Here is a 111,222-nt window from a genome sequence, read left to right on the forward strand (position 1 = left end):
TCCACCGTCGGGTGTTCGTAGACCACCTGCTCCAGGTCGGGCTTGCCGGGGTCCAGCTTGACCAGCGCCTTGCGGTCCCGCCCGCGGTTGGACAGCAGGTACAGGCCCTGGTTGTCGAAGTCGAAGAACTGCGGGCTGACCTCGGTGCGGAAATCGGTCGCGATGATGGCCTTGAACTCGTCGGCCTCGGTGGCGCGGTACAGCAGCTGGTTGTTGACGCCGTCCGACGCCACCGCCACGCGCAGCTTGCCGGCATGGTCCGGCAGCCAGGCGACGATGTTGCCGGGATTGCGTGCCACCAGCGTCTCGGCGCCGGTCTTCACGTTGACGCGGTAGACGTCCATCGCCTGCTTGTCGCGCCTGTTGTGCTGCAGGAGGATGTTGTCCGGGTCTTCGTCCAGCGTGTCGATGATCTCGGCCCGCGCCCCTTCGTACGGGCTCAGGTCGCGCACCTGGCCGCTCACGGCATCGACCGCGACCACGTGGAAGTTCTCGTCGCCGCCGAAGTCCTTCTGGAACAGCAGCGTGCCGTCGCCTTTCCAGAAGTAGTTGGCGATGTCGCGTGCGCTTTCGCGCGTCAGCTGGCGCGGCTGACCGGTCGGCTTGCTGCCGTCCAGGGTCTGCACGAACAGGTTGCGGCGCGGCGTGGGGCCGCCATCGCCCACGGCAGGCTGCATCCAGGACAGCCAGCGCCCGCCATCGCTGATGCGGAAGAAGCCTTGTGGCGGGCTGGCGAAGAAGTCGCGCAGCGGGAATTGCGGCGCTGGCGTGGCGGCAGGCGCCTCTGCAGCCCAGGTCTGAAGCGACGCGGTGGCCAGCAGGCCGGTCAGCAGCGCCGGGGCCAGCAGGGGCAGCATGGTCTTGGCATCAAATGGCATGAGCAATGACTCCCGAAATTTCTGGAATCCTGATGCTCGCTCGCCACGGCCACTGCGGGTAGCCGGCTGCGACCGGCGCGCGTTTACGCCGCATGAAGCGCAGGCCGGCAGGATGAGCGGCGCAGGCCGCCCATCGTCCTCGCGCTCAGGCGCGGGTCTTGATCAGACCTTCGCAGGTCGTCTTCTGGCCATCGGCCGCCGGCAGCTTGCCGCAGACCGGTGCCAGCTGTGCGCGCAGCCGGTCCAGCGTGGCCTGATGCGCGCCCTTGGCGTTCCACTTGCCGAGTTCCACACCGACCTTCTGCAGCGAACGGGCGCTGCGCTCGTAGAACGCACCCTCCTGGCCGGCAGCTTCGGTGAACAGCTGGGCCGCGACCTTCTCGATCTTGGCCGAGTCCTGCGGCGCCATGTCGACCAGCGCCGTCAGGTAGCTGGAGCCCCATTGCAGCCGCGTGGCCGGGCCTTCGCTGGTGTTGAAGGCCTTTTCGTACCAGCCCAGTGCCTCGGCCTTCTTGCCCTGCTTCTTGGCATTGCCGCCCAGGTGGCTCATCAGGTAGTACGGCGAGTGGCTCTTGCTCAGGTTGCTCTTCAGCAGCGCATCGCTTTCGGTCCACAGGCCGGCTTCACCCAGCGCGTAGGCCGCCGAGCTGATGACCGCCTGGCGCTCGTAGCCATCGGTGATCTCCTTGTCCATGGCCGCGGCCATGTCACGCACTTCCTTCAACAGCGGCGCCGGCAGCTTGGGGCGCAGCGCTTCCTTGGGCTGGTCCAGCCGGGCCACGCCGACGCGGGCGATCAGCGCCGAGACGCGGTCGCTGCGCGACAGGCTGGCGTCGGCCTGCAGGCGCTGCAGCGCGCTGTCCATCGCGCCGGCCAGGGCCGTGCGGTCCGGTCCGGCGGCCGGCGCCAGCGCGTTGACCACGTCGGGTGCCGCATTGACCAGCACGTCCATCAGCGTGCGGCTGGCCACCGGGTCAGCCAGCAGTTTCTTGATGCGTTCGCGCGTCGCAGCGTCCGGCTTGATGCCCTTGCCTTCGTCGCTCTCGGCCAGGGCCTTCAGCAGCAAGCGCGTGCTGGCTTCGGCCTCGCTGGCGGGTGCGGCCGCAGACAGCTGGGCCAGCAGGCCCGGGCGGTCGTTGGGCGAAACCAGCTGGGTTTCGTCAGTGTCCCAGGAGTAGAAAGACAGCATGCGCCATTCGTTGGCGCTGACGGGCTTGCCGGCGCGGGCTTCGTCCAGCACGGTCTTGATCGGCCGGCCGCCGGCCAGGCCCATCTGCAGCACGTTCATGACCTGCGGCGCGTCGACCTCGCCGGGCAGGCGGGTGATTTCCTGGCCGTCCGGGCTGAACAGGATCATGGTCGGGTAACCGCGCACCTTGAAGCGGGCGCCCAGCTTCTGCGCGCCGGGCAGGTCACCGTCGATGTGCACCGCGACAAAGCTCTTCGAGCGCTCAGCGAAGTCCTGGCGGTTGAACAGCGTGGCCTTGAGCTGGTTGCACGGCGGGCACCACTTGGCGCCCCAGTAGACCAGCACCGGCTTCTTCTCGGCCTTGCCTTGCGCGAAGGCCTTGTCCACGTCGGCATCCGCGCCGGCAGGCAGCCAGGCCACGTTGCTAGACGGCGGGCTGTAGGCCGCCTGGGCGGCCGGCAGGCCGGCGGTCACCAGCAGCGCGGCGGTGGCCATCGCGGCGCACAGCGCGCGGGTGCGGAAAACAAAAGCGGGGGAAGACAAAGGCCGGTTCAGCACGTCGGGCTCCGAGAAAGCTGCCGTCGGTGCCGGGCCGGCTCGTGGCCGGCAAGGCGCTTGGCGGCCAGCCGTTGAAGGGTGGGGAAAATCCAGCCGCCGATTGTGCGCCAAGCTGCTTCAGTCCGTCTTCAGTCCGTGACCTGCACGCCCTTCCAGAACGCGACCCTGCCCTTGATCTCGGCCGCCGCCTCGCTGGGCTCGGGATAGAACCACACGGCATCCGGGTTCATCTCGCCGTTGACGAACAGGCTGAGGTAATGCGCCTGGCCTTTCCAGACGCAGCTGGTGCGGTGGTTGCTGAAGGTCGTGAACTCGCGCTTGAGCGAAGTTTCCGGGAAGTAGTGGTTGCCTTCGAGGGTGACGATGTCGTCGCTCTCGGCGATCACGGTGTGGTTCCAGATGGCTTTCATGGGGTCTGCTCCAGTTGAGGGGCCGCTGCCATCGCAGTGGCGGCGGCCGGGGGTGGCAAGGGTTCAGCGACGGGCCGCAGCGCCGGCAACGCGTGCCGCAGGCTGGCCGCCGCCTCGTGTTCGCGGCAAGGCGCCAGCGCGTTGACCAGCGTGTCGATGAAGGCCCGCGTCTTGGCAGGCATCAGGCGGCGCTCGGGGAACACCGCCCAGGCCGGCACCGGCGGCAGCGTCCAGCCCGGCAGGACCTGGACCAGCGTGCCGTTGCGCAGGTAAGGGTAGGCGAAAAAGTCGGCCACCGCCGTCACCCCCAGCCCGGCGGCGGCCAGCTGCAACAGCATGGCCGGCGAATTCGCCAGCGTGCGACGCGTCGGCAGCCCGGTCCAGACCTCCAGCCCGCCATTCTGATCACGCCAGCTCAGCGACCAAGGCGGCGGCTCGCCGGCGCGCGCGCCCAGCACCAGCGCATGCAGCGCACAGCGCTCGCCCACCAGCTCGGAAGGATGCGTCAGCTGCGCATGCGCCTCGGCCCAGGCTGGCGAGGCGTACAGCGCGCCGTGGAAGGTCACCAGCCGGCGTGCGCCCATGTGGGCGTCATCCGACAGCTCGCCCATGCGCACCGCCAGGTCCACGTTCTCCGCCATCAGGTCGACCTTGCGCGGCGACAGGTCCAGCTCCAGCGTGACTTTGGGGTGGCGCAGCGCGAAATCGGCGATGGCGTTGCCCAGCACCAGCATCGCCACGTCCCCCGGCAGCGAAACCCGCAGCACGCCGCTGGGCTCGGCCTGGCGGTGCTGGGCCAGCGCCAACGTGCTGTCGACCTCGGCCACGACCTGGCGCGCGTGCTCCAGCACCGCGGCGCCGAACTCGGTCACCGTCAGCCGCCGCGTGGTGCGCAGCATCAGCCGCTCGCCCAGCAGGCTTTCCAGCGCCGACAGCCGGCGCGAGACGGTGGACTTCGGCAGGTTCAGCCGATCGGCCGCCTTGCTGAAGCTGCCGGCGTCCGCCACGTGGGCAAACAAGGCCAGGTCACTCGGGTCCACGGTGGGGGTGCTCATCGCAAAAGCTCCAGAAAGCATGGTCTGCCAGGACTTGATTGTTCCACCAACAGAACAAAGAAAGCCAGTAACCCGGCTTTATCGCCAAAGCGCCAATCAATACAGTTCATCCCATCGACTCTCTCCTGCCCTGCCACCCCACTCACCGGAGCCTCACCATGAACATCCTGCAAATCAACTCCAGCGCCCGTGCCTTCGAAAACGGCGCCGGCTCGCATTCCACCCGCCTGGCCAACGAACTGAGCGCCAGCCTGCTGGCCCAGTCGCCCGAGGCCAAGCTGAGCGTGCGCGACCTGGCCCGCGAACCGCACCCGGTGCTGGACGAAAGCGCGCTGGGCGCGCTGTTCACGCCAGCCGAGGCCCGCAACGAAGCGCAGAACGCCCGCGTGGCGCTGGACGACGCGCTGATCGCGCAGCTGCAAGCCGCCGACGTGGTGGTGCTGGGCGTGCCCATGTACAACTTCGGCATCAGCAGCCAGCTGAAGAACTGGATCGACGCGGTGGCCCGCGCCAAGGTCACCTTCGAATACACCGCCAACGGCCCGCGCGGCCTGCTGACCGGCAAGACCGTCTATGCCGTGCTGACCCGTGGCGGCATCTACCGCGACCAGCCGCATGACAGCCAGGTCCCGTACCTGCGCGCCGTGCTGGGCTTCCTGGGCATGACCGACGTGCGTTTTGTCTACGCCGAAGGCCTGGCCATGGGCCCGGACGCCGAAGCCGCCGCGCTGGCCAACGCCCGCGCCGAGATCGCCGCTCACGTCGACCAGGACAAGACCGTCACGGCCTGATCGGCCACCGCAGGTCCCACATCACTTTCAAGGAGCTTTCCATGAACACCCCCGTCCTCTCCCCTGCCACCGCCCCGGCTGGCGCTGCGCTGAAGCTGCCGCGCCGCGTCGAACGGCTGGTGGCCGGCCAGGCCACCAGCGATGGCGCTGGCGTCAAGCTGACGCGGGTGCTGACGCAGGACCTGCAGTACCGGCTGGACCCGTTCCTGATGCTGGACGCCTTCGGCTCGGACAGCGCCGACGACTACATCGCCGGTTTTCCGGACCACCCGCACCGCGGCTTCGAAACCGTCACCTACATGATTGCCGGCCGCATGCGCCACCGCGACTCGGCCGGCCACGAAGGCCTGCTGCAGAACGGCGGCGTGCAGTGGATGACCGCCGGCCGCGGCCTGGTGCACAGCGAGCTGCCGGAGCAGGAGTCCGGCCGCATGGAAGGCTTCCAGCTGTGGCTCAACCTGCCCGCCAAGGACAAGATGGTACCGGCCTGGTACCGCGACATCCCGAGCAGCGAGATCCCGGAGTTCAAGTCCGAAGGCGTGACGGTGCGCGTGATCGCCGGCGAAGCGGCCGGCGTGAAGGGTGCCATCCAGCGCCAGCACACCGAGCCGCTGTACCTGGACATCCACCTCGCCCCGGGCGCCAGCTTCGCGCAGGCCCTGCCGCCGGAATTTCACGCCTTCAGCTATGTGTACCGCGGCGAAGCGCAGATCGGCGACAAGCCGGTGCCGGTGCAGCGCATGGCCATCCTGGCGCAAGAGACGGGCAGCGATGGCGTGGTCATTCGCAACGATGGCGACGCAGAACTGCGCCTGCTGCTGATCGCCGGCCGCCCACTGCGCGAGCCCATCGCCCAGTACGGCCCGTTCGTGATGAACACGAATGAGCAGGTCTTCCAGGCGGTGGAAGACTTCCGGGCGGGGCGCCTGGGCTGAAGCGGCTGCTCGTCAGAAGGCAAAAGGCCACCCGAGGGTGGCCCTTTTATTGGCAGATCGAACCGGGCCCCCTGGGCCCGGTGGCGATCAACGTTCCTGCAGGAACAGGCCTTGAGGCGTGCCGTCGATCTTGTCCAGGATGAACATCGTGTAGACCGACTTGGCCGTCAGCGACAGCGCGTCACTGCCCGACTTCTCATAGACGGTCGAGCCATCCGAGTTGGACGAGACGACCACGTCAGCGGCGGTGCTGGATGTGCGACTCACGTACGACGAACCGGTGCCATACGTCAGGTTGCTGACCACCGGCGACAGGGTGACCGTCAGGTTCAGGCTGCCAGCAGCCAGCGTGTTCGACACGTGCACCATGCGGATCTTGTACTTCGTCGTCGTGGTCGGCAGGCGGTTGTCGTCAGCCAGCGCCGTCACCGTGGCGGCGGCCGCACTGGCACCAGTCACCAGCAGCGTGGTGTCGGAGCCCGCACCCACCGTCAGCGTCAGTGGCGACAGCGTGGTGCTGCCTGCCGAAGCGTTGACCGTGACGCTGCCGGCATCGACCAGCACATACGGGTTCTGGATGCCAGGCGAAGGCAGTCCTGCAACCAGCGTGGTGTCACCCACGCCGGCTGTCACCTTGGCGCCGCCGGCCACTGCTGCCACCACGCGCATGCGCGCCTTGGTCGTGAACTGCTGGGTCACGTCGCCGCCTTGTTGCAGCGTCATGCCATTTACCAGCAGGCCGCCGCTGGTGGGCGTCAGGATCAGCGTCATCACACCTTTGCTGGGCAGCACGACATTCGAGACATCCAGGCGCACGTCGTCGGTGTCACCGGATGCCGTCACGCGCAGGCGGTAGGTGCCGGAGGTGACGGTGCTGAACGCGGAACGGGTGCCTCCGTCCACGCCAGCCCGCACAGCGGTGGCCGAAGCCAGTTCGTCATCCTCAGCCGTCAGGTAGACGTCCAGGGTGCCCGCGTCGGTCGACGTGTTCAGCACGCTGTACTTGGTCTTGCCGCTGTCGGCCTCGTCTTCGTCTTCGGTGATGGCCGCCGACTTCAACGCACCGTCCCAGCCGTAGGCCACGATGGAGTACTTGTCTGAACCCGAGAAAGTGCGGGTCTGGGTCAACAGTTCGGTGGCCGAGCCGGAGACGGTCAGGGCCGTCGTGACATCGCCGCTGTCCACATCATGGAAACTGCTGGCGGTGCCGAAGCCCACGCCAGACACCTTCAACGAGTCCTCGACATACAGGTCCAGCGAGCTGTAGCCCGGGCTGGCATTGATCAGGCGTGCGGAGGTACTGCCGCCGCTGTCGCTGCTTCCGCAAGCGGTCAGCAGGCTCAACGGCAGCACGGCCAGCAGGCCAAGCAGGGTTCTCTTCTTCATGCGAACGGTCCAGTCTCTTGCAGACAAAAATTGGGGGACGTGAAAGGAATTGTGAAGCGGGCTTCGTTGCTGGCCTGTTGCCAGGCACCGAACACTTTCGTCCAACACCTGCGTCAGGCCACGGCAGCAAGCCGCCGCAACCCCCAGCCTGGCCACCGCGCGGTTGGCCTGCACCCAAGGCACATCACCCCCACGCCGCGGCCCGGCACACGAGCCCAGGACGCGGATCATAGTCGCAAGTTCGACGCTTGCCCGGCGGCAGCCCTGCACCGCGCTGGGATGCACGACAGGCTGGCAGCCCGCCAAGGCTGCAATCGCCTTGCATTTCTGGCTATGCTGCGCCTTTCGTCTCACGTCTCACGCCTGGCTGTTGGCCAGGCTGCCTGCCCGCCCCCAGCGACCGATGTTCCCACCCGCTGCTCCGCCGCCGCCCGAAACCCCCAGCGCCGACTGCTCGACGCTGTACTGGGACGACTTCCACCCCGGTGACCGCCACGCCTACGGCCCGATGACGGTCACCCGCGAGGCCATCATCGATTTCGCCAGCCAGTGGGACCCACAGCCCTTCCACCTGGACGACGCCGCCGCCGAAGCCTCGCTGTTCGGCCGTCTGGCCGCCAGCGGCTGGCACACCGCGGCAATGTCGATGCGCATGGTGTGCGACACGCTGCTGCTGCGCGCCGCCAGCCTGGGCAGCCCCGGCGTGGAACAGCTGCGCTGGCACCAGCCGGTCTACGTGGGCGATGTGTTGCGCGGCCACTTCGTGGTGCTGGACCGCCGGCGCAGCGCCAGCCGGCCCGGTGTGGGTTTGATCAAGTCGCGCTGGGAAACCGTGCAGCAGGACGGGGCGCTGGTGCTCACGCTGGAAAGCTGGGCCATGTTCCGCTGCCGGCCCGCCGCATGACGCGCCGCCCCCGCACCAGCACTGCCGTCGCCTGGGGCTTTGGCCTGCTGCTCGTGCTGGCCTGGGCCGCCGGCCTGCTGCTGCTGGCGCACCAGCGCGACCAGGCCCTGCAGGCCGAACAGCAGCACAACGCCCAACTGGCCGCGCAGCTGCAGGCCCGTACCGGCCAGGTCATTGCCGGCGCGGACCAGGCGCTGCGACAGATCCGCGACGCGCTGAGAGCCGGCACGCCGCCGGACCTGGTGCGGCTCGCCGCCGCCAGCGGCCTGGGCAAGGCACTGGTGCAGCTTTCGCTGGTCGGGCCGGACGGCCACTTCGTCGGCAGCAGCCTGGATCCGGGCGGCCAGCAGACCGGCCCGATCGACCTCAACGAACGCGAGCACATCCAGGCCGTGCTGCATCCACCCGCAGGCGGCAATGCCGATGCGATCTTCATCGGCAAGCCGGTGCTGGGCAAGGTCTCGCAGCGCTGGACCATCCAGCTCTCGCGCCGCCTGGTCGCAGAAGACGGCCGCACGCTGGGCGTGGGCGTGGCCTCGCTGGACCCGACCCACTTCGAGTCGCTTTATCGCACGGTGCCGCTGGGTCAGCTCGGCAGCGTGGCGCTGGTCGGGCCGGACTTGCGCGTCCGGGCCCGCGTGCTCGGCGGTGTCAGCCAGGGCATGGGCAGTGACCTGCCGGCCAACCACCCGCTGGTCACCGCAGGCTGGCCGCCCAGCGGCAGCGGCGTGGAAGCCCACGAAGGTGCGGACGACGCGACGGATGCCCACATCGTCGCCTTCGCGCAGGTGGGCAGCTACCCGCTGCACGTGGTGGTCTCCACCGCCTCGACTGAAGCCTTTGCCGAGTGGCACAGCCTGCGCAACCTGCTGCTGCTGGGCGGCACACTGGGCACGCTGATGCTGCTGCTCGCCGCCAGCATCACGACGCGCCGGCTGCGCGAGCGCGAACAGGTCAGCGACGAAGACGCCGGGGCGGCCTACCCGGTGACCGAGGTTGCCACCGAAATCAACACCGAGCCGACGCCGGGCGACGCCGAAGTGCCTTCGGCGAAAGACTGAAAGCCAGGGCTTGCGCCCCGGCCTGCCGCCTCACCAGATGCGGATGCGCTGGTCCACCGGCTTGAACATCCTGTCGCCCGGCTTGGTGCCGAAGGCCGAGTGGAAGCCGTCGTGGTTGGCCACGGTGCCGTTGGCGCGGAATTCGTCCGGCGAGTGCGGGTCGGCCGTCAAGAGGCGCAGCGCCAGTTCCTCGCGGCGCTGCGCGCGCCAGGCGTGGGCAAAGGCATAAAAGAAGCGCTGCTCGCCGGTCAGACCGGCGATCACCGGTGCCGGCTGGCCGTTCAGCGAAGTCTTCCAGGCCTTGAAGGCGATCTGCAGGCCCGAGAGGTCGGCAATGTTCTCGCCCAGCGTCAGCTGGCCGTTGACCTTGTGGCCCGGCAGGCCCTCGTAGCCGCTGTACTGCGCCACCAGCCTGGCGCCCAGCGCGGCAAAGGCCTTGCTGTCTGCCGGCGTCCACCAGTTGCGCAGCCGGCCGTCGCCGTCGTACTGCGCGCCCTGGTCGTCGAAGCCGTGGCTGATCTCGTGGCCGATGATGGCGCCGATCGCGCCGTAGTTGGCCGCGTCGTCGGCGGCCATGTCAAAGAACGGTGGCTCCAGGATCGCAGCCGGGAAGACGATCTCGTTCAGGCTGGGGTTGTAGTAAGCGTTGACGGTCTGCGGCGTCAGGCCCCACTCGCCTCGGTCCACCGGCTGGCCCAGCTTGGCTGCCACGCGCTCGTGCTCGAAGCGGCCGGCGCGCAGCGAATTGCCCAGTGCGTCGCCATCCCTCACTTCGAGCTTGGCGTAGTCGCGCCAGCGGTCCGGGTAGCCGATCTTGGTCGTGTACTTGCTGAGTTTCTCGCGCGCCTTCTGGCGCGTGGTCGGGCTCATCCACTGCAGCCCGTCGATGGAGCGGCCGAACTCCGCCAGCAGGTTGTTGACCAGTTGCTGCATGCGGGCCTTGTGATCGGCCGGGAAAAAGCGCGCCACGTAGACCTGGCCCACGGCTTCGCCGAGCGCGCCGTCCAGCGCGTCGGTCGCCTGCTGCCAGCGCGGGGGCTCGCTCTGGCGGCCCTGCAGCGCCTTGTAGCGGAAGTCGAAACGCGCCTCGCGCCAGGGCTGGCTCAGCAGGTTGCCCTGGCTGTCCATCAGCCTGGCCTGCAGGTAAAGCTTCCAGGTCGCCACCGGCACGTCGTGCACCGCCTTGGCCAGGTCGCGCGCATAGCTGGGCTGCGACACGTTCAGCCGCGCCAGGCCAGGCATCGCTGCGGCCTTGAAGTAGCCAGCCCAGTCCAGCCCCGGTGCGCTCTTGGCCAGCGCCGCCAGCGTCATCGGGTTCCAGGTCTTTTGCGGGTCGCGGTTGGCCACCTCGGTCCATTGCGCCTTGGCCAGCCGGGTTTCCAGGCCCATCACCAGCGCCGCATTGCGCGAGGCCTGGGTTTCATTCGTGCCAGCCAGCGTGAACAGCTTGACCAGGTAGGCCATGTAGGCGCCGCGCGCCTTCAGCATGCGCGGGTCGCTGGCGATGTAGTACTCGCGGTTGGGCAAGCCCAGGCCGGACTGCCAGGCCAGCGCCAGGTTCACGTCGGGCGCCTGCTGGTCCGGCTGCACGTCCAGCGCCAGCGGCAGCGTGGTCAGGCCGTGCAGGCTGCCCATCAACACCGCCACATCGCCGCTGCTGCGCGCCGCGGCAATCTTGTCCAGCCAGGGCTGCAGCGGCGCGAGGCCGGCCTTGTCCATCGCCGCAGTGTCGAGGAAGCTGCGGTAGTAGTCGCCGATCTTCTGCTCGACGCTGCCGGCCGGGTGACTGCCCTTGGCCAGTTCCTCCACCACCTCGCGCACCCGCGCATCGGCCCGGTCACCCACGATGTCGAAGTTGCCATAGGTGGACTTGTCGGCCGGGATTTGCGTGGTCCTCAGCCATTCGCCGTTGGCCGCGCGGAACAAGTCGTCCTGCACGCGCACCGACAGGTCTTCGCCACTGCGGTCGAAGCCCGGTGCAGAAGCCGAAACCGCGGGCGGCGCGGCAGTCTGAGCAGCGGTCTGGGCGATGGCCGTCAGGCCCGAGAAGGACAGCGTGGCCGCGGCGGCCAGCGCAAGTGCGGAGTACTTCAGCAAGATCGTGATTCCTGAACGGGATGGGTTCGTCGGACGGCCCCCGGGTGGGGTATCCCGGCGCCGGGCCGCAGGCTATCACGCGCGGGTCAGCCCGCTGTAAACGGCTCCGGCGCTGCCTCTGCCGTTGTCGCCAGCATGGTCTCCAGGCAATGCTCGCGCACGCCGTAAAAGGCCTTCAGCTCGGCCACCTGCTGGCGCGCCGCAGCGCGCCGTGCGTCTTCGGCCGGGCCGCTGTCCTGGCGCCGTGCGGCCAGGATCATCTTGTTCTTGCTGGTGTGCTCCAGCGCCACGAACTCGAACACCTGCGCGTCATAGCCTTCGGCTTCCAACAGCAGCGCGCGCAGGCTGTCGGTCACCATCTCGGCCTGCTGGCCCAGGTGGATGCCGTGCTGCAGCATGGGCCTGAGCAACGGCGGCAGCGTCATCTGCGGGCGGATCTGCTTGTGGCAGCAAGGCGAGCTGAGGATCAGCGCGGCGCCGGCGCGGATGCCGGTGTGCAGCGCGAAGTCGGTCGCGGTGTCGCAGGCATGCAGCGCGATCATCACGTCCAGTTGCTCGGGCACGTGGCTGCGCACGTCACCGCAGAGAAACTGCAGGCCGTGCATCTCGCGGCGCCGTGCCGCGGCGTTGCACAGGTCCACCATGTCCGGCCGCAACTCCACGCCGGTCACCTCGGCCTGCAGCCCGCGGCCGTGCGCCAGGTGCTGGTGCGTCGCAAAGGTCAGGTAGCCCTTGCCGGCGCCGAAGTCCACCACGCGGATGCGGCCCGGCTGGTGCAGCGCCACGCCGTCGAGCGCATGGTCCAGCACCTCGACGAACTTGTTGATCTGCTTCCACTTGCGCGCCATTGCCGGCACCAGCCGGGCCTGCGTGTCGGTCACGCCCAGGTCCTGCAGGAAGGGCAGTTCCAGCGCCAGGTAGCGCTGCTTCTCGCGGGCATGGCCAGTCGCCTCGGCGGCTTCCGCCGGTGCCGCCAGCGCGCGCCGCGTGAGGCCCATCTTGCCGCGCTTGCTGACCATCAGCTGCCACTCGTCGGTGGTCGTGAACAGCAGCGCGTGGAAAAAGCGGCTGCCCAGCAGTTCGTCGACCTGCTTCAGGCCTTCGGCCACCGCCGGGTTCTTGGTGATGTCCTTGGTCTGGTGGTGCCACAGCAGGCTCAGGCAGGCCTCGCCGCGCAGCGCCAGAGGGCGGGCAGTCACGCGTTGCAGGTCGCCCGCATTGCGTGGCTTGCTCAGCACCAGCTTGGTCAGTGTCTGCTGCGACAGGCTGTCGGCCAGCAGTTGCAGGAAGCGCTCACGCCTGGCGAGGTCGGCCAGCGCCGCAGGTTCGTCGCGCAATGTCTCGGCGGCGGTTTCAGCGGCTTCGGGAATCGGATTCATCCCTGGATTGTCCGCCGGCTGCCGAAATCCGGGCGGGCGGGGTCAATAGCGTGTCACGTGCACCGATGCGCGGGGCGGCGGCTCGTAGGGCTCCGGCCAGTGGTCGGTCACGCGGGTGATCCTGCCGTCCTGCACCTCGAAAAAGGTGATGCCGGTCATCTGCGCCGCCTGCGGGTTGTCGCGCTCGGTGAGGAAGTTCAGCACCGTGACGGCCTGGCCTTCGTCGGCAATGACCTGCTGCACGTCCGCCCGCCAGTCGCCCGGCCAGGTGCGGAAGAAATCCAGGTAGCCAGCCGCGCCGCGCACCTGCTCGCGCGTCTGCGGCACCTGGTAGACGAGGTCGTCGGCCAGCAGTTTGGCAAACGCGGTCCAGTCGCGGTCGTTGGCAGCCTGCCAGTGGCGCAGCACCAGCGCCTTGCAGCTCAAAGTCAATGCGGTCTCCTGTGAGCGTGAGGATGAAGCGAGCGCGGCATTCAGGGCACCACTGCGCTAACCACCACGGAAGGCGCCGAACGCACATTGGGCCCGTGGAACACCGCCTCGATGTTGTTGCCGTCCGGGTCCAGCACAAAGGCCGCGTAGTAGCCCGGGTGGTAATGGCGCTCGCCCGGGCCGCCATGGTCGGTGCCGCCCGCGGCCAGCGCCGCCTGGTGAAAGGCCTGCACCATCGCCGGGTCCGCGGCCTGGAAGGCCAGGTGGACGTGCGAGACAGGGCCGCCGGGGTCGCGCTGGTCCACCCACAGCTCGTCCAAGGCAAAGTGCGTGGGGTCTTCCTGCATCGCCTCGGCCCGGCCCAGCGCCGTGAACACCGCGCGGTAAAAGCGCTTGCTGGCGTCCAGGTCGGCCACGCGCAGGTGCAGATGGTCAATCAATCGGCCCACGTGGAATTGCTGCGGCATGGCGGTCTCCTTGGCTGGCATGCAGGGCTGCAAGTTCAGTTTGACCCTGGATCGGCCGGCAGTTCCTCAAGGCCCTGACCCCAACTCACCCGATGGCTGAAAAACGCGTTCGACTCGGGCTCTCGGTCCACCGGCGTGGTGAACAGCGCGCGAGTGATGTGCAGCTCGCCCGCATAGGCCGGCGACATGAAAAACAGCGGCAGGCCGCTCATTCCTGCGTGGCCGGTCGGTCCGGCAGACCGTCGTGCGGGCCCAGTTCGCGCTGCGGCACGTCGCTCCACCAGGCCTCGGGCTTCAGGTCCACCTTGCGGGTGGGGTTGAGCGGATAGTGGATGCGGCTGCCCGGCCGCTGCGTTTCGCCGCCCACCAGCAGCAGCGCTTCCTTGTCACCGTTGTTGAGGAAGCAGTGGCTGATGCCGGTGCCGACGGGAAACGCCGCCAGGTCGCCGGCCACCATGCGGTGCAGGTGCCCGTCGATCCAGGCGTCCACCTCGCCCGAGATCACATAGACGAACTCCTCCTCGTTTTCTTCCGCGTGCGGCCACGAAGAGCGCGTGCCCGGCGGCAAACGCTGCAGGTTCACGCCCACGCGCTGCAGCCCGGCGGCCTTGCCCAGGCTGCGCACGGGGCCCAGGGCCTCGGTGCTCTGCGGGTAGACGTGGGTGTACTCAGCAATGTCGGCAGCTGAGACGATGAAGGCGGGTCGTTCCATGCAGCATCTCCGTTCAGCCGGCGACGATCGCCGGTGCGCAGGCCCTGGCCGCCATCAAGCCTTTCAGAAAAGCCCGGCGCACGGTGCCGGCGGCAATCGCCGCCTCGACCTGTTTCGAGTAGCGCTCGGCGCCCGAGAGCTTGCGCACCCAGCCGCGAAAGGGCACCAGGCCTTCGGTGGTGCTGCGCAGGGCGCCGAAAGCGGCGCCCTTGACCTCGTCGGTGCCGCGTGCAACCAGGCCAGTGTCGGCCACGCTGGGGGGCGCATCCAGGTCCGGGCCCAGCACATCGTCCAGTTCCTTCACCTCGAATGCCAGCGAGCCGCAGCTGTGGCCGGGCGGCACGAGGTAGGGCTGCTTCTGGACCGCCAGCAGCTTGGGCGGGATGTCGGCTTGCACCAGGTTCAGGTCATTCAGCGGCGCGGTCACGGCGTCGGTGGTGCGCGTCGAATCGGTGCTGGCGCAGCCGGCCAGCAGCGCGTTGGCCAGCATCAGTGCGGCGCATGCGGCGCGGGTTTTCTGGGGGTTCAAGTCCTGGCCCTCCCTGGGCGAAAGCAAAGTGCCTGCCTGCGGGTTTGCTGGCATGGCCTTCACTTCGGGTTGGATTCTGACAGCGCGGTTTCGCCGTCCAATTGGGTGCAAACCAGGGCTGCTGGTCCTGCCTCGTACGCCGATTGCAACGTCCAGACGGCCACGCGCATCGCGGGCTCGCCTTTGGCCTATGCCTGCCTGCGGGACGGCTCGCGGACGTGGAGAAACTTGGTCAGCAGGTCCCGCGGCGGTGAGACCGAAATCGACTTGAGCACCTGGCCCACGTTGCCGCGGTGGTAGGAACCGTGCGTGATGACGTGCAGCAGCATCTCTTCGCGGGTCATCGTGCCGGTGTCCCCATCCGTGAACCGGAACGAGATGCGCTCGGCAAGCGGTTCGGCCGAAATGGCGGCCACGTAATGCTCGAACCAGGCATCCGTCTCGGCAACGGCAAACTGAAGCTCGCCGAGTTCAGGCGTGGCTTCGGTGTTGGTCGCCGTGAAGCCGTGCGACTCGCCCAGCAGGTGGGCGCGGAAGATCTGGTCCACCACGTGGATGTGGTTCAGCGTGCGAGTAGCCGTGTGCAAGGCCTCGGCATGCTGCGCAGTGTCGACCGTCGACAGCAGGTTGAACAACTCGTTGTTCGCCCAGGACTTCTGCGCGAACAGGGACTGGAGAGCTGCGTTGGGCATGGTGCGGCGCAAAGCGGTGCTGGCGGGAAATCGATCATATATGCCGAGTCTGCGACCTGGGCGCCCATGGCGCGTCGACAACATGCAGTGGCGGTCAGGCCGGCAAGGTCATGGCTCAGACCAGCGAGTTCTCCACCTTCACCTCGGTCGTGATCGGGCCCTTGCCGGCCCAGCGGTCCAGCGCCAGGTAGATCACCGGTGTGATGTAGAGCGTCACCGCCTGGCTGAGGATCAGGCCGCCGACCACCGCCAGGCCCAGCGGCTGGCGCAGCTCGGCACCAGCGCCCCAGCCCAGCGCGATGGGCAGCGCGCCCATGATGGCGGCCAGCGTGGTCATCATGATGGGCCGCAGCCGCAGGTGCGCGGCCTGGCGGATGGCCTCGGGTGGCGTCATGCCCTGGTGGCGCTGCGCATCGAGCGCGAAGTCGATCATCATGATCGCGTTTTTCTTGACGATGCCGATCAGCATCAGGATGCCGATGGTGGCGATCAGCGTCAGGTCCTGGCCGAAGAACTGCAGCGTGAGCAGCGCGCCGATGGCGGCCGACGGTAGGCCGGCAAGGATGGTCAGCGGGTGGATGTAGCTCTCGTACAGCACGCCCAGCAGCACGTAGATCACCAGCAGCGCGGCAATGATCAGGATGGCCTGGCCACCCTGCGAGCTCTGGAACACCGCGGCATCGCCGCCGTAGGTGCCGATCAGCGTCGGCGGCAGGTGCAGCTCCTGCGTGACCTGGGTGATGCGCCTTGTCGCGTCGCCCAGCGGCATGCCGGGTGCGAGGTTGAACGAGATCGTCACCGCCTGCAGCTGGCCCTGGTGGTTCACGGCCGTGGGTCCCAGGTCTCGCTTGACGGTGGCCACGGCCGACAGCGGCACCAAGCCACCGGCCTTGCTGCGCAGCCGGATCTTGTCGAACGCATCCTCGAAACGCCGGTCGTGTTCCTCGGCTTCCATGATCACGTAGAAGCTGTTGGACGGGCCATACATGGTCGATACCTGGCGCTCGCCGAAGGCGCTGTAGAGCGCACTGCGCACATCGGCGATCTGGACGCCCAGCAGGTTGGCCTTGTCACGGTCGATGTCCAGCGAGGCCTGCAGGCCGCGGTTCTGCGCGTCGGACGTGACGTCACGGAAGCCTTCCTCGTTGCGCAGGCTGGCCTCCAGCTTGCCAGCCCATTCGGTCAACGCGTCGGCACTGACGCTTTGCAGCGTGTACTGGTAACGCGCCTTGCTCTGCCTGCCACCCAGCTGCAGGTTCTGCACCGGCCGCATGAAGACCTGGATGCCGGCCACGCTGCGCAGCTTCTTGCGCAGGCCTTCGACCACCTGGCCCATCGCAGGGCGCTCATTGCGCGGCTTCAGGTTGATGAACATGCGGCCCGAGTTGCCGCCGCTGAGGAAGGACGAGACGGTGGCGACGGAAGGGTCGGCCCGGAAGATCGCCACTGCCTGCAGCTGCAAGGCCTTCATCGCCTCGAAGGAAATGTCTTCCGAAGCTTCGGTGCTGACCTGCATCTGGCCAATGTCTTCCTCGGGGAAAAAGCCCTTGGGCATGACCGCGAACATGTACAGCGTCAGCAGTAGCGAACCGAGCGCCACGCCGCCCATCAGCCAGCTGTGGCCCAGTGCCCAGTCCAGCGTGCGGGCATAGAAGTTCTGCAGCGCGGTGAAGCCGCGCTCGAAAGTGCGGCCCAACGCGCCTTCCTCGTGATGCTCCTCGTGCTTCAGGTAGCGGCTGCACAGCATCGGCACCAGCGTCAGCGAAACGCCCGCCGACACCAGGATGGACAGCCCGACCACGACCGCGAACTCGTGGAACAGCAGGCCGATCACGCCCGGCATGAAGAAGATCGGGATCAACACCGCCACCAGCGAGACCGAGATCGACAGGATGGTGAAGCTCATCTCGCGCGCGCCACGGATCGCCGCGTCAAACGGCGCCATGCCGTCTTCCACGTGGCGCACGATGTTCTCCAGCATCACGATCGCGTCGTCCACCACCAGGCCCACGGCCAGCGTGATGCCCAAGAGCGAGATGTTGTCCAGGCTGTAGCCCAGGGCCTGCAGCAGGCCCACCGCGCCCACCAGAGAGACGGGCAGCGACAGCGCAGGGATCACCGTGGCCGAGAGCCGGCGCAGGAACAGGAAGATCACCAGCACCACCAGCACCACCGTGAGCGCCAGCGTCAGGAACACGTCGTGCAGGGCCTCGCGCACCGAGCGGGAGCGGTCGTTGACCGGCGTCATCTTCACCGAGGCCGGCAGCTGCTGCTCGAAGCGCGGCAGCATCGCCCGCACACGGTCCACCACCTCCACGGTGTTGGCGTCCGGCTGGCGCTGCACGGCCAACGTGATGGACGGCTCGCCATTCAGCTCGGCATAGGTCTTCACCGTTTCGAAACTGTCCTCGACCCGCGCCACGTCGCTCAGCCGCACCGGCAGGCTGGTCTTGGTCGCGACGATCACGTTGCGCCAGGCGGCCGCATTCATCAGCTGCTTGTTGGCCTGCACCGTCAGCGTCTGGCGCGGGCCTTCCAGCGTGCCGACCGGCGTGTTGGCATTGGCCGAGGCCAGCGCGGTGCGCAGCTCTTCCAGTGTCAGGTCGCGCTCGGCCAGCTTGTCCAGGTCCACTTCCAGGCGCACGGCGTAGCGCCTCTGGCCGAAGATCGAGACCTGGGCCACGCCTTCGATGGTCGACAGGCTGGGCGAGATCAGGTTCTCGGCATAGTCGTTCAGGTCGCTCAGCGAGATCGACGGCGAGGTCAGCGCCACCAGCAGCACCGGCGCATCGGCCGGGTTCACCTTGCGGTAGCTGGGCGGCGTGGTCATCTCGGTGGGCAGGCTGCGCTGGGCACGGAACAGCGCGGCCTGCACGTCCAGCGCGGCCGCGTCGATCGGCCTCGAGGCGTCGAACTCCAGCGTCAGCGAGGTGCTGCCCAGCGAACTGGACGAGCTGATCACCGACAGGCCGGCAATCGTCGAGAACTGCTTTTCCAGCGGCAGCGCAACCGAGCTGGCCATGGTCTCGGGCGCTGCGCCCGGCAACGAGGCGCTGACGTTGATGACCGGCGTGTCGTAGCTGGGCAGCGCCGCGACCGGGATCTTGTTCAGCGCGATCACACCACCCAGCACCACGGCCAGGTTCAGCAGCACCGCCATCACCGGGCGGCGGATGAAAGTCTCGGCGAAGGTCATGTTCAGGCGCCGGAAGCGGGGGCTGACAAGGGAGCAGCACCGGAAGCAGCGTCAGACGCAGCCCCCGCCTTGGCCGGCGCAGACACCTTCACCGGCGTGCCAGGCCGCAGGTTCTGCTTGCCTTCCATCACCACCTTCTCGCCGGGCTTGATGCCTTCGACCACCGCGAACTCGCCGCTCGCGTAGCGCAGCTTCAGGTCGCGCAGCTGGGCCTTGCCTTCGGGGTCGACCACATAGGCCCTGCGGTCCGCGCCGCTGAGGATCAGCGCAGACTGCGGCACCACCGTCACGCCCTTCAGCGTGGCCAACGTCAGCTGCACCGACACGTACTGGCCGGGCCAGAGCAGCTGCCTGGCGTTCGCCACCTCGGCCTTCAGCTTGATCGTGCCACTGGTCGGGTCCACCGTGTTGTCGATGAAGGCCACCTTGCCGTCGATCAGCTCGCGCTGCGCGGTCACGGTCGCCGGCCTGGCCACCTTCAGCGAAGCGCCGATCACGCCGGCACTGCCTTCGGACAGCAGCGCCGGCAACTGGGCCTCGGGCACCGTGAAGCTCACGCCAATCGGGTCCAGTTGGCTGATGGTGACCAGCGCATCACCGGTCGGCGACACCAGGCTGCCCGGGTGCACCGCAATCGCGCCGGTGCGGCCGGCCATCGGCGCGCGCAGGCTGCCGTAGCCGGCGCTGACCTGGGCGCCGCGCACGGCGGCTTCGTCGGACGCCAGCAGCGCCTTCTGCGCGTCGTACTGGGACTGCAGCGTGTCCAGCGCGCCTTGCGAGATGAAGTTCTGCGCCTTCAGCTCCTGGTTGCGCTTGAGCTGTCGGGCCAGGTCGGCCAGCGTCGCCCGGTCGTGCAGCACGGTAGCCTGGGCCTTGTCGACATTGGCCTGGTCGCTGCGGTCGTCGAAAGTGAACAGCAGCTCACCCTGCTTGACGAACTGGCCTTCCTTGATCGCCACGCGGCTGACCGTGCTGGAGAGCTGCGGCCGGACCTCGACGGTGGTCAGCGGCACCACGGTACCCGAAGCATCGAGCGTGACAGGCATGTCGCGCTGCTGCGCGGTGAACACCGTGACCGCCTGAGGCGCCGGGCCGCGGCTGGCCTGCGCTTCCGCGGCCTTGGCAGCGGCCGCCGAATGGGACCGCCACCAGAAAAAACCGCCGGCTCCCACCGCCACGGCCACCAGCCACCAGACCACGCTTGCTTTTTTCATGCTGCCTGCTTCAAAAACACATCAGGCCGGCCTCCTTGTGAGGAGCCGGCCTTGATCGAGAACTGCTTCAAAACCCAGGGAAGGAGCCAAAACCGGCCCGCCAGTTCCGCGCCACTGCCGCTGCGCCTCACGCAGGCGATCTGCTTTACAAAACTTGACCGCGCAGGCCGGGGTCCAACACCGGGCTCTGCATCTTACAAACTTGGATGACAAACAATCGGTGCCGATCCAATTTTGCAGTGGCAAGGTCTTGCCGCCATACTGGCCCGCAACCTCCTTGCCTGCTTGCCAAAGCACCTTCGCATGAGCTTGCCTGAACCGGTCCGCCCCCTCGCCGCCCTGGGCGACATGTCTGCCGAGCCTGCTGCGCCCGCGCGGAAATCGCCGCCAAAGCCACGCGCCAGCCACCGCAAGGCCCCACCCGGCCAGAACGCCCGCAAGATCGACCTGGCGCTGCAAGGCGGCGGTTCCCACGGCGCCTTCACCTGGGGCGTGCTGGACGCCCTGCTGGAAGACGGCCGCCTGGTGCCGGACGGCATCTCCGGCACCAGCGCCGGTGCCATGAATGCCGCCGTGCTGGCCACCGGCTACGCCCATGGCGGCGCCAACGGCGCGCGCGAAGCCTTGCGCAGCTTCTGGCAGGCCGTCAGCGGCAACCCGGGTTGCATGGGCGCCAGCACGCTACCCGGCAGCTTCCAGTGGCCAGCGTGGATGTTCAACCCTGCGCAGTGGCCAGGCTTTGCCGGCACCCAGGCCTTTTTGCACCTGTGGAGCCCCGCCCAGCTGAACCCGTTCGGGCTGGACCCGCTGCGCGACATCGTCGCCCGCCATGTGGACTTCCCCGCCATCCAGCGCGGCCCAGTGCGGGTCTACATCACCGCCACTTCGGTGCGCACCGGCCAGCCGCGCATCTTCAAGGGGGACGAACTGAGCATCGAGGCCTTGATGGCCTCGGCCTGCCTGCCGCAGACCAGCCGCACCGTGCTGGTCGATGGCGAGCCCTACTGGGATGGCGGCTTTGCCGGCAACCCCAGCCTGTGGCCGCTGATCTACGGCACCGTCACCAGCGACCTGCTGCTGGTGCAGATCAACCCGCTGGTGCGCGAAGGCATTCCCGGCACCGCGCTGGAGATCCAGGACCGGCTCAACGAGATCACCTTCAACGCCAGCCTGGTCGCCGAAATGCGCGCCATCGCCTTCGTGCAGCGCCTGGTCGACGAACGCCGGGTGGACCTGGGCCGCTACAAGGCCTTGCGGCTGCACCGCGTGTCCGACGAGGCAGGCCTCGCCCAGTTCGGTGCGTCCAGCAAGCTCAACAGCGACCCGCGGCTGTTGAACCTGCTGTGCGAACTGGGCCGCAAGGCCGCCACCGGCTGGCTGGAAAACCACCTGCAGGACATCGGCAAGCGCAGCTCGCTGGACCCGCACACCGCCTACCTGGACAAGCGCAACACCCGCGAACCGGGCTGAGCCCCGGAACACGGCAGCCCGGCCGGCGGTCAACAAGCCGGCGCGCACTGCCGTTGTGCTCGGAACGATTGGAGACCTCGTGTCACTGTTTCTGCCCTCCTCCTCTTCTTCTTCCTTTTCCTTTTCTTCCCGGCCCACCGCGTCCCGCCGCCAGGTGCTGGGCTGGCTGGCCGCGCTGGCCGGCACAGCCGGCAGCCTGCCAGGCATGGCCGCCACAGGCTCGTCCAGCCCTTCCTCGCTGCCGCAAAGCGCCGACCTGCTCTACCAGGTGAGCTGGGGCCCGCTGACGCTGGACGCCGAACAGCACTGGCGGCTGGACGGCAAGCGCTACACGCTGAGCACCGAGCTGAAGCTGCCGCTGGCCTTCAAGAACCGCCGCTATGTCAGCCACGGCACCGTCGGCGAAGCCGGGCTGGTGCCGGAACTGTACGAAGACCTGGAGGTCGGCGACCCCAAGCCGCGCAACGTCGCCCAGTTCGACCGGGCCGCCGGCCTGCTGCACTACGGCCGGCTCGACAAGCTCAAGACCGCAGCGCTGGAGCCCGGCATGCAGGACATGAACGTGCTGTCCTTCCAGCTGGCCTTCCTGGGCCTGCAGGCGGTTGGCAAGCCCATGCCCGTCACCAACGGCAAAAGTGTCGTCCAGCACCGTTTCAGCCAGGCTGTGGCCACCCCGGTGCAGGTCAATGGCAAGTCGGTCGAGACGGTGCGGCTGCAAAGCACTGCGGTGGACGGCGACATCGAGGTCTGGCTGGCGCCCAGCCTGGGCAACCTGCCGGTGACCGTGGTGCGTGGCCAGGACGGCAAGTCGCTGCGCTTTGTTGCCAGCTCGATCAGCTTCAAACCCTGAGCTGAAAGCCACCGGCTTTTTCATCCCAAGCGCATTCAGCCCAGCTTGACCGCGCGCCAGCCGCCGGATCTTCGGATTCAGGCGGCTTTTTTTCGTCTTGAGCGAGCGGACCGGGTGGTCTGATGCCTCAAGGCCTTCTCCAAGCGGCTGTTCGGAACCCAGGGAGGGGGCTGGCCCATAGAAAAAGGGAGGGACCTGTTATTCCTCTTGTCTTTCAATCTTTAAATCTGGAAGTCATAGTAGAGGGCGGCTGTTTCTGTGGACAAGCCGGTTTTTCCGTTTTTAATCAATGGCTTGCAAAGGCCATAACCCTGTGTGGGGGACCCGGTATTGGCCAATGGCTCATCTACAACAAGATGGGTCTTGCGCCCAGGTCGGTGGATAACCGGGTGCTTGTTCAAAACTTGTCCACACACCTGTGCCTTGACGGACCACGTTAGTTCGGACAATGGCATGACATGACCCGCCCAAAGCCCTCCTGGCGACCCTTGCCGCGTGCCGGTGTGCCGGCCAGTTGCGTGGCCCTGCCGCATGGCGGCCGCTGGCCCAGCCTGCTGGCTTTCCTGGCCGAGCGCCTGCCGGTGCTCAGCGAAGCCGACTGGGCGCGCCGCATGGACCAGGGCCTGGTGCTGGATGGCCAGGGCCAGCCGCTTGCGCCAGCGGCACCGTACACACCGTCCCGCCACGGCCCGGCGGCGCTGGTCTGGTACTGGCGCGAGGTGGCAGACGAGGTCGAGATCCCGTTCGAAGCCGAGCTGCTGTACCGCGACCACCACCTGGTGGTGGTCGACAAGCCGCACTTCCTGCCGATGTCACCGGTCGGCCGCTACGCCAGGCACACCTTGCTGGCCCGGCTGCAGCAGTCGCTGGGGCTGGACAGCCTCACGCCCATCCACCGGCTGGACCGCGAGACGGCAGGCGTGGTGGTCTTTTGCATCGAGCCGGCTACGCGCGCCGCCTACCAGGCGCTGTTTCGCGAGCGCGCGGTCCACAAGGTCTACGAAGCGGTGGCGCCAGCGTCAAAAAGCTTGCGTTTTCCATTGCAGCGCCGCAGCCGCATCGCCCCGGCCGCGCACCACATGCTGATGCAGGAAACCGGAGGCGAGCCCAATGCCGAGACGTGCATCGAATGCCTGGGCAGCCTGGCGGGCGATGCCGCGTTGGCCCACTACCGTTTGCGGCCGCTCACCGGCCGCACCCACCAGCTGCGGGTGCACATGAACGCGCTCGGCCTGCCGCTGTTGCATGACACGCTGTACCCGGTGCTGCATGCCGAACCGGCCCCCGGCGAGGCGCCGGACTTCAGCCGGCCTTTGCAATTGCTGGCCCGCGAGCTGGCTTTTGTCGACCCGGTGACCGGCCTGTCGCACCACTTTTCCAGCACCAGGACGCTGGCTGCGGTGGCAGGGCATGCGGCGCAGCGGAACTGGGCGCAAGCCCCTGGGTCTGCTGTTTAAGCACCTTGCCGGTGCAAAAAGCTGGATTTCATTGATCAAACGTCGTGATTTGTCATGTCGTCTCCACAGTAGCCCCACTGACAAACTAGGGCTTGCGGAACAAAATCACATTCCCGATAGGTGCTGGCTCAAGCTTGTTGTCTCTTGTGCCGAACAACTTCTAGGGACCACCGGGGAAGGAGACATCCATGAGCATGCCCGACAACTCGACCTGGCCCACCACTGCGCTCGCCGTTGCCCAACCGGTGCGCTGGCGCGCCTTGGCCATGAAGCTGTGTGACCACGCGCCGGTCTCGGCGCGGCGCCGTGCCGCTTTTGATCCCGCGTTTGACCCGGTGGCGCCGCAGTGGGCTTATTTCCTGTGGGCCGACCCTGTGGGTGACCTGCACGATCTCGCGCCGACCGAATGGGGTGTCGTCTCCGCCGGCTCGCCCATTGCTGAAATCCGTGCGTTGATCGGTGACCAGACGCCGCTGCACTTTGTCAGCCCCGGCCGGGCCCAGATCAGCACCTTGCTGCGCATGCTGCACGACATTGGCGACGTGCCGGCCTGCCTGCAACCGGTGCTGGAACGCCGCATTGCCGCCGCGCTCGCGGCCGAACAACCGCCGCGCCACATCGACGCTGCGTTTCACCGCTTCCTGCGCAAGCTGACCTGAACGCTGAACGCGTGCGCCAGCTTCAGGTGCTGGACCGCGGCACCAGCGTGAAACCCAGGTCGATGGCCGGCCGCGCCACCGGCTGGCCGCGCATCAAGGCCAGCAGCATGGCCGCTGCCGCCTCGCCAATCTCGCCGCGTGGCGTGCGCACGCTGGTCAAGGGCGGCAGCATCTGGTCGCTGCCCGTGAGGTCGTTGAAACCGGCCACTGCCACCTGCTCCGGCACTTTCACACCCAGCCGCAAGGCCGCCAGCAAGGCGCCCTGGGCCAGGTCGTCGTTGCAGAAGAAGATCGCATCGACCGCCGGCCGCTGGCCAATGATCTGCTCGAACATGCGTCCGCCCAAAGCAATGGACGACGGCGCCGGGTTCAGCCATTCCAGCGTGGGTTCGTAAAGCCCGGCCTCGGTCAGGGCGTCGCGCCAACCGGCCAGGCGCTGCAGCGTGCGGGCGTCCAGCTGGGCCGCGGCAAAGGCAATGCGGCGTCGGCCGCGGCCCAGCAAATGCCGGGTCATCGCCATGCCGGCCGCATGCTGTGAAAAGCCCACGCAATGCAGCCCTGGGGCCTGCGCAGTCTCCATCAGGTGCACACATGGCACGCCACTGCTGGCGATCAGGGCGCGTGTGCCGGCCCGGCGCTCCAGCCCGGTCACCAACACGCCGGCTGGGCGGTGCAGCAACTGTTCGCGCAGCAGCTGCTCCTCTTCGGCCTCGTCGTAGTGCGTCACGCCGATCAGCACCTGGTAGCCGGCAGGGCGCAGCGTGCGCTGCACGGCCTCCAGCAGGTCGACGAACAAGGCGTTGCTCAGCAGCGGGATCAGCACCGCCACATGCGTGCTGTGGCGCGAGGCCAGCGCGCGGGCGGCCGGGTCCGGCATGTAGCCCAGCTTGTCGGCCGCTTCGCGCACCCTGGCCACCAGCTCGGGGTCGACCGCGCGTTCCCCGCGCAAGGCCCGCGAAACGGTGATCGGACTGACACCGGCGGCCAGCGCCACGTCGTTCAGCGTGACACGGCCGGTGGCGCGGCGACGTTTGGCAGCAGGCAGGTTCATGAAGAGTGGGCAGACCGTGGGCAAAAGGGAGAAGTCACTGACGGTACCGCGCCACGGGAAAACACGGAGGCAATACGCGGTGCCGCAGTTTTAGGATAGCGCTGTCCATCAGCAAGCAGCAATCTACATTTTCCCAGGCGAATGCCTTCACCTTCCTCCTCATTCCAATGGACAGCGCTATCTCTTCAACAAGCCTGCCCAGCGTGGTCGTGATGGGCGTTGCCGGCTGCGGCAAGTCCAGCGTCGGCGCTGCGCTGGCGCAGGCCGAAGGACTGCCGCTGATCGAGGGCGACGATTTCCACGGCGAGGCCAACCGGGCCAAGATGGCGCAAGGCATTGCCTTGACCGATGCCGATCGCCAGGGCTGGCTGGACCGGCTGGCCGCGCTGTTGCAACAACATCCGCAAGGCGTGGTGCTGACTTGTTCGGCATTGAAAATGGCCTACCGCGAGCGCTTGCGCGCAGCCCGCCCGGGTCTGGCCTTCCTGTATCTGCAGATTGACCGCGACGCTGCGCTGGCCCGTGTCGCCAACCGCAGCGCGCATTTCTTCTCGGCCAGCCTGGTCGACAGCCAGTTCGCCACGCTGGAACCCCCGGTCGGCGAGCCGCGTGTGTTGACCCTGGACGCCACCGCGAAGCTGGCCGAGCTTCAGCAGCAGGCCAGTGCGTGGCTGCATGCCGGAACCACTGAATGAACACTTCTTCTTCTTCGCCGCCCGTTTCATCGCCTCCCACCTCCGCGTTCCAGCGCCTGCTGCAGGGCGCGATGGCTGCCTGCCTGGCCGTGATGGCGCTGTCGGTCTTTGTCAACGTGGTGCTGCGCTATGGCTTTGGCAACGGCATTGCCGCCAGCGAAGAGCTGTCGCGCCTGCTGTTCGTCTGGCTGGTCTTCATCGGTGCCACGGCCGCCTACCCGCGCGGCGAGCACATGGCCTTCACCAGCCTGCTGGGCCTGCTGCAGCAGCGGCCGCGCGCACTGGTGCTGATGGCCGCGCTGATCCGGCTGCTGGTCGTCTTCGCCTGCGTGCTGCTGGGCTGGGGCGCGTGGCAGCAGGTCAGCGTCGGCTGGGCCAGCCGCTCGGTCGTGCTGGGCTACCCGAATGCCTTGCTGCCGCTGCCGGCCCTGCTGTGCGCAATGGCCATTGGCGTGATGGCGCTGGCCGAGCTGCTGCGCAATGCGCCGCTGGCGCTGGGCCATGACGCGGAAGTGGAGTGAGCACCATGACACCTGAAGCCCAGGCCCTGGCCGTCTTCTGCGGCGGCATGCTGCTGCTGATGGGCATCGGCATGAACATGGCGCTGGCGCTGGTGCTCACCGGTGCCGGCATGGCCTGGGTGCTGGGCTTCTGGGACACCCAGTTGCTGGCCCAGAACCTGGTCGCGGGCGTGGACAGCTTCCCGCTGCTGGCGGTGCCGTTTTTCATCCTTGCGGGCGAGCTGATGAACAGCGGCGGCATCAGCCGGCGCATCATCGACATGGCGCAGGCCTGGGTCGGTCACATCCGCGGCGGGCTGGGTTTTGTCGCCATTGGCGCCGCGGTGCTGATGGCCAGCATGAGCGGCTCGGCGCTGGCCGACACTGCCGCGCTGGCCACCATCCTGCTGCCGATGATGCGCGAGCGCGGCTACCCGCTGCCGGTCTCGGCCGGGCTGATCGCCTCGGGCGGCATCATCGCGCCCATCATCCCGCCGTCCATGCCTTTCGTGATCTACGGCGTGACGACCAACACCTCGATCTCGGCGCTGTTCGTCTCCGGCATCGTGCCCGGGCTGGTGATGGGCACCGGGCTGATCCTGGCGTGGAAATGGGTGCTGCGCCGCACGCCGCTGCCGGCCGACCCTGCCCTGCCGATGGCCGAGCGTGTCAAGGCCACGGTGCGGGCCTTCTGGGCCATGCTGATGCCGGTCATCATCATCGGCGGCATGAAGAGCGGCTATTTCACGCCGACCGAGGCTGCTGTTGTGGCGGCGGTCTATGCGCTGCTGGTGGCATTTCTCGTACACCGCGAAATGAAGCTGGCCGAGCTGTACGGCGTGCTGGTGCGCGCGGCCCGAACCACCGCCATCGTGATGTTCCTGTGCGCCGGCGCGCAGGTCGCCAGCTACATGATCACGCTGGCCGACCTGCCCAGCGTGCTCACGGCCAGCCTGGGCACGCTGGTCGACAGCCCGCGCCTGCTGATGGCAGTGATGATGGTCGCGCTGGTCGTCATCGGCACCGCGCTGGACCTGACGCCCACCATCCTGATCTTCGCGCCGGTGATGCTGCCCATTGCCGTCAAGGCCGGCATCGATCCGGTGTATTTCGGGCTGATGTTCGTGCTCAACGGCGCCATCGGGCTGATCACGCCGCCGGTCGGCACGGTGCTGAACGTGGTGGCCGGCGTCGGCCGGCTGTCGCTGCACCAGGTCATCAAGGGCGTGAACCCGTTCCTGTTCACCTACCTGGTGATCCTGACGCTGTTCGTCGTTTTCCCGCAGCTGGTCATCGCGCCGATGCATTGGCTGCGCTGACCTTCCTTCTGGAGAAATTCGCATGCATGCAGTTCGCTGTTCTGTTCGCCGCTCGGTGCTCGCCGTCGGCATTGCCGCCAGCTTGGGTCTGGCTTCGTTCGCCGCGATGGCGCAAGACATCAAGCCGCGGCTGATCCGCTTCGGCTACGGGCTCAACGAGCAGAGCAACCAGGGCCGGGCAGCGAAGTTCTTTGCCGAGCAGGTCGACAAGGCCTCCGGCGGCAAGCTCAAGGTGCGCGCCATCGGCGCTGCCGCGCTGGGGCCTGACACGCAGATGCAGCAGGCGCTGATCGGCGGCGCGCAGGAAATGATGGTCGGCTCCACCGCCACGCTGGTGGGCACGGCCAAGGAAATGGCGCTGTGGGACACGCCCTTCCTGTTCAACGACGCGAAGGAGGCCGACGCGGTGCTGGACGGCCCGGTCGGCAAGCAGGTGATGGACAAGCTGACCGACAAAGGCCTGGTCGGCCTGGCCTACTGGGAAAACGGCTTTCGCAACCTGACCAACAGCAAGCGCCCGGTGCAGAAGCTCGAAGACCTGGACGGCATCAAGCTGCGCGTGATGCAGAACAACGTCTACCTCGACAGCTTCAAGCTGCTGGGTGCCAATGCCGTGCCGCTGCCGTTCTCCGAGCTGTTCGGCGCGCTGGAAACCAAGGCCGTGGACGGGCAGGAGAATCCGTTCAACACCATCCTGTCGAGCAAGTTCTTCGAGGTGCAGAAGTACCTCAGCATCACCAACCACGTCTACAGCCCGTGGATCGTCACCGTCAGCCGCAAGTGGTGGGACACGCTGTCGCCGGCCGAGCAGAAGATCCTGCGCGATGCGGCCATCGCCAGCCGCAACTTCGAGCGCCAGGACACCCGCGCCGAGGCCAGCCGTGCATTGAATGACCTGAAAGCCAAGGGCATGGTGATCAACGAGTTGAGTGCCACCGAGGCCGCCCGCATGCGCGACAAGCTCACACGCGTGAACGCCGGCATTGCCACCACCGTCGGCATGGAACTCTGGCAGCAGACCCAGGCCGAGCTGGGCAAGCTGCGCGCGAAGAAGTAAGGGAAGTAAGGGGGCGGGACCCGCTCAGGCCAGCGACTCGAACAGGCGCAGCGGCGGTGCGTCGGGCGGATCGTTCGGCAGCCGCACGTTGCCGATCTCTTGCATGCCGATGTGCGCCAGCACCCGAGCCGAGGCCAGGTTCTCCGGCGAGGTGATGGCCAGGATGCGTGGCATCTTCAGCACCTGGTGGCCGTGCACCAGGCAGGCCGCGGCGGCTTCGCGCGCAAAGCCCTGGCCCTCTTGTTCCGGCAGCAGCGCGTAGCCCAGGTCCGGCACCGGCAGGCCTTCGCGGTGGATCAGGCCGCACAGTCCCACCGGCGCGCCATCGTCCAGCCGCTCCACGGCCCAGAAGCCGTGGCCGGTCTCGGCGTAGTGGTTCAGCAGCCGGCAGGCCATCCAGTCACGCGCCTGGGCAATGTCCCGCACCCCCCGGTCACCGATGTAGCGCAGCCAGCCTGGGCTGTTCAACAAGGCGACCACCAGGCCGGCATCGGCGGGGGTGAACTGGCGCAGGCGCAGGCGGCGGGTGCGCAGGATTTCGATCGGTTCGGCAGCTTGCATGCAGGGCGGGAGAAAGTGCGGCTCAGCGTGCGGCGACGCTGGCGGAAGCGGGCGTGGCCGCGGGTGTGGCGGTGGGTGCGGCCAGCGCCGCGGGCGGGCGGAAAGGCAGCCGCGGCTCGGCAATGCCGCTGGCCCGGTTCAGCAGCATCAGCGTCATCGGGCCGACCTGGCCGTCCGGCTTGATGCCTTGCACCTTCTGGAAGGCCGACACGCGGTTGCGCAGCATCTCGCCGTCACTGAAATGCGGTGGGCCGCCGTCCACCTGGGCCAGCTGCTGGGCCAGCCAGTCGGCCTGCGGGCCGTCGGTGCCCATGGGCTGGCCGGCGTCGTAGCTGGGCGGGGCGCGCCAGAAGGTCGCGAAGTCGCCGCGCCACAGCCAGGCCAGCCGGGCCAGCGGCACGCGCAGCGGCCTGGCGCCGGGTGTGGCGGCCTGCAGCGTGGCGGCGTCGTCGTCCAGCGCGCTGAGCAGCACGTGGGCGTTGCGGCCGCGCTCATCGGTGAGCGTCAGCAGGCCGGGGCGGGCCAGCTGGCGGATCGGCGCCAAGCCGCGGCGCGCGTTGTAGCAAACCAGGCCACGCGCGCGCGCCGCGCTGCAGGCCTCGCCGCTGGCCAGCGTCACGCCCCACCAGCTGGCCAGCTGGCGCAGGGCCTGGTCGTCGCTAACATCGCCGGCCGCCAGCAGGCGCTCCAGTGCCTCGGCGTCGTCTGTCATGGCGGGCGTGGCTGGCGCGATGGGCGCAGGCGCACTGGCTGCATTCAGCGCGGCCAACGCGGTAGCGCCCATGTCCAGCACGGCCGAAGCGCGGGGCGAGATCGTCTGCGCAACGCTGGCCACCGCCGGTGGTGCTGCGCTCGCAGCCGGGGCGCTGGCGGCAGCGACCGCCTCGGCCAGCGCGCTGGCCTTGGGCAGGCTGCCCGGCAGCCGTGGCACCACCCACAGCGAACCGGCCAGCACCGCGCCGGCCGCCGCACCGCCGGCCAGCCAGGCCGGCCAGTTCAGGCGCGACAGCGGCACGGTGCCCTGCAGGTTCTGGCCAAACACGTCGGCCGCGGCCCGGTCCACCAGCGCGCGGTCGACCCGCTTCTCTCCGGCCTGGAAGGCCAGCAGCAGCGCCCGGTCGCACAGCACGTTGATGCGCCGCGGCGTGCCGCGGCACAGCCGGTGCAGCCGGCGGATCGCGTCGTCCTCGAACAGGCCAGGCCCCTGGTAACCGGCCACTTCGAGCCGGTGCGCCAGGTAGCGCCGCACCTCGTCCAGCGAAAGCGCCGGCAGGTGGAAACGCGCCACCACGCGCTGCGAGACCGATTCCATCTCGGTCATCGCCAGCATGTTGCGCAGTTCGGGCTGGCCGATCAGCAGCACCTGCACCAGCTTGCTCTCGTTGGTCACCAGGTTGGTCAGGAGGCGCAGCTGTTCCAGCACGTCGAACGACAGCGCCTGCGCCTCGTCCACCGCGATCAGCGTGCGCCGGCCGCTGGCGTGGGCCAGCAGCAGGTGGCCGTGCAGTGCGTCGATCAGGTCGGCCTGGTCGTCGGCCAGCTCGATGCGCAACTCCTCGCACAGCCGCCGCAGCAGCGCCGTCACACCGAGCTTGGGATTGGCCACGTAGGCCACGTCCACATGCCCGGGCAGCTGCTCCAGGAAGGCGCGCCAGACGGTGGTCTTGCCGGCGCCGATCTCGCCGGTCAGCAAGACAAAGCCGCCGGCCCGCCGCAGCCCGTACATCAGGTAGCCCAGCGCTTCGCGGTGCTTGTCGCTGAGGTAGAGGAAACGCGGGTCCGGCGCCACCGAAAACGGCTCGCAGGCCAGGCCGAAATACGACTCGTACATGGGCCAGCAGCATAACGGCGCGGCTGGCTAAGATCCGCGCATTGCCATCTCTGGCCCCACAGGACTTGCCCGATGCCTTACATGCTGCTGATCAACGAACCCACGGGCCAGCGCGAGGCGCGCGGCCGCGTCGAAGGCGAAAAGGTCTACGCCCGCATGCTGGACTTTGCCGCCACGCTGCAGGCGCGCGGCGTGCTGCAGGCCGCCCAGTCGCTGGCCGGGCTGGAGCAGGCGACGAAAGTCCAGGTGCGCGACGGCCAGCCGCGCTGGGTCGACGGGCCGTTTGCCGAGGTCAAGGAAATGGTCGGCGGCTATTTCCTGGTCGACGTGCCGACGCGCGAGGAAGCGCTGGCGATTGCCGCCGCCTGCCCGGCCGCGGAATGGGCGACCATCGAAGTGCGCAACCTTGGCCCGTGTTTCCACGACCTGCCCGCCTGAACCAGATTTTTAGGTATTAACCCTCGGCCCCTGTCGATCCGGCCTGGTCTGCCTCGTCGTCAAGACATGAGCGCAGACACAAGGAGAGCCCGATGCGATTCATGATCATCGTCAAGGCCACCGCCGAGACCGAAGCCGAGGCGCTGATGGGCGACGCGGCGCTGATGGCCGAGATGAGTGCCTACCACCAGCAGCTGAGCCAGGCCGGCGCACTGCTGGATGCCCACGGCCTGAAGCCCAGCCGCGAAGGCTGGCGCATCCGCCACGGCAGCGACGCGGCCGGCAAACCCACGCGCCAGGTGACCGACGGCCCGTTTGCCGAGACCAAGGAACTGATCGCCGGCTACACGCTGATCCAGGTCCGCTCGCGCGAAGAGGCGATGGAGTGGGCCCGCCGTTTCCCGGCGCCGATGGGCGCGGGCCGGCCGGCCGAGATCGAGGTGCGCCTGCTGTACGAGCCGCATGAGCTGGACGATTTCCCCCGCGCTGCGGCCGACTGAACTGCATCCCAACCCCCAGGAACCCTTCCATGTTGAAAGCCCTGAGCTACGGCGGCCTCGCGCTGCTGGCCGTGATTGTGCTGGTGCTGATCGCCGCGACCTTCCGGCCCGACACCTTCCGCGTCGAGCGCCACATCACCATCGCCGCATCACCCGAAAAGCTGTACCCCTTTGTCAGCGACATGCACCAATTCAACCGCTGGAACCCCTACCTGCGCAAGGACCCGGCGTCCAAGCAGCGCTACGGCGAGATCACTGCCGGCCCCGGCGGTTTCTACGCCTGGGAGAGCGAGTCGCTGGGCGTGGGCAGCATGCGCATCGAGCAGGTGCAGCCGCCGCGCGAAGTGCACATGGCGCTGGAATTCGTCAAGCCCTTCGAGGCCCACAACCAGGCCGACTTCACGCTCACACCCCAAGGCCAGCAGACCGTGGTCACCTGGGCCATGCACGGTCCGGCCAACTACCTGAGCAAGCTGATGGACCTCCTGACCCTGATGGACCGCATGGTCGGCCGCGACTTCGAGGACGGCCTTCAAAACCTCAAGGCCCTGGCTGAATGAAGCACCCGGTAGGCCGGGTACGGCCCACCACCCGCCGGGCGGGTGCCTGGCCACCTTGGGGCGGCCCGGCGGCGGCCAGGCGTACCGCGTCCACCGGCCCTGCGCCAGCGACCCTTCCTCTTCTTCCGTGATCAATTCTGGAGTCCTCATGCACAAGCAAATCTTCGTCAACCTGCCCACCCGCAACCTGCCTGCGGCCCGCGCCTTCTTCGAGGCCATGGGGTATTCGTTCAACCCGCAGTTCAGCAACGACGCCGGCGCCTGCCTGGTGCTGGGTGACAACCTGTTCGCGATGATGCTGAGCGAGCCGTTTTTCCAGGGTTTCGCGCGCAAGCCGATCGCCGATGCGCGGGAGGTTACCGAGGTGCTGGTCTGCCTGTCCTGCGAAAGCCGGGCCGAGGTCGATGAACTGGTCGCCAAGGCGGTGGCGGCCGGCGGCAGCGCCCCGCGCCCGCCGGTGGACCACGGCTTCATGTACGGCCATGGTTTCGAGGACCTGGATGGCCACGTCTGGGAACTGGCCTACATGGACGCTTCCGCCGCCGGCAATCCCACAAAGGACGCCTGACGTGACGAAGGCGTCGGCTGCGCAAGATGACGCGATCGATCGCACCCAGCGTACCATCGCCGCCGTCTGGCGCATCGAGTCGGCGCGCATCGTCGCCAGCGTTGCGCGCATGGTGCGCGACGTCGGCCGCGCGGAAGAACTGGCGCAGGACGCACTGGTCACCGCGCTGGAGCACTGGCCCAGGGAAGGCCTTCCCGACAACCCCGGTGCCTGGCTGATGACGGTGGCCAAGCGCCGCGCGCTCGACGCGATCCGCCAGCACGCGATGCAGCAACGCCACCACGAAGTCATCGGCGAAGAGCAGGAGGCGCTGGGCACCGGCGTCGTGCCCGACTTCACCGACGCGCTGGACGCCGCGCGCCAGGACGTGATCGGTGACGACCTGCTGCGACTGATCTTCACCGCCTGCCACCCGGTGCTTTCGCCCGAGGCCCGTGTCGCGCTGACGCTGCGCCTGCTCGGCGGCCTCAGCACCGGCGAGATCGCCCGCGCCTTCCTGCAGAGCGAGGCCACGGTCGCCCAGCGCATCGTGCGCGCCAAGCGCACGCTCAGCGCCGCCCAGGTGCCCTTCGAGCTGCCGCGACCCGAGGCGCTGGGCGAGCGCCTGACCACCGTGCTGGCCGTCGTCTACCTGATCTTCAACGAAGGCTACGCGGCCACCAGCGGCGGCGACTGGATGCGCCCCGCGCTGTGCGATGAAGCGCTGCGCCTGGGCCGCATGCTGGCCGGCCTTGCGTCCGAGGAACCGGAGGTGCAGGGCCTGGTCGCGCTGATGGAGCTGCAAGCCTCGCGCACGCCGGCGCGCACCGACGCGCAGGGCCGCCCGGTCCTGCTGCTGGACCAGGACCGCGGCCGCTGGGACCATTTGCTGATCCGCCGCGGCCTGGCCGCCCTCGAACGCGCGGAAGCCTTGAGCGCGGGCGCACAAGGGCTGGGCCCCTACGCGCTGCAAGCCGCCATTGCCGCCTGCCACGCCCGCGCGTTGACGGCAGACGCCACCGACTGGCCCCAGATCGCCGCCCTCTACGACGCGCTGGCGCAGGTCGCGCCGTCGCCGGTCGTCGAGCTCAACCGCGCCGTCGCGATCGGCATGGCCTTCGGCCCCGCGGCCGGCCTGGCCCTGGTCGACACGCTGGCCCAGGACCCCGCCCTCACCCGCTACCACTGGCTGGCCAGCGTGCGCGGCGACCTGCTGGCCAAGCTCGGCCGCCACACCGAAGCCGAGCAGGCCTTCACCGAGGCCGCAGCGCTGACGCAGAACGAGCGGGAACGGGCGCTGCTGCGGGAGCGGGCACAGGAAAGCCAGGCGGCTGGCACGCAGCGGGCGCCTCACGCCTGAACCGGTGGGCAGTGGCCGCTGGCAGTCCCTAGCTTGCAGCCCTGCCGGCTGGCCCATTCCCTCGGATACTTGCCGCGCGGCGATTTGAGCGCCGCGCAAAGCATCCACCGAGGGAGTACCACCATGACCGAAGCCGTCAACCCGTTCCAGCCGCCCAACGCCGAGCTGATCCTGCCCGCCAGCAGCGAAAAGCCCGACCTGAAGACCCTGTACTTCAGCTTCCAGGGGCGCATCTCGCGCAAAGTCTTCTGGCTTTACGGCGTGCTGTTCTTCTTCCTGGCGATGCTGGTGCTCGGCGGCGTGGTCGGTGCCGTCGCCCTGGTGTCTGAAACACTGAGCTGGATCCTTGCCGTGCCTCTCTACATCGCCGGGACCTGGATCGGCCTGGCGATGCAGGTCAAGCGCTGGCATGACCGCGACAAGTCCGGCTGGTGGATCCTGATCGGCCTCATCCCGGTCATCGGCAGCATCTGGGCCTTCATCGAAACCGGCTGCCTGCGCGGCACCGTCGGCCCGAACCGCTTCGGCGACGACCTGACCGATCAGTACTGAAGATTGAGGGCCTGGCAGATCGGCCCTTCTGGCGTGAAGGCTCACGAGTGGCAATATGGACGGAGAGGAGGAGGTTGAGTTTTTTCAGCATATGCGATCCACTACGCGCACATATGTAGGAATCGGAGAGCCGCGCCAAACGAGTGACGGTGCCGATCCACTATGCCAAGGGAGGCGTAGTCGCAGATGGCGAAGAAGAAGGAAAGCGCGCACGAGGCTGCGGCTGCCGCGACGGGTTATCTATTTCAGTGTCGCTTTGCCCTGCTCAAGGGGCTTGAAGCAATTTCCGATCGTCCAGAACTGGAATTGACGATCGAAAAGTTCGACGACGTCGCCTTCGTGCAGGAAGGGTCGCCGGTTGAACAAATCCAGACGAAGCATCATGTCGCCAAAGCGGGGAAGCTCACTGACGCCAGCGTAGACCTTTGGAAGACGCTCGGCATTTGGGCGCGCCAGGTGGCGACGGATGTCGATGAGGTCTTCCGCCGCCGCTTCATCCTGGTGACCACCGGCGCCGCGCCTGACGGATCGGCTGCATCCTTCCTACGAATGCGAGACCGTGACGAGCACCGCGCGCGGCAACTCTTCATCCACACTGCCGAAACATCCAAGAGCTCCGAGAATGCAGCCGCCTACAAGGCGTTCATCGACCTCGCGGAGGTGCGACAAGCAAACCTGTTGAAGTCGATCGACATCCTTGATGGTTCGCCCAACATCGTTGATGTTCGCGAAGACATTTGCCGGGCGGTTCGAATGGCCGTGGCCAAGGAACACGTTGATCATTTCGTGGAACGATTGGAAGGGTGGTGGTTCAGCGTTGTGATCAACGTGCTTGGCCACCGGAGTTCTATCCCCGTCATTTCGATCGACAACCGAGTGGACGAGCTTCGGGAGGAGTTTCGTCGGACGGCGCTTCCCGTCGATTTCGGTGCGGCGACACCATCGCCTGCAGTGGTTGCCGATCTCGACAAGCGCCCATTCGTTCGCCAACTGCGACGCATCAACATTGGATCGCAACGGATCGAATATGCCATCCGCGACTACTACCGGGCATCTGAGCAGCGGTCGAAGTGGGCGCGCGAACAGCTTCTCGTTGATGGCGAGGTTGGTTCATATGAGCAGCAGCTGATAGAGGCCTGGCAGCCCAGGTTCGCTGCCATGGTCGACGAGCTTCCGAAGGCATGTGGTGACGAGGCGAAGGTTGCATCGGGGCGGTTGCTCTACAAATGGGCAGAGGTGGACGCGCTCTATCCGCTTCGATCTGCCGCCCATCGCTTCCTGACGCATGGCAGCTTTCATATCTTGGCGAACCGCCTCAAAGTGGGCTGGCATCCCGATTTCTCGGAACAGGCGGAGACGCCTGAGGAAGGGAAGGAGGATCAAGCATGAAGAGCTGGGATGACCGGGCTGTCGAGGAGGCAAACCTCTTCAATCCCGCCTTCTGCGCCACCTTGCTGGCGGTGGCCGCGAAGGACTTTCAAGGCAAGGCGCACCGGCCGTTGCCTTTTGCGCTTGCCTTCTTGGTGCTCCCCATCGTGCTTCATCAACCGACGCGCGCGGCACTGCCGCACTCGACGGTGACTTCACTGCTTTCCTGGGTTCAAAGCAATCAAGGGTGTCTGATCGGCTTCGCCCAGCGAGTCAGCCAGCTCAAGACGATGTCCAGAGAGGCAATCCTATTTGGGGTTGCATACGGCGCGATCGAGCTTGGCGAGGACGGCGAACTCGCCCCATCCGCTCGGTTTCTCGCGCCGACCGAGAAGCGAACAGAACTGTTCACGGCAGATGCTCGCGCTTGCGCCGATCGCGCCGCGTTCATCGGCCGATGGTTCTCGGCAGCGGGCACAACATCAACGATATTTTCTGCATGGGGAGTGGCACCGTGAGCCTGCAGATAGCAAAGCTTGTTCTCTACAGTCACGCTGGTCAGGTCCGAGAGCTTGCATTCAACGTCGGTGGCCTCAGCGTCCTGACGGGAGCATCGAAGACGGGCAAGTCAGCGATCATCGACATCATCGACTACTGCACAGGAAGGAGTGAGTGCAACGTTGCTGCCGGTGTGATTCGAAAGCACGTGGGCTGGTACGGTGTGCTGTTTCAACTCGGCGGCGGTCAGATTTTTGTCGCTCGCAAGAACCCCGCCGTGGGGGAGAAGACGAGCCCGGAGGTCTATGTCGAGCGCGGCACGCAGATCGAGTTGCCCGAGGCTGTAGCTCTTCACAAGAACATGACGGTGGATGCGCTGGAACAGTTCCTCGGAAGCGCGATCGGCATCAGCGAAAACGAACATCGACCAGAGACTCCGACGCGTGACCCGTTGGCCGCAAATTTTCGCCATGCCCTGCTGTTCTCGTTTCAAGATCAGAACGATATTGACAGCAAGCAGCGGCTGTTTCACCGCCAAGGTGAGGACTTCGTCGGGCAAGCCATCCGCGACACGTTTCCCTACTTCCTCGGCGCGATCGACGAAGATCGGCTGCTGAAGCAAGCTCAGCTTGAACAGGCGCGGCGAGCTCTCCGGCAGCTTGATCGTCAGGTGCGTGAGGCTGAGGCGTTGGACAGCAGCACCTATCCGCGCGCTCAGGCGCTGCTCGACGAGGCACGGCATGTCGGACTGCTGGACGAGCGTTTCAGGCCGACGAGCTACGAACGAGCGATCGATGCCCTACGCCGCATTGGCAGCGAGGATCTTCCGCGCAGCGATGCGGTGGTTGGCGATGGAGAAGCGGCACTGGCGGAACTGCGCACCCAGCGGCAGAACCTGCGTGAGGAGATGGAGCGTCTGAACAGCGAGATTCGATCGACGCGGGTATTCACGTCCGAAACGATGGGGTTCGAACGAGAGGCGAAGGAGCAGCGCGCTCGTCTCAGCACGGTGGGTCTCTTCAATGCAGCTCACGTGCACGGGATGGAGCAGTGCCCGGTTTGCGCAAGCGTGCTTGAAAACCAGGTTCCTGCGGCGGCGCGGATCGCGCAGGTGCTTCAGGGACTCAACGACGAGCTAGAGACGGTACAAGCGGAAAACCCGCGTCTTCAAGGACGACTCGCGGCGCTTCAACGCGAGGAAGCAGACATCCAGACGAAGCTTCGCGAAAACCAGCATCGAATCAACGCGCGGATTCAAGAGAACGAGATCATGCGTGTTCAGCAAGATGCGTTCATTCTCCGCGCCAGGGTCGTTGGAAAGGTTCAGCAGTACGTCGAGACCGCGACGAATCGGGATGACAACTCGGCCCTGAAACGGCAGCATGAACTGGCGGTTGCCCGGGTGGCTGCGCTGGAAGCCGAGCTGGACATGAATGCCGTTCGCGAAAAGCTCAGCGCGTTTCTGAACATCATCGGTCGCGAGATGACGGACTACTCAAGGTCGTTGAAACTGGAGCACAGCGACTCTCAGCTACGCCTGGACATTCGCAACCTTACGGTAGTTGCCGACACCATCGACGGGCCAGTTCCTCTCTACAAGATGGGTAGCGGCGAGAACTGGGTCGGTTATCACATCCTTGCGCATCTCGCCTTGCACAAGTGGTTTCGGATGAAGGGTCGGCCCGTGCCGGGCTTCATCATCTTCGACCAGCCGTCGCAGGCGCACTACCCGCCGGCACGCGATGTGGACGGCTCTTTGAAGGTACTGAAGGACGAAGATCAAGAGGCAGTGCTTGCGCTGTTCAAGTTGATCGCCGACGCGGCGAGTGAGTTGGCGCCTAACCTGCAGATCATCGTCATGGATCACGCCGACCTGACCGAGGGCTGGTTTCAGTCGGCCGTCGTAGAACGGTGGCGCGGCGGAGAGAAGTTGATTCCGATCGACTGGCTTCAGTGAGAAGCAACCACATTTCAAAGGAGACGAACACATGGCATTCAAGTTCCCGACACCCGCTTCCTGCATGCTCAAGGATCGAGCTGTCCTGTGCACAGCCGAGCGGATTCTTGCCCTATACGACCAAGCCACGGGGAAGGACGCCTAGAGGATCGCTAAGAACGTCAAGCTCTGGTTCTCCGCCGAGGCGCCGAAGCACGGTTGGGCAGGCGGGCACGGCGCAGGCTGCGTCCTGTTCGTTCCACCGAGCCTAGTGAACGTCACGGTCAAGGTCAAGGCAACCACGCTAGTGCTCGAGTCCGAGACCGGCGACGAGTAGACCGCTTCACCGCGTCGAAAGCCGACGAGACAATCAAAGCACGACAGGCGGAGGTTGCATGGTCGTGCACCAAGCAATGGCGAGAATGCATGCCATGCCACCGCCAGAACGATAAACTGCGGCAGGCCTACTAAGGAGCCTGCCATGCCTGATCAAGTCTCTGAACTCGTGAAGCGCGGACGAGCGCTGTCCCCGGAAGATCGTGAACGGCTGGTGGATCAACTGCTGGAATCGCTCAACGAAACGGCAGCGGCCGAACTGGACGCCGCCTGGGAATCCGAGATTGCGCGTCGCTTGGCCGAGTATGACCAAGGCGCGGTGGAAGCCATTGATGCCGAAGAAGTCTTTGCCAAGGCCAGGCGCATCGCACAGTGATCAAGGTCCGGTTCCTTCCTGCGGCGGAGCTCGAGCTGTTGAAGGAAGTTGCCTACTACTCTAAGGTCCGGGCGGGCACAGGCGTTCGCTTTCAAGCCGCAGTGGAAGCAGCCGTTTCCCGCGCTGCCACTCACCCGCTTGGCGGAGCGCCGTCATTCAATGAAACGCGCAGCCTTCTTGTCAAAGGCTTTCCGTTCAGCATCGTTTATCGGCCTTCACAGCAGGCATTGCTCGTCATCGCGATCGCACCGCATCAGAAACGGCCGCAATACTGGGCCTCACGCGTCAAGTAACGGCAATTCTGTCATCACAGGAACATCCCGCTCGAAGCCTCCACGCGCTGCGCGTTGTCGCGGCCAGCAGCGTTGACGGGCGTCACGGCCACTCCCATCAGGCCCTGGACAAGCGAACGGACAAGCGCTGCAATGCAACATCGGGCTCTGGCGAGGCGCCGTGAGGGGCTTGTTGTGGGCTTGGTCCTACAGGCCCATGCAATGCCCACCGACGGCGGCTCGCGCCAACAGCCCACGCCCTGCAGCAGAGGGGGCTTTTAACCTTCGTCCATCGCCTTCCATCCACCGCGGCCGGCAACGGTCTCACAGGAGAAACTCATGCTGCATTACGCCGTTGTCTTTTTCATCATTGCGCTGATTGCAGCGCTTTTCGGCTTCGGCGGCATTGCCGCTGGAGCAGCAGGCATCGCGAAGATCCTGTTTTTCGTGTTCCTGGTGCTGGCCGTGGCCGGCCTGATCGTGAACCTGCTGCGCGGACGCGGTTGACGGCAGTCGCCTGAATGGCCTGGCGTGCTACATGCATGCCATGGCTTTTTTCTGGGCGTCTGCCGCCACCCTTTTCCGCTTTCTGACCTTGTTCCCCCGCTGTTTCAATCCACCCTAGGAGATCCCCATGAGCACCACTCCCAACACCACCCCCACTTCTTCTTCCACCATTTCCGGTGCCGCCAGCGCAGCTGCCGACAAGGCCGCCTCCGTTGTGCAGCCGGTGGCTGAAGCCGTGGCCAAGGAAGCTGCCCGCTTCGGCGAAATGGCCGAAAGCTGGTGGACCCGCAATGCGCAGATGGCCAAGAGCGCCGCCGTGCATGTGAAGGACGAAGCCGCTGCGCTGAACGACCGCACCCAGCGCTATGTGCGCGACGAGCCGGTCAAGTCGATGCTGGTGGCAGCCGCCGTCGGCGCCGCGCTGACCGGCCTGATCGTGCTGCTGGCCAAGCAGCGCGACCGCTGATCGTCCTGCGCCTGCCGCCCCGTTTCGCCCCACCTCTTGCCGCCCTCCCGGAGATCCGCATGCTGCCGCCTCTTGTCTCCCGACTGGTCTCCGACCCGTCGCTGGCGATCGAGCATGCGCGGCGCTATGCGGCGCTGACCGAGGCCGAGCTGGCCTATGCCGGCCAGTACTGGCAGCGCCGGGCGGTGGCAGCGGTGGCGGCGGCGGTGCTGCTGGGCGTTGGCCTGATGCTGGGCGGCGTGGCGCTGCTGGTGGCCCAAGGCCCTGGCGCGCAAGCCGGCTGGCAGGCCAGCTGGTTGTTCTGGGCGGTGCCGCTGGTGCCGCTTGCGCTGGGCGTGCTGGCTGCCTTCATCGCCGCCGGCAGCGTCCAGCCCACCCCTTTTGCCACGCTGCGCGCGCAGCTGGCGCAGGACGCAGCGCTGCTGCTGCCGGCCACCGCGCAAACCGCGGCCCAGGCCATGGCCAACAGCGCGGTCGCCCAATCGCCTGAGCCTGTCGGCGAACCGGCGTTCAGCCCCCCGTCTTCTGCTTCGTCAGCGCCGGCCCGGGAGGCCGAACCATCATGAGCACGTTGCCACCGGATGCAGAGGCAGCGATGGCGCTTGCTGCGGAAAGCGCGCCCAAGGGCAGTGCCGCTGCGGTCAGCCTCGCGGCGTCCCGACTGGTGATGCACCGCAGCCAGATCCTGGACGGCATGGCGGCCGAGCAAGGCCCTGCGCAGGCCGGCTCGCGTCGCCGCGGCCCATCCTGGGGCCGCTGGCTGGGCCGCTTCAGCTTCCTGGCGCCCCTGCTGGGCCTGAGCAGGCTCAGTGGCCTGCTGGAGGCCGAGCAGCTGCTGCAAGGCCAGCTCAGGCCGCTGGCCCTGCGTCACCCGAAAACCCTGCTGCTGGCCTCTGCGGCGACCGGCAGCTTCGTCTACCTGCTGCTGCCCCGCGTCTGGCGCTTCCTGCTCTGGCCCACGTTGCTGGCCGAAGGCCAGATGCTGGCCCAGCGCACTGTTCGTGATGTGTTGATGGGTGCGGTTGCCAGTGCGACCCAAGCCGTCAGCCCAGGCCCCGCCTCATCCGATGCCACTGAATTTCCATCCCCCATCGAAACCCCTCTAGATCCGACTCCTGGGAGCACCTCATGATCAGCGTCAGCGTGTCAGCCGGCAGTTTGCCTGGCGTGTGTGGCTGCGGCTTGGCCGCGGTGATCGCGCTGTGCAGCGCCGCACCGGCGCTTGCGCAGGACGGACCGGCAGGCGATGCCGAGCCGGCGGCCGCCGTGAAGCAGCTGCCAGCCAGCGTGCCGGCGAGTGCCCTGGCTTCCGGCGAGGTGTCGACCGCCACGCCCATCACCGGCCAGCCGACGCCGCTGCCCGCCTACGACGGCTATTCGTCGGCAGCCGCCGCCGAGATGGCCGCGCGCTACCGTGCCCCCAGCCTGGGCGGTGGCCGCACGCTCAACACCTCGCAGCGCTCCACGCTGTCGCTCTGGCGGGACACCGGCGCGCCGACCCGCTCGATCTGGCGCGTGGGCCTGGCGCCCAGCCTGCCGGCGCCGCAGATGGTGGGCGGCCCGCCGCCGGCCTCGCCGCATGTCGAGCTGGCCTTCACCGCGCGCGTCGAGCGTTTCGACCGCGGCTTCAAGCCCCGCTCCGACGCCGATGCCTGGAAGGAACTCGGCACCTTCCGCATGCAGCTGGGCGGTACCAACGAAATGGCACTCAAGCCGCGCCGTGGCGGCCTGTCGCTGAGCTGGCAGTCCAAGTTCTAAGTCCGCAAGTTCTGACGCCGGACGCCCCGGCGCCTTCGCCGCAGCCCGCGCTGCGCGCTTCATCCAAAGCAGTACCTCTATGGCTACGCCTGCAATCAGCCGGCGCGGTGCGCTGTGCGCGCTCGCGCTGAGCTGGGTCTGTTTGAGCAATGTGTCCTGCAGCGCCACGCTGCCGCCCAGAGAGGCGGTTGCCATGCCGGTGGCGGCCAGCGTGGGCGCGCTGGGCCGTGACCTGAAGGTGGCCGACTCCAAGGGCGAGGTGTCTGACGCCGCCACCCGCAACATCGTCGCCGGCGTGGCCGCCGAGGGCCACGCCAAGCTGGCGCTGCACCACCTGCAGGTGATGGCCGACGGCATGCCCGACGTGCCGCTGTACCGCGGCAACACCGCCAGGCTGCTGATCGACGGGCCCCAGGCCCTGGGCGCGATGCGTGCGGCCATTGCCGGCGCGACCCGGCGCGTGCTGCTGGAGAGCTACATCTTCGAGGACGAAGGCCTGGCCCGCCAGATGGCCGACCTGCTGCGCAGCAAGGCCGCGCAAGGCGTGCAGATCGCGGTGATCTACGACAGCGTCGGCTCGCTGGGCTCGGAGAAGACCTTCTTCGAGGAACTGCGCGCCGGCGGCGTGGCCGTCTGCGGCTACAACCCGGTCAGCCCGTTCGAGCGCGCCGGCTTCTGGAACATCACCCAGCGCGACCACCGCAAACTGCTGGTGGTCGATGACCGCATTGGCTATACCGGCGGCATCAACATCAGCCAGGTCTATGCCTCCGGCTCCTTCAGCCTGCGCCGCCGCGCGCCGCAGGTCGACCCGCTGAAGAACGGCTGGCGCGACACCCAGATCGAGGTCCAGGGCCCCATCGTGCCGGCGCTGGCCGAATCCTTCGAGCACCAGTGGAACGGCCAGGGCTGCGAGGGCAAGCTGCCGCCGCCGCCCACCACGCCCACGCCGGTGCAAGGTGAGCGCGTGCTGCAGCTGCTGCTCAGCCAGCCCGGCCAGAAAGCCAACCCGATCTACCGCTCGGTGCTGCGCGCGATCGACGCGGCCCAGCAGAGCGTGCACCTGACCATGGCCTACTTCGCGCCCGGTGAGGACATGCTCAAGGCCTTGTGCGACGCCTCGCGGCGTGGCGTGCAGGTCGTGCTGGTGCTGCCGTCGAAAAGCGACTTCGGCCTGATGCTGGCCGCTGGCCGCGGCTACTACCAGCAGCTGCTGGAAGCCGGCGTGCAGGTGCACGAGCTGCAGGACGCGATGCTGCACGCGAAGACCGCCGTGGTCGATGGCGTGTGGTCCACCGTCGGCTCCAGCAACCTGGACTGGCGCAGCTTTGCCGACAACGCCGAGATCAACCTGGTCGTCGTGGGCGACGACTTTGCGCAGGTGCTGGAGGCCCAGTTCCAGCGCGACCTGCAGGCCTCGGCTGCCATCACGCCTGCTGCCTGGGCCCAGCGTGGTCTGGGCGCCAGGCTCAAGGAGTGGACGGGCCGCCTGTTCGAGCGCTGGCTCTGATCTGAAGCAGACGTGAAGCAGACCGGCGAGCCGCGCCAAGGGCATGTTCTCGGGCGCCCATTCAGCCGGCCGTCCTACAGGCCGCGGCGCCGGTGCTGCCTAAACTGGAATCCCGCAACGCAGCAAAACCGTGCGCTGCCGTTCAGGTGCAAGACATGCCGGTACTCAAGACCTTTCTTGTCGAAGACAGCCCCGTGATCCGCGAGAACCTTGCGGCCGCCCTCGAGGAGATGGTGCCGCTGCAGGTCGTGGGCCATGCCGAAGACGAGCCCGGCGCGCTGCAATGGCTGCAAAACCCGCCGGCCCCTTGCGACATCATCATCCTGGACCTGTTCCTGCGCCAGGGCTCAGGCCTGAACGTGCTGCGCCGGCTCAGCGATGCGAGGCAAAGGCAGGACGGCGCGCGCAAGCGGCCGGCGCCGCGCTGCGTCGTGCTGACCAACTACGCCACCGACGAAATGCGCCGCCAGTGCCTGCAGCTCGGCGCCAGCCGGGTGTTCGACAAGTCCGGCGAGATCGAAGACCTGATCGACTACTGCCTCGCGCTGGCCGACGAAGCCGGCCCACGCGAAGGCCGGCTCGACGCCTGAGCACCAGGCTCTCAAGAAAACGAAGGGCCGCTCCCGAGTTTTCTTGACCCCCTCGGGGGGCCTGACGCGAAGCGGCAGGTCTGGGGGCGCTCACGACGCCGCGCCGCTGGCCGACACGTCGTGCACGCGCAGCCATTTCTCCAGCCGCACGCCGTCCACCTGGCCGTTGTACATGGCCTTGCTGATCATGCGCTCGTGGTAACCGAGCTCGTTGTAGAAGATCCTGGCGGCGAGGTTTTCGCGCCGCGCTTCAACCCGGATGCGCTCGGCCCCGGCCACCCGGGCCGCAGCCTCCAGCCAGTCCAGCAGCGCCTTGCCCAGCCCCTGCCGCTGGCGTGCCGGTTGCACCGCGAACAGCACCAGGTGCGCATCGTCATCGTGGTACGCCATGATGCCGAAACCCACGGGCGCGCCGCGCGGCCCCGTCACCGCCACGTTGATGTGCGGCGCCAGAATGGCCTGCGCCACGCGCTGCCCGTCCCAGCCCCAGGGCAGGCCATGCTCGATCAGATGGCGTGACATCAGGGCAATGGCCGCGGCATCCGCGGCAACGGCCAGGCGAATGGCATTGGAAGTGATCATCGGCGCCCATCTTCCCCCAGCGGCAGGCGCTTGCCTGGGGGCAAGGCAAAACCTTGCCGAGGCTTTGTCCTACAGCCCGTCCCGGGAGGCGACTACACCGCGGGCGGTTTGCGCTGCCTACAGTAGCGTCCATGGTCAGCAGCACTGCAGCAGTCCAGCCAAGCTGCTGACCGACCCCGAACAAGGCACCCGACAAACAGCGTGCAGGCCGAGGTGAATCGGCAGACCACCAGTGTGGCTCTGTCCAGCTTGCCGGTAGACCATGGCTCCGAACAATGGCCATAACCCAGCCATCGTTTACCGGCACCTTCACCAAAGCCTGCACCCTTTTTGTCGTCGCCTTCCGCCGGCCTGTTTCTTGCGGCGCACAGGGGCCCCGTGGCGCGTCTTTGCACGCCTGCCGCCCGCCCCTCTTTTCCGCCCCAAGCCGCGCCATGCCTGCCTTGCCCAGCCCCGCCGTCCAGCCCTCTGCTGCCCTGCGGAGCGCGCCATGAGGCCGGTGGGCCTGGGCGGCTGGTTCACCGCCTACCTGGGCGCGCTGCTGGCCATCGGCCTGCTGGACGCCGCCTGGCTGCTGGGCATTGCCCGCGGCTTCTACCAGCGCGAGATCGGCGAGTTGATGCGCCCCGCGCCCTCGTTGCTGCCTACCGTCCTGTTCTACTTCGGCTACCCCGCCGGCCTGCTCGCGCTGGCCTGGGGCCCGCAGGTCGACAGCGCCTTCACTGCGCTGTGGCGCGGCGCGTTGGTCGGGCTGGTGGCCTACGGCACCTACGACCTCACCAACTGGGCCACCTTGCGCGGCTGGAGCGTGCAGGTGAGCCTGGTGGACGGCGTGTGGGGCATGTGCGTCTCCGCCGCCGGCATGCTGACCGCCTGGTGGGCCGTTCTGCGCTTTGGCAACCACGGCTGAACCACGGCGGGGCGCCCGGTGATGCCGCGTCAACCCTCGCGTTGGTTCGCACGGCAGCGCGGCTCGGTCTCGCACTGACCCGCCGCGGCGCGAGCTTGCGCAAGCCTGGTTTCGCAGGCGGCCTTGCGTGGCGAGACGAGCCCCTTGGGGCAATTGCCGGTCCTGCCGCTGACACCGATGTCGGTGCTCTCCGACACGCGGAAGAGTCCACAGCCGACCACGCGGAGGACGGGGTTTGTCTATCGTTGCATCAACGCCGGACATCGGCACCTCATCAGGAGCCCCGCATGACCACTGACCACTTTCCCCCCCTCGGCCGAATGACCGCATTGACCGCCATCGTGGCGGCCGCCGTCCTCGGCGCTTGCGACCGCAGCGAAGATTCCCGCACCGCAGGCCAGCGCCTGGATGCGGCCGTCGCCAAGGTCGAGCAGAAGAGCGATGAAGCCCAGGCCAAGATGCGCCAAGACACGGCCGAGTTCAAGGCCGACGCCAAGCAGGCGGGTGCCGAGCTGAAGGCCGATGCCAAGCAGGCCGGCGCGGAAGCCAAGGGCGCCGTGGGCGACGCGACCATCACCGCGTCCATCAATGCCGAGCTGGCCAAGGACAAGGAGCTGAGCGCGCTGCGCATCAACGTTGACACGGTCAACGGCCGCGTGGCACTGCACGGCACCGCGCCGACCGACAGCGCCCGCGAACGCGCCACCCGGCTGGCGATGGGCGTGGACGGCGTGCAGAGCGTCGACAACCAGCTGGCCGTCAAGAACGGCTGAGTGTCAGTCTGCCGCTGACCTTCGCATCGCCTCGCATTTCCATCAGCCATCCCAACGCGTCCCGCAGGAGAGCCAACATGTCCACCCCCTTCCCCACCGCCGCAGCCAAGCAGGCCGCCAAGTCTGGCCAACCCGGCCAGGCCGCCGCCGAACATGGCCGGCTGCAGCTCGACGAAGCGGGGCTGAAGGCTGCCAAGCGCGACATCACGGATGGCGCCGTCACGCCAGCCTACGGGCCTTGGCGTGACGACGTGGTCAAGCTGCTGAACGACGCGCTGGCGACCGAGCTGGTCTGCGTGCTGCGCTACCGCCGCCACCACTTCACCGCGGTGGGCGTGGCCTCGCCCGCCATCGCCGACGAATTCCTGGTGCATGCCAACGAAGAGCTGGGCCATGCCGACCGGCTGGCCCGCCGCATCGTCGAGCTGGGTGGTGAACCGGACCTGAATCCCGCGCATTTGCTGCAGTCCAGCCATGCCGACTATGACGAGTCCAAGGACCTGCAATCGATGATTCGCGCCAACCTGGTGGCCGAGCGTGTGGCGGTGGAAAGCTACCGCCAGATGATCGAGCTGATCGGCCCCAAGGACCCCACCACCCGCCGCCTGCTCGAAGACGTGCTTGCCGATGAAGAAAAGCACGCCGACGAACTCAGCGACTGGCTGGAGCGCTGAAGGCCTCGGCCTGCGCTTCGCTTCCCGCTTATTTTTTCCCGTTCACAACTCACAACCCCACTGGAGATCCCCATGAATGCACGTTTCATCCTTGCCGCTGTCATCTCGGCCACCGCTGTCCTCGCCACCACCGGCTGCGCGGTCACGCGCGAGCAGGAATCGGTGGGCGCCTACATTGACGACTCGGCGCTGACCGCCCGCGTCAAGTCCGCCTTTGCCAGCGACCCTACCGTCAGCGCGATGTCGATCAGCGTTGAAACCATGAAGGGCGTGGTGCAACTGTCCGGCTTCGCCAAGAGCACGGCCGAGCGCTCGCAGGCTGACGCCATCGCGCGTGGCACCGGCGGCGTCAAGGCTGTGCGCAACGACATCGTCGTTCGCCCTTGAGCTTGCGACCGGCCCTGAACGGGCCCGTCGACGACGGAGTTTTTCCTGAGCCCTGACCTTCTGCCCGACCCGGGTCTCCCGGCTCGGGCATTTTTTCGTCTGCTCATGCCTCGTCGAAACGCTCGCGCCACAGCGCCTGCAGGCGCGGGTGCGCGTCCACGCGGGCCATTGCTTGCGCCATGCGTGGGGCGGCTTCGCAGAAGCGTTCGCGCCAGGGGCCGAAGCGGGAGACCACGGCGACGTAGAGGTCCAGCACGGTGAGCGTGTCGCCCAGCAGGTACTGGCCCGGCGCCAGCTGGCTGTCCATGTGCTGCCAGCAGAAGGCAATGCGCTCGTGCACGGCGTTCACCACCTGTTCGCGGGCGGTGGTCGGCGCGCCAATGCGCTGCACGTCCGGCTTGATCCAGTGCAGCGCGTAGATGGCGGACGAGACGTAGAGCATCCAGCGCAGGAACTGGGCGCGCAGCGGATCCTCAGGTGCCGGGGCCAGGCCGGCGGCAGGGTGCAGGTCTGCCAGGTAGATCAGGATCGCGGCGCTTTCGGTCATGACCTGGCCGCCGGGCAATACCAGCGTGGGAATCTGGCGCATCGCGTTGACCGGTGCCACGCGCTCGCGCGCTTCGGGCTCGGCCCAGGTGGCGCCTTCGATGAGCTGGTAAGGCAGCGTCAGCAAGGTCAGCGCCGCTTCGACGGCGACCGCGCCAGAGGCCTTGGCGCCATAGAGGGTGAAGGTGGGTGCGTCAAGGGCCACGGCGGCTTCCGGCAATGAGACCGGCGCATTCTGCGACCGGGCTCCCCAGCCGTCCACGCGCGGCCGGCTACGTCTTTGCGGCAGGGGCCGCCACCGGCCGCGTGCGCACGCCCAGGCACAGCACAGCCGTCAGCAGCGCCAGGCCGATGTGCAGCGCGTAGACCGCGTCGAAGTCGTGCCGCTGCAGCGCGCCGTGGCCCAGCAGCAGCACCGTGATGGCCACGCCGATCACGGCGCCGATCTGGCGCACCGCCTGGTTGACCGCGCTGCCCACCGCGTAGTGCGCCGCCGGCAGCTTGCTGACCGCGGCACCCGACAGCGAAGGCATCACCAGCCCGACGCCGGCCCCGCTGAGGAACAGGCCGGGCAGCCAGTGCGTCAGGTACGCCGGTTCCAGCCCGGGCACCCGCATGAACCACAGCCCGGCCGCCGCGTACAGCAACGCACCGCCGACCAGGAAGGGCCGGTGGCCGTAGCGGCCGGCGAGGCGGCCGGTGAGGATGGCCACCGGCATCACCGTCAACGGGCCCGGCACGATGGCCAGGCCGGCGAGCGCCTGGCTGTAGTGCCAGACCTCGCTCATGTAGAAGAAAAACGCGAAGAACATCATCGCAAACGCAATGCCGAAGCTCAGCGTGGCCAGGTTCACCAGGCTGTAGGTGCGGTGGCGGAACAGTCCCAGGTCCACCAGCGGTTCGCGCACATGGCGCGCCCAGATCACAAACGCCACCAGCGCGATCAAGCCGGTGGCGGCCACCGCGCCAAGCTGGCTGCGCGACCAGCTCGGCGCGTCCGCCTGGACGATGGCCAGGGCCAGCGCGCCGACAGCCGTGACCAGCAGCGCCATGCCCACCGCGTCGATCTTGCGGCGGGTGCTGGCGCGCGGCGTTTCAGCCAGCAGCGCAGCGCCGCGCCACAGCGAGATCGCGCCAATCGGCAGGTTGATGAAAAACGCCCAAGGCCAACCCACGCTCTGCACCACCAGCGAACCCAGGCTGGGCCCGACGGCCGCCGCGAAGCCGCCCACCGCGCCCCACAGGCTCACCGTCAGCGCCCGCCGCTCCTGCGGGAAGGCGGCCAGCACGATGGACAGCGAAGCCGGCGTCAGCAGCGCCGCGCCCACCGCCTGCAGCACGCGCGCTGCGATCAGCCAGCCCACGCTGCCGGCCAGCCCGCAGGCGGCAGAGGCGGCAATGAACAGCGTGACGCCAAACAGGAACACGCGCTTGCGGCCATGTGTGTCGGCCAGCCCGCCGGCGGGGATCAGCATCGCCGCGTAGACGACGGTGTACGCGTTCAGCACCCACGACATCTCGGCCGCCGTGGCGCCCGGGAAGCCGGCGCGCAGCGCGCCAAACGCGGCGTACAGCAGCGTGCTGTCCAGCGAGACCAGGAAGGCCGCGACGCTGGCCACCCAGAACACCGGCCAGGGGGACGCCGCGCGGGCGGTGGGCAGAGGCGCGGTGGCGGTGGCGAGGGTCATGGCGGGCTTCCCGGTGGACGTGTGTTTCAGGCTCAGGCGGCTTGCGGCAGGTAGCTCGGCCGGGCGGCGACCAGGCCCAGCTTGGTGAGCTGGGTGCGCTCGTCGGCCAGCACCTCATCCAAGCCGGCTTCCAGGCCGTCGAGTGCACGGGCGACGATCAGCTCGGGGCTGGTCTTCGGGCCGTCCACCGCGCGCACCAGGTCGGTGTCGACAAAGGCCATGTGCAGGCCCAGCACCTGGGTGCGCTGCGCGGCCAGTTCGTGGCGCAGCGCGTTGGTCAGGGACCAGGCGGCGGACTTGCTCGCGGCATAGCCGGCCAGCTCGCCACCGTTGATCCACGAGACGATGGACAGCACGTTCAGCAGTGCGCCGCCGCTCTCCCCGCCACCATTCGCGGCCAGCACCGGCGCGAAGGCCTTGCTCATGCGCAACATGCCGAAGAAGTTGACCTCCAGCATCTGCCGCGCGACCTCCTCACTGTCCGCGGCCAGGAAGCCGCCGAACTGGCCGACGCCGGCGTTGTTGACCAGCAGGTTCACGTCGCCGGCACGGGCCACCGCGGCGGCCACCTGGTCGGGCTTGGTGACATCCAGCCGGATCGCTTCGACGCCCGGCAGCGCCGGCACGCTGGCTGGGTCGCGCGCGGCGGCGTAGACCTTGCGCGCGCCGCGGGCCAGCAAGGCCTTGGTGAAGGCCAGGCCGATGCCGCGATTGGCGCCGGTGACGAGGGCGATGGTGTTGTCGATCTTCATGATGAGGAACTCCTGAGGCGGTGGGATGAAAATATGACACTCGTCATATTGCGGGGGCAAAAAAAAGGGGCACGACGGCCCGCGCAGGTTCAGCGGTCGTGCTGAAGCAGCAAGGCCTTTCGGGTGGTGGCCAGCAGGCTGCGGCCCTCGTCGTTGTCGCCCAGCGCGCGGGCCAGCTGCAGCGTGCCCACCAGCGTGGCGGCGATGACGCTGGCGCCGGCTTGCGAGGCGGCGGGCAAGGTGTTGCGTATGCCTGCGATCAGCCGCTGCACGCGCAGCGCCGAAGCTTCGCGCACCGGCGCGGACTGGCGCGGCATGTCGCAGCCCAGCGCCGCCACCGGGCAGCCGGCGTCCAGCGACTTCAGCAGGTCGTCCGCCAGGTAGCTCTCGACCAGCGAGCGAAAGGCGCTGTGGCCCTTCAGTGCATGCCGCTCGGCGGCCTTGCCGAGGTTTTCCACGCTCTCGCGCCCGGCACGTTCCAGTGCGGCCACCAGCAAGGCATCGCGCGAGTCGAAGTGGGCGTAGAAGCCGCCGTGGGTCAGGCCGGCTTCCTTCATGACCTCGGCCACGCCGACGCCGGCATAGCCGCGCAGGCGGATGGCCCGTGCTGCGGCTTCGACGATGCGATCGTGGCTTTCGGCCTTGCGACTCTGGGGCGTGCGACTCATGAGGGGATTCAGCAAAATATGACGAGCATCATATTTAAGCTGCGAACCCCCGTCAAGCGGGATGGCAGCCGGCGCCGTGAAGGGCCGGCTGCGTGGCTCAGCGCTTGCCGGTGATGCGCTCGGCCACGTTGCGGCAGGCCAGGTCGGCCTCCTGCGCGGCCTTCTCGTCGCCGGTGTCGATCAGCGGGATGATCGCGGCCAGCGGGTTCACGAAGGCCAGCAGCACGCTGGGCACGATCTTTTCGAGCAGCGGGCCCTTCTCGATCGAGAAGCCCGGCGAGGCCAGCGTGCCGGTCAGGCGCACGGGGCTGCGCAGGCTGATGGGCGTGCCGTCCTTGGGCGAGACCAGCGCGCGCAGGCCCAGCTGTTCGGTCTTCAGCGACATCTCGCCGTCCACCCACAGCGTCGAGTCATGCGTGTCGATCACCAGCGGCATGGGCTTGACCACGCCGTTGTTGAAGGCCAGCGAGCCGGCGCCGCAGCGCACCTGCAGCGGCTCGTCACCCGAGATCAGCCGGCCCAGCGACTGCGCAAGGTCCAGCCCCGCGGCTTCGACCAGCAGATGCGAAACGGTGCCGCGGGTCCACAGCACCTGGGCCTGGCCGGTGGCGCTGCCGAGGATCTGCGCGGTCGAGCGGCCGGTCCCGTCCAGCTTGATGCGGCCGGCCAGGCGGCCGCTGGCATAGGGTGCGGCCGGGCCCTTGGTGCCGGCCTTGACCGGCTCGCCGCCCTTGATGGCGCGCAGCACCTTGTCCTTGGTTGTGGGATCCTCGCCTGGCTTGGCGGTGGTGCTGGAACCGGGCGTCGGAACGACCTGCTCGATGGCGATGCCGGTCCAGCGCAGGTCGGTCGACCAGTGCGCGTCGCTGACGGCTTCGGGCCGCGCGGTCTGCATGCCCAGCGGGTCGGACGCAGTGGGCGCGCGCAGTGGCGCGGTGGCCAGCGCTTGCGCGGCCTCGCCCATCACCGCGCTGGCATCGGCGGCGGCTTCGGACGCCGCAGCCTCGCGCGCCGCGGCGAGCGTGGACGGATCGGCCTTGCGGGGCGCGCTGCCGGGCTTGTCGCTCACCGCCAGGCCGATGCGGCCGCGGATCTGGCCGTCGCCCAGCTGCGCTTTGTCGATGTCCAGCTGCAGGTTGCCGTTGTCCAGCGTGAGCTTGGCGTTCAGCGGCGTGATGCTGGTGCTGCCGTCTTTGTTCAGCGGCATGCGCAGGATGTGCAGGTCCACCGAGGCGTCCATCGCCTTCAAAGAAGGCAGGTCGAACTCGCGCTGCGGCAGCACCTTGTCGTCGGCCTGGCGGCGCGCGGTGGCGGCATCGTTCGGCGCGCCGACTGCCGGGGCCAGGTCCGAGGGCCACAGCACACCGGCGTTCAGCGCGCCGGTCAGCACATTGCGCCTGCCGCTGGTGTCGAACAGGAAGTCGCCGGACATCTGGCTGCGGCCCACGCGCGCCGCAGCCACGTGGGTGCGGAAACGCGGGCCCTCGCGGACCAGGTCGCCGTGCATCGTGAAGTCCTCGGTGGTCGGCAGCGTCAGCCCCAGCGGCTGGCCCACGGCGGCCAGCGATGGGCCGGAGAGCTGGTACTTGCCGCGCAGGTTGCGCGCGCCCAGCATGTCCGACACGCTGCCGTCGAAGTCCAGCTTGACCTGGCCGGTGGACAGCTTGAAGACGACCGCGACCGGCGGCGCCTGCCCGCCTTCGGTGAGCATGGGCAGCGGCGATTCGGAGCTGAGCCGCGCATGCAGCTCGGCCTTGCGGTAGTGGCCATCGGCCTGGGCCCGCAGCCCTCCGGTGCCGTTTTGCTCGCCGGCCGTCAAGGCGCCGCTGAAGGTCGCGTCGGCCATCAGGAAGGCGTCCTTGTACTGGCCGGAGAAACTGTCGACCAGCAGTTCGTCCATCACCAGCCGGGAGGGTTTGTTCGGCGTGGCGGCCGGTTCCTTGGCGGCCAGCGGGCCCAGGGCCCAGTTGGCCTCGCCGTCGGCGCGGCGCGCCAGGTTGGCGCTCAGCGTGTGGGCCGTCAGCGAGCGCACGCGCAGCCCCTGTCCGCGGCCGGCGGCAAACAGGTCGCGGTAGCGCAGCTGCAGCTTCAGGTCCTGCACGTCCAGCATCGCCGGGCTGCCGGTCCAGTCGGCATCGGCCACGCGCATGTGGTCCACGTCCAGCTTCACGCCGCCCAGCAGGTGCAGGCTGGCCTTGCCTTCCAGCGTGACAGGGCGCTGCAGCGCGTTTTCGACGCGGCCGCGCAGCGGCTCGATCAGGAAGGGCCAGCCGGCCCATTCGCAAATGGCCACGCCGGCCACCAGGGCCAGCAGCGCGCCGATCATCATCAGGCCGCGGCGATGGCGGGGGCGCCCGGCCTTGTCAGGCGCAGCGGCTGGCGACGGGCCGGCGCTGGCCGACAAGGGGTGCAACGAAGATGGCATGTCTTGCACTGTGGCCGCGTCGGCCTCCCGGCTGTTTCAGACCAGCGCTTCAAGCCCTGTAGGACGATGGCCCGTGTGGCGGGGCCAATCGCAAGCGTTCAGGCGCGCAGCCGGTGCTTGTGCTGCACCGGCTGCGGCCCGGCGGCGACGGGCGAAGCGGCGCGCCGCAAGCCCTGCCGTTGCTGCGCATGGATCCAGGTGAATTCGGCGCCGAGCAGGAAGATCTGCGCCGAGTAGTAGACCCAGATCAGCACGACGACAAACGAGCCGGCCGCGCCGAAGCCCGAGGCCACGCTGCTGGTGCCGATGTACCAGCCGATCAAGCCCTTGCCGATGGTGAACAGCAGCGCGGTGAACAGCGCGCCGGTGCCAACGTCGGCCCAGCGCACCTTGGCACTCGGCAGGATCTTGTAGATCAGCGCGAAGACCACCGCCATCAGCCCGACCGACAGCACCTGGTTCACCGCCTCGACCAGCAGCGCCCATTCGCCGAACCAGCGCGACCACCAGCGCATCGTGGCCGCGATGCCGGCCGAAAGCACCAGCGACACTGCCAGCAGGAAGCCCAGGCAGAGGATCAGCCCCAGCCCGAGCAGGCGCGCGCGCACCAGCGACCATGGGCCCGAGCTGGGTGGCGTGGGCACGCACCAGATCTGGTCCAGCGAGCGCTGCAGCTCGGCCAGCACGCTGGTGGCGCCGATCAGGGTCAGCACAATGCCCAACGCCGTGGCGCCCAGGCTCTCGTGGGGTTGGTTGACGCTTTCCAGCAGCGCCTGGATCGCGGCCGCGCCGGTGGGGCCCATCAGCCCGCGCAGCTGCTCGAAGATCTCGCCGCGAGCGGCGTCAGGTCCGAAGACCAGGCCGGCCACGCCAATCACGATCAACAGCAGTGGCGCGGCGGAAAACAGCGTGTAGTACGCCAGCGCCGCGCCGCGGCTGCTGCCGCCATCGTCGATGAAGGCCTGCAGCGTGCCTTTGAGCAGGTGCCACACGCTGCCGTCACCCGGCGGTGCCGGGCAAGGGCGGGAGGGCGGGGTCGGCGGGCTCATCGGTGAGCCTGCGTCGCTCAGCGCGGGGCCGGGGCCGGAGCGGGCGGCGGCAGCTGCCCGGGGGCACGCACCACCAGCTCGCGCATCACGCCGCCCTGCTGCACGCTGCCAGTCGTCGCGCCCTCGCCTTCGATGCGGCGCAGGCAGGCTTCGCGCTGGTCATTGGGCAGCGGCGCGCAGCGCGCCACCGCGTTGGTGTGCAGCTGCTCGGGGCTGAGGCTGGTCAGCTGGCCGCGGCGCGCTGCGTCCTGCGCGGCACCGGCTTCGCGCAGGCAGGCTGCACGGTCGGTGTCGGGCTTGGTCGCGCAGGCCTGGCGCTCGGCCTGGTAGCTCGACACCGTGGGCGTGGCCGCATGGCCGGCGGCGGCCAGCGCCAGGCTGGCAACGGCCAGCAGCGCGGCACGCGCGCCGCGGTGCATGGGCTGCGGGGTGGAGGATGGGGCAATCAAACGGGTCATGGCAGTCTCCTGGGCCGGCTGGCAAGCAGGGCGGCCTTCTGTTGATGAACAAGAAAATCGGCGCGGGCGACGCGGCTCTGTGCTCAGAGCGCGGCCGCTGGCGTGCCTTGGGCGGGACTGGAAGGACCGCGCGGTGCATTGGCCTGGGCCTGGGCGCTCTGGGTCGGCACCGGCAGCGCGGGTGTCACCACCGCACCGCCTTCGTCCTCCCAGCGCGCCACGTCCTGCTTTTGCGCGGCCTTGTGGGCCAGGTGCTTGCGTTCGTCGGCGCGCTGCACCGCGCGCTCGACCACCCGGCGGACAAACTCGGTGGTCAGCGCAGTCAACACGATCAGGGACAGTTTCTTCAGCATGGTGTTCACTCCTGGCGGGCAAAGAGAGCGGGTTGGACGGGGGACACTCACGGCTCAGTCGCGCCGCAGGATCACGGCGTGGCGCTTGAGCGGATCGGGTGAAAGCTGGGTCAGGCCGGCTGCTGCGGCCAGCAGGCGGGCGTACTGGCCCAGGCGGGTGCCGTCCTGGGCCCACAGTTCGGCGCGCTGCGGCCGCACGCACAGCAGGCGCAGCGCGGGGTCGGCCGGGCGGCCGTGGAAATAGGCCTGGTCCATCGGCGCCCACATGTCCCGCGCCAGCGCTTCGTCGCGCAGCACCACGCCGCCACCTTCGACGCTCACGTAGCGCTGGGCGCCGGGGTCGGCATAGGTCAGCAGCAGGCGATGCTCGCCCGGCAGTGCGCGCACCAGCTCGCTGGCGGCGGGGGCGAAGAACCACAGCCTGTCCTCGTCGTCCAGGCGCTGGGTGAGCATCGGGCGCGGCACCACGCGTGCGCCCGGGATGGAGACCATCGCGAAGCGGATGTCGAAGGCCATGTCCAGCGCCTGTCGCAGCGCCTGCGTGCTGCGGTCGGAATCGGGCGCGTTGGAATGGGAGGTCATGCAAGCTTCCTGGCGGGCCGCTCAAAGGCGGCATGTCGGGGCGGCGTGCAGGACGATCAGATGACGATGGAAGATGCGCGCCGATGAGCCCTGATGGTGGGCCGTGAGCGGGTTCGCGAGGGTCGGTGTGGGCCGCGAGCCCCTGTGGGATCAGGCCGACGCAGCCGGCAAAATAAGACTCTTCCTACAAGTCCAGTCAGACCCCACCTCTACACTCGGTCCTTTGTTGCGTGCTCGTCGCCGACGACAGCGTCGGGCGCATCCGCTGATGCCCAAACTCAAGATCTTTGTCGTCGAGGACAGCCCCATCATTCGCGGCAACCTGGTTGCCGCGCTGGAGGAAATGGCGCCGGTGACGGTCGTGGGTGCGGCGGAAGATGCGCAATCGGCCACGCAGTGGCTGGTGCGGGAGGTGCACGATTGCGATCTGGTGATCGTCGACATCTTCCTGAAAAAGGGCTCAGGAATGGATGTGCTGCGGGCGCTGAAGGAAGACGAGCACCTGGCGGCGCGCGTGGTGCTGACGAATTTCGCCACGCCCAGCGTGCGCAGCCAATGCGCCTCACTGGGCGCAGACCGGGTGTTCGACAAGTCCAGCGAGATCGAACTGCTGATCGACTACTGCATCGAACTCGCCGGCCAGGGTGCCGGGGGCGATTCAACCGGCGGCCAGAGCGCCGCGGGCTTGCAATGAGGTTGTCGCGGGCGGCGACCTTATTGAATGAGGCCGTTTTTCAGTGCGTAGTAGGTCAGCTCGCTGTTGGTCGACAGCGAAAGCTTTTCCATGACCCGCGCGCGGTAGGTGCTGACGGTCTTGACGCTGAGGAACATGCTGTCGGCAATGTGGCTCACCGTCTCGCCCTTGGCCAGACGCAGGAAGACCTGCAGCTCGCGCTCGCTGAGCGCTTCGTGCGGCAGCCGGTCGAGGTTGCCGGTGATGTTGTCGGCCAGCATCTCGGCCACGCTGGGCGTGATGTAGCGCCGGCCACGCGAGACGGTGCGGATCGCGGTGGCGATCTCCTCCGGGTCGCATTCCTTGTTCAGGTAGCCGCTGGCGCCCTGGCGCAGCAGCGTGGTGGCGTAGTGGGCTTCGGGGAAGCCGCTGAGGATCAGCACCGGCAGCTCGGGGCGGCGGGCCTTGATGGCGACCAGCGCATCGACGCCGCTCTGGTCGGGCATCGAGATGTCCATCAGCAGCACGTCGACCTCGTCGCCGCGGGCGATCTCCAGCGCTTCCTTGCCGTTGACCGCCTCGGCCGTCACGCGGAAGTCCACTTGCTCGGTGAGGAACTGGCGCAGCCCCGCCCGAACAATGGCGTGATCGTCAACGATGCCAATGCGAATCATGTTTTTCTCCGGCGGGCCAAGATACCCAGCTTGCAGTGTAAGGGGTTGCGATGCGCAGCGTGACAAGGGGATTGACCAGCATCCCGTTCGCCAGCTTGATCGGCCCGCTCGCGGTGGCCCTGGCGCTGCTGGTGCTGCTGGTCAACGAGATGGGCGTGCACAGCGTGGCCTCGTACAACGCCGAGCGCGAGAAGGCGCTGGAGACGCGCAATGTGGTGGGCCGGCTGCGCCGCCTGCTGCTGGTCGTCGAGTCCTCGCAGCGCGGCTACCTGCTGACCGGCCGCACCGCCTACCGCCAGCCGTATGACAGCACGCTGGACGACCTGAACGGCGCCATCACCGACGTGCGCACGCTGGCCGACAAGCGCCCGGCGCAGCGCGACACGCTGCTGAAGGTGGCCGACGTGGCCGCGCGCAAGGTCTCAGAGACGCAGGAAGTCGTGCGGCTGTTCGACACCGGCGACCGCAGCAATGCGATGGCCTTGTTCATGACCGACATCGGCCGCGACTACATGGAGCAGGTCACGCGCCAGGCCGACGAGATCAACCTCACCGAGGCCCAGGCCTTCGACGCCGCCGGCCGCCAGCGCGACCGCATGCAGGTCTGGGCCAGGCTGGGCCTGGCGGCGATGGTGGCGCTGTGCCTGGCCGCGGTGTTCGCGATGCAGCGGCTCTCGCGCGACCGCGAGCGCGAGCGGGTGCAGCACCTGCTCGCGCTGCAGGCCGAGCGCGACAAGCTGGAAACCGAGGTCGACCGCCGCACCCACGAGCTGGTGGACCTGGCCAAGCACCTGCAAAGCGTGCGCGAGGACGAGCGCCACCGCCTGGCCCGCGAGCTGCACGACGAACTCGGCGGGCTGCTGACGGCCGCCAAGCTGGACGTGGCCCGCATGCGCAAGCGCCTGGTCGAGGCCAAGCCCGAGGTCAACGAGCGCATCGTGCACCTGGCCAAGACGCTGGACGAAGGCATTGCGCTGAAACGCCGCATCATCGAGGACCTGCACCCTTCGTCGCTGAACAACCTCGGGCTGCAGCGCACGCTGGAGATCCTGTGCGTGGAGTTCGCCCAGCGCAGCGAGATCGCGGTGCACACCGAGATCGACGATGTGCAGATGGAGTCCGACCGCGCGCTGGCCATCTACCGGCTGGTGCAGGAGGCGCTGACCAACATCGCCAAGTACGCCTCGGCGCACAACGTGCACGTCACGCTGCGCCGTGAGGGCGAACGGGTGCGGGTGCAGGTGAAGGATGACGGGCTGGGCTTCGACCCGGCCCACATCCGCCAGGGCGCCCACGGCCTGGCCGGCATGCGGTTCCGGGTGCGCTCGTGCCAGGGCGACCTGACACTGCATTCCAGCCCCGGCGAGGGCACCACGGTGCAGGCGACGATGCCGGTGTGAACCGGTGCCGCGGCCGCGCTGGCCGTGCTCAGCGGTGTGGCGCCGCCTGGTCGTCGAGGTAGCGGGTCAGCGCCTGCATGACACGCGCATGCTGCAGCGCCAGCGTGGCCTGCAAGGCCGCCCAGCGGGTCGCCTCGCCGGCATTCAGCGCCTGCTCCAGCGCCCGTGCGGTCTGCGACAGGCCTTCGGCGCCGATGGTGCCGGCGGTCGAGATCAGGTCATGGGCCAGCGCGGCGGCCTCGCGCCAGGCCTCCCGCGCCAGCGCCGCGGCCAGCTGCGCCGGCTGCTCGGCATGCACGCTGACAAAGCGCTGCACCACCTTGCGGTACAGGTCGCGCTGGCTCAGGCAGCGCTGCAGGCCGAGTGCAAAAGACACGGCTTCTTCGGTGTTGTCGCCGTCCGGCGGCAGGGCCGCCGTGCTGCTGGTGCGCAGGCTGGCTGCGGCCGGGCTGGGCAGGGCCGGCGGCGGGCGCATGGCGGGTGCACTTGCCGCGACCGGCCGCGGCGCCAGCCAGCGCACCAGCACCTGGAACAGCTGCGCCGGGTCGAAGGGCTTGGTCACGTAGTCGTTCATGCCCACGGCCAGGCTCTTGTGGCGGTCCGAAGGCAGGGCGTGCGCGGTCATCGCGATGATGGGCAGCGCCTGGTGCCGGGCCTCGCGGCGGATCAGCGCGGTGGCCTGGTAGCCATCCATCACCGGCATCTGCACGTCCATCAGCACCAGGTCGAAATGATGGTCGCGCAGGCAGGCCAGCGCCTCCTTGCCGTCGCGCGCGAGCTGCACCTCCATGCCGGCGTATTCCCGCAGCAGGTCGCCCGCGACGATCTGGTTGGACTCGTTGTCCTCGACCAGCAGCACCCGCTTGCCGCGCAGCATCGCCGGCACCGCCGCCGGGTCGGTCGACTGGCTGGCCGCGGTGGCCTCGCGTTGCTGCACCAGCACGCTGGCATGCTCGGCCGTGCCCACCTGCAGCCGCGCATCGAAGCTGAATTCGCTGCCTTCGCCGGGCTTGCTCTGCACGCCGATCTTGCCGCCCATCAGCGCCACCAGCTGCTTGCAGATCGCCAGCCCGAGGCCGGTGCCGCCATGCTGGCGCGTGCTCGATGGGTCGAGCTGGTCGAAGGGCTGGAACAGCCGCTCGGCCTGCGCCGGCTGGATGCCGACCCCCGTATCGTGCACCGCGAAGACCAGCGTGCAGTTCGGCACTTCGCCGCTGCTGTCCTGCTGCGTGCAGCGCACGGCAACCCGGACCTCGCCGCGGGCGGTGAACTTGACCGCGTTGGCGCAGAGGTTGACCAGCACCTGCTCCAGCCGCAGCGCATCGCCCACCAGCACCGGCGGCAGGTCTTCGGGCACGTCCATCTTCAGCGTCAGGCCCTTGTCCTGCGCGCTGGCACCGATGGCGGCCTGCAGCTTGTCCAGCACCTGCACCAGCAGGAAGGGCCGGTGCTCCAGCACCAGCTTGCCGGCCTCGATCTTCGAGAAGTCCAGGATGTCATTGATGATCAGCAGCAGGGTGTCGGCCGCGGCCCGGGCCCGGTTCAGGTAGCCGCGCTGGCGCGAGTCCAGCCGGCTGCGCAGTGCCAGGTTGATCAGGCCCTGCATTGCATTCATCGGCGTGCGGATCTCGTGGCTCATGTTGGCCAGGAACTCGCTCTTGGCGCGCGATGCCACCTGGGCCTGCTCACGTGCCTCGGCCAGCGCCTTCTGGGCTTCCTGCCATTGCGCCTGGCGCTGCTGCAGCTGTTGGGCCAGCTCGGCCAGGCGGGCCTCGCTGGCGCGGGCCTGGGCCATGGCCTGCTCGGCCACGCTGCGTTGCTGCGAGAGTTGCCAGCTCAGTTGGCGCTGGGCGCGCAGCAGCCGGCTGCCCAGTGCGGCAATGCCCAGTACCGTCACCGGCATCCAGCAGGCGGCGGCCAGCAGCCCGGGTGGCGAGCCGGCCAACCCGAAGACCATGGCCAGCTGCACCAGGGCCCAGAGCCCGAACCCGGCCGCGACGTAGGCCGCCTCGCGCATTTGCGAGCGGCGCGCCAGGGACAGGAACAGCAGCGCCAGCGTTGCCTGAAAGAAGACGCCCGCGACTGCCAGAAATTCGCTGGGATTCATGGTGGCCACGGCCTGCTGCTTGTCCAGGAGCTGGGGTTGAATTCAGACTAGCACCAAGCTTCGCGCGGCGCCATGCGGGCATTGCCGTGTCTGCGCTGCAGCTTGCACGAACGGTCACAAAACCGCACGCACTGGCAGTCTGCAGCAGTCCTGTGACAGCGTTTGTTCAGCGGCTGTTCAGGTGCCTGAAAACCCCTGAGACCTCGTTGGCGCCGATGGGATCAGGCGGCCGGGCCGCCCTTCATCGCGTGATGCTGTACGCGGTTGCGGCCGGCGCGCTTGGCCTGGAACAGCGCCTGGTCGGCCGCGCGGATCAGCCGGGCGCTGTCGCTGGCCGCATGCAGCGGCGCGCAGGCCAGGCCGATGCTGATGGTCACCACCTGCTGCGGGCTGGCCGGGTGCGGCAGCTGCAGTGCCTGCACCGCCGCGCGCAGCCGCTCGGCGACCACCGAGGCGCCGTCGGCGTCCACCTCCTGCAGCAGCGCGATGAATTCCTCGCCGCCGTAGCGCGCCAGGATGTCGCCCGGCCGCACCAAGGCACGCTGCAGTGCCTGCGCGACCTGGCGCAGGCATTCGTCACCACGCTCGTGGCCAAGCTCGTCGTTGAGCAGCTTGAAGTGGTCGATGTCCATCATCAGCACCGCCGCCACCGACGGGGTGCCACGCTGCTCGCGCCACCAGGCGCCGGCCAGCGCATGGTCAAGGAAGCGGCGGTTGCCCACGCCCGTCAGCGCGTCGGTCCAGGCCAGCGAGCGCAGCGCGGTGTGCTCGCGCTGCAAGGCTTCGCCTCGGGCGATCTGGCTGACCTGCAAAACGACGCTGCGCAGCGCATAACCCAGCACTGCGCTGACCACGCCTGCCGTGCCCCAGGCGTAGTCCACACGGATCAGGAACAGCGAGACCACCAGCAGCGCGCCCGGCACCACCAGCGGCCCGGCCGCGTGCACGCTGCGCACCAGCACCGCCGGAGGCTGCGGCAGCGCCAGTTCGGCCTGCGGTGGCCGCAATGCCAGCGAGGCCAGCAGCGCGAATGCAACCGTGACCACTGCGCCGTATTCCGGCCCATAGGCCGGGTCGCCGGCAATGAAGTGGTTGTTCCAGCCGGCCACGCCCATGTAGAGCAGCGCGTGCACCAGCAGCACGCCAAACAGCGTGCGCTCGTCGGCTTCCTCGGCCGCGCACCAGCGCACCAGCGCGCCCAGCACGATGAACAGGTTCTGCGCGTCGAACAGCCACATCATCGTGTGCACGCCGGGCTGGTCCTGCGCGCCGTGCACCGTCAGCACATGCCAGGTGATCAGGAAATAGCCGAAGCCCAGCGCCAGCGCCAGCAGCGCGTCGATGCCTCGCACCCAGTGCTGGCCAGCGGGTTGCCAGCTGCTGGCCAGCAGAAAGGTCAGCGGCACGGCAGCCAGGTGGAAGGCCAGCATCGCGCCGCGGTACATCTCGTTGGCCAGGCCCAGCACCCATTCGTGCCACAGGTTGCCGAAGCCGCCAACCGTCCACACCAGCAGGCTGGCCGTCACCAGCCACCAGCCGGTGCGCGCCGCGGCCTGCGGTTCCCGCCGGCCGCGCCAGGCGGTGGCCAGCCCCGTCAGCAGGGGCGCCACCACCATCGCCAGATAGGCCACGCCGCCCGCAGCCTCGGGCCAGGCGAGCGGGAGGCCGATTTGCAGCAGCAGGAAGCCCAGCGGCAGAGAGATACAAGGAGTTACAACATGACGCACGGCGCGATTTTGGCCCAAGCCGCGGCCGGCCTTGCGCGCTGCAGCATCAAAGGCAATCTTTACCTGGGCAAGGGCGAGCGGCCATGCCAGCCGGTGACATACGCAGGCGCCGGCACCGTGCTGTGCGGCGCCGCCACGGGGGCCTGCGGCTGCAGCAGCAGCGGCAGCACGCCGGCCCAGACCGGCAGGTCCAGGTCCTCGGCATCGTCCTGCGGGCCGCCGGTGCGCACCTTCGCAGCGGCCTCGTTCAGCGGCAGGGCCAGCAGCGTGGTCGCGGCAAATTCCTTGTCGTTGCCAGGGCGCGCATCGTGCTCGCGGCCCGGTGCGATCTTGTGCATGAACACGTCCATCAGCCGGCGCTTCTCGGCTTCGCCTGCCACCGCCTCGAAGCTGCCGTAGATCACGGCCGAGCGGTAGTTCATCGAATGGTTGAAGGCCGACTTGGCCAGTACCAGCCCGTCCATCAGCGTGATGGCCACGCTGACCTGCCGGCCGCTGCCCAGCAGCTTCACCAGCCGGCCGCCGTTGGAGCCATGCACATACAGCCGCTCGCCATCGCGCCAGCAGGCGGTGGGAATGCAGTGGCTGCTGCTGCCGTCATGGAAGGCGATGTGGCAGAGGTAGCTGGCGTCGACGATGGCATGCAGCGTGGCCGCATCGTAGCGGGCCAGCTCGGCCAGGCGTTTGACACGGGTGCGGGCACTGGGCGGGGACATGGGGCAACTCCTGGGATGGGAAAACGGCGAAGCGGCGCAGCATAGGCAACAATTGGCCCCTCACCTAGAGCCATTGCCGGCAAGTTTTTAGAGCCAGTTTCCGCAGCACCATGGACTACGCCCTGCTGCTGCGCAGCGTCGATCAAGCCCACCCGACCCTCGGCTCGCGCCAGGCCAGGTTGCACCAGGGCCTGCGTCTGGCCATCCTGGACGGCCAGCTCGCCGCGGGCGCCGCGCTGCCTCCCAGCCGCCAGCTCGCGGCCGACCTCGGCGTGGCCCGCAACATGGTGCTGTACGCCTACGAGCAACTGGCCGCCGAAGCGCTGGTGCGAACCGAAGGCCGGCGCACACGCGTGGCGCCGCTGCCGGTGCAGCCGCGGGCCGAGGAAACACTCGCGCTGCCGTTGTCCCGCCGCGCGCTGTCGCTGAGCGAGCCGCTGGACGGGGTGGACGGTTCGTACTTCGTCACCCCCGGCCTGGACCGTGCCTTCGTGCCCGGCCTGCCGGACCTGCCGTCCTTCCCGCTGGCACTGTGGCGCCGCCTGCTGGACCGGGCCTGGCGCGACGCCAGCCCGCCCGACCTGGGCTACGCCGGCGTGCAGGGCGACGCCTCGCTGCGTGACGCGCTGGCCCAGCACCTGCGCGCCAACCGCGGCTTGCGCTGCAGCGCCGCGCAGCTGTTCATCACCGACGGCACCCAGCAAAGCCTGCAGCTCTGCGCCAGCGTGCTGGCCGATGCCGGCGACACCGCCTGGCTGGAAGACCCCGGCTACGGCGGTGCGCTCACGGCCTGCCAGTCCGCGCTGCTGAAGGTGGTCGGCAAGCCGGTCGACGGCGAAGGCCTGCGCCTCACCGACGCCGACTGGCGCCATCCGCCGAAGCTGGTCTACCTCACGCCCTCGCACCAATACCCGCTGGGCTCGGTGCTCAGCCTGCCGCGCCGGCTCGCGCTGATCGCCAATGCCCGGCGCCATGGCAGCTGGATCCTGGAAGACGACTACGACAGCGAGTTCCGCCACACCGAGGCGCCGCTGCACGCGCTGCAAGGCCTGGAGCCGGCCGCGCCGGTGTTTTACCTCGGCACCTTCAGCAAGACGCTGTTGCCGGCGCTGCGCACCGGCTACATCGTCGTGCCGGCCGGCATGGTGGCGCCGTTTGCCGAGGCCATGAGCCGGCTGCAGCCGCGCGGCCGCATGCCCGAGCAGCGCGCGCTGGCCGCCCTGCTTCACAGCGGCGCCTACCTGGCCCACCTGCGCCGCATGCGCCGCCTCTACCGCGAGCGCCGCGAGGCGCTGCTGGCCGCGCTGCAGCAGGAATTCGGCGAGAGCGTCGTGCCGGTCGGCCACGGCGCGGGCCTGCACCTGTGCATCACGCTGCCGCAAGGCGTGGTCGACGTGCAGGCCAGCGCACGTGCCGCTGTCCTTGGCGTGGTGGCTCGGCCCCTGAGCCAGCACCAGGTCCCCGGCTGCCCGCACGGGCCGCTGAACGGCCTGGTGCTCGGCTACGGCCATGTCAGGGCGCAGGCCATGGACCGCCAGGTCCGGCTGCTGGCACGGGCCGTGCGCGAAACCTCAGGCTGATGCGGGCGCCAGCCACTCGCACAGCATGTTCACGTGGGCGCTGCGCATGCGCTCGGCGTCTGCCGCATCGTGCTCGCCGAAAATCAGCTGCGTCAGCATCAGCAACACGGCGGGCGCGAGGATCAGCCGCGGTTCGCGTACCAGCACTTCGGTCCGCACGCCGGACGGTGCACCGCTCTGCGCCGCCGCCTCGGCCAGGATCGCACTGAGCAACTGCCAATGGGGCTCCAGCACCTGGGAGCGCCAGCGCGCTACCAATTCGGGCACGCGCCGGCCTTCGGCGATCAGCAGGCGCAGCATCGCCGTGGTGCCGGGATCGCCCATGCGCTGGTACATGCGGCCGACCAACCACTCCACCAGTGGCCGCAGCGCGGTGGGCGGCGGCTGCTCTGCTGAGCCCGGATCGGGGACTTGCAGGTGGCGGCCGATCAGTGCTTCGAACAGCTCGTCCTTGCCCTTGAAGTGGCCGTAGAGCCCGCCCTTGGACAGCCCGCACAGCGCGGCGATGTCGTCCATGCGCGTGGCCGCGAAACCGCGCTCGGCAAAGGCCAGCAGCGCCGCATCGAGGATCTGCTGCACTCGCACCTCGGGCGGCTCGCGGCGCCGCTGTGGCGCGGGGGCAGGCGCCACGCAGGCCTGCAAGGGAATGGGGGCTGGCATGTGCATGTCTCCTGGTGTTGTGTCCTGCCACGGCATTGGAGACTGACCAGTCGGTCACTCGCTTGATCTGCCTCAAGAGGGGCGGCCCCGCGGCTTCCTACAGTGGCGCCATCCCGGTCCCCTGCAGGACACCGCCATGCCGACGCCCGCCCCCCTCGCCCGCCCCGAACTCCCCAGCCTTGCCGAGCGCATCGACCCGCTGGTGCATGCCGCGCTGGCCCGTGGCAGCGCTTCGCTTTCGCTGGCCTCGCCGCTGCTGGCCTGGCTGGACTGGTCGCTGCACCTGGCCGCCTCGCCCGGCAAGCGCGCCGACCTGGGCAGCCTGGCCTGGCAGCAGGCCCAGCAATGGACCCACTACGCGCTGGCCTGTGGCGCTGCCGCCGGCCGCGCGCCGGCCGAGGGCTGCTGCGTGGCTCCGCCGGCGCACGACCGCCGCTTCGAGGCCCCCGAGTGGCAGCGCTGGCCGTTCAACCTGATGCACCAGTCCTTCCTGCTGACCGAGCAGTGGTGGGCCGCGGCCACGCAAGGCGTGTGGGGCGTGGAAAAGCATCACCAGGACCTGGTGGCCTTTGGCGCGCGCCAGCTGCTGGACCTGGCCTCGCCCGGCAACCAGTTGCTCACCAACCCGGTGGTGCTCGAGCGCACCCAGGCCCAGCTGGGCGCCAACCTGGCGCGTGGCTTCCTGAACGCCGTGGAAGACCTGCAGCGCGAGGCGGTGCACGCGCCGCCGGCCGGCACCGAACCCTTCCAGGTCGGCCGCAACCTGGCCGTCACCCCCGGCAAGGTCGTGCTGAAGAACCGGCTGATGGAGCTGATCCAGTACGCCCCCAGCACGCCCACGGTGCATCCGGAGCCTGTGCTGATCGTGCCGGCCTGGATCATGAAGTACTACATCCTGGACCTGTCACCGCACAACTCGCTGATCAAGTTCCTGGTCGACCAGGGCCGCACGGTGTTCTGCATCTCGTGGAAAAACCCGCAGGCCGAGGACCGCGAACTCGGCATGGACGATTACCTCTCGCTGGGCGTAGCCGCCGCGCTCGCCGCCGTGCGAGACATCGTGCCCAAGCAGCCGGTGCATGCCGTGGGCTACTGCCTGGGCGGCACGCTGCTGAGCATGGCCGCCGCCGCACTCGCGCGCACCGAGCCGGAGGCGCTGGCTTCGATGACGCTGTTCGCCGCCCAGACCGATTTCCACGAACCCGGCGAGCTGGGCCTGTTCATCGACGAGAACCAGGTCAGCCTGCTGGAAGCGCAGATGGCGCGCACCGGCTACCTCAAGGCCAGCCAGATGGCCGGCGCCTTCCAGATGCTGCGCTCCAACGACCTGCTGTGGTCGCGCCTGATCAACGAATACCTGCTGGGCCAGCGCGCGACCATGAACGACCTGATGGCCTGGAACGCGGATGCGACCCGCATGCCGGCCCGCATGCACTCGCAGTACCTGCGCCAGCTGTTCCTGAAGAACGACCTGGCCGAAGGCCGTTTCATGGTCGACGGCCACCCCGTCTCGCTGGCCGACCTGCGGCTGCCGGTGTTCATGGTGGGCACGCTGACCGACCATGTCGCGCCGTGGCGCTCGGTCTACAAGCTGCACCACCTGTGCCCGGCCGAGATCACTTTCGCGCTGACCAGCGGCGGCCACAACGCGGGCATCGTCAACCCGCCGGGCGCCGGCCATCGCCGCCATCAGTTGCTGACCCGTCCTGCCGAAGGCCCGAGCTTGACGGCCGACGACTGGCTGGCGGCGGCGCCGCAGCACGAAGGCTCGTGGTGGCCGGCCTGGCAGGCTTGGCTGGCGGCGCATTCCGGCGCCCCGGTCAAGCCGCCGCACATGGGTGGCCGCCACAAGGGCGCGCTGGCCGATGCGCCCGGCAGCTACGTGATGGTGCGCTGACATGGTCATCGACCTGAGCGGCAAGAAAGGCCTGGTGGTGGGCATCGCCAACGCACAGAGCATTGCCTGGGGCTGCGCGCAGGCCTTCCAGGCGGCCGGCGCCGAACTGGCGCTGACCTGGCTCAACGACAAGGCCCGTCCGCACGTCGAACCGCTGGCCCAGGCGCTGAACGCGGCGCTGATGTTGCCGCTGGACGTGCAGCAGCCCGGCCAGCTGGAAGCGGTGTTCGAGGCCATCACCCAGCGCTGGGGCAGGCTCGACTTCGTGCTGCACTCCATCGCCTTCGCGCCCGGTGCGGATCTGCACGGCCGAGTGGTCGACAGTTCCGCCGAGGGCTTTGCGCAGGCCATGGACGTCTCCTGCCACTCGCTGCTGCGCATGGCCCGGCTCGCCGAGCCGCTGATGGCGGACGGCGGTTGTTTGCTGACCATGAGCTACCAGGGTGCCGACGAGGTGATTGCCAACTACGGCGTGATGGGGCCGGTCAAGGCCGCGCTGGAAGCCAGCGTGCGCTACCTTGCCACCGAGCTCGGGCAGCGCGGCATTCGCGTGAACGCGGTGTCGCCTGGCCCGCTGGCCACACGCGCCGCCTCCGGCATCGCCCATTTCGATGCACTGCTGCAGGACAGCGCCGCCCGCGCCCCGCTGCGCCGGCTGGTCACGCAGCAGGAGATCGGCGAGCTCTGCAGTTTTTTGGTCAGCGACCTGGCGCGCGCCATCACCGGCGACACGCTCTACATCGACGCCGGCATGCACATCCTGGGCTAGCCATGCATTTATCTCGACGCTTCCTTGCTTTCGTTTGGTCTGGCGGCCTGCTGCTGGCTGGCTGCGCCTCGCTGGCGCCGCCGTACACCCGGCCCGAGCCGCCGGTCCCGGCGCAGTTCGAGCTGGGCGCGCCGCCGCTGGCGCGCCAGGCTGCCTCGCTGCCCTGGCAGGACTATTTCGCCGACGCCCGCCTGCAGGCCCTGATCGCGCAGGCGCTGGACCACAACCGCGACCTGCGCCAGACTGCGGCCCGCGTGGCGCAGGCCCGCGCCGCGCTGGGCATCCAGCAGGCCGAGGCCCTGCCCACGCTGGCCGCCCAGGCCGGCGGCCAGCGCCAGCGGGTGCCGGGCGACCTGAACCTCACCGGTCGGCCGGTGGTGGGCAATGACTTCCAGGTCGGCCTGGGCCTGGCCAGCTGGGAGCTGGACTTCTGGGGCCGGGTGCGCAGCCTCGAAGGTGCGGCGCGCGAAAGCTTCCTGGCCAGCGAAGCGGCGCAGGCCGCCGCCCGCCTCAGCCTCATCACCCAGGTGGCCCAGGCCGACCTGGCGCTGCGCGAGTTGGACGAGCGCCTGGCGCTGGCCAATCTCACCGTCAGCAGCCGCAGCGAAAGCCTGCGCATCTTCACCCGCAGGGTGGAGGTGGGTGCCACCTCGCGGCTGGCGCTGACCCAGGTGCAGACGCTGCTGACCCAGGCCCAGGCGCTGAGCGCCCAGCTCGACCTCGCGCGGGCCAACCAGGCCCATGCGCTGATGCTGCTGGTCGGCGGCCCGCTGGACAGCCGCACCGTGCCGCTGCTGGCCGCCACCCGGCTGGCCGAGCTGCAGCCGGGGCTGCCCGCTGAGCTGCTGGACCACAGGCCGGACCTGCTGGCCGCCGAGCACCAGCTCAAGGCGGCCAATGCCAACATCGGCGCCGCCCGCGCCGCCTTTTTCCCCCGCATTGCGCTGACCGGCCAGGCCGGTACCGCCAGCGCCGAGTTGAACGGGCTGTTTGCCACCGGCAGCGCGGCCTGGAGCTTTGCCCCGCAGATCACGCTGCCGCTGTTCGACGGCGGCCGCCGCGAGGCCAACCTGGCCGGCGCCCAGGCGCGCCGGGATGAAGCGCTGGCCCGTTACGAAGCCACCGTGCAGGGCGCCTTCCGCGATGTCAACGACGCGCTGGCCGCACGCCAGGGCCTGGCCCGCCAGCTGGCGATCGCCCAGCAGGCACTGGCGGCCCAGCGCGAACGCGCCCGCCTGTCCACGCTGCGCTACGACGCCGGTTCCGCCGCCTTCCTCGAAGTGCTGGACGCCCAGCGCGACCTGCTGGCCGCCGAGCAGCAGCAGGTGCAGGCCCAGCGCGCGCTGCTGAGCAGCCAGGTCAGCCTCTATGCCGCGCTCGGCGGCGACGCACTTTGACGAACACCACCATGCCCATCACCAAACAACACCTGATCCTGGGCGCCGGCCTGCTGGCCGTGGCCGTGGCCGCCGGTGCCGGCGCCTACGCCTGGAGCGCGCTGCGCCCGCACGGGCCTGGCGAAGGCTTTGTCAGTGGCAACGGCCGCATCGAGGCGACCGAGGTCGACGTCGCCACCAAGCTGGGTGGCCGGGTGCAGGACATCCTGGTCGACGAAGGCGACTTCGTCAGCGCCGGCCAGCCGCTGGCCCACATGCAGGTGCAGACCCTGGAAGCCCAGCGCGACGAAGGCCGCGCGCGGCGTGAGCAGGCCGTCAGCGGCGTGGCCAGCGCCCAGGCCCAGGTGACGGTGCGCGAGAGCGATGTGCAGACCGCGCTGGCCCAGGTTGCTCAGCGCGAGAGCGAGCTGGACGCCGCCCGCCGCCGCCAGGCCCGCTCCGAGACCTTGACCAAGGAAGGCGCGTCGTCCGACCAGGAGCTGGATGACGACCGCGCCCGCGTGCGCAGCGCCCAGGCCGGGTTGAATGCCGCCCAGGCCCAGGTCGCCGCGGCCCGGGCCGGCGTGGTGGCCGCGCGCACCCAGGTCAGCAGCGCCCAGGCAGCGCAGGTCGCGGCCGACGCCACGCTGGCCCGCATCCAGGCCGACATCGACGACAGCGCCCTCACCGCGCCGCGTGCCGGCCGGGTGCAGTACCGCATCGCCCAGGCCGGCGAGGTGCTGGGCGGCGGCGGCAAGCTGCTGAACCTGGTGGACCTGTCGGACGTCTACATGACCTTCTTCGTGCCCGAACAGGTGGCCGGCCGGCTGGCGCTGGGCAGCGAAGTGCACATCGTGCTGGACGCCGCGCCGCAGTACGTGATCCCGGCCAAGGTGTCCTTTGTCGCCAGCACCGCGCAGTTCACGCCCAAGACGGTGGAGACCGCCAGCGAGCGGCAGAAGCTGATGTTCCGCGTCAAGGCGCAGATCGGCCGCGAGCTGTTGCAGAAGCACCTGAAGCAGGTCAAGACCGGCCTGCCCGGCGTGGCCTGGCTCAAGCTGGACCCGCAGGCCGCCTGGCCCGCCGAGCTGGCGGTGCAGGTGCCTCGGTGAGCCCTCCAGTGAGCCTGCCGGGCGAGCCGGTCGCCCGCTTTGGCGGCGTGAGCCTGCGCCACGGCGAGACCGTGGCGCTGGACGATGTGACGCTGGCGCTGCCGGCAGGTTGCATGGTCGGCCTGATCGGGCCGGACGGCGTGGGCAAGTCCAGCCTGCTGTCACTGCTGGCCGGCGCGCGCGCGGTGCAGGAGGGCACGGTGCTGGCGCTGGGCGGCGACATGGCCAGCCGCACCCACCGCGAAGCCGTCTGCCCGCGCATTGCCTACATGCCGCAAGGCCTGGGCAAGAACCTCTACCCCACGCTGTCGGTCGAGGAGAACCTGCAGTTCTTCGGCCGCCTGTTCGGCCACCGCAGCGCCGAGCGGCGCAGCCGCATCGATACGCTGACCGCCAGCACCGGCCTGCGGCCCTTTCTGCAGCGCCCGGCCGGCAAGCTCTCAGGCGGCATGAAGCAGAAGCTGGGCCTGTGCTGCGCGCTGATCCACGACCCGGACCTGCTGATCCTCGACGAACCCACCACCGGCGTGGACCCGCTCTCCCGGGCCCAGTTCTGGGAGCTGATCGGCCGCATCCGGGCCGAGCGGCCCGGCATGAGCGTGGTGGTCGCCACCGCCTACATGGAAGAGGCCGAGCGCTTCGACTGGCTGGTGGCGATGGACGCCGGCCGGGTGCTGGCCACCGGCAGCCCGGCCGAGCTGCGCCAGCGCAGCGGCTGCGCCAGCCTGGAGGCCGCCTTCATCGCGCTCTTGCCAGAGGAACGGCGGCGCGGCCACCACGCGGTCGTGGTGCCGCCGCTGCAGGCCGACGAGGGGGGCACAGAGGCCATTGCCATCGAGGCGCGCGGACTGACGATGCGCTTTGGCGATTTCGTCGCCGTTGACCACGTGGACTTCCGCATCCGCCGCGGCGAGATCTTCGGCTTCCTCGGCTCCAACGGCTGCGGCAAGTCCACCACCATGAAGATGCTGACTGGCCTGCTGCCGGCCAGCGAGGGCCAGGCGCTGCTGTTCGGCCAGCCGATTGCCAGCGGCGACATCGCCACCCGCGCCCGCGTGGGCTACATGTCGCAAGCCTTCTCGCTGTACGGCGAACTCAGCGTGCAGCAGAACCTGGTGCTGCACGCGCAGCTGTTCAAGGTGGCGCCGGAACAGGTGGCCGCGCGGGTGGACGAGATGGCCAAGCGCTTCGGCCTGCAGGACGTGCTGGCCAGCCTGCCCGAGAGCCTGCCGCTGGGCATGCGCCAGCGCCTGTCGCTGGCGGTGGCCATGGTGCACAAGCCCGAGCTGTTGATCCTCGACGAGCCCACCTCCGGCGTGGACCCGGTGGCGCGCGACCTGTTCTGGGAGCTGATGATCGAGCTGGCCCGCCGCGATGGCGTGACCATCTTCATCTCCACCCACTTCATGAACGAGGCCGAGCGCTGCGACCGCATCTCGCTGATGCACGCCGGCCGGGTGCTGGTGACCGACGCACCGCAGGCCCTGGTGGCCAAGCGCGGCGCCGCCAGCCTGGAGGCCGCCTTCATCAGTTACCTGAAAGAGGCCGCGGGGCCGGAGGCTGCCACGCTCGCGCCTGTCGCTGCGCCGGCCGCCGATGCCACAGTGCGGGCCGCCGCCGCGCCGGCCGCGCGCCGCGGCTTCAGCCTGGCCCGCCTGCTCAGCTACAGCCAGCGCGAGGCGCTGGAGCTGCGGCGCGACCCGGTGCGTGCCACGCTGGCACTGCTGGGCACGGCCATCCTGATGTTCATCATCGGCTACGGCATCAGCCTGGACGTGGAGAACCTCAGCTACGCGGTGCTGGACCAGGACCAGACGGGCCTGAGCCAGAGCTATGCGCTGAACCTTTCGGGCTCGCGCTACTTCATCGAACATGCGCCCATCGCCGACCACGCCGAGCTGGACCGCCGCATGCGCAGCGGCGAGCTGGCGCTGGCCATCGAGATCCCGCCGGGCTTCGCGCGCGACGTGGCGCGCGGCAAGACCGTGACCATTGGCGCCTGGGCCGACGGCGCGATGCCCACCCGCGCCGAGACCGTGCGCGGCTACGTGCAGGCCATGCACGCCATGTGGCTGGCGGACATGGCGCAGCACCGCCTGGGCGTGTCGCTGGCCGCACCCAGTGCGCTGGAGGTGCGCTACCGCTACAACCCCGATGTGAAGAGCCTGCCGGCCATGGTGCCGGCCGTCATCCCGCTGCTGCTGATGATGATCCCGGCCATGCTGGCGGCCCTCTCGGTGGTGCGCGAGAAGGAGCTGGGCTCCATCCTGAACCTCTATGTCACGCCGGTCACCCGCACAGAGTTCCTGCTCGGCAAGCAGCTGCCCTATGTGCTGCTGGCGATGTTCAATTTCCTGCTGATGTCGGCGCTGGCCGTCAGCGTGTTCGGCGTGCCCATCAAGGGCAGCTTTGCCACCCTGAGCCTGGCGGCGCTGATCTTCGTCGTGGCTTCGACCGGCTTCGGCCTGCTGGCTTCCACCTTCACCAAGAGCCAGATCGCGGCCATCTTCGTGACCATGATCGCCACGATGATCCCCTGCGTGCAGTTCGCCGGCCTGCTGAACCCGGTGTCGTCGCTGGAAGGCATGGGCGCCTTCATCGGCCGCATCTATCCCGCCTCGCACTTCCTCACCATCAGCCGCGGTGTGTTCAGCAAGGCGCTGGACGTGACCGGCCTGGCGCCGTCGTTCTGGCCGCTGCTGGCCTCGGTGCCGGTGATCCTGGGGCTGGCCATCGTGTTGCTGAAGAAGCAGGAAAGCTGAGCATGGCCAAGACCGCTTCCGTCGCGAACATCTACCGCCTGGGCGTCAAGGAGCTGTGGAGCCTGGTGCGCGACCCGATGATGCTGGTGCTCATCGCCTACACCTTCACGCTGTCCATCTACGTGGCCGCCACCGCAATGCCCGAGAGTCTGCACAACGCGGCCATCGCCATCGTCGACGAAGACGCCTCGCCGCTGTCCGCGCGCATCGTCTCCGGCTTCTACCCACCGCACTTCAAGGCGCCCGAGCTGGTCAGCCGCCAGGCCATGGACGCCGGCATGGACGACGGCCGCTTCACCTTTGTGCTGGACATCCCGGCCGGCTTCCAGCGTGACGTGCTGGCCGGCCGCGCGCCCACCGCCCAGCTCAACGTGGACGCCACCCGCATGAGCCAGGCCTTCACCGGCAGCGGCTACATCCAGCAGATCGCCAGCGACGAGGTGGGGGACTACCTGCGCCGAGCCCAGCCTGCCGCCGCGATGCCGGTGGCGCTGGACCTGCGCATGCGCTTCAACCCCAACCTGGAGCAGGCCTGGTTCGGCTCGCTGATGGAGATCATCAACAACGTGACCATGCTGTCCATCATCCTGACCGGCGCCGCGCTGATCCGCGAGCGCGAGCACGGCACCATCGAGCACTTGCTGGTGATGCCCGTCACGCCCACCGAGATCATGCTGGCCAAGGTCTGGGCCATGGGCCTGGTGGTGGCACTGGCGGCGCTCGCGGCGCTGGTCTTCGTGGTGCAGGGCGCACTGCAGGTGCCGGTTGCGGGCTCAGTGGCGCTGTTCATGGCGGTGGCCGTGCTGCACCTGTTTGCGACCACCTCGCTGGGCATCTTCATGGCCACGCTGGCGCGCAGCATGCCGCAGTTCGGCATGCTGCTGGTGCTGGTGCTGATCCCGCTGCAGCTGCTCTCGGGCGGCGCCACGCCGCGCGAAAGCATGCCGCACCTGGTGCAGGACGTGATGCTGGCCGCACCGACCACGCACTTCGTGATCGCCGCGCAAGGCATCCTGTACCGTGGTGCCGGCCTGTCTGTCGTGTGGCCGCAGATGCTGGCGATTGCCGGCATTGGTGCGGCGCTGTTCAGTGTGTCGCTGGCGCGCTTTCGGCGCACCATCGGCCAGATGGCTTGATGGCCTGACCCCTCTTGGAGGAAATACCCAACATGCCTGCTCCCGTGATGCCTGCCGGCGAAGTCGGCCTGGTGCGCAACCGCCTGTTCAGCGAGATCGCCATCGGCGACCACGCCGAGATCGAGCGCCGCCTCACCGCCGAAGACATCCAGCTCTTCGCGGTGCTCTCGGGCGACGTCAACCCCGCGCACCTGGACGCCGACTACGCCGCCGCCACCCGCTTCCACGGCGTCATCGCCCACGGCATGCTGGGCGGCGCGCTGATCTCGGCCGTGCTCGGCACCCGATTGCCCGGCCCCGGCACCATCTACCTGGGCCAGACGCTGAAGTTCCTGGCCCCCGTGCGCATTGGCGACCTGCTGCGCATCTCGGTCACCGTCAGCACCCGCGAAGAGGCCCATCACCGGCTCACGCTGGCCTGCTCCTGCGTGAACCAGGACGGCGTGACGGTGATCAGTGGCGAGGCCCAGGTCATCGCACCCACCGAGCGGGTCGAGCGCGCCCGCACCACCTTGCCCGACGTGCGGCTGGAGACGCACAGCGACGGCCCGCAGCGCCTGATGGACCACGCCCGCACGCTGGGCGCCATCCGCGTCGCGGTGGCGCATCCCTGCGACGCGACCAGCCTCTCGGCCGCGCTGGATGCGCGGGCTGCCGGCCTGATCACGCCGGTGCTGGTGGCGCCACGCGCCCGCCTGGAGGCACTGGCCGCCGAGCTCGGGCTGGACCTGGCCGGCATTGCCATCGAAGACGTGCCGCACAGCCACGCCGCGGCGGAGCGCGCGGTGCAGCTGGCCGCCAGCGGCCTGGTCGAAGCCCTGATGAAAGGCAGCCTGCACACCGACGAGCTGATGGCCGCGGTCGTCAACGGCGCCACCGGCCTGCGCACCGCGCGCCGCATCAGCCACTGCTTCCTGATGCAGACGCCGGCCTACCCGCGGCCTTTCATCATCACCGACGCGGCGATCAACATCGCGCCCACGCTGGACGAGAAGGCCGACATCATCCGCAACGCCATCGACCTGGCGCATGCCATCGGCGTGGCCGCGCCGCGCGTGGCCATCCTTGCGGCAGTCGAAACCGTCAACCCGCACATGCCGGCCACGGTGGACGCCGCCGCGCTGTGCAAGATGGCCGACCGCGGCCAGATCAGCGGCGGTCTTCTGGACGGCCCGCTGGCCTTCGACAACGCCGTGTCGGTCGCAGCGGCCACCATCAAGGGCATCCGCTCCGAGGTCGCAGGCCGGGCCGACGTGCTGGTCGTGCCGGACCTGGAGAGCGGCAACATGCTGGCCAAGCAGCTCGAATACCTGGGTGGCGCCCACAGCGCCGGCATCGTCATGGGCGCCCGCGTGCCCATCGTGCTGACCAGCCGCGCCGACAGCCGCGAGGCCCGCATCGCCTCCTGCGCGCTGGCCGTGCTGCTGGCCCACGGCTACCGGGCCACGCCGCCATGAACAGCCACATGCTTCTGGTACTGAACTGCGGCTCGTCGAGCATCAAATTTGCGCTGTTTGAAGGTGGTGAAGGTGGCGCCGGCCCCTTGCCGCGCGAGCCCGAATGGGGCGGCAAGGTCGAAGGCATCACCAGCGCGAAGCCGCGCCTGTCCAGCGCTGCAGCCGGCCAGCCCGCGGTGGCCGAAAACGTGGCGCTGGGGGCTGGGGCGCCCTACCACGACGCACTGGCCATCATCGAGGCGCGGGTGCTCACGCAACTCGCTGGCCGGCCGCTGTCCGCCGTGGCCCACCGCGTGGTGCATGGCGGCGCCAAGTATTCGGCCCCGGTGCGGGTGGACGCGCACGTGCTGGCCGACCTGAAGGGCTACATCCCGCTGGCCCCGCTGCACCAGCCGTTTGCGCTGGAGGCCATCGAGGTGCTGCTTCAGACGCGGCCCGGCCTGCCGCAGGTCGCCTGCTTCGACACCGCCTTCCACCACACGCTGGCCCAAGTCGAGCAGATGCTGCCGCTGCCCTACGCCGCCTGGGAACGCGGCCTGCGCCGCTACGGCTTCCACGGCCTGTCCTACGAATACCTCGGCATTGCGCTGGCCGAGCGCCATGGCGAGGCCGCGCGCGGCCGCACCCTCGTGGCCCACCTGGGCAGCGGCGCCAGCCTGTGCGCCATGCAGGGCCTGCAAAGCGTCGCCACCACCATGGGCTTCTCGGCGCTGGACGGCCTGATGATGGGCACCCGCTGCGGTTCGCTGGACCCAGGCGCCGTGCTCTACCTGATGGAGATCGAAAAACTCAGCCTGCAACAGGTTGGCCACCTGCTGTACCACGAGTCCGGCCTGCTGGGCATCTCCGGCATTTCGGCTGACCCGCGCGAGCTGCTGCCGCTGGAAGCCGGCTCGCCGCGCGTGCAGGCCGCGCTGGCGCTCTACGTGCGCCGCATCTTGCGCGAGATCGGCGCGCTGGTGGCCGTGCTCGGCGGCCTGGACCTGCTGGTCTTCAGCGCCGGCATCGGCGAACACAACGCCGAGATCCGCGCCCGCGTCTGCGCCGGCCTGGGCTACCTCGGCCTGGCACTGGATCCTGCGGCCAATGCCGTCCACGCCCCGCTGATCTCCACCCCCGAGAGCCGCGTGCGGGTCGCGGTCGAGCCCACCAACGAGGAATGGATCGCCGCGCGCCATGCGCAGGCGCTGCTGGCCGGCGGCTGAGGGCGAGCGCCCCGGCCTCCACCCTTCCCCCGGATGCGGGATGGCGGCGGCCACTTCGCTGCCGACAATGCCGGCATGGCACTGACCGACGAACAGCGACAGGCAATCCGCGAGGAAGAGCAGTTCAGGCTGCAGCTTCGCCAGGAACTGGCTGTCAGCTCGCCACGCTCGGCGCCCGGCCCGCTGGAGCGGCTGGCCGCCTTCTTCGACACCAAGGCCGGCTTCTGGCTGCTCACCACCGTGCTGGCCAGCGTCACCGCCACCGGCTTTGGCACCCTGCAGCGCTACCTGGACCGCAACGAGATCCGAGAGCGCGAGGTGGCCGAAGCGACCCGCCGCGATACCGAAACCCTGCTCAAGCTGGGCCCCATGCTCACCTCGGACAAGCGCAGCCAGGTCGACATGGCCATCGTGCTGCTGGATGGCCTGACGGCCCGCATGGCCATCGTGCTGCTGGATGGCCTGACGGCCCGCAAGGGCGTTGACGACGTGGTGGCCGGCCAGGTGCGCCGCCTGTTCCAGGCCACGCTGACCGCAGGCCTGAAGTCCGACGCAACCGACCCTGAGAAAACCCAGGCCCAGGCCATCATTGCTTTTGCCGACAGCGCCCGCACCGCGGCCATCCAGCGCCCCGGCGCCGCTGCCTCCGAGCCGGCCGCCACGCAAGCCAGCGTCAGCGCGGCGGTCGACCAGATCACGCTGCCGGTGCGGGTCTACCTGCAGATCGGCAGCGACGACGACCGGCCGCGTGCCACCGCAGCCCTCGAAGCGCTGCGCCAGGCCGGCCTGATCGCGCCGGGGGTCGAGCGGGTGCCGCCCAGCAGCGCACCGCGCAGCAACGAGCTGCGCTACTGCGGCGACAAGATCGACCCCGGCGCGCTGCAGCGGGTGCGCGAGGCCGTGGCCGCGGCCGTCTCACCGCCGCCCGCCGAGAAAGTGCTGCAGCCTTCGCAGTGCGGCAAGGTGCGCGCCAACCACTTCGAGGTCTGGTACGCCCACGCTGCATCCTGAGGGTCTGAGCTGCCGTCAGGCGCCGGCAAAGCGCAGGCATCTCTGGCGCAGGGAGTCCAGCCCTTCCCCAAGGCCTGGCATTTGGGCTCCAATCGGCACATGCCCCTGCTCACCCCTGCCGAACGCCGTGCCCTGCGCCGGCAATGCCCACACATCGTCACCGGCTTCACGACGCTGACGCCTGCCGAGGAGTTTGCCGCGATGGCGGCCTGGTGCGAGGCGCAGCAGGCCGAGCACGACATGTATGGCGAGGGTGCGCTGGTCGAGGGTTTCGAGGCCAGGGTGGCAGGCTTGCTGGGCAAGCCGGCGGCGGTGTTCATGCCCAGTGGCGTGATGGCGCAGCTGGCGGCGGTGCGCATCTGGACCGAGCAGGCGCGGCTGCCGCGCTTCGGCCTGCATGCCACTTCGCACCTGGCGCAGCACGAGGAGCAGGCCTTCGAGGCTTTGTTGCAATGCCACGGCGTGGTGCTGGGCCATGCGCTGCGGCCGCTGTTGGCGGGTGACCTGGCGGCTTGCAGGCAGCCGCTGGCCTGCCTGCTGGTGGAGCTGCCCATCCGCGAGGCCGGGGGCCAGTTGCCGAGCTGGGACGAGCTGACCGAACTGTCTGCTGCGGCGCGCGAAAGAGGCATCGCGCTGCACATGGATGGCGCGCGGCTGTGGGAGAGCGTGGCTTTCTATGGCCGGCCGCATGCAGAGGTGGCGGCGTTGTTCGATTCGGTCTACGTGTCCGTCTACAAAGGCATTGGCGGCGTGGCCGGCGCGGTGCTGGCCGGCAGCGAGGACTTTGTCGCCCAGGCCCGGCTGTGGCGACGCCGCTTTGGCGGCACGCTGCATCACCTGAGCCCGATGGTGGTGTCCGCCGCGATGCGCTTCGACGAGCGCCTGGCGTTGATGCCCGCGCTCTACGCCCGCACCGTGGCCTTCGCCGAAATGCTGAACGCCGTGCCCGGCCTGCGCGTGAACCCGGGCTTGCCGCACACCAACATGTTCCACCTCTATGTGGACGCGCCGATGGACGCGCTGATGGCCGCCCGCGACGCGCTGGGCGCAGAGACCGGCCACTGGCTGCTGGACCACATCCGCGCGGCCGAGGTGCCTGGCTGGAGCCTCAGCGAGCTGTACCTGGGCGACCGGCTGCTGTCGCTGGACGACGCGGTGCTGGCGCCGCTGTATGCGCGGCTGCTGTCAGACGCGCGGCAGGTGCCGCGCTGAGCGCCCCGACATCGGTTCAGGAAGGGGCCCGCCAGCGCTCGCGCAGGTCGTCCAGCGCGGGCACGCAGGCCATCACCACCAGCACCAGCGCGAGCGGCACGGTGCACAGGTAGCCAAAGCCCTTGAAGCCCCAGGCGCCCAGCAGACCGCCGAGGAAGAAGCTGGCGGCCAGCGCGAGCAGCATGCGCAACCGCTCGCTGTTGGCCCGCACAGGCGGCGCGCTGCTGCGGCTGTCGTTCCAGTAGACCAGCTTGCCCAGCTCGATGCCGATGTCGGTGATGGTGCCGGTGATGTGGGTGGTGCGGATCTCCGAATGCGTGATCTTGGACATCACCGCGTTCTGCAGGCCCATGATGAAACACAGCAGCATCACCGTGCCCGGCACGAACAGGCCGCGCAGCCCTTCGAGCTGCGCGCCGGCCAAGCCAAAGCACAGCAGCAGCCCGGCCTCCAGCAGCAGCGGCCAGGCATATTCGGCGAACAGCTGGCGCCGCCGCGCATGGTTGACCAGCACCGCCGAGGCCATCGCGCCCAGCACGAAGCTGACCAGCCCGCCCAGGCCTGAGAGCACCACGTCGCTGACGCCCAGCACCAGGTTGTCGGCCATGGCCGAGACGATGCCCGTCATGTGCGAGGTGTACTGGTGCACCGCCAGGAAGCCGCCGGCATTGGTCGCTCCGGCCACGAAGGCGAGCGTGTAGCCCAGGTGGCGGTTGGCCTGTGCCGTGCGGGTGCGGCCGGTCAGGCGTCTGGCGTAGTTCAGCGGCATGAGAGAAGGCTCCGTGCAGGCCGGCTCGCGCGGCCTGCACCGAGTGTGCCTCCAAAAGAACCGCCGCCATGCCCCTTCCCGCGGGGCTGGCTGCTCAGCCGGTCAAGTCGATCAGCGCTTGCGGCCGGGTGCTGGCGCGGCCAGGCTGGCCATCGCCGGCTTGGAGGACGAGGTGGCGACGACCACCGCCTCGGGCTTTGGCGCCTGCTTGGGCTTCTTCGCTTCCTTGTTGCCTTGCTTGTGTGACTTGGTCATGGTTTTCCTTGGCGTTGTGCCGGTGCGAGCGCGGTTGCAGGGGCGGCCGCTCGCCTTGGCGATGAACCACCATGAGGCCGCGCGTGCCGGCCGTCTGTGTGGCAGCGCACATGCCGCCCAATGCATGGGCTCAGGGCTCAGGCGGTGGCGATGCCTGGGCTTCGCCTACCATTCGTTGCATCGAGCGAATCACACTGGAACACGAGGGGTCGAGCGCATGAGCACAAGTGATCAGTCCAGTGAAGGCGGCGTTGGCCCGATCTACGACGAAGCAGGCTTCGATGCGGTGGTGAACCTGATTGCCGCGGCCCGCCAGCGCGCGGTGCAGGCCGTCAACACGCAGCTGATCGACTTGTACTGGTAGGTGGGTGGCGTGATCAGCCGCAAGATTGCTGCGGCCGAGTGGGGCGAAGGCGTGGTGAGCGAACTCGCGCGCCACATTGCCCGCAGCCAGCCGGGACTGCGCGGTTTCACCCGGCCAAACCTGTACCGCATGCGGCAGTTCTACTAGGCCTACCAGGGCGATGAAATCGTCTCGCCGCTGGTGAGACAACTGCCCTGGACGCACAACCTCATCATCCTGAGCCAGAGCAATCGTCCGGAAGAGCGCGAGTTCTATCTCCAGATGGCTGTTCGTGAGCTGGAGCGCCAGTTCAAGTCCGCACTGTTCGAGCGCAGCGTGTTGCAGCCAACCCATGTTTCTGCCGCGCTGAAACAGATGCAGCCCGGGGCCGCAGCCGTCTTCAAGGACAGCTACGTCGTTGAGTTCCTCGACCTGCCCGAAAGCCACAGCGAAGCCGATCTGCATGCGGGTCTGCTGGCCCAGCTGAAGAAGTTTCTTGTCGAGCTTGGGCGGGACTTCTGCTTCATCGGTTCCGAGGTGCCGCTGCAGGTGGGCCGGCGCGACTTTGCGCTGGACCTGCTGTTCTTCCACCGGGGCTTGAATTGCCTGGTGGCGATCGAATTGAAGGTGGGCCGCTTCGAGCCCGAATACGTGGGCAAGCTGGCGTTCTACCTGGAAGCGCTGGACCGCGACCTGAAGAAGCCGCACGAGAACCCTGCCATCGGCGTGCTGCTTTGCGCCAGCAAGGACGACGAGGTCGTGGAGTACGCCCTCAGCCGCACAGCCTCGCCCGCGCTGATTGCCGAGTACCGCGCACAGCTGCCCGACAAGGCGGTGCTGCAGGCCAAGCTGCATGAGTTCTACCAGCTGAACCTGGCGAAGCAGGCGCCGGACGAATGAACTTGCCGAGGCCCCGACGCCTCGCCGCAGTGGGATAGGCCCCCCCGGGCCAATGCCCTGGCGCGGTCCCTGCTTTTGGGCAACAGTCGCGGCGACGCCGCTCCACTTCTGCTGTTTGTGACCACTCTTGCGCCCTCCGCCGCCGATCCGGCCGCGACGAATCCATCCGACCCGCGCAGCCGCGCGGACCGTGCCTTCTTCGGCCACCCGGCCGGTCTGGGCTGGCTGGCCTTTTGCGAGCTGTGGGAGCGTTTCTCCTATTACGGCATGCAGGCGCTGCTGGTGATCTACCTCAGCAACTACCTGTTCCTGCCCGAGCACATCGGCCAGGTGGCAGGCATCGATGCACTGCGCGCGGTGATCGAAGGCGTGACCGGGCCGCGCAGCACGCAGCAGCTGGCCTCGGTGGTGTTCGGCCTGTACGCCGGGCTGGTCTACCTGACGCCGATCTTCGGCGGGCTGGTGGCCGACCGCTGGCTGGGCCGCACCCGCACCATCGTCATCGGCGCCACGCTGATGGCGCTGGGCCATTTCCTGATGGCCTTCGAGGCCAGCTTCCTGCTGGCGCTGGCCTGCCTGCTGCTGGGCGTGGGTTGCTTCAAGGGCAATATCGCGGCGCAGGTGGGCTCGCTCTACGCGCCCGGCGACCGGCGCCGCGCCAGCGCGTTCCAGATCTTCATGCTGGCGGTGCAGGTCGCGGTGATCCTGGCGCCGCTGGTCTGCGGCACGCTGGGCGAGAAAGTCGCCTGGCACTGGGGTTTTGGCGCTGCCGGCGTGGGCATGGTGATCGGCCTGTTCGTCTACCTGGCCGGCCGCCGCTGGCTGCCGCCGGAGGACTTGAAGGGCGACAAGCAGGTGGTGACAGCCACCGCGCCGCGCACGCCCATGGCCTCGGCCGAAAAGGCCAGGCTGGTGCTGCTGGTCGCGATGATCCCGGTGCTGATGCTGTCCATCGTCGGCAACCAGCAATACAACAACGCCTTCCCGCTGTGGTCCCAGGCGCACATGGACCTGCTGCTGTTCGGCTGGCAGATCCCGGTCACCTGGCTGCAGGCTGTGGACGCCATCATCAGCACCGCGACGATGGTGCTGTCCATCGCTTTCTGGCGCTGGTGGGCCACGCACCGCACCGAGCCGGACGAGCTGGTCAAGATGGCGCTGGGCTCGCTGCTGGCGGCCGGCGGGCCTGCGCTGATCGCCGTGGCGGCCATGTTGATCGAAGGCACCGGCGAGAAGGTCAGCCTGGTCTGGACGCTGGGCTACACCTTCGTCAACGACCTGGGCTTCGCCAACATCCTGCCGGTCGGCCTGGCGCTGTATTCGCGCACCGCGCCGCGCCGCTTCGAAGGCCTGATGATCGGCGTGTACTACCTGCACCTGTTCTTTGGCAACACCTTCGTCGGCTGGCTGGCCGGGCTGCTGGAAGTCATGCCCGGGCGGGACTTCTGGGCCCTGCACGCGGCGCTGGTGGCCTCGGCCGGCGTGCTGCTGCTGGCATTGCGCTTCTTCTTCGGCAAGCTGTTGTTGCCCGAGGAAGACGCAGCTGCCTCCAAGGCCTGAGCGGCACTCAACTGTCGCCAGCGGGTGCCGGCATCACCCGCACCGCATTGCCCACCCGCAACTCGCCGCCGCGCAGCACCCGCGCGGTGATGCCGCCATGCCCGCGCATCGCGTTGTAGCCACCCGGCCCCAGCGTCGCCTCCATCTTCGAGCATGGGTCGCAAGGCCCGGTGACCTGCAGCAGCACCTCGTCGCCCAGTTGAACGACGAGCGGCTGGTCCGCAAACGGCGAACGCAGCGCCAGCAGGTTCAACCCGCTCACCACCAGGTTGCGCCGCAGCAGCCCGGCGTCCACCGCTGACTGCCCCAGCCAGGCGGCCACCAGCGGCAGATGCTCCGCCTGGATCAGCGTCACCTGCCGCTTGTGGCCGCCCACCTGCCGGCTCGCGACCGCCGCGCTGCGGTCACCCTCCAGGCCACGGGCGGCCAGCGCCTGCGCGGTCTCCACGCTCCTGGCCGGCAAGTCCCGCGCGGGCCGCAGCCAGATGGCGTCGATGCGGCCTGGGGGCGCGCAATGGGCGGTGAGGTCGCGCAGGGTGGAGGTGGTCATCGCGCGATTCTGGTCCGGCGGGCCGACCACAGGATTTGAGTCAAGGCTCACCGCCCCTTCGCACTCGTCACCAAGCCCTGCCCCGCCGCCCAGGCGGACACATCATCCCGCCGGATCGCCGCGGCCATCAGGCCAGGGAAAGCATCCGGCGTGCAGGCAAAGGACGGGACGCCGAGGGCGGCGAGTTTGGCGGCGAGGGCGTGGTCGTAGGCGGGGGCGCCTTCGTCGCTGAGGGCCAGCAGGGTGATGAACTGCGCGCCGCTTTCGACCAGTTCCATCGCGCGGCGCAGCAGGCCGGATTCGACGCCGCCTTCGTAGAGGTCGGAGATCAGGACCAGGATGGTGTTGCGCGGCTCGCGGATGATGGACTGGCAGTAGCCGACCGCGCCGTTGATGTCGGTGCCGCCGCCCAGCTGCACGCCGAACAGCAGCTCGACCGGGTCGTCCAGCTGCTCGCTCATGTCGACGACTTTCGTGTCGAACACCACCAGCTTGGTGGCGACTGCGGGCAGCGTGGCCATCACCGCGCCGAAGATGCTGGCGTAGACGACCGAGTTGGCCATGGAGCCGCTCTGGTCGATGCACAGCACCACCTCGCGCTGGGGCTTGCGGGCCTTGCGGCCGTAGCCCAGCAGCGTCTCGGGCACGACGGTGCGGTAGTCTGGCTGCCAGTGCCTGAGGTTGGCCTTGATGGTGCGGTGCCAGTCGATCTCGGCATGGCGCGGGCGGCGGTTGCGCTGGCTGCGGTCCAGCGCGCCGGTGATGGCCGAGCGCAGCGGCTCTTCCAGGCGCTTCATCAGCTCGTCCACCACCGCACGCACCACCAGCCGCGCGGTTTCCTTGGTGCCGGCCGGGATCACGCTGGAAAGCGCCATCAGGCTGGCGACCAGGTGCACGTCGGGCTGCACGCTGCGCAGCATCTCGGGCTGCAGCAGCATGTCGCGCATGTTCAGGCGTTCCAGCGCGTCGTGCTGCATCACCTGCACCACCGAGCTGGGGAAGTATTTGCGGATGTCGCCCAGCCAGCGCGCCACGCTGGGCGCCGAGCTGCCGCGGCCTCCGCGCCGGCCCTGGCTTTGCAGGCCGCCGGGGCCTTGCGGCTCGTACAGCGCGGCCAGCGCCTGGTCCATCTCGGCGACCGGGCCTTGCAGCGCGCCGCAGCTGGCCTCGGCCTCGCTGCCCAGCACCAGGCGCCAGCGCTGGCGCCGCGCTTCGCGTTCGTCCATCGTCGTCATGCGCTGACTCCCAACAGCTGACGCAGCAAAGGCAAGGGCAGCACCGCGCGCGCCTCGTCCCAGGTGGTCTCGGCCATCACGGCCGTCGCCACCGCAGCGCCCTGGCTGGCGCGCTGGCTCAGGTCGCGCCGCTCGGCGGCTTCGAACAGCGAGAAGGTGCGGCGCACCAGCGGCAGCACGCGCACGAAGTGTTCTTCGCTGAGGCTGGCCAGCCAGTCGTCCACCAGCTGCCAGACGGCCGCGTCGTGCAGCAGCACCACCGCATTGCGGTTCAGGAAACCGTCCAGCCAGGCCGCGGCCTTGGCTGGCTCGGCCCCGGCCGAGAGCTGCAGCGACAGCGCCTGTGCCGCCTGCGGCGTGTCCCAGCGCCCGGCGTCCAGCAGCAAGCGGGTGGCCACGCCTTGCAGCAAGGCATGGGCGCCGTGCTGCGCCGCCAACTGCTGCAGCGCCCGCTGCCAGGCCTCGGTCTGCGCCTCGCTCTGGCGCAGGCCCACGGCGGCATGGCCGGCGAGCAACTGGTCGCGCAGTGTGTCGGCGGCGGCGTCGTCCAGCGCGGAGCCGGCCAGCGGCAGGCTGATGGCGGCGCGCAGGATCAGCCCGTCCAGCACCTGCGCGACCAGCGTTGCGTCGGTCTGCCGCACATTGCCGTAGCGGAACACATTGGCCAGCGCCGGCAGCGCGGCCAGCAGCTGTTGCGCGTCGCCGGTGAGTGCGGCGCGGTCCTGCAGCGCTTGCGTCGCGGCGGCCACCGCTTCGTCCAGGTCGGCCAGCAGCACCGCGTCCACCAGCCTGGCCAGTTCGGCCAGGCTTTGCACCTCGGCGCAGCGCTCGGCCACGCGGGCAGTGGCGGCCTTCGGCAGCGTCTGGCCCCAGCGGCTGGCCTCGATCAGGCGCAGCGCAAATTCGGGCTGCCATTGCAGCGTCCAGATCTCGTGGAAGGTGCCGCGCGCCGAGCGGCCGATCCTGGCCAGCGTGCCCCAGGGAATGTCCAGCAGGTTCAGGCGGTGCAGCAGGTGGCTGCGCGCCAGGTCGTTGGGCTGGCGCAGGTCCAGGTCCAGCGTCTTCTGCGTGGCCTCGGGCTTCAGGCGCAAGCTTTTCTGCTGCTGTTCCAGGTCGCGCTGCAGCGGCACCGTGGGCACGTCCGGCGGCACGCTGCCGAAACGGTCGCCCACCACCAGTGCGTCGTCGATGAAGCGCAGCACCGTGTCGTCGCCCATGGTCAGCACGGTGCGCGTGGCCTCGTGCAACTCATCCAGCCCAGGCGCGGGGCGGTCGCGCAGCGCGGCCAAGGTGTCGGCCAGCCGGGTGGCCTCGATCAGGTGGGCCGATGAGCAGTCCAGGTCGCGCTCGCGCATCAGCCGCGCCACGCGGGCCAGCCAGCCCACGGCCCGCGGCTGCGCACTGTCATGGCTGCGCCACAGGTGCTCGTACCAGCCCGGCGACGCAATGCCGGCGCCATAACCGCTGGCCCGCGCCAGGTGGCGGTAGGTCCAGGGCACCCAGGTGGTGTTGACCTTGAGCTTGGGCAAGCCTTTGAGCAGCGCCGCGTCGGCCTTGGCCGTGACCTCGGCCTGCAGCCCGCCCAGGTGCCAGGCGCCGCAGACCACCGCGATGCGCACGAAGCCTTCCTTCTGCGCCGCGCGGATGCACTGGCGCATGTGCGCCTCGCGCAGGGCTTCGCGGCGCGCGTCGGCTTCGCTGCGGTGGCGCTCAGGCGTCTCGGCGCGCAGCGTGGTCATGGCTTCGCTGATCGCCACGAACAGCTGCTCTCCGTCGCCACGCTCTTCGACCATGTGGTTCCACCAGCTTTCGCCGTCGGCATAACCAGCCGCGTGCGCCAGCCAGGTCAGCGGATCGCCCGGCTCCGGCGCATCGCCAGATTCAGGTTTCTCAATGTCGGAAGTGGGTTCTGCCACCTCCTGCGCTGCGGCATCCTGTTCCGCCTTCTCCATCGCCAGCCCATGCACCAGCGGCAGGTCGATGAAACGTGCCGGCACGCCGGCGGTCAGCCCCCAGCGCAGGGCCTGCCACTCCGGCGAAAACTCGGCGAACGGGTGGTAGACGGCCTGGCGCGGCGCGTCCGGGCAGTAGCTCAGCAGCGCCACCGGCGGCTGCATGCCTTCGGCCAGCACCGCGCTCAGCACGCCTTCTGCTTCGGGTGGGCCTTCGACCAGCACACAGTCCGGCTGCAGGGCCTCGAACGCGCGCAGCAAACTGCGGGCGCTGCCCGGTCCGTGGTGCCTGATCCCAAAGTAATGCGGGCTCGCGCTCATTGGCGGGAAGTCAGGAAACGTCCCGGAACGCGCGGTACAGGTCCTTCCAGTCCGCCCGCTCCTTCATCACCGTCTCCAGGTACTCGTTCCACACCACGCTGTCCTGCACCGGGTCCTTCACCACGGCGCCGATCAGGCCGGCGGCCATGTCGTGCGGGCGCAGCACGCCGTCGCCGAAGTGGCCGGCCAGCGCCAGGCCGCTGTTGATCACCGAGATCGCCTCGGCGGTGGACAGCGTGGACGTGGGCGACTTGATCTGCGTCTTGCCGTCCTCGGTCTTGCCATTGCGAAGCTCGCGGAAGATCTGCACGATGCGGCGCACTTCCTTCAGCGCCGGCGGCTCGGCCGGCAGCTGCAGCGCGCGGCCCATCTCGGCCACGCGCTTGACGACGATGGCCACCTCGTCTTCCTCGCTGGCCGGCACCGGCAGCACGACGGTGTTGAAGCGCCGCTTCAGCGCGGCCGAGAGTTCGTTGACGCCCTTGTCGCGGTTGTTCGCGGTGGCGATCACGCTGAAGCCGCGCACCGCCTGCACCTCGCTGGCCAGCTCGGGGATGGGCAGCGTCTTTTCCGACAGCACGGTGATCAGGCTGTCCTGCACGTCGGCCGGAATGCGCGTGAGCTCCTCGACGCGGGCGATCTTGCCCAGGCGCATGGCCTGCATCATCGGGCTGGGCACCAGCGCCTTTTCCGACGGGCCGTTGGCCAGCAGCTGGGCGTAGTTCCAGCCGTAGCGCAGCTGCTCTTCGCTGGTGCCGGCGGTGCCCTGGATCAGCAGCGTGGAGTCGCCGCTGATGGCCGCGGCCAGGTGCTCCGAGACCCAGGACTTGGCGGTGCCCGGCACGCCGTAGAGCAGCAGCGCGCGGTCGGTCGCCAGCGTGGCCACGGCAATCTCCATCAGCCGCGGGCTGCCGATGTACTTGGGGCTGACGGCAAAGCCGTTGTCCAGCGTGCCGCCCATCAGGTAGCGCACGACGGCCCAGGGCGACAGCGCCCAGTTCTCGGGTCGGGCGCGGTCGTCGGCCTTGGCCAGCTCGGCCAGCTCTTCGGCGAACTGCTGTTCGGCGTGCTGGCGCATCACCTGTGCGGTCGTGGCGGTCATGTTCAGGTCCGGGTCAAGGAATGGAAGGCCTGGCGCGCGGCGATGACTTGCATCATGGTCTGCAGCGCCTGGGCAATGGAAGGGGTTTCGTCTGCCTGGCGAGGCACCTGGGCCAGCGCTGGCAAGGCATCCTGGTGCAGCGCGCAGCACAGCTCGGGCAGCAGGGCGCGCAGCGCGTAGTCGTCGCGCAGCGCCTGGCCTTGCAGGCGCGGCAGCAGCGCAGTGACGAGGGCGGCGGACAGCGTTGGCGAGAGCGACTGGCCCGGCGGGTTCGCCGCCAGCACCTGTTGCACGACCGTCAACAAGCCGCCCAGCTCGTTGGCCTGCAGGCGCCTGAGCCAGTGACGCTCGCGTGCGGCCAGCGGCAGCAGGGCCAGCACGCTGGCCGGGTCGTCGCGCAGCGAGACGGCTGGCCAGCGGTCCAGCAAGGCTTCGCACCAGGCAGCTTCGGGCGCGGCGAACAGCACGTCGCGCCAGCCGCGCAGCAGCGCTTCGGCCCAGTCGGTGCCAAGGCCCCAAGCCAGCAGCTCGGCGGCGTCCATGTCCGTGTGCGTGGTCCACCAGGCGAGCGGCACCTGGCGCACCAACTGGTAAAGCCACCAGGCGCGTTCGCCCAACGTGTCGTTCTTGGGCCGAGGCGTGTCCAGGTTGTCAGCCTTGGCATCTGCCGGCAGCTCGGTTGGCGCGTCGACGGTCCAGCGTTTGCGCAGCAGTGCACGTTCCTGCTTCAGCAGCGCGGCCATGCGGGCGGCGGCGCGGGTTGGGTGGGCGGCGTTCGGCAGGCGCAGCAGCAGCGCGAGCGCGGCCTGGCGCACCTCGCGGCTGCGGTCGGCGCGCAGGCTGTCCAGCAGCGGTTCGTCGTCGGCCCCCAGGCCGTCGGCCAGCACCGTCAGCAAATCCGCGCGCTCCTGCGCCGGCAATTCGGTCAGCGCGGCTTGCAGTCGTTCGCGTGCAGCGGCGGGGTCGGCCGCTCGTTCCTGGCGCAGGAAGGCGCGGCGCTGCTCGAAGCTGCCTTCCTGCCAGCGCGCTTCGTCCGCCGCTTCGGCGCTGACGCCGCCCACATGCCGCCATTCCTCGTTCTGCGCCGCCAGCCACAGCCCGCGTTCGCCCAGCACCGGCAGCAGCAGCGGCCGCAGCGCCAGCGAGCGCCGGCCCAGCGCGAGCGCCTGCGGCAACAGGCCGGTCGGCAGCCGCAGCCCTGCATGTGCCAACGCGGCGAAGGCCTGTTGCTGCAGCGAGGCCGGGCCTTCCTGCAGCGTCCAGACCAGCGCGCTTTGCACTGGGCCGGGTGGCAGCGTGGGCAAATGGTCTTCTGGTGCAGAGGCCGGCAGCGGCTGGGTCCATGTCGCACCTTGTGCACCCGCCAGGCTGCAGACCGCGAGCACCGTGGCCGCGCGCAGCAGGTCGGTCGCGGGCTGGCCTGAGGTGGCCGATGCAGCCACCAGCGCGCCGACCTCGCCGGGCCAGGTCGGCAAGGCCTGCGCCTGCCGGTCCGTGCCGACCATGGCCTGCGGCAACAAGGGCGTCCAGACACTCATGTCGCACCTCGCTGCCAGCAAGGCGCGGCGGCCCCTTCGGTCCAGGCGGTGAGCGGTGCCAGCAGATGGCCGTCCCATTCGCCCATCAGCTGCAGCGGCCGGCCGCCGCTGGCCGCAAGCAGCAGCCAGGCATCGGCCGCGCCGAGCTGCAGCGGCAATGCGCGGCCATCGGCCACCGCCAGCCATTGCTCGCCCTGGCGCAGCAGCACCGCGCCCGGCAGCACCAGCGGCTGCAGGCCGACCCACGGGCAGGCCGAGATGCGCTGGGCGATGCGCCGCCACTCGTCGGCCAGCGTCACCTGCGGCCAGACCGGCGCAGCGGCGGCAGTGGGCGCCTCGGCGCTCAGCGCCCGCAGCCGGCTGGCGCCGGGGAAAAAGCGCAGCGTGGCCTGCACGCTGCAGCCACCCAGCCAGGCCTGCTCGAAGCCTCGGCCGCCAAACGCATGGTCCAGCAGCCACGCCCGCCGGCCGCTCTGCTGCCCATGCAGCCAGACGCGGCGTTCGCTGAGCTTGTCCTCGCGTTCTGCCATCACCATGCCCAGCACCGTCCAGCGGTCGGCCACGGCCTCGCCTTGCGCCAGCACCTCGGCCTTGTCCTGCGGCCAGCCCAGGGCGCTGCGCAGGTCGGCCTGCACGGGTTCGGGCAAGGTCTCGCGGCGCTGCAGCGCTTCGCAGAGCAGCTGCAGCAGACCGAAACGCTGCAGCGTGCGCTCGGGCCAGTCGGCGCCATCGCGCACGCCGGCCGCGGCTTCGCGCACCCCCAAGCCCAGGCCGGGCGCCTGCGCGTCCACCATGCGCGCTGCCATGGTCTGCCAGCCACGCAGGCGTTCGTCGTTCAACGCACCCAGGCCGGCGGCCAATTGATCGGCCAGCCAGCGCTGCAGCTCCTGGCCGGCCGCGGTGATGCGCTGCCAGCGCTGGTCTTCGCGCCTGGCGGCGGCTTGCGGGTCGGCTGGCGCAGCGGTGGCCGCCTTGTCTTGCTGGCGCTCTTCCTTCTTCTGCGCCTTCTCGCCGCGCGAGGCCAGCCATTCGGCGACCCAGGCAGGCGGCTCGGTGGCCGTGAAGCGGGACGCGTCCTGCGCGCGCAGCAACAGCAACGCCAGGCCATGCTTGCAGGGGAACTTGCGGCTGGGGCAGCTGCAGCGAAAGGCCGGCCCGCCCAGGTCCACCTGGGTCTGGTACGGCTTGCTGCCACTGCCCTGGCACTCGCCCCAGGCCGCAGCCTCGTTGGCGCCCAGCAGCGGCCACTTGGCCGGCAGCACCAGGCCACGCGCGGCCTTGGCCGAAGCGTCATCCGGTGCCAGCGCCAGCACCCCTTCCGTGCTCAGCTGCATGCCAGCCGATCTCCCTCAGGTATGTTCTTGGGCGGCGAGTCTATGCGAGCGGGATGACCGGCGGGCCGGCCCTGGCCTGTCCATCCCTCAAAACAATTTCCGTGCTGGTTGAACCTTTTGCCAGCGGCCCGGGATACACCGGGAACCAAAAGGAAACCCGACCTTGAGCCTGCTCGACAGCGTGGCCCGGCAAGCGCGCAGCCTGCTGGGTGGCGACACTTCTCCCGACAGCCCGGAAGCGCGCGAGCGCCGGCTGGTGGCGCGCATCGCGGCCGGGGAGCAGCGTGCGCTGGAAGACCTGTACCGCGCCTATCACCCGCGGCTGCAGCGCTTCCTGGGCCGCATGACGCACCAGCCGGGGCTGGTGGACGAGGCGCTGAACGACACCTTCCTGGTGGTGTGGCACCGTGCGGACAGCTACAACGGGCTCAGCAAGGTCTCGACCTGGATCTTCGGCATTGCCTACCGCAAGGGGTTGAAGGCGCTGCAGCGCTTCGACGAGCCGCAGGCGGACGACGCGCAGGACACGCGCACCGAGCCGGGCGACGGGCCGGAGCAGCAGCTCGCCTCGTCGCAGTTGCAGCGCGACCTGCAGCGCGCGCTGGCCGAGCTGTCGCCCGAGCACCGCGCGGTGGTGGACCTGACGTATTTCCACGGCCTGGGCTACCGCGAGATCGCAGACATCGCGGATTGCCCGGTTGGCACGGTGAAGACCCGCATGTTCTATGCACGCAGACGGCTGCGTGCGCTGTTGCCTGGTGGCAAGGAGGATTGGCTGTGAAGGTTGTACCCCTGGATCCTGGCGGCCATGCCGACGTGCTGGTGCTGCTGCCGTGGTACCTGGGCGGCAGCCTGGACGCGGTTGAGCGTGCGCAGATCGACGCGCACCTGGCCGGCTGCGCCCGCTGCCGCGCGGCGCTGGCCGAGGAGCGGCAACTGGCTGCTTTGCAGGCGGAATCCGCTTCGCCAACCGGCAACGTCAACCAAGGCTTGGCGGCACTGCGCCAGCAACTTGCGGCAAACCCACCGCGTCGGCCGCAAGCCACTCGCGGGCGTTGGGCGGCCTGGGGTTCGCTGGCGGCGGTGCTGGCCGGCGTGGCCGTGCTGCCGGTGCTGTGGCAGCACGAAACCGAGCCGAGCTACCGCGGGCTGGGCAGTGCCGGTGTGGCGGCCAACGCGGTCGTGAAGTTCCGGGCCGACACCACCGAGGCGCAGATCCGCGCCGCCTTGAGCGACAGCGGCGCGAAGCTGGTTGGCGGGCCGACGGCCACCCAGCTCTACCTGCTGGCACTGCCGGTGGCCAATGCCGAGGCGCTGGCTCGGCTGCGGCAGTTGCCGGGCGTGACGCTGGCCGAATCGCTGGACGCCGGCGGTGCGCCATGAACACCGCCCGGCTGCTGACGCTGCTGGCCGGCCTGCTGATGTGCCTGCTGGCACTGGCGCGGGACGAGCCCGCCGCAGAGGGCGACGAGGCCGCGCCGCAGGTGCTGGTGATGCTGCAACAGCCGCCGCCGCACTACCGGCCCGATGGGGCCTATGCCGGCGGCTACAGCGGCGGCAATGGCAGCCTGGCGCGGCACCGGCTGGCAGACGAACTGGCACGTGCGCACGGCCTGCGGGTCGTCACCCAATGGCCGATGCCGGCCGTGGGGCTGGACTGCTTCGTGCTCGCGGTGCCGGCCCCGGCCACGCCCGAGCAGGTGGCCGACGAACTCTCGCGCGACGCCCGCGTGGCCTGGGCCCAGCCGATGCACCTCTACCGCGGCCAGCAAGGCACCGCCAACCTTGCGCCGCACGCCGCGTTGCAACACGATGATCCGCTCTACACCGCGCAGCCCGCCGCCGCGGCCTGGCGCCTGGCCGAGCTGCACGAGCTGGCCACCGGGCGCCAGGTGCGCGTGGCGGTGGTGGACAGCGCGGTGGACACCACGCACCCGGACCTGGTGGGGCAGGTGGTGCAGAGCGAGAACTTCGTCGATGGTCATGCCTCGGCGGCCGAGCGCCACGGCACCGCGGTGGCCGGCATCATCGCGGCGCTGGCGGACAACCACGTGGGCATGGCCGGTGTCGCGCCGCAGGCTCAGATCTTGAGCCTGCGCGCCTGCTGGCAGGCACGCGATGGCGCCACGCTGTGCAACAGCCTGGGCCTGGCGCGGGCGCTGTACGCCGCGCTGAGCCAGAAGGTGGCGGTCATCAACATGAGCCTGGGTGGCCCGTCGGACCGGCTGCTGGCGCTGCTGCTGGACACGGCGCTGCAGCAAGGCATTGCCGTGGTCGCGGCCATGGACCCGACGCTGCCTGGCGGCGGTTTTCCGGCTTCGCATGCCGGCGTGCTGGCGGTGGCCGACCTGCCGACTGCGGGCGCGCTCAGCGCCCCGGGCCGGGACGTGATGGTGCCGGTGCCCGGCGCGCGCTGGGCGCTGGCGTCGGGAAGTTCGTATGCGTCTGCCCATGTGGCGGGGCTGGTCGCGCTGCTGCGGGAGCTGAAGGCCAGAGGCCCGGTGCCGGGGCTGGTGCGAGACGCCGCAGGCGGCATCGACACCTGCGCCACGCTGCTGCATGCGGCCGGGCCCCGCCGCTGTGCCTGTGCGCTGCCGCTGGACGCGACGGCGGTCACCGCCTTGCAACGCTGAAGCGTGCGGGCCGGATTCCCAGCCGCCTTGCTGCGCGCCCTGGTCGGCGCAGCGGCGCTGTGGCTGTGTGCCGCTGCGAGCGCGCAGCAGCTGGGCGGCAGCATCGAGCTGATGTCGGACTATCGCTTTCGCGGCGTCTCGCTGAGCCGCGAGCGGCCGGGGGCGCGGCTCTCGCTGTCGCTGGACGACGCCAGCGGCGCCTATGCCGGCCTCAGCCTGACCAGCATCGAGTTGCAGCCGGGGCAGCGCCAGGCCGGGCTGCAGGGCTACGCAGGCTTCGCCCGTGCGCTGAACGACGCGCTGCGCTGGGAAGCCGGCGGCAGCTACAGCCACGCCGTGCAAGCCTCTCCCGGCGTCGACCGCTACAACCATGGCGAAGCCTTTGCCGGCTTGCTGGCGCCATCCTGGAGCCTGCGCCTGTACTTCTCGCCGGAATACTTCGGCTGGCGCGAGCGCACGCTGTATGCCGAGCTGGACGCGCACACGCCGTTGCTGCCGTCACTGGAACTGATCGGCCACCTCGGTTTGCTTCAGCAACTTGGCCGCGACGACGCGCGCCGGGTGGACAGCCGGCTCGGCGTGGTGCTGCACACCGAAACCGGCCTGGCCTGGCAACTGGCCTGGCTGGCAACCGGGAAAAGTGGCCCTTTCCCGGCGCCATACGACCAGCGCCGCAGTTTGGTGTGGCTGGGCGCTTCGTACAGCTTTTAGGCCTTACTTCGGAGTGATGGCGCCGTACACACCATCCGCCTCATCGTTCGGCCCGGCCGAGAAGAACAGCGTGTTGGTCGGCTGGCTTTGCAGGCCGTTGCCGAACTGGATGCCCCACAGGCCGGGGATCTTCAGCGGCTGGCCGCTGGAGGCGCTGAGCTGGCCGATGAAGGCGCCGGTGGCGATGTCGTAGGCGGAGATCGTGCCGTCGCCGAAGTTGGCCACCAGCAGGCGGTTGCTCAGCTCGCCGAAGTTGGCCGGTGCCATGGCCATGCCCCAGGGCGCGTTCAGGCCTTCCTTGGCCACCAGGTGGCGCAGCAGCTTGCCGTCGGCGTTGAAGACGTTGACAAAGCCCTTGCCCTTGCCGGCCACGTCGTCCTCGGCGTCGGCATCCTGGCGGGCGTAGCTGACATAGAGGTTGCCGTTGATGTTCTGGATGCCAAACGGCGCGTAGTGCTTGGGCAGCGCCGGGTCGACAAAGCCGCCGCTGGTGGTGACCGGTGCAAAGGCCTTGTCGTAGACGTCGACGCGGTTGTTGTGGAAGTCGGTCGCGTAGAGTTGGTTGGCAGTGCCGGTCGCGGCCTGGGCAATGCCCTTGTAGATCGCGCCGGGCTTGGTGACGGCGATCAGCGCGTGGCCCTGGTCGACATTGGGCGCCCAGCCGGTGATCGCGCCGTCTTCGCTGGCGAAGAGGAAGCGGCTGGCGCCGGTCAGCGTGCCGTTGCCGACGATGAAGTCGCTGGAGCCGTTGTAGATGATGCCGGTGGGCGAGCCGATGCCGCTGCCGCTGGCCGCCGGCACGCTGACCACCAGGCTTTGCGGCACGCCGTTGCCGTCGTACAGCGTGGAGCTGCCGTCATGGTTGTTGGCCACCCAGACGTAGCCGAACGGATTAAAGGCCACGCCCCAGGTGTTCTTCAGGTGCGCGTCGGCGTGCGGGGTGGACACGGCGCCGTCGGACACCAGCTTGTGCACCGCGTAGCCGGCGGCCTGTGCGGTGCCGGCGAGGGCGAGGGTGCACAGCGCGGCCAGCGCGGTCATCGTGACGGGGCGCAATGAGTGCAAGGACATGGCTCATCTCCTGATGTGTGTGAGGAGCCGGTGAATGCCGGGTTGCGCGGCAATGGTTCAAAGGCCGCGCCACATTTCTTTGTCGCCGGAGGTTGCCGCCACCGTATGATTTTTGGCTTCATCACCTGCAGGATCCCGATGAGCTCACGCCGCCACTTCCTGATCCAGGCGCCTGCCGGCGTGCTGGGCGCCGCCGCCGCAGTTGGCGTGCAAGCTGCCGAGCCGGCGCCCGCCGAGGCAGCGCCGCCGGGCGCACCGCCAGCTTTCGGCACCGCGCTGCCGGTCGGGCCCGAGGTCTCGGCGACCACCTTCGCCGAGGCCGAGAAGCTGATGCGCGTGAGCTTCAGCGCAGCCGAACGCGAGATGGCCGCCGCGAGCTGGCGCAGCACCATGCCCTCGACGATGGAGCGCCGCGCCGGCCCGAACACGCTGGCCATTCCCGACAGCGTGGCCCCCGCCTCGCGCTGGCACCCGGCCCACATCCGCGCAGGCGCGCAGCCCGCCGGCCCTGCGCACGACCGTTTCGTGCGTTCGAAGGCCGGCGCGGTGCCGCTGCCGGCCAGTGATGCCGACATCGCGTTCGCGCCGGTCAGCCAGCTCTCGCGCTGGATCGAGCACAAGCAGCTCAGCTCGGAGCGGCTGACGCGCATCTACCTCGCGCGCATCCAGCGGCTGGACCCGAAGCTGCGCGCCGTCATCACCTTGACCGCCGAGCACGCGCTGGCGCAGGCCAAGGCGGCTGACCGCGAGATCGCGGCCGGCCACTACCGTGGCCCGCTGCACGGCATCCCGTTTGGCGTGAAGGACCTGCTGGACACCGCCGGCATTGCCACCACCTGGGGCGCAGAGCCGTACAAGGACCGCGTGCCGGCGCAGGACTCCGCCGTGGTGCGCCACCTCTACGCCGCCGGCGCTGTGCTGCTGGCCAAGCTCAGCCTGGGCGCGCTGGCGCTCAATGACATCTGGTTCGGCGGCCAGACCATGAACCCGTGGCTGCTGGAGGAAGGCGCTTCCGGCTCCAGCGCCGGCCCGGGCGCGGCGATGGCCGCCGGCCTGGTGGCCTTTGCCATCGGCAGCGAGACGGGCGGCAGCATCGTCAGCCCCAGCATGCGCTGCGGCGTGACCGGGCTGCGGCCGACCTATGGCCACGTGCCGCGCAGCGGCGCGATGACGCTGTGCTGGTCGCTGGACAAGCTGGGCCCGATGACGCGCACGGTGGAAGACGCGATGCTGGTGCTGCAGGCCATTTCCGCGCCGGACCCGGGCGACGTGGCCAGCGTGCCGGTGAAGCTGGACTTCTCGGCCACTGCCTCGGTCAAGGGCCTGAAGGTCGGCTACATCGCCAAGTGGATGGACGAGCCGCCGGCCATCGACGTGGACCGCAAGGCGCTCGCCACGCTGCAGTCGCTGGGCCTGCAGGCCGTGCCGGTCACGCTGCCGGACTGGCCGTATGCGGCGCTGAACACCATCCTGTTTGCCGAAGGCGCCGCGGCCTTCGAGGAACTGGTGCTGAGCCACCGCATTGACCAGCTCAAGGTGCAGCTGCCGGACGCCTGGCCCAACATCTTCCGCCAGTCGCGCTTCCTCTCCGCGGTGGACTTCGTGCAGGCCGACCGGCTGCGCCGCATGGTGGCGCAGGAAATGGCGCGGCTGTTCGCCGAGGTGGACCTGCTGCTGGTGCCTTCGCTGCGCGAGGAGATGCTGACGATCTCCAACCACACCGGCCATCCGTCGCTGACGCTGCGCACCGGCTTCACCGAAGTCAGCGAAGCCCGCAGCGACTGGGCGCCGGACCCGGCGAAGCCCTTGCCGAAGTTCAACCCGCCGCGCCGCGTGCCGCACGGCGTTACGCTGATCGGCCGGCTGTTCGAGGAAGGCCGGCTGGCCGAGGTGGGCATGGCGCTGGAGCAGGCGGCGGGGGTGGCCGCGCAACGGCCGGCGGGTTTCGAGTGAGCCTCCGTGGGCTAGGTTGGGGGCGGGCTGCGGCCAGCCCGCCCCCGAGGGGGATGAGAAAACTTGGGGCGGCCCGGCGTTTTCTCATGAGGAACTGGGACGCAGGGTCAAGCCGCCGCTTCGCCAGCGTGTAAAACCGGCCGCCGGCCTGCATTTGTCATCGCGATTGCAGAGGCGCGGCTGCCGGCCAGCCGGCACAATTCGGCGAGCCGCCAGCGCGGGGTGCACCGACCCTTCGGATGAGCGCCACGCCCACCTTCCCGCCCATGTCCGCCCTGCCCGCTTCCCCCACCGCACCGCTGAGCTTCACCCGTTTCGAGATCCGGCCCGCAGAGCGCCTGTTGCTGAAGGATGGCCAGCCGGCCGAGCTGGGCGCACGCGCCTTCGACCTGCTGCTGGCGCTGGCCGAGCGGCGCGAACGCGTGGTCAGCAAGCACGAGCTGCTGGAACTGGTGTGGCCCGGGCTGGTGGTCGAAGAGAACAACATTGCGGTGCAGGTCAATGCCGTGCGCAAGCTGCTGGGGCCGGACGTGGTGGCCACCATCCCGGGCCGTGGCTACCGCTTCACTGCGGCGCCGCTGGGCGAATCCGCCGCCCCCTCGCGGCCTGCCGAGGCTGTCACAGCGGAGGTCGGGCCATCCGTCCCCGCGCCTGCCCGCCTGCCCACCAACCTGCCGCGTGTACTGCAGGCCTTGCGTGGCCGCACCGAGGACCTGGCCGCCCTGGGCGCGCTGCTGGACCAGCACGAGCTGGTCAGCGTCATCGGCGCCGGCGGCATGGGCAAGACGCTGCTGGCCCAGCACCTGCTGGCCGGCCGGCGCGAGGCCTATGCGCACGGTGTGTGCTGGGTCGAGCTGGCCACCTTGACGGACGGCAACGCGCTGCCGGGCGCCATCGCCCACGCCGCCGGCCTGCGCCTGGGTGCAGGCCAGCCGCTGGCCGCGCTGGCGGCCAGCCTGGCGCCGCTGCAGCTGCTGATTGCACTGGACAACGCCGAGCACCTGCTGGACGAGGTGGCCCGGGTCTGCCAGGCGCTGGCGGACGCGGCCCCCGGGCTCAGGCTGCTGGTCACCAGCCAGGCGCCGCTGAAGCTGCCGCTGGAGCGGGTCTACCGCATCGGCCCACTGGCCGTGCCGCAAGGCCCGCTGCCGGCGGCCCAGGCGCTGGAGTTCAGCGCCGTGGCGCTGTTCGCCGAGCGTGCCGCCACGGCGGATGCACGCTTCCAGCTGAACGATGCCAACGCCGCGGCGGTGATCGAACTCTGCCGCGCGCTGGACGGCCAGGCGCTGGCCATCGAGCTGGCCGCCGCGCGCGCGTCCACGCTGGGCGTGCAGCGCCTGGCCAGCGCCATGCAGGACCGGCTGCGCCTGCTCACCGGCGGCCGCAACCGCGCCGCGCCGCCGCGCCAGCAGACCCTGCAGGCCGCGCTGGCCTGGAGCCATGGCCTGCTGGCGCCGCGTGAGCAGACGGTGTTCCGCCGCCTGGCGGTGTTCCACGGCAGCTTCTCGCTGGAGCTGGCGCAGCAGGTGGTGGCGGAAGGTGCGGACCTGGACGAATGGGACGTGGTCGAGGCGCTGGGCGAGCTGGTCGAACGCTCGCTGGTGGCCATCATCGAAGACGAGCACGACAACGGCCAGGGCCTGCCGCGCTACCGCCTGCTGGACTCGCCGCAGGTCTACGCCCGCGAGTTGTTGCAGGCCGCCGGCGAGCTCGAGGCGCTGCGCCAGCGCCATGCCTTCGCGCTGGCCGCGCGCTTTGCGCAGGAGTGGGACCGCGCCTTCAGCGGCGAGCTGGGGTTGCAGGCCTGGGCGCGCCAGCTGCTGCAGGACAGCGGCAATGCGCAGGACGCCCTGGCCTGGCTGCTGCAGGCCGGCGACGCGCGGCGCGCGCTGCAGGTCGGCATCAGCTGGCTGCTGGCGCTGCCCAACATGCGCCATGCCGAGCGGCAGGCGCTGGCGGCCAGCTGCGAGACGCTGCTGCCGCAGATCGACGACCTGGCGCTGCAGGTGCGGGGCTGGTTCACCTTGTCGCGGGCCGCCGGTCTGCTGAGCAGCCGCGACGTGCTGGCGAAGTCCGGGCAGGCCCTGGCGCTGGCGCGCCGCCTGGCCGCCGAGGTGGGTAGCGAAGCCACCCGCTGGTTGCTGTATGCCGCGCTGGGCAACCTGCTGGTGCGACGGATGATGGCCGACGACGAAGCGGGCACCGTGACGCCCGAGCTGCTGGCCGAGCTGCGCACGCTGGAAGACCCCCGCTGGCCGGCTGCGCGGCGCATTTTCCAGGGCGTTCCGCGCGACCTCATGCCGCAGCGCCTGGCGTTCAGGGCCGTGCTGCGGCAGCAGTGGCGGCTGCAGGACGAGGCCGGGGCCGACACCTTGCTGCTGCGCTCCAACCTGGTCGACGCCGAACTGCTGGCCGGTGACACCGAAGCGGCGCTGCAGCTGGGCGAAGCCTTGCTGGCCGACGTGCAAGGTTCGCGCGACGACTACCTGCTGATGGCCGTGCGCATGAACCATGCGGTGGCGCTGCTGCGCTCGGGCCGGCTGGCCGAGGCGCGGGAGTTGCTGGCGCTGGGCTGGCCCTCGGCGTTGCGCCTGACGTGGTACCCCTCCTATGCCGATCATCTTGCGCTGCTGCTGGCGCTGGAAGGCCGCTTCGAGCCGGCGGCGCAGCTGGTGGGCTATGCCGACGCCGCCGTGAGCCGCGAGGACCAGTTCCGCCAGGGCAACGAGAGCGATGCCGTCGAACGCGCGATGGCACTGGCGTTGGCCGCGCTGGGTGAAGCGCAGTGCCAGCGCCTGCGCGACGAGGGCCGCAGCCTGGGCGACGAACAGGCCGCGGCGCTGGCAGGCATCTGAGAGCCGCCACGGCGCGCGTTTAAGAAGGCTTAAGGCCAGGCTTCAGGCCGCTGAAGGACGGCGGGGGCCCCGGCGGGCGACAGTCGAGTCCATGCTGAAACGCGTCGAGATCGACGGGCTTCACCGGATCGACCCACCCACCCAACCGCCCCTGGAGCCCGCCATGAACGCCAACCGCAACACCACCCGCCTGTTCTCCGCCGTCGCTTCGCTGGCCATGACCTTCACGCTGCTCAGCAGCATGTTGGGCCTGGCGTCGCACGAGCAGGCGGCCTCGGCCGGCCTGCTGGCCCAGGCGCCTGCCGCGGCCTGGCTCGCCTGAGCCGCTCCGTCGTGGAAGTCCCTGCCGAGGCCGGCGGCTGTTGCCGCTGGCGGCCCCCGGTGCATGGCTGACAGCCCCGCGGCCCTGTGCCTGCCACAGGCGCTGAAGCCGCCGCGGGGGCCGCTGCATGGCCGCAGCGAGGACCTGGCCGCGCTGGCCGCGCTGCTGAACCAGCACGCGCTGGTCAGCGTGGTGGCCGCCGGCGGCATGGGCAAGACACGGCTTGCCCGGCATTTGCTCGCCAGGCTCGCGCCGCGCCATGCCGATGGTGCGTGCTGGATCGCGCTGGCCGCGCAGGGCGACGTGGTGCAGGCCATCGCCGGCGCGGTCGGCCTACCGTTGTCAGCGGGCGACCCGCTGGCGCAGCTCTGCGCCGCGCTGGCCCCGCTGTCGCTGCTGATCGCGCTGGACGCAGCCGAGCACCGGCTGGAGGCCACCGCGCGTACCTGCCAGGCGCTGTTGGCCGCGGCGCCGGGGCTGCGCATCGTCGTCACCAGCCACGTGCCGCTGATGCTGCCGCTGGAGCGCCTGTACCGCCTGGGCCCGCTGGCGGCGCCGCAAGGGCCGTTGCCGGCGGCGCGCGCGCAGGGCTTTGCCGCGGTGGCGCTGTTTGCCGAGCGCGCCGCGCAGGCCGACCCCCGCTTCAGCCTGACCGACGCCAACGCCGCGGACGTGATCGCGTTGTGCCGCGCGCTGGACGGCCAGGTGCTGGCGCTGGAACTGGCCGCCGCCTGCCTGCCGGAGCACGGTGTGGCCGAGCTGGCCGCCTCGCTGCAGCAGCGGCTGCGCCTGCTGATCGCCACGCGCAACCGCATCGCGCCCGCGGCGCGCCAGCAGACGCTGCGCGCGATTTTCGACATTGGCCATGCGCTGCTGGCGCCGCAGCAGGCCGCGGTGTTGCGCCGCCTGGCCGGGTTGACGGGCCACTTTGACCCCACGCATGCGGCGCTGGCCGACGTGCCGAACCTGCCCGCAGTGCTGGCCGCGCTGGCCCGCCGCGCGATGCTGGCACTGGACAGCGCGCCTGGCGAGCCGCTGCAGTACCGGCTGCCCGATGCGCTGCGCAGCATCGCGCTGGCGCTGCAACCCGCTTGAGAAAACGAAGGGCCGCTCCCGAGTTTTCTCAACCCCCTCGGGGGGCCTGACGCGCAGCGGCAGGTCTGGGGGCGCCCTTCAACGTGCCGCTTCAAAACGCTTAAGCGCCGGTTTCAGCGCGTTTCAGGCCACTGAAGGACGCAGACCGGCGCCGGCGGCGACAGTGAGGCCACGTTGAAAGCAGCCGCGAAACGGTTGCCACCCGCCCACCCCACAGTTCCGAGGAAGCCATCATGAACACCCAAGCCACCACCCGCCTTTTCTCTGCCGTCGCTTCGCTGGCCGTCACCTTCGTGCTGCTGACCAGCGTGCTGGGCATTGCCGGCCACGAGCACGCTGCTGCGCAAGGCCTGCTGGCCACTGGCGTGCAGGTGAGCCAACTTGCTTGAGCCGCGCCTGGCCGGGACGTGTAAAGCTGCTCAGTGGAGTGGCCTGTCCTTGGCTTTGTGGAAACGGGCTGCGCGCCGGCCCGGCAGAATGCCGCACGCCGTCGGTGAGGGACACCCTGTCTCTCGGATGTGCTGGTCGCTGTGACGATGTCGCCTACGCCCCCTGATTCTTCGCCGCCAGGCGCGCCGCTGCGCTTTGCCAGCTTCGAGATCCGCCCTGCCGAGCGGCTGTTGTTGAAAGCCGGCCAGCCGGCCGAGCTGGGCACGCGGGCCTTCGACCTGCTGCTGGCGCTGGCCGAGCGGCGCGAGCGGGTGGTCAGCAAGCACGAACTGCTGGAACTGGTGTGGCCCGGGCTGGTGGTCGAAGAGAACAACATTGCGGTGCAGGTCAATGCACTGCGCAAGCTGCTGGGCGGCGACGTGGTGACCACGATCCCTGGCCGTGGCTACCGCTTCACCGCGCCAGCCGACGCACCTGCGCCCACAGCCGCCGCACCCGCGCCGGTGGCAGCGGCGCAGCCCGCCGAGGCCCAGACCAAGACGCTGCCGACCAACCTGCCGCGCGTGCTGCAAACTCTGCGCGGCCGCACAGAAGACCTGGCGGCACTCGGCGCGATGCTGGACCAGCACGAGCTGGTCAGCATCGTCGGCGCCGGTGGCATGGGCAAGACGCTGCTGGCCCAGCACCTGCTGGCGCGCCACAGCGAGGCCTATGCGCATGGCGTCTGCTGGGTCGAGCTGGCCACGCTGGACGACGGTGCCGCGCTGCCCGGGGCCATTGCCCACGCCGCCGGCCTGCAGCCTGGCCCTGGCGAGCCGCTGGCCGCGCTGGCCGCCGCGCTGGCGCCGCTGTCGCTGCTGATCGCGCTGGACAACGCCGAGCACCTGCTGGAAGCCGTGGCCGAGGTTTGCGCCGCGCTGGTCCACGCAGCACCCGGCCTGAAGCTGGTGGTGACCAGCCAGGCGCCGCTGAAGCTGCCGCTGGAGCGGGTCTACCGCATTGGCCCGCTGGCGGTGCCGCAAGGGCCGCTGCCAGCCGCGCAGGCGCTGGGCTTCAGTGCGGTGGCGCTGTTCGCCGAACGCGCGGCGAATGCCGACGCCCGCTTCACGCTGACCGACGCCAACGCTGCCGACGTGATCGACATCTGCCGCGCACTGGACGGCCAGGCGCTGGCCATCGAGCTGGCTGCCGCGCGTGCCCCCACGCTCAGTGTGCAGCGCCTGGCCAGCGCGATGCAGGACCGGCTGCGCCTGCTCACCGCCAGCCGCAACCGCAGTGCGCCGCCGCGCCAGCAGACGCTGCGCGCCGCGCTGGCCTGGAGCCACGGCCTGCTGGCCCAGCGCGAGGCCGTGGTGTTCCGCCGCCTCGCAGTCTTCAACGGCAGCTTCTCGCTGGAGCTGGCGCAGGCCGTGGTGGCCGAGGCGGGGCCGGAGGCCGAGGCCGCGGGTCTCGATGAATGGGGTGTGGTGGACGCTTTGAGCGAGCTGGTGGACCGCTCGCTGGTGGCGCTGGCCGAAGCCCAGCACGACATGTCCGACCTGCCGCGCTACCGGCTGCTGGATTCGCCGCGCGCCTATGCGCAGGAGCAGTTGCAGGCTTCAGGCGAGGCCGCGGCGCTGAAGCAGCGCCATGCCGAGGCGGTGGCTGCGCATTTCGAGGCCGAATGGGCGCGCAGCCACAGCGGCGAGCTGGGCCTGCAGGCCTGGGAGCGCCAGCTGCTGCAGGACGCTGGCAACGCGCACGATGCGCTCGCCTGGCTGGACGCCGCCGGCGACGCGTGCCGCGCCTTGCAGATCGCCAGCACTTGGCTGCTGACGATGTCGGTGGTGATGGAGGCGGAGCGGCTGGCGTTGGTCACGCGCTGTCATGGCTGGCTGGCCCGGCTGGGCGACGACGAGGCCTTGGCGCTGCAGGCCCGCTGCCGGCTGATGATCGGCCGCCGCGGTGCCAACGACCTGGCAGAGGCCGAGCTGGCGCTGTCTATCGCGCGCCGGTCCCATGCGCAGCAACCCGACCGCTGGCTGCTGTACGCCACCTTGTCGCATTACGTGCTGCGCCGCGCGCTGATCCTGTCGGCCGAGGCCGTGGTGCCGGAAATGCTGGCCGAGCTGGCCGCACTGGAAGACCCGTCCTGGCCGCCGCACCGCCGGCTCTGGCGCACCGAGCCCTTGGGCCTGCTGGGCCTGGTGCAGGGCGGTGCAGCGGCGGCGCAAGGCCTGCGCCTGCTGCGCGAGCACCTGGTGCTGGTGCAGGCGGCTGGTGGCAACGCGACGATGGTGCTGTTCAACCTGGTCGATGGCGAACTGAGCAACGGCGACGCCGAAGCGGCGGTGCGCACCGGCCAAGGTTTGCTGGACAGCCTGGAAGGCCAGCGCGACGCACACCGTTTCAAGATGATGGTGCAGATGAACCTGGCTGCCGCGCTGCTGCGACTGGACCGGCGTGCCGAGGCGCGCGCGCTGCTGCACAGCGGCTGGCCGGTGGCGCTGCGCTTCGAGTGGTATCCCTCGTATGCGGATCACCTCTCGCTGCTGCTGGCGATGGAGGGCCAGCACGCGCTGGCGGCGCGTTTGCTGGGCTATGCGGACGCGGCAGTGGCCCGCGAATCGCAGATCCGCCATGTCAGCGAGATCGACTCGGTGAGCCAGGCCACGGCGCTGGCCAGCGCGGCGCTGGGCGAAGCGGTGTTCCAGCAGCTGCGCAAGGAAGGCCAGGCGCTGGCCGACGAGCAGGTCGCGGCGCTGGCCTTCAGCGCCTCGCCTGGCATCTGAACAAGCCTCTTGAATTCAGCGCTGCCCTTCGAAGTGAAACAGCTGGACCAGCCGGCCGTTGGCCAGTGAGTCGCCGAACAGGCCGCTGATCGCGTGGAAAAAGTCGCTGCGGAAGACGATCAGGCGGTTGAAGCGCATGGGGATTTCGAACAGCCACTCCCAGGTCGCGTCGCGCTGGCGTTCCCAGTCGGCAAAGCTCTGCTTGCGGTTGGGCGGCAGGTGGCGCTTCTGGAAGTCCAGGAAGCTGGCGTAGCCGCCGGCCTTCAGCGTGGCGGCGTCTGGCCGGCCGACCCAGCCGGTGGCGCGGTGGCGGTAGAAGCTGGTGCCGCCCTGGCAGTGCTCGGGCAGGCTGAGGTAGAGCACGCCGCCGTAGATGTGCGGCTGCGTCGGGCTGTCGACATGCACGTCGGCGCGTGCGGCGTCCGAGGCCAGGCTGGCGCGCAAGGCGCCGGTGTCTGGCGAGTCCCATTTCAGCGGCTGGCCCAGCCAGTCGGCGATGCGCTGCATCGCGTCCATGCAGGGCTTCGGCGGGGTCTGAACGCCGGGGAAGTTTGCGCCTTGCTGGTAGGTTGCGGCTTGTTCGCACAGCGCCAGGGCCTGGGCGCGGAAGGCCAGCGGGTCGGGCAGGAAATCGTCGATGACCAGCAGGTCGCGCTCGGCGGCAGCAGCCTCCAGCGCGGCCAGGTCCAGGCCGGGCGCGGCGCGCAGCAAGGGCGCGGCGGCAGGGCGCGGCATGGCGAGGCCGGGTTGCACAAAGCCCAGCGTGAGGCGCTGGCGTGCGGTGTCTGAAAGTGCGTAGGCGCTTTCGGCGCTGGCCAGTGCTTCGTTTGCCGCCCAGCGCTGGTACTGCAGACGGGCCAGTGCTTCGTGCCATTCGGCGCGTGCCGGGCCGGTGTTGATCGCCTGTTGGTAGCTGGCTTCGGCTTCGGCGGCTTGGCCCAGCGCCTGTTGCAGGCCGGCCAGTTCGGCGCGGGCTTCGGCGTCTTCCGGGCGCAGCGTGCAGGCTTGCGCAAGCTCAGCCGCGGCGTCGGCCAACTGGCCCTGGCGGGCGAGCGCGGCGGCCAGGTTGACGCGGTAGTCGGCGGCGTCCGGATGCTTGGCGATGGCGTCGCGCAGGAAGGCGATGCCGATGTCGGGCATGCCCAGGCCCAGGTAGCAGACGCCGGCGAGGTGCAGCGCTTCGGCATGCGCCGGCTCGGCGGCCAGGATGGCCTGGTAGCGCGAAAACGCGTCCTTCAGCCGGCCCTGCGCATGCAGCTCGCGGCCCTGCGCCAGCAGGCGTTCGACATCCACCGCGGGGCGGGCTGGCTTGGCGACATGGCCGGGGGGGCGCGGGGGGCGGAAGGGCAGCATGGCGGCGGAACCGGGTGGCGAAGACGGGACGCGTGATTGTCACGGACGGTCACCAGCGCGTGCTGTGCGTGGTCAAGCGTTCACCTGGAACCGCTATGCTTGCGGCCTTCTTCCCGGAGAGCCGAATGACGATGTTTGCCCGAACCCTTGCCGCGCTGTCGGCCGCCACCCTGGTCGCCTGGATGCCGGCGCACGCGGGCAGCTTCACGTCTTCCGCGTCGTCGGCGGCGTCCGACTCGGTGGGCAGCGTGTCCGACTCTTTCCGCGGTTCGAGCAACTCCTCGTCCAACGACCGCCAGGCCGCCAACGGCCACTACGAGATCCAGCAGGTGCTGGCTGTGGCCGGCCAGCCGGGCCGCGTGCAGCTGGCGCTGAAGTCGCTGGACCGTGACGGCGAGACGCTGACGCTGGAGCTGCCGCAGTTGACGCTGGCGCGCGCCCAGCTCGGCTCGGGCGACGTCATCACCGCCACGCCCCGTCCCTACGGCACGCAGTTCGCGGTGGCCGCCAGCAACGAAGCGTTTTTCCTGGTCGTCGAAGATGCCTGGCTGAACGAGCTGCCCAGCCGCCCGGTCACGCTTTGACGCCTTGACGCGAGGTTCCTGGGGCGCACTGCCTGGCGCGTGCCTGATCCTGCTGGCGGGCACGGCCAGCGCCAGCTCGCTGCAGTTCTGCGACCTGCCGGCCGACCTGAACGGCGCGCAGCAGGACCGCATGTTCCGCTTCGCCGCGGTGGTGCGGCAGGTGCTGCAGCAGTCAGGCAGCAGTGCGGCCATCATCGCCCGCTCCGGCCAGAACCTCGAGCGCTTCGGCCAGCGCTATTCGCACACCGGCGTGGCCTTGGCCGACAGCGCCAACGGCCCGTGGTCGGTGCGCCAGCTGTACTACGCCTGCGACGAGAAGATGCCACGCCTGTTCGACCAGGGCGTGGCCGGCTTCATCTCCGGCACCGACAAGCCCGATGAAGGCTATGTCTCGCTGCTGCTGCCCACGCCCGAACAGGCCGAAGTGCTTGCGCGCCTGGCGCTGAGCAACGCCGAGGCCTTGCGCCTGCTGGGCGCCGACTACAGCGCCAACGCCTTCCCCTTCAGCACCCGCTACCAGAACTGCAACCAGTGGGTGGCCGAGCTGCTGGCTGCCGCCTGGGGCCCGGTCGCGCTGCAGCCCGAGCAGCCGCGCGAGCGCGCCCAGGCCTGGCTGTCCGGCCACGGCTATACGCCCACGCTGATGGACGCCAGCGCGCCCTGGCTGGCGCTGGTCAAGCCCTTCATTCCGTTTGTGCACGACGACGACCATCCGACCGAAGAAGCGGAGAGCCGCATCTACCGCGTCAGCATGCCGGCTTCCATCGAAGGCCTGGTGCGCGACAACGCGCCGCAGGTCCAGCGCGTGGAGCTGTGTCATGCCGGCACGCGCGTGGTGGTGCACCGCGGCTGGTCGCCGCTGGGCGCGGCCTGTGAGCCCGGTGAGGGCGACGAGGTGCTGGCGCTGGACTAAGCCAGGACTTTGACGGGCTTGGGTTGCGCAGTCCCGACCGTGGTTCAAATAAATGGGGTCAGAGTCAATTTATCCTTACGACCCTTGGGTGGCGCGGCCGTCATCTCCTGGATAAATTGACTCTGACCCCATTTATTTGCGCTGCGACGGTTGCGGCGCAGGATTCGGGCGACGAGGCGCGGGATTGAGGAGTGCAGTGTCAGTCATGGCGTGCACACTCAGTCATTTCGTGCCAATATGCCAGTTATGACTGACACGATTCGCCTGCCGGACGAACTGGGCCGCCTGCTCAAGGCCCGGCGCGAGGCTGCCGGCCTGAGCAAGAAGGATCTGGCCCAACGCGCTGGCAAGGTGCGCGAGGTGATCTATCGGCTGGAAGACGGCGAGGACGTCACCGTGTCTTCGCTGCTGGCCGTGCTCTCTGCGCTGGGGCTGGCGTTGCGCGTCGAGAAGGTGGGCATGCCGTCGGCCCAGGAGGTGGCGGCGCGCTTCAACGACGACGAGGACAGCAGCGATGCTGCCTGAAAAGGTCCGGGAGCTGGCGGTGGCCATCAATGGCACGGCCGCTGGCCAGTTGATCAAGCGCTCGGTTTACGAATACCGCTACCTGGATCCGCGGCCGGACCAACCCGTCGTGGCGCTGCTGATGCCCGCCAGCGAGCAAGCCACCTGGCAGGATGGCGACCTGTTCGCGGTGATGGACCAGAACCTGCCCGAGGGCGATCTGTTCATGCGGCTGCGGGCCTTGTTCCCGAAGCAGCCGATGACGCCGATGCATTTGCTGGCGCTGGTCGGTGCCAACGGCATTGGCCGCCTGGGTTACGCATTGCCCGGCGCCGAACCCACGCTGCCCGCGCCGGCCATGGACCGCGCGACGCTGCTGAAGACGGCCTACACGCCCAAGGTGTTCGACGAGCTGGTGCGCGCCTACCTCAGCACCGGCGCCGGCATTGCCGGCATGCAGCCCAAGATCATGGTGCCCGAGCGGCCCAAGGTGCCGGTACCGTCCTTGATCGTCAAGGCGGCCAGTCCTGCCTACCCAGGCCTCGCTGCCAACGAATACCTGTGTCTCAAGGCCGCGCAGCGGGCGGGCATTGCCACACCCGTTTTCGAGCTGTCGGACGATGGCCAGATGCTGGTGCTGGACCGCTTCGACCTCGTGGTCCAGCCCGACGGGCGCATCGAGCGTCTGGGTTTCGAGGACATCGCCGCATTGGCCGGGCTGCGGGTGCGTGACGTGCTGTCGGACCGCAAGTACCAGGGCAGCTACCAGCGCGTGGCCGAGCTGCTGAAGCAGTTGCAGCTGCCGCGCGATAGCTTGCACCGCTTCTTCGAGCAGGTCGCCTTCACGGTGATGGTGCGCAATGGCGACGGGCACCTGAAGAACTTCGGCGTGCTCTACCGCTCGACGCGAGAGGCCTGGCTGGCGCCGATGTTCGACGTGGTGACCACCGCCATCTACCGCTACACCCGCTACGAGGGCGGCCCCGAGCTGGAGGACCGCACGCTGGCACTGAAGCTGTTCGCAGGCCGGCACCGCGGCAAGGCCTATCCGACGACCGAAGAGCTGATCCAGTTCGGCCGCAAGGTCTGCGAGGTGAGCCAACCGGCGCAGGTGCTGCAGCGCATTGCTGCCGCAATGGCCGAGGTGCTGGCCGAAGCCCGCGGCGACACGCGGGTGCCGCCGGGGCTGCTGGGCGAGATGGCCGTCGCCTGGGAAGACGGCATGGCCTACGCGCGCTGACCCCGCTCAGCGCGGAATCTTCGCCGCTTCCACTTCCATCTGCGAGACCAGCGCGTCCAGCTGGTCCACCACGGCCTGCACCGTGGCGCGCTGGGTCAGGTCCACGCCGGCCTGCTTGAGTTCGGCCATCGGGTGGTCGCTGCCGCCCGCCTTGAGCATGTTCAGGTAGCGGGCGGTGGCAGCCTTCTTGGCCTCTTCGGTGCCGGTCGTCATGCCCTTGAACAGCTGGGCCGAGGAGGCGAAGCAGGTGGCGTACTGGTAGACGTAGTACGGCGAGTGGAAGAAGTGCGGGATGCGGGCCCAGGTCCACTGGTAGAAGTCGTCCACCGTCACGGCGTCGCCGTAGTAGGTCTTCAGCAGGCCGGCGTAGAGCTTGTTCAGCACCTCGGTGGTGACCGGCTCGCCCTTCTCGACCAACTGGTGCGCCTGCAGCTCGAAGTCGGCAAACAGCACCTGGGTGTAGAAGGTGCCGATGATGCTGTCCACGGCGTGCTGCAGCAGCAGGAAGCGCTCTTTCGGGTCGGTGGTCTTCTTCAGCAGGGTTTCGAGCAGGAAGCGCTCGTTGGTGGTGGAGGCCACCTCGGCGACGAAGATGGTGTATTCGGCGGTGCTGTAAGGCTGGGTCTCGTAGGCCAGCACGGTGTGCATCGCGTGGCCGCCCTCGTGGGCCAGCACGAAGGCCGCGTCCATGGTGTCGTTGTAGTTCAGCAGCTGGAACGGGCCCACGCCGTACACGCC

107 protein-coding genes and 2 pseudogenes (2 of these 109 cut by a window edge) are annotated in these 111,222 nt (G+C 69.2%); 65 read left to right on the forward strand and 44 right to left on the reverse strand.

The annotated features are described in order from the left end of the window. The 4 genes from LRH25_RS06945 to LRH25_RS06960 all read right to left on the reverse strand — a co-directional run. Window positions 1–857: the beginning of a S9 family peptidase gene (locus tag LRH25_RS06945; RefSeq protein ID WP_141289993.1), read on the reverse strand. It extends 1,084 nt beyond the left edge of the window; the window shows 857 of its 1,941 coding nt (coding positions 1–857); its start codon is at window positions 855–857; the stop codon falls past the left edge of the window. A gap of 166 nt (window positions 858–1,023) precedes the next feature. After that, window positions 1,024–2,625 carry a thioredoxin family protein gene (locus LRH25_RS06950; protein ID WP_231010538.1) on the reverse strand — a complete coding sequence of 534 codons (1,602 nt, stop codon included), beginning with the start codon at window positions 2,623–2,625 and terminating at the stop codon, window positions 1,024–1,026. A gap of 128 nt (window positions 2,626–2,753) precedes the next feature. Next, a complete protein-coding gene (locus tag LRH25_RS06955) occupies window positions 2,754–3,035 on the reverse strand; it encodes a DUF427 domain-containing protein (protein ID WP_231010539.1) in 282 nt (93 codons plus the stop codon). Continuing rightward, window positions 3,032–4,090 (reverse strand): LysR family transcriptional regulator, encoded by a 1,059-nt coding sequence (locus tag LRH25_RS06960; RefSeq protein WP_231010540.1) that lies wholly within the window; start codon window positions 4,088–4,090, stop codon window positions 3,032–3,034. The genes LRH25_RS06955 and LRH25_RS06960 overlap by 4 nt, the downstream gene beginning before the upstream one ends. A 158-nt stretch (window positions 4,091–4,248) precedes the next feature. Here LRH25_RS06960 and LRH25_RS06965 point away from each other — a divergent pair, with 158 nt between their 5' ends. After that, window positions 4,249–4,881 (forward strand): FMN-dependent NADH-azoreductase, encoded by a 633-nt coding sequence (locus LRH25_RS06965; RefSeq protein ID WP_141289697.1) that lies wholly within the window; start codon window positions 4,249–4,251, stop codon window positions 4,879–4,881. Between the two features lie 41 nt (window positions 4,882–4,922). Next, on the forward strand, window positions 4,923–5,816 hold the full coding sequence (locus LRH25_RS06970; protein WP_141289696.1) for a pirin family protein: 894 nt from the start codon (window positions 4,923–4,925) through the stop codon (window positions 5,814–5,816). 87 nt (window positions 5,817–5,903) lie between these two features. On the opposite strand, the gene LRH25_RS06975 is transcribed toward LRH25_RS06970, so the two are convergent. Continuing rightward, complete coding sequence (locus tag LRH25_RS06975) at window positions 5,904–7,202, reverse strand: DUF4397 domain-containing protein (RefSeq protein WP_170201001.1); 1,299 nt, start codon at window positions 7,200–7,202, stop codon at window positions 5,904–5,906. A 403-nt stretch (window positions 7,203–7,605) separates the two neighbouring features. Between LRH25_RS06975 and LRH25_RS06980 the strand changes: the two genes are divergently transcribed. Both LRH25_RS06980 and LRH25_RS06985 read left to right on the forward strand, forming a co-directional pair. Next, a complete protein-coding gene (locus LRH25_RS06980) occupies window positions 7,606–8,106 on the forward strand; it encodes a MaoC family dehydratase (RefSeq protein ID WP_141289694.1) in 501 nt (166 codons plus the stop codon). Then, on the forward strand, window positions 8,103–9,167 hold the full coding sequence (locus LRH25_RS06985; RefSeq protein WP_231010541.1) for a cache domain-containing protein: 1,065 nt from the start codon (window positions 8,103–8,105) through the stop codon (window positions 9,165–9,167). Before LRH25_RS06980 ends, LRH25_RS06985 begins: the two co-directional genes overlap by 4 nt. A 30-nt stretch (window positions 9,168–9,197) precedes the next feature. Here the strand turns inward: LRH25_RS06985 and LRH25_RS06990 are convergent, their stop codons facing one another. From LRH25_RS06990 to LRH25_RS07035, 10 genes are all read right to left on the reverse strand, one after another. Further along, on the reverse strand, window positions 9,198–11,264 hold the full coding sequence (locus LRH25_RS06990) for a M13 family metallopeptidase (RefSeq protein ID WP_141285249.1): 2,067 nt from the start codon (window positions 11,262–11,264) through the stop codon (window positions 9,198–9,200). Window positions 11,265–11,350: 86 nt separating this feature from the next. Further along, window positions 11,351–12,643, reverse strand: a complete 1,293-nt coding sequence (locus tag LRH25_RS06995; RefSeq protein ID WP_141285251.1) for a class I SAM-dependent methyltransferase — start codon at window positions 12,641–12,643, stop codon at window positions 11,351–11,353. Window positions 12,644–12,685: 42 nt separating this feature from the next. Beyond that, the gene (locus LRH25_RS07000) at window positions 12,686–13,075 is read right to left on the reverse strand and encodes a nuclear transport factor 2 family protein (protein ID WP_141285253.1); all 390 of its coding nucleotides are present in this window, start codon (window positions 13,073–13,075) and stop codon (window positions 12,686–12,688) included. 41 nt (window positions 13,076–13,116) lie between these two features. Then, on the reverse strand, window positions 13,117–13,542 hold the full coding sequence (locus LRH25_RS07005; RefSeq protein ID WP_141285255.1) for a VOC family protein: 426 nt from the start codon (window positions 13,540–13,542) through the stop codon (window positions 13,117–13,119). A 35-nt stretch (window positions 13,543–13,577) separates the two neighbouring features. Then, window positions 13,578–13,754, reverse strand: a complete 177-nt coding sequence (locus LRH25_RS07010) for a hypothetical protein (protein WP_170200735.1) — start codon at window positions 13,752–13,754, stop codon at window positions 13,578–13,580. Then, a complete protein-coding gene (locus tag LRH25_RS07015; protein ID WP_141285257.1) occupies window positions 13,751–14,254 on the reverse strand; it encodes a cupin domain-containing protein in 504 nt (167 codons plus the stop codon). The genes LRH25_RS07010 and LRH25_RS07015 overlap by 4 nt, the downstream gene beginning before the upstream one ends. A gap of 13 nt (window positions 14,255–14,267) precedes the next feature. Continuing rightward, window positions 14,268–14,783, reverse strand: a complete 516-nt coding sequence (locus LRH25_RS07020) for a hypothetical protein (protein WP_231010542.1) — start codon at window positions 14,781–14,783, stop codon at window positions 14,268–14,270. A gap of 188 nt (window positions 14,784–14,971) precedes the next feature. Further along, complete coding sequence (locus LRH25_RS07025; protein WP_141285259.1) at window positions 14,972–15,475, reverse strand: DinB family protein; 504 nt, start codon at window positions 15,473–15,475, stop codon at window positions 14,972–14,974. A 115-nt stretch (window positions 15,476–15,590) separates the two neighbouring features. Beyond that, on the reverse strand, window positions 15,591–18,671 hold the full coding sequence (locus LRH25_RS07030) for an efflux RND transporter permease subunit (RefSeq protein ID WP_141285261.1): 3,081 nt from the start codon (window positions 18,669–18,671) through the stop codon (window positions 15,591–15,593). Between the two features lie 2 nt (window positions 18,672–18,673). Continuing rightward, a complete protein-coding gene (locus tag LRH25_RS07035; RefSeq protein ID WP_141285263.1) occupies window positions 18,674–19,885 on the reverse strand; it encodes an efflux RND transporter periplasmic adaptor subunit in 1,212 nt (403 codons plus the stop codon). Between the two features lie 303 nt (window positions 19,886–20,188). On the opposite strand from LRH25_RS07035, the gene LRH25_RS07040 reads away from it, so the two are divergent. The 4 genes from LRH25_RS07040 (at window position 20,189) to LRH25_RS07055 (ending at window position 24,321) form a co-directional block, all read left to right on the forward strand. Next, window positions 20,189–21,355, forward strand: coding sequence for a patatin-like phospholipase family protein (locus LRH25_RS07040; protein WP_231010543.1), 1,167 nt, complete (start codon window positions 20,189–20,191; stop codon window positions 21,353–21,355). Between the two features lie 79 nt (window positions 21,356–21,434). Further along, window positions 21,435–22,205: a DUF3108 domain-containing protein gene (locus LRH25_RS07045; RefSeq protein ID WP_141285265.1), complete on the forward strand. Its 771-nt coding sequence runs from the start codon at window positions 21,435–21,437 to the stop codon at window positions 22,203–22,205. A gap of 458 nt (window positions 22,206–22,663) precedes the next feature. Further along, a complete protein-coding gene (locus tag LRH25_RS07050) occupies window positions 22,664–23,662 on the forward strand; it encodes a pseudouridine synthase (RefSeq protein WP_141285267.1) in 999 nt (332 codons plus the stop codon). Between the two features lie 188 nt (window positions 23,663–23,850). Further along, the gene (locus LRH25_RS07055) at window positions 23,851–24,321 is read left to right on the forward strand and encodes a hypothetical protein (RefSeq protein ID WP_141285269.1); all 471 of its coding nucleotides are present in this window, start codon (window positions 23,851–23,853) and stop codon (window positions 24,319–24,321) included. Window positions 24,322–24,343: 22 nt separating this feature from the next. On the opposite strand, the gene gntR is transcribed toward LRH25_RS07055, so the two are convergent. Further along, on the reverse strand, window positions 24,344–25,372 hold the full coding sequence (gene gntR / locus LRH25_RS07060; protein WP_141285271.1) for an HTH-type transcriptional regulator GntR: 1,029 nt from the start codon (window positions 25,370–25,372) through the stop codon (window positions 24,344–24,346). 167 nt (window positions 25,373–25,539) lie between these two features. Here gntR and LRH25_RS07065 point away from each other — a divergent pair, with 167 nt between their 5' ends. Genes LRH25_RS07065 through LRH25_RS07080 form a run of 4 tightly spaced genes read left to right on the forward strand, consistent with a single transcriptional unit; the run spans window position 25,540 to window position 28,943 of the window. Then, window positions 25,540–26,067: a gluconokinase gene (locus tag LRH25_RS07065; protein WP_231010544.1), complete on the forward strand. Its 528-nt coding sequence runs from the start codon at window positions 25,540–25,542 to the stop codon at window positions 26,065–26,067. Next, the gene (locus LRH25_RS07070) at window positions 26,064–26,588 is read left to right on the forward strand and encodes a TRAP transporter small permease subunit (RefSeq protein WP_141285273.1); all 525 of its coding nucleotides are present in this window, start codon (window positions 26,064–26,066) and stop codon (window positions 26,586–26,588) included. Before LRH25_RS07065 ends, LRH25_RS07070 begins: the two co-directional genes overlap by 4 nt. A 5-nt stretch (window positions 26,589–26,593) precedes the next feature. Then, complete coding sequence (locus LRH25_RS07075; RefSeq protein ID WP_141285275.1) at window positions 26,594–27,886, forward strand: TRAP transporter large permease; 1,293 nt, start codon at window positions 26,594–26,596, stop codon at window positions 27,884–27,886. Between the two features lie 22 nt (window positions 27,887–27,908). Further along, entirely contained in the window at window positions 27,909–28,943 is a 1,035-nt protein-coding gene (locus LRH25_RS07080; RefSeq protein ID WP_141285277.1) for a TRAP transporter substrate-binding protein, read from the forward strand. A 24-nt stretch (window positions 28,944–28,967) separates the two neighbouring features. Here LRH25_RS07080 and LRH25_RS07085 read toward each other — a convergent pair whose 3' ends face one another. After that, window positions 28,968–29,504 (reverse strand): GNAT family N-acetyltransferase, encoded by a 537-nt coding sequence (locus tag LRH25_RS07085; RefSeq protein ID WP_141285280.1) that lies wholly within the window; start codon window positions 29,502–29,504, stop codon window positions 28,968–28,970. A gap of 22 nt (window positions 29,505–29,526) precedes the next feature. Next, window positions 29,527–31,335: an AAA family ATPase gene (locus LRH25_RS07090; RefSeq protein WP_231010545.1), complete on the reverse strand. Its 1,809-nt coding sequence runs from the start codon at window positions 31,333–31,335 to the stop codon at window positions 29,527–29,529. Between the two features lie 72 nt (window positions 31,336–31,407). Between LRH25_RS07090 and LRH25_RS07095 the strand changes: the two genes are divergently transcribed. The 18 genes from LRH25_RS07095 to LRH25_RS07180 all read left to right on the forward strand — a co-directional run bounded on the left by LRH25_RS07095 (window position 31,408) and on the right by LRH25_RS07180 (window position 44,909). After that, window positions 31,408–31,773, forward strand: a complete 366-nt coding sequence (locus LRH25_RS07095) for a YciI family protein (protein WP_141290456.1) — start codon at window positions 31,408–31,410, stop codon at window positions 31,771–31,773. Between the two features lie 92 nt (window positions 31,774–31,865). Continuing rightward, entirely contained in the window at window positions 31,866–32,273 is a 408-nt protein-coding gene (locus tag LRH25_RS07100) for a YciI family protein (RefSeq protein WP_141290458.1), read from the forward strand. Between the two features lie 29 nt (window positions 32,274–32,302). Beyond that, on the forward strand, window positions 32,303–32,833 hold the full coding sequence (locus LRH25_RS07105) for an SRPBCC family protein (protein ID WP_141290460.1): 531 nt from the start codon (window positions 32,303–32,305) through the stop codon (window positions 32,831–32,833). Between the two features lie 148 nt (window positions 32,834–32,981). Continuing rightward, on the forward strand, window positions 32,982–33,401 hold the full coding sequence (locus LRH25_RS07110) for a VOC family protein (RefSeq protein ID WP_141290462.1): 420 nt from the start codon (window positions 32,982–32,984) through the stop codon (window positions 33,399–33,401). A 34-nt stretch (window positions 33,402–33,435) separates the two neighbouring features. Next, window positions 33,436–34,740 (forward strand): RNA polymerase sigma factor, encoded by a 1,305-nt coding sequence (locus LRH25_RS07115; protein WP_231010765.1) that lies wholly within the window; start codon window positions 33,436–33,438, stop codon window positions 34,738–34,740. 123 nt (window positions 34,741–34,863) lie between these two features. Beyond that, window positions 34,864–35,292, forward strand: coding sequence for a DUF805 domain-containing protein (locus LRH25_RS07120; protein WP_141288641.1), 429 nt, complete (start codon window positions 34,864–34,866; stop codon window positions 35,290–35,292). Between the two features lie 186 nt (window positions 35,293–35,478). After that, complete coding sequence (locus tag LRH25_RS07125) at window positions 35,479–36,681, forward strand: ABC-three component system protein (protein WP_141288642.1); 1,203 nt, start codon at window positions 35,479–35,481, stop codon at window positions 36,679–36,681. Continuing rightward, a complete protein-coding gene (locus tag LRH25_RS07130) occupies window positions 36,678–37,178 on the forward strand; it encodes a three component ABC system middle component (RefSeq protein WP_141288643.1) in 501 nt (166 codons plus the stop codon). Before LRH25_RS07125 ends, LRH25_RS07130 begins: the two co-directional genes overlap by 4 nt. Then, window positions 37,118–39,115: a DUF3732 domain-containing protein gene (locus tag LRH25_RS07135; protein WP_141288644.1), complete on the forward strand. Its 1,998-nt coding sequence runs from the start codon at window positions 37,118–37,120 to the stop codon at window positions 39,113–39,115. Before LRH25_RS07130 ends, LRH25_RS07135 begins: the two co-directional genes overlap by 61 nt. Before the next feature lie 460 nt (window positions 39,116–39,575). Then, window positions 39,576–39,806, forward strand: coding sequence for an addiction module protein (locus LRH25_RS07140; protein ID WP_141288645.1), 231 nt, complete (start codon window positions 39,576–39,578; stop codon window positions 39,804–39,806). Beyond that, complete coding sequence (locus LRH25_RS07145; RefSeq protein WP_141288646.1) at window positions 39,803–40,099, forward strand: type II toxin-antitoxin system RelE/ParE family toxin; 297 nt, start codon at window positions 39,803–39,805, stop codon at window positions 40,097–40,099. The genes LRH25_RS07140 and LRH25_RS07145 overlap by 4 nt, the downstream gene beginning before the upstream one ends. Before the next feature lie 318 nt (window positions 40,100–40,417). Continuing rightward, the gene (locus LRH25_RS07150) at window positions 40,418–40,585 is read left to right on the forward strand and encodes a DUF1328 domain-containing protein (protein ID WP_141288647.1); all 168 of its coding nucleotides are present in this window, start codon (window positions 40,418–40,420) and stop codon (window positions 40,583–40,585) included. A gap of 127 nt (window positions 40,586–40,712) precedes the next feature. Then, a complete protein-coding gene (locus LRH25_RS07155) occupies window positions 40,713–41,051 on the forward strand; it encodes a hypothetical protein (RefSeq protein WP_141288648.1) in 339 nt (112 codons plus the stop codon). Between the two features lie 59 nt (window positions 41,052–41,110). Continuing rightward, entirely contained in the window at window positions 41,111–41,617 is a 507-nt protein-coding gene (locus tag LRH25_RS07160; RefSeq protein WP_231010547.1) for a hypothetical protein, read from the forward strand. Next, window positions 41,614–42,183: a hypothetical protein gene (locus LRH25_RS07165; protein WP_231010548.1), complete on the forward strand. Its 570-nt coding sequence runs from the start codon at window positions 41,614–41,616 to the stop codon at window positions 42,181–42,183. Before LRH25_RS07160 ends, LRH25_RS07165 begins: the two co-directional genes overlap by 4 nt. Then, complete coding sequence (locus LRH25_RS07170; RefSeq protein ID WP_231010549.1) at window positions 42,180–42,809, forward strand: hypothetical protein; 630 nt, start codon at window positions 42,180–42,182, stop codon at window positions 42,807–42,809. The genes LRH25_RS07165 and LRH25_RS07170 overlap by 4 nt, the downstream gene beginning before the upstream one ends. A 79-nt stretch (window positions 42,810–42,888) precedes the next feature. Continuing rightward, the gene (locus LRH25_RS07175; RefSeq protein WP_141288753.1) at window positions 42,889–44,319 is read left to right on the forward strand and encodes a phospholipase D-like domain-containing protein; all 1,431 of its coding nucleotides are present in this window, start codon (window positions 42,889–42,891) and stop codon (window positions 44,317–44,319) included. Between the two features lie 155 nt (window positions 44,320–44,474). Beyond that, entirely contained in the window at window positions 44,475–44,909 is a 435-nt protein-coding gene (locus tag LRH25_RS07180; protein WP_141288755.1) for a response regulator, read from the forward strand. A 90-nt stretch (window positions 44,910–44,999) separates the two neighbouring features. Here the strand turns inward: LRH25_RS07180 and LRH25_RS07185 are convergent, their stop codons facing one another. Further along, window positions 45,000–45,491 (reverse strand): GNAT family N-acetyltransferase, encoded by a 492-nt coding sequence (locus LRH25_RS07185; RefSeq protein ID WP_141288757.1) that lies wholly within the window; start codon window positions 45,489–45,491, stop codon window positions 45,000–45,002. Between the two features lie 490 nt (window positions 45,492–45,981). Here LRH25_RS07185 and LRH25_RS07190 point away from each other — a divergent pair, with 490 nt between their 5' ends. The 4 genes from LRH25_RS07190 (at window position 45,982) to LRH25_RS07205 (ending at window position 48,235) form a co-directional block, all read left to right on the forward strand. Continuing rightward, window positions 45,982–46,401, forward strand: coding sequence for a DUF2177 family protein (locus LRH25_RS07190; RefSeq protein WP_141288759.1), 420 nt, complete (start codon window positions 45,982–45,984; stop codon window positions 46,399–46,401). Window positions 46,402–46,688: 287 nt separating this feature from the next. Beyond that, window positions 46,689–47,174 (forward strand): BON domain-containing protein, encoded by a 486-nt coding sequence (locus LRH25_RS07195; protein ID WP_141288761.1) that lies wholly within the window; start codon window positions 46,689–46,691, stop codon window positions 47,172–47,174. Between the two features lie 77 nt (window positions 47,175–47,251). Continuing rightward, the gene (locus tag LRH25_RS07200; RefSeq protein WP_141288763.1) at window positions 47,252–47,848 is read left to right on the forward strand and encodes a ferritin-like domain-containing protein; all 597 of its coding nucleotides are present in this window, start codon (window positions 47,252–47,254) and stop codon (window positions 47,846–47,848) included. Between the two features lie 72 nt (window positions 47,849–47,920). Further along, window positions 47,921–48,235 (forward strand): BON domain-containing protein, encoded by a 315-nt coding sequence (locus LRH25_RS07205; protein ID WP_141288764.1) that lies wholly within the window; start codon window positions 47,921–47,923, stop codon window positions 48,233–48,235. A gap of 103 nt (window positions 48,236–48,338) precedes the next feature. Here the strand turns inward: LRH25_RS07205 and LRH25_RS07210 are convergent, their stop codons facing one another. The 9 genes from LRH25_RS07210 to LRH25_RS07250 all read right to left on the reverse strand — a co-directional run bounded on the left by LRH25_RS07210 (window position 48,339) and on the right by LRH25_RS07250 (window position 56,756). Then, window positions 48,339–48,986 (reverse strand): glutathione S-transferase family protein, encoded by a 648-nt coding sequence (locus LRH25_RS07210; RefSeq protein WP_231010550.1) that lies wholly within the window; start codon window positions 48,984–48,986, stop codon window positions 48,339–48,341. Window positions 48,987–49,053: 67 nt separating this feature from the next. Continuing rightward, window positions 49,054–50,469: a DHA2 family efflux MFS transporter permease subunit gene (locus LRH25_RS07215; protein WP_231010551.1), complete on the reverse strand. Its 1,416-nt coding sequence runs from the start codon at window positions 50,467–50,469 to the stop codon at window positions 49,054–49,056. A 32-nt stretch (window positions 50,470–50,501) separates the two neighbouring features. Further along, on the reverse strand, window positions 50,502–51,221 hold the full coding sequence (locus LRH25_RS07220; protein ID WP_231010552.1) for an SDR family oxidoreductase: 720 nt from the start codon (window positions 51,219–51,221) through the stop codon (window positions 50,502–50,504). Between the two features lie 89 nt (window positions 51,222–51,310). Beyond that, entirely contained in the window at window positions 51,311–51,889 is a 579-nt protein-coding gene (locus tag LRH25_RS07225; RefSeq protein WP_231010553.1) for a TetR/AcrR family transcriptional regulator, read from the reverse strand. Window positions 51,890–51,986: 97 nt separating this feature from the next. Beyond that, window positions 51,987–54,314 (reverse strand): AsmA family protein, encoded by a 2,328-nt coding sequence (locus LRH25_RS07230; RefSeq protein WP_231010554.1) that lies wholly within the window; start codon window positions 54,312–54,314, stop codon window positions 51,987–51,989. Between the two features lie 98 nt (window positions 54,315–54,412). Continuing rightward, window positions 54,413–55,363 (reverse strand): YihY/virulence factor BrkB family protein, encoded by a 951-nt coding sequence (locus tag LRH25_RS07235; RefSeq protein WP_231010555.1) that lies wholly within the window; start codon window positions 55,361–55,363, stop codon window positions 54,413–54,415. A gap of 17 nt (window positions 55,364–55,380) precedes the next feature. Then, complete coding sequence (locus LRH25_RS07240; RefSeq protein WP_231010556.1) at window positions 55,381–55,821, reverse strand: hypothetical protein; 441 nt, start codon at window positions 55,819–55,821, stop codon at window positions 55,381–55,383. Window positions 55,822–55,904: 83 nt separating this feature from the next. Beyond that, a complete protein-coding gene (locus tag LRH25_RS07245; protein WP_231010557.1) occupies window positions 55,905–56,174 on the reverse strand; it encodes a hypothetical protein in 270 nt (89 codons plus the stop codon). Between the two features lie 54 nt (window positions 56,175–56,228). Next, a complete protein-coding gene (locus LRH25_RS07250; protein ID WP_231010558.1) occupies window positions 56,229–56,756 on the reverse strand; it encodes a pyridoxamine 5'-phosphate oxidase family protein in 528 nt (175 codons plus the stop codon). Between the two features lie 268 nt (window positions 56,757–57,024). Here LRH25_RS07250 and LRH25_RS07255 point away from each other — a divergent pair, with 268 nt between their 5' ends. After that, window positions 57,025–57,450 carry a response regulator gene (locus LRH25_RS07255; RefSeq protein ID WP_141291272.1) on the forward strand — a complete coding sequence of 142 codons (426 nt, stop codon included), beginning with the start codon at window positions 57,025–57,027 and terminating at the stop codon, window positions 57,448–57,450. Window positions 57,451–57,470: 20 nt separating this feature from the next. Here the strand turns inward: LRH25_RS07255 and LRH25_RS07260 are convergent, their stop codons facing one another. Beyond that, window positions 57,471–58,103: a response regulator gene (locus LRH25_RS07260; RefSeq protein ID WP_141291274.1), complete on the reverse strand. Its 633-nt coding sequence runs from the start codon at window positions 58,101–58,103 to the stop codon at window positions 57,471–57,473. A gap of 50 nt (window positions 58,104–58,153) precedes the next feature. Here LRH25_RS07260 and LRH25_RS07265 point away from each other — a divergent pair, with 50 nt between their 5' ends. Beyond that, the gene (locus LRH25_RS07265) at window positions 58,154–59,503 is read left to right on the forward strand and encodes a CHASE3 domain-containing protein (protein ID WP_231010559.1); all 1,350 of its coding nucleotides are present in this window, start codon (window positions 58,154–58,156) and stop codon (window positions 59,501–59,503) included. 28 nt (window positions 59,504–59,531) lie between these two features. On the opposite strand, the gene LRH25_RS07270 is transcribed toward LRH25_RS07265, so the two are convergent. From LRH25_RS07270 to LRH25_RS07280, 3 genes are all read right to left on the reverse strand, one after another. Further along, a complete protein-coding gene (locus LRH25_RS07270) occupies window positions 59,532–61,610 on the reverse strand; it encodes a response regulator (RefSeq protein WP_231010767.1) in 2,079 nt (692 codons plus the stop codon). A 221-nt stretch (window positions 61,611–61,831) separates the two neighbouring features. Continuing rightward, window positions 61,832–63,337, reverse strand: coding sequence for a GGDEF domain-containing protein (locus LRH25_RS33020; RefSeq protein ID WP_231010560.1), 1,506 nt, complete (start codon window positions 63,335–63,337; stop codon window positions 61,832–61,834). Window positions 63,338–63,396: 59 nt separating this feature from the next. Next, window positions 63,397–64,053, reverse strand: a complete 657-nt coding sequence (locus LRH25_RS07280) for a pyridoxamine 5'-phosphate oxidase family protein (RefSeq protein ID WP_231010561.1) — start codon at window positions 64,051–64,053, stop codon at window positions 63,397–63,399. A 110-nt stretch (window positions 64,054–64,163) separates the two neighbouring features. On the opposite strand from LRH25_RS07280, the gene pdxR reads away from it, so the two are divergent. After that, window positions 64,164–65,633, forward strand: coding sequence for a MocR-like pyridoxine biosynthesis transcription factor PdxR (gene pdxR, locus LRH25_RS07285; RefSeq protein ID WP_231010562.1), 1,470 nt, complete (start codon window positions 64,164–64,166; stop codon window positions 65,631–65,633). On the opposite strand, the gene LRH25_RS07290 is transcribed toward pdxR, so the two are convergent. Continuing rightward, window positions 65,625–66,293 carry a TetR/AcrR family transcriptional regulator gene (locus LRH25_RS07290; RefSeq protein WP_231010563.1) on the reverse strand — a complete coding sequence of 223 codons (669 nt, stop codon included), beginning with the start codon at window positions 66,291–66,293 and terminating at the stop codon, window positions 65,625–65,627. The two genes, pdxR and LRH25_RS07290, sit on opposite strands and share 9 nt — an antisense overlap. A gap of 136 nt (window positions 66,294–66,429) precedes the next feature. Here LRH25_RS07290 and LRH25_RS07295 point away from each other — a divergent pair, with 136 nt between their 5' ends. The 10 genes from LRH25_RS07295 (at window position 66,430) to LRH25_RS07340 (ending at window position 80,230) form a co-directional block, all read left to right on the forward strand. Beyond that, on the forward strand, window positions 66,430–68,190 hold the full coding sequence (locus LRH25_RS07295; protein WP_231010564.1) for a PHA/PHB synthase family protein: 1,761 nt from the start codon (window positions 66,430–66,432) through the stop codon (window positions 68,188–68,190). Window position 68,191: 1 nt separating this feature from the next. Further along, window positions 68,192–68,959 carry an enoyl-ACP reductase FabI gene (fabI, locus tag LRH25_RS07300; RefSeq protein ID WP_231010565.1) on the forward strand — a complete coding sequence of 256 codons (768 nt, stop codon included), beginning with the start codon at window positions 68,192–68,194 and terminating at the stop codon, window positions 68,957–68,959. A 2-nt stretch (window positions 68,960–68,961) separates the two neighbouring features. Then, window positions 68,962–70,356 (forward strand): efflux transporter outer membrane subunit, encoded by a 1,395-nt coding sequence (locus LRH25_RS07305; RefSeq protein WP_231010566.1) that lies wholly within the window; start codon window positions 68,962–68,964, stop codon window positions 70,354–70,356. An 11-nt stretch (window positions 70,357–70,367) separates the two neighbouring features. Beyond that, window positions 70,368–71,447: an HlyD family secretion protein gene (locus LRH25_RS07310; RefSeq protein ID WP_231010567.1), complete on the forward strand. Its 1,080-nt coding sequence runs from the start codon at window positions 70,368–70,370 to the stop codon at window positions 71,445–71,447. Continuing rightward, the gene (rbbA, locus tag LRH25_RS07315) at window positions 71,444–74,209 is read left to right on the forward strand and encodes a ribosome-associated ATPase/putative transporter RbbA (RefSeq protein WP_231010568.1); all 2,766 of its coding nucleotides are present in this window, start codon (window positions 71,444–71,446) and stop codon (window positions 74,207–74,209) included. The genes LRH25_RS07310 and rbbA overlap by 4 nt, the downstream gene beginning before the upstream one ends. A gap of 2 nt (window positions 74,210–74,211) precedes the next feature. After that, window positions 74,212–75,345, forward strand: coding sequence for an ABC transporter permease (locus LRH25_RS07320; RefSeq protein WP_141291114.1), 1,134 nt, complete (start codon window positions 74,212–74,214; stop codon window positions 75,343–75,345). Window positions 75,346–75,377: 32 nt separating this feature from the next. Beyond that, window positions 75,378–76,802 (forward strand): bifunctional enoyl-CoA hydratase/phosphate acetyltransferase, encoded by a 1,425-nt coding sequence (locus tag LRH25_RS07325; RefSeq protein ID WP_231010569.1) that lies wholly within the window; start codon window positions 75,378–75,380, stop codon window positions 76,800–76,802. Window positions 76,803–76,810: 8 nt separating this feature from the next. After that, complete coding sequence (locus tag LRH25_RS07330; protein WP_231010570.1) at window positions 76,811–78,007, forward strand: acetate/propionate family kinase; 1,197 nt, start codon at window positions 76,811–76,813, stop codon at window positions 78,005–78,007. A gap of 75 nt (window positions 78,008–78,082) precedes the next feature. Then, complete coding sequence (locus LRH25_RS07335) at window positions 78,083–79,018, forward strand: hypothetical protein (RefSeq protein ID WP_231010571.1); 936 nt, start codon at window positions 78,083–78,085, stop codon at window positions 79,016–79,018. A 99-nt stretch (window positions 79,019–79,117) separates the two neighbouring features. Then, window positions 79,118–80,230: a threonine aldolase family protein gene (locus tag LRH25_RS07340; RefSeq protein ID WP_141289371.1), complete on the forward strand. Its 1,113-nt coding sequence runs from the start codon at window positions 79,118–79,120 to the stop codon at window positions 80,228–80,230. Window positions 80,231–80,258: 28 nt separating this feature from the next. On the opposite strand, the pseudogene LRH25_RS07345 reads toward LRH25_RS07340, so the two are convergent. After that, window positions 80,259–80,999, reverse strand: a pseudogene (locus tag LRH25_RS07345) (YoaK family protein); the annotation flags it as partial. A 111-nt stretch (window positions 81,000–81,110) separates the two neighbouring features. Next, on the reverse strand, window positions 81,111–81,254 hold the full coding sequence (locus tag LRH25_RS07350; RefSeq protein WP_170200971.1) for a hypothetical protein: 144 nt from the start codon (window positions 81,252–81,254) through the stop codon (window positions 81,111–81,113). A gap of 217 nt (window positions 81,255–81,471) precedes the next feature. Between LRH25_RS07350 and LRH25_RS07355 the strand changes: the two genes are divergently transcribed. The 4 genes and pseudogenes from LRH25_RS07355 (at window position 81,472) to LRH25_RS07370 (ending at window position 84,057) form a co-directional block, all read left to right on the forward strand. Continuing rightward, on the forward strand, window positions 81,472–81,618 hold the full coding sequence (locus LRH25_RS07355; RefSeq protein ID WP_211361476.1) for a hypothetical protein: 147 nt from the start codon (window positions 81,472–81,474) through the stop codon (window positions 81,616–81,618). A 9-nt stretch (window positions 81,619–81,627) separates the two neighbouring features. Continuing rightward, window positions 81,628–81,918 (forward strand): annotated as a pseudogene (locus LRH25_RS07360) (DUF1016 N-terminal domain-containing protein); the annotation flags it as partial. Beyond that, window positions 81,895–82,497, forward strand: a complete 603-nt coding sequence (locus LRH25_RS07365) for a PDDEXK nuclease domain-containing protein (protein ID WP_510591022.1) — start codon at window positions 81,895–81,897, stop codon at window positions 82,495–82,497. The pseudogene LRH25_RS07360 and the gene LRH25_RS07365, both read left to right, overlap by 24 nt. Before the next feature lie 117 nt (window positions 82,498–82,614). Next, complete coding sequence (locus LRH25_RS07370) at window positions 82,615–84,057, forward strand: peptide MFS transporter (RefSeq protein WP_141289369.1); 1,443 nt, start codon at window positions 82,615–82,617, stop codon at window positions 84,055–84,057. A 7-nt stretch (window positions 84,058–84,064) separates the two neighbouring features. Here the strand turns inward: LRH25_RS07370 and LRH25_RS07375 are convergent, their stop codons facing one another. The 6 genes from LRH25_RS07375 to LRH25_RS07400 are packed head-to-tail and all read right to left on the reverse strand — an operon-like array spanning window position 84,065 to window position 92,089. Next, window positions 84,065–84,607 (reverse strand): MOSC domain-containing protein, encoded by a 543-nt coding sequence (locus LRH25_RS07375; protein ID WP_231010572.1) that lies wholly within the window; start codon window positions 84,605–84,607, stop codon window positions 84,065–84,067. Window positions 84,608–84,654: 47 nt separating this feature from the next. Further along, window positions 84,655–85,842, reverse strand: coding sequence for a vWA domain-containing protein (locus tag LRH25_RS07380; protein WP_231010573.1), 1,188 nt, complete (start codon window positions 85,840–85,842; stop codon window positions 84,655–84,657). After that, on the reverse strand, window positions 85,839–88,115 hold the full coding sequence (locus LRH25_RS07385; RefSeq protein ID WP_231010574.1) for a DUF5682 family protein: 2,277 nt from the start codon (window positions 88,113–88,115) through the stop codon (window positions 85,839–85,841). The genes LRH25_RS07380 and LRH25_RS07385 overlap by 4 nt, the downstream gene beginning before the upstream one ends. Before the next feature lie 10 nt (window positions 88,116–88,125). Further along, window positions 88,126–89,217 (reverse strand): ATP-binding protein, encoded by a 1,092-nt coding sequence (locus tag LRH25_RS07390; protein ID WP_141291532.1) that lies wholly within the window; start codon window positions 89,215–89,217, stop codon window positions 88,126–88,128. A 2-nt stretch (window positions 89,218–89,219) separates the two neighbouring features. Further along, window positions 89,220–90,755 (reverse strand): DUF5691 domain-containing protein, encoded by a 1,536-nt coding sequence (locus LRH25_RS07395; protein WP_231010575.1) that lies wholly within the window; start codon window positions 90,753–90,755, stop codon window positions 89,220–89,222. Then, complete coding sequence (locus LRH25_RS07400; protein ID WP_231010576.1) at window positions 90,752–92,089, reverse strand: SWIM zinc finger family protein; 1,338 nt, start codon at window positions 92,087–92,089, stop codon at window positions 90,752–90,754. Before LRH25_RS07400 ends, LRH25_RS07395 begins: the two co-directional genes overlap by 4 nt. Before the next feature lie 163 nt (window positions 92,090–92,252). Between LRH25_RS07400 and LRH25_RS07405 the strand changes: the two genes are divergently transcribed. From LRH25_RS07405 to LRH25_RS07420, 4 genes are read left to right on the forward strand one after another with little or no spacing between them, the layout of a single operon-like run. After that, window positions 92,253–92,870 (forward strand): RNA polymerase sigma factor, encoded by a 618-nt coding sequence (locus LRH25_RS07405; RefSeq protein WP_231010577.1) that lies wholly within the window; start codon window positions 92,253–92,255, stop codon window positions 92,868–92,870. Beyond that, window positions 92,867–93,472: a zf-HC2 domain-containing protein gene (locus LRH25_RS07410; protein WP_231010578.1), complete on the forward strand. Its 606-nt coding sequence runs from the start codon at window positions 92,867–92,869 to the stop codon at window positions 93,470–93,472. The genes LRH25_RS07405 and LRH25_RS07410 overlap by 4 nt, the downstream gene beginning before the upstream one ends. Continuing rightward, window positions 93,469–94,722: a S8 family peptidase gene (locus tag LRH25_RS07415; RefSeq protein ID WP_231010579.1), complete on the forward strand. Its 1,254-nt coding sequence runs from the start codon at window positions 93,469–93,471 to the stop codon at window positions 94,720–94,722. The genes LRH25_RS07410 and LRH25_RS07415 overlap by 4 nt, the downstream gene beginning before the upstream one ends. Window positions 94,723–94,749: 27 nt before the next feature. Further along, a complete protein-coding gene (locus LRH25_RS07420) occupies window positions 94,750–95,433 on the forward strand; it encodes a TorF family putative porin (RefSeq protein ID WP_231010580.1) in 684 nt (227 codons plus the stop codon). Window positions 95,434–95,436: 3 nt separating this feature from the next. On the opposite strand, the gene LRH25_RS07425 is transcribed toward LRH25_RS07420, so the two are convergent. Beyond that, window positions 95,437–96,504, reverse strand: coding sequence for a TIGR03118 family protein (locus LRH25_RS07425; RefSeq protein ID WP_141291681.1), 1,068 nt, complete (start codon window positions 96,502–96,504; stop codon window positions 95,437–95,439). A gap of 138 nt (window positions 96,505–96,642) precedes the next feature. Here LRH25_RS07425 and LRH25_RS07430 point away from each other — a divergent pair, with 138 nt between their 5' ends. The 6 genes from LRH25_RS07430 (at window position 96,643) to LRH25_RS07455 (ending at window position 105,890) form a co-directional block, all read left to right on the forward strand. Continuing rightward, a complete protein-coding gene (locus tag LRH25_RS07430; RefSeq protein ID WP_231010581.1) occupies window positions 96,643–98,457 on the forward strand; it encodes an amidase in 1,815 nt (604 codons plus the stop codon). Window positions 98,458–98,723: 266 nt separating this feature from the next. Beyond that, window positions 98,724–101,312, forward strand: coding sequence for an ATP-binding protein (locus LRH25_RS07435; RefSeq protein WP_231010582.1), 2,589 nt, complete (start codon window positions 98,724–98,726; stop codon window positions 101,310–101,312). A 163-nt stretch (window positions 101,313–101,475) separates the two neighbouring features. Next, a complete protein-coding gene (locus LRH25_RS07440; RefSeq protein WP_231010583.1) occupies window positions 101,476–101,634 on the forward strand; it encodes a hypothetical protein in 159 nt (52 codons plus the stop codon). Window positions 101,635–101,697: 63 nt separating this feature from the next. Next, window positions 101,698–102,729: an ATP-binding protein gene (locus LRH25_RS07445; RefSeq protein WP_231010584.1), complete on the forward strand. Its 1,032-nt coding sequence runs from the start codon at window positions 101,698–101,700 to the stop codon at window positions 102,727–102,729. 233 nt (window positions 102,730–102,962) lie between these two features. Continuing rightward, window positions 102,963–103,118, forward strand: a complete 156-nt coding sequence (locus tag LRH25_RS07450; RefSeq protein ID WP_231010585.1) for a hypothetical protein — start codon at window positions 102,963–102,965, stop codon at window positions 103,116–103,118. A 147-nt stretch (window positions 103,119–103,265) separates the two neighbouring features. Beyond that, window positions 103,266–105,890, forward strand: a complete 2,625-nt coding sequence (locus tag LRH25_RS07455; RefSeq protein WP_231010586.1) for an ATP-binding protein — start codon at window positions 103,266–103,268, stop codon at window positions 105,888–105,890. Window positions 105,891–105,905: 15 nt separating this feature from the next. Here LRH25_RS07455 and LRH25_RS07460 read toward each other — a convergent pair whose 3' ends face one another. Continuing rightward, complete coding sequence (locus tag LRH25_RS07460) at window positions 105,906–107,243, reverse strand: DUF6445 family protein (protein WP_231010587.1); 1,338 nt, start codon at window positions 107,241–107,243, stop codon at window positions 105,906–105,908. 125 nt (window positions 107,244–107,368) lie between these two features. On the opposite strand from LRH25_RS07460, the gene LRH25_RS07465 reads away from it, so the two are divergent. The 4 genes from LRH25_RS07465 to LRH25_RS07480 all read left to right on the forward strand — a co-directional run bounded on the left by LRH25_RS07465 (window position 107,369) and on the right by LRH25_RS07480 (window position 110,484). Then, window positions 107,369–107,827 carry a hypothetical protein gene (locus LRH25_RS07465; RefSeq protein WP_141285241.1) on the forward strand — a complete coding sequence of 153 codons (459 nt, stop codon included), beginning with the start codon at window positions 107,369–107,371 and terminating at the stop codon, window positions 107,825–107,827. Window positions 107,828–107,831: 4 nt separating this feature from the next. Next, on the forward strand, window positions 107,832–108,740 hold the full coding sequence (locus LRH25_RS07470) for a DUF2145 domain-containing protein (RefSeq protein ID WP_141285239.1): 909 nt from the start codon (window positions 107,832–107,834) through the stop codon (window positions 108,738–108,740). A 246-nt stretch (window positions 108,741–108,986) separates the two neighbouring features. Beyond that, window positions 108,987–109,265, forward strand: a complete 279-nt coding sequence (locus tag LRH25_RS07475) for a helix-turn-helix domain-containing protein (protein ID WP_141285237.1) — start codon at window positions 108,987–108,989, stop codon at window positions 109,263–109,265. Next, entirely contained in the window at window positions 109,255–110,484 is a 1,230-nt protein-coding gene (locus LRH25_RS07480) for a type II toxin-antitoxin system HipA family toxin (protein ID WP_141285235.1), read from the forward strand. Before LRH25_RS07475 ends, LRH25_RS07480 begins: the two co-directional genes overlap by 11 nt. A gap of 6 nt (window positions 110,485–110,490) precedes the next feature. On the opposite strand, the gene pepF is transcribed toward LRH25_RS07480, so the two are convergent. Beyond that, a protein-coding gene (pepF, locus tag LRH25_RS07485; RefSeq protein ID WP_141285233.1) for an oligoendopeptidase F crosses the window boundary here: on the reverse strand, window positions 110,491–111,222 show its 3' portion. The gene runs 1,191 nt beyond the window's last position; 732 of the gene's 1,923 nt are visible here — the last part of the coding sequence; the start codon falls outside the window, past its right edge; it ends in the stop codon at window positions 110,491–110,493.

Origin of the sequence: Ideonella azotifigens (genome assembly GCF_021043325.1) — a bacterium.
GTDB classification, from domain to species: Bacteria; Pseudomonadota; Gammaproteobacteria; order Burkholderiales; family Burkholderiaceae_C; genus Ideonella; species Ideonella azotifigens.

Bases quoted from the DNA above. Each gene is read 5' to 3' on its own strand.
- LRH25_RS07080 (WP_141285277.1), top strand. From the start codon at position 27,909: ATGCATGCAGTTCGCTGTTCTGTTCGCCGCTCGGTGCTCGCCGTCGGC.
- LRH25_RS07385 (WP_231010574.1), bottom strand. From the start codon at position 88,115: ATGAGCGCGAGCCCGCATTACTTTGGGATCAGGCACCACGGACCGGGC.
- LRH25_RS07065 (WP_231010544.1), top strand. From the start codon at position 25,540: ATGGACAGCGCTATCTCTTCAACAAGCCTGCCCAGCGTGGTCGTGATG.
- LRH25_RS07465 (WP_141285241.1), top strand. From the start codon at position 107,369: ATGACGATGTTTGCCCGAACCCTTGCCGCGCTGTCGGCCGCCACCCTG.
- LRH25_RS07120 (WP_141288641.1), top strand. From the start codon at position 34,864: ATGACCGAAGCCGTCAACCCGTTCCAGCCGCCCAACGCCGAGCTGATC.
- LRH25_RS07230 (WP_231010554.1), bottom strand. From the start codon at position 54,314: ATGCCATCTTCGTTGCACCCCTTGTCGGCCAGCGCCGGCCCGTCGCCA.
- LRH25_RS07475 (WP_141285237.1), top strand. From the start codon at position 108,987: ATGACTGACACGATTCGCCTGCCGGACGAACTGGGCCGCCTGCTCAAG.
- LRH25_RS07290 (WP_231010563.1), bottom strand. From the start codon at position 66,293: ATGCCAGCCCCCATTCCCTTGCAGGCCTGCGTGGCGCCTGCCCCCGCG.
- LRH25_RS07445 (WP_231010584.1), top strand. From the start codon at position 101,698: ATGGCTGACAGCCCCGCGGCCCTGTGCCTGCCACAGGCGCTGAAGCCG.
- LRH25_RS06985 (WP_231010541.1), top strand. From the start codon at position 8,103: ATGACGCGCCGCCCCCGCACCAGCACTGCCGTCGCCTGGGGCTTTGGC.
- LRH25_RS07455 (WP_231010586.1), top strand. From the start codon at position 103,266: ATGTCGCCTACGCCCCCTGATTCTTCGCCGCCAGGCGCGCCGCTGCGC.
- LRH25_RS07375 (WP_231010572.1), bottom strand. From the start codon at position 84,607: ATGACCACCTCCACCCTGCGCGACCTCACCGCCCATTGCGCGCCCCCA.
- LRH25_RS06970 (WP_141289696.1), top strand. From the start codon at position 4,923: ATGAACACCCCCGTCCTCTCCCCTGCCACCGCCCCGGCTGGCGCTGCG.
- LRH25_RS07380 (WP_231010573.1), bottom strand. From the start codon at position 85,842: ATGACGACGATGGACGAACGCGAAGCGCGGCGCCAGCGCTGGCGCCTG.
- LRH25_RS07070 (WP_141285273.1), top strand. From the start codon at position 26,064: ATGAACACTTCTTCTTCTTCGCCGCCCGTTTCATCGCCTCCCACCTCC.
- fabI (WP_231010565.1), top strand. From the start codon at position 68,192: ATGGTCATCGACCTGAGCGGCAAGAAAGGCCTGGTGGTGGGCATCGCC.
- LRH25_RS07170 (WP_231010549.1), top strand. From the start codon at position 42,180: ATGATCAGCGTCAGCGTGTCAGCCGGCAGTTTGCCTGGCGTGTGTGGC.
- LRH25_RS07055 (WP_141285269.1), top strand. From the start codon at position 23,851: ATGAGCATGCCCGACAACTCGACCTGGCCCACCACTGCGCTCGCCGTT.
- LRH25_RS07330 (WP_231010570.1), top strand. From the start codon at position 76,811: ATGCTTCTGGTACTGAACTGCGGCTCGTCGAGCATCAAATTTGCGCTG.
- LRH25_RS07030 (WP_141285261.1), bottom strand. From the start codon at position 18,671: ATGACCTTCGCCGAGACTTTCATCCGCCGCCCGGTGATGGCGGTGCTG.
- LRH25_RS07220 (WP_231010552.1), bottom strand. From the start codon at position 51,221: ATGAAGATCGACAACACCATCGCCCTCGTCACCGGCGCCAATCGCGGC.
- LRH25_RS07075 (WP_141285275.1), top strand. From the start codon at position 26,594: ATGACACCTGAAGCCCAGGCCCTGGCCGTCTTCTGCGGCGGCATGCTG.
- LRH25_RS07225 (WP_231010553.1), bottom strand. From the start codon at position 51,889: ATGAGTCGCACGCCCCAGAGTCGCAAGGCCGAAAGCCACGATCGCATC.
- LRH25_RS07135 (WP_141288644.1), top strand. From the start codon at position 37,118: ATGGTTCTCGGCAGCGGGCACAACATCAACGATATTTTCTGCATGGGG.
- LRH25_RS07280 (WP_231010561.1), bottom strand. From the start codon at position 64,053: ATGTCCCCGCCCAGTGCCCGCACCCGTGTCAAACGCCTGGCCGAGCTG.
- LRH25_RS07010 (WP_170200735.1), bottom strand. From the start codon at position 13,754: ATGAGCGGCCTGCCGCTGTTTTTCATGTCGCCGGCCTATGCGGGCGAG.
- LRH25_RS07335 (WP_231010571.1), top strand. From the start codon at position 78,083: ATGGCACTGACCGACGAACAGCGACAGGCAATCCGCGAGGAAGAGCAG.
- LRH25_RS07155 (WP_141288648.1), top strand. From the start codon at position 40,713: ATGAGCACCACTCCCAACACCACCCCCACTTCTTCTTCCACCATTTCC.
- LRH25_RS07025 (WP_141285259.1), bottom strand. From the start codon at position 15,475: ATGCCCAACGCAGCTCTCCAGTCCCTGTTCGCGCAGAAGTCCTGGGCG.
- gntR (WP_141285271.1), bottom strand. From the start codon at position 25,372: ATGAACCTGCCTGCTGCCAAACGTCGCCGCGCCACCGGCCGTGTCACG.
- LRH25_RS07140 (WP_141288645.1), top strand. From the start codon at position 39,576: ATGCCTGATCAAGTCTCTGAACTCGTGAAGCGCGGACGAGCGCTGTCC.
- LRH25_RS07295 (WP_231010564.1), top strand. From the start codon at position 66,430: ATGCCGACGCCCGCCCCCCTCGCCCGCCCCGAACTCCCCAGCCTTGCC.
- LRH25_RS07015 (WP_141285257.1), bottom strand. From the start codon at position 14,254: ATGGAACGACCCGCCTTCATCGTCTCAGCTGCCGACATTGCTGAGTAC.
- LRH25_RS07090 (WP_231010545.1), bottom strand. From the start codon at position 31,335: ATGTACGAGTCGTATTTCGGCCTGGCCTGCGAGCCGTTTTCGGTGGCG.
- LRH25_RS07150 (WP_141288647.1), top strand. From the start codon at position 40,418: ATGCTGCATTACGCCGTTGTCTTTTTCATCATTGCGCTGATTGCAGCG.
- LRH25_RS07085 (WP_141285280.1), bottom strand. From the start codon at position 29,504: ATGCAAGCTGCCGAACCGATCGAAATCCTGCGCACCCGCCGCCTGCGC.
- LRH25_RS07215 (WP_231010551.1), bottom strand. From the start codon at position 50,469: ATGACCCTCGCCACCGCCACCGCGCCTCTGCCCACCGCCCGCGCGGCG.
- LRH25_RS07195 (WP_141288761.1), top strand. From the start codon at position 46,689: ATGACCACTGACCACTTTCCCCCCCTCGGCCGAATGACCGCATTGACC.
- LRH25_RS07105 (WP_141290460.1), top strand. From the start codon at position 32,303: ATGTTGAAAGCCCTGAGCTACGGCGGCCTCGCGCTGCTGGCCGTGATT.
- LRH25_RS07130 (WP_141288643.1), top strand. From the start codon at position 36,678: ATGAAGAGCTGGGATGACCGGGCTGTCGAGGAGGCAAACCTCTTCAAT.
- LRH25_RS07260 (WP_141291274.1), bottom strand. From the start codon at position 58,103: ATGATTCGCATTGGCATCGTTGACGATCACGCCATTGTTCGGGCGGGG.
- LRH25_RS07050 (WP_141285267.1), top strand. From the start codon at position 22,664: ATGACCCGCCCAAAGCCCTCCTGGCGACCCTTGCCGCGTGCCGGTGTG.
- LRH25_RS07480 (WP_141285235.1), top strand. From the start codon at position 109,255: ATGCTGCCTGAAAAGGTCCGGGAGCTGGCGGTGGCCATCAATGGCACG.
- LRH25_RS07310 (WP_231010567.1), top strand. From the start codon at position 70,368: ATGCCCATCACCAAACAACACCTGATCCTGGGCGCCGGCCTGCTGGCC.
- LRH25_RS07440 (WP_231010583.1), top strand. From the start codon at position 101,476: ATGAACGCCAACCGCAACACCACCCGCCTGTTCTCCGCCGTCGCTTCG.
- LRH25_RS07350 (WP_170200971.1), bottom strand. From the start codon at position 81,254: ATGACCAAGTCACACAAGCAAGGCAACAAGGAAGCGAAGAAGCCCAAG.
- LRH25_RS06995 (WP_141285251.1), bottom strand. From the start codon at position 12,643: ATGAATCCGATTCCCGAAGCCGCTGAAACCGCCGCCGAGACATTGCGC.
- LRH25_RS06980 (WP_141289694.1), top strand. From the start codon at position 7,606: ATGTTCCCACCCGCTGCTCCGCCGCCGCCCGAAACCCCCAGCGCCGAC.
- LRH25_RS07165 (WP_231010548.1), top strand. From the start codon at position 41,614: ATGAGCACGTTGCCACCGGATGCAGAGGCAGCGATGGCGCTTGCTGCG.
- LRH25_RS07240 (WP_231010556.1), bottom strand. From the start codon at position 55,821: ATGACCCGTTTGATTGCCCCATCCTCCACCCCGCAGCCCATGCACCGC.
- pdxR (WP_231010562.1), top strand. From the start codon at position 64,164: ATGGACTACGCCCTGCTGCTGCGCAGCGTCGATCAAGCCCACCCGACC.
- LRH25_RS07180 (WP_141288755.1), top strand. From the start codon at position 44,475: ATGCCGGTACTCAAGACCTTTCTTGTCGAAGACAGCCCCGTGATCCGC.
- LRH25_RS07430 (WP_231010581.1), top strand. From the start codon at position 96,643: ATGAGCTCACGCCGCCACTTCCTGATCCAGGCGCCTGCCGGCGTGCTG.
- LRH25_RS07205 (WP_141288764.1), top strand. From the start codon at position 47,921: ATGAATGCACGTTTCATCCTTGCCGCTGTCATCTCGGCCACCGCTGTC.
- LRH25_RS07160 (WP_231010547.1), top strand. From the start codon at position 41,111: ATGCTGCCGCCTCTTGTCTCCCGACTGGTCTCCGACCCGTCGCTGGCG.
- LRH25_RS07325 (WP_231010569.1), top strand. From the start codon at position 75,378: ATGCCTGCTCCCGTGATGCCTGCCGGCGAAGTCGGCCTGGTGCGCAAC.
- LRH25_RS07355 (WP_211361476.1), top strand. From the start codon at position 81,472: ATGAGCACAAGTGATCAGTCCAGTGAAGGCGGCGTTGGCCCGATCTAC.
- LRH25_RS06955 (WP_231010539.1), bottom strand. From the start codon at position 3,035: ATGAAAGCCATCTGGAACCACACCGTGATCGCCGAGAGCGACGACATC.
- LRH25_RS07110 (WP_141290462.1), top strand. From the start codon at position 32,982: ATGCACAAGCAAATCTTCGTCAACCTGCCCACCCGCAACCTGCCTGCG.
- LRH25_RS07245 (WP_231010557.1), bottom strand. From the start codon at position 56,174: ATGCTGAAGAAACTGTCCCTGATCGTGTTGACTGCGCTGACCACCGAG.
- LRH25_RS07265 (WP_231010559.1), top strand. From the start codon at position 58,154: ATGCGCAGCGTGACAAGGGGATTGACCAGCATCCCGTTCGCCAGCTTG.
- LRH25_RS07250 (WP_231010558.1), bottom strand. From the start codon at position 56,756: ATGACCTCCCATTCCAACGCGCCCGATTCCGACCGCAGCACGCAGGCG.
- LRH25_RS07100 (WP_141290458.1), top strand. From the start codon at position 31,866: ATGCGATTCATGATCATCGTCAAGGCCACCGCCGAGACCGAAGCCGAG.
- LRH25_RS07395 (WP_231010575.1), bottom strand. From the start codon at position 90,755: ATGAGTGTCTGGACGCCCTTGTTGCCGCAGGCCATGGTCGGCACGGAC.
- LRH25_RS07435 (WP_231010582.1), top strand. From the start codon at position 98,724: ATGTCCGCCCTGCCCGCTTCCCCCACCGCACCGCTGAGCTTCACCCGT.
- LRH25_RS07235 (WP_231010555.1), bottom strand. From the start codon at position 55,363: ATGAGCCCGCCGACCCCGCCCTCCCGCCCTTGCCCGGCACCGCCGGGT.
- LRH25_RS06960 (WP_231010540.1), bottom strand. From the start codon at position 4,090: ATGAGCACCCCCACCGTGGACCCGAGTGACCTGGCCTTGTTTGCCCAC.
- LRH25_RS07040 (WP_231010543.1), top strand. From the start codon at position 20,189: ATGAGCTTGCCTGAACCGGTCCGCCCCCTCGCCGCCCTGGGCGACATG.
- LRH25_RS07270 (WP_231010767.1), bottom strand. From the start codon at position 61,610: ATGAATCCCAGCGAATTTCTGGCAGTCGCGGGCGTCTTCTTTCAGGCA.
- LRH25_RS07425 (WP_141291681.1), bottom strand. From the start codon at position 96,504: ATGTCCTTGCACTCATTGCGCCCCGTCACGATGACCGCGCTGGCCGCG.
- LRH25_RS06965 (WP_141289697.1), top strand. From the start codon at position 4,249: ATGAACATCCTGCAAATCAACTCCAGCGCCCGTGCCTTCGAAAACGGC.
- LRH25_RS07305 (WP_231010566.1), top strand. From the start codon at position 68,962: ATGCATTTATCTCGACGCTTCCTTGCTTTCGTTTGGTCTGGCGGCCTG.
- LRH25_RS07390 (WP_141291532.1), bottom strand. From the start codon at position 89,217: ATGACCGCCACGACCGCACAGGTGATGCGCCAGCACGCCGAACAGCAG.
- LRH25_RS07185 (WP_141288757.1), bottom strand. From the start codon at position 45,491: ATGATCACTTCCAATGCCATTCGCCTGGCCGTTGCCGCGGATGCCGCG.
- LRH25_RS07400 (WP_231010576.1), bottom strand. From the start codon at position 92,089: ATGCAGCTGAGCACGGAAGGGGTGCTGGCGCTGGCACCGGATGACGCT.
- LRH25_RS07460 (WP_231010587.1), bottom strand. From the start codon at position 107,243: ATGCTGCCCTTCCGCCCCCCGCGCCCCCCCGGCCATGTCGCCAAGCCA.
- LRH25_RS07095 (WP_141290456.1), top strand. From the start codon at position 31,408: ATGCCTTACATGCTGCTGATCAACGAACCCACGGGCCAGCGCGAGGCG.
- LRH25_RS07125 (WP_141288642.1), top strand. From the start codon at position 35,479: ATGGCGAAGAAGAAGGAAAGCGCGCACGAGGCTGCGGCTGCCGCGACG.
- LRH25_RS06975 (WP_170201001.1), bottom strand. From the start codon at position 7,202: ATGAAGAAGAGAACCCTGCTTGGCCTGCTGGCCGTGCTGCCGTTGAGC.
- LRH25_RS07200 (WP_141288763.1), top strand. From the start codon at position 47,252: ATGTCCACCCCCTTCCCCACCGCCGCAGCCAAGCAGGCCGCCAAGTCT.
- LRH25_RS07255 (WP_141291272.1), top strand. From the start codon at position 57,025: ATGCCCAAACTCAAGATCTTTGTCGTCGAGGACAGCCCCATCATTCGC.
- LRH25_RS07320 (WP_141291114.1), top strand. From the start codon at position 74,212: ATGGCCAAGACCGCTTCCGTCGCGAACATCTACCGCCTGGGCGTCAAG.
- LRH25_RS07035 (WP_141285263.1), bottom strand. From the start codon at position 19,885: ATGAAAAAAGCAAGCGTGGTCTGGTGGCTGGTGGCCGTGGCGGTGGGA.
- LRH25_RS07450 (WP_231010585.1), top strand. From the start codon at position 102,963: ATGAACACCCAAGCCACCACCCGCCTTTTCTCTGCCGTCGCTTCGCTG.
- LRH25_RS07190 (WP_141288759.1), top strand. From the start codon at position 45,982: ATGAGGCCGGTGGGCCTGGGCGGCTGGTTCACCGCCTACCTGGGCGCG.
- LRH25_RS07340 (WP_141289371.1), top strand. From the start codon at position 79,118: ATGCCCCTGCTCACCCCTGCCGAACGCCGTGCCCTGCGCCGGCAATGC.
- LRH25_RS07415 (WP_231010579.1), top strand. From the start codon at position 93,469: ATGAACACCGCCCGGCTGCTGACGCTGCTGGCCGGCCTGCTGATGTGC.
- LRH25_RS07005 (WP_141285255.1), bottom strand. From the start codon at position 13,542: ATGCCGCAGCAATTCCACGTGGGCCGATTGATTGACCATCTGCACCTG.
- LRH25_RS07175 (WP_141288753.1), top strand. From the start codon at position 42,889: ATGGCTACGCCTGCAATCAGCCGGCGCGGTGCGCTGTGCGCGCTCGCG.